Origin of the sequence: Lentibacillus cibarius (assembly GCF_005887555.1) — a bacterium.
GTDB classification, from domain to species: Bacteria; Bacillota; Bacilli; order Bacillales; family Amphibacillaceae; genus Lentibacillus; species Lentibacillus cibarius.
Window position 1 is genome coordinate 461,371 of sequence record NZ_VCIA01000001.1, and the last position, 115,343, is coordinate 576,713.

Genomic DNA, 115,343 nt, shown 5'->3' on the forward strand with positions numbered 1-115,343 from the left:
ATCACGACCCCTAATATCTATTTCGACATTTTCTGCTACCTCGCCGGCAACGCCTATATCCATTTTAATTGATTCTGCTGATCGTTCACCAATCATCAAATTATAATGTTTACGGATATAATTCGTAATCGAATCATCCATGTCATCCCCTGCTGTACGGACTGATCTGCTTGTCACAATGCCACCAAGTGAGATAACAGCGACTTCCGTTGTCCCTCCGCCAATATCAACAATCATACTTCCTGTTGGCTCCCATACAGGTAGCCCGGCCCCGATCGCCGCAGCAAACGGCTCGGCGATCGGAAAGGCGTCTTTCGCACCTGCCTGTTTTGTCGCATCAACAACCGCCCGTTCCTCCACCATCGTAATACCCGATGGGACGCATATCATTACGTTTGGTTTCTTTGCGAACAGAGACCTTGTGCGCATTGCTTTTTTAATAAAATATTTCATCATGATTGCGGTGGTATCATAATCTGCAATAACACCATCTTTCATTGGACGAACCACTGAAATATTCCCCGGTGTTCGTCCGATCATATTATACGCAGAACTGCCGACAGCTTCAACTTCGCCCGTTTGTATATCTCTGGCCACAACAGTCGGTTCCCGCACGACTACACCTTTACCATGGACAAACACAAGTGTATTTGCGGTGCCCAAATCTATTCCTAAATCCTGCGACAAGCTGAATTTTCCCAAAAAAATCTTCCTTTCCCCAGCAGCAAATCATTTGTTGAAATGTCGATCTGAAAACTTGATCCGAATTTACTCAGTTTACACCTAATGTTTTATTTTAAACATCTTTCATCTCAAAGTAAATATAATTGTAATCATTCAAAACATAATAAGCGCCAATCTCAATCAGAAGCTGAAAACTGGCGCTCATTTTAAATGTCTATTTAATTATACGGGAAAAATCAAAAATTGGATAGTGGTTACAAGTATCCTTTTTCTTTCAATGAGACAAATTTCCTGTCACCAATCACCAAATGGTCCAAAAGTTCGATACCCATCATCTTCCCTGATTCAGCCAGCCGTCTTGTCACGTGGACGTCTTCCTGGGAAGGTGCGGGATCTCCTGAAGGGTGGTTGTGGGCACAAATAATGGAGGCTGCCGATCGTTTGACAGCTTCCCTGAATACTTCTCTAGGGTGAACAATAGATGCGTTGAGGCTTCCGACAAAAATTGTCTGTCTGTGGATAACTTCATTTTTTGTATTGAGAAAAAGCACAACGAAATGCTCCTGATTCAGACTACGCATCTCCTCCATCACATAATCCGCTCCATCTTCAGGAGAACGGACGATATATCTGTCATTTGGCTTGAATTGACTCATTCGTTTGCCTAATTCCATGGCGGCGAGCAATAAAACCCCTTTCGCTTCCCCTATCCCTTTAATGGCCGTCAATTCTTCAATGGTCGCGTCTTTCAATAAATGAATTCCTTCAAAGTGCATTAACACCCGGTTAGCCAGTAGCATGACCGACTCATCCTTCGTACCGCTACCAATCAATATGGCAAGGAGCTCTTGATTTGATAAATGGGTAGGCCCGAATTTGACTAGCCGTTCGCGCGGTCTTTCTTCTTTTGGAACATTCTTAATCATAATTGATGATGGTTCCATTCACAGTCCCCCCTTAACTAAGATACATTTATCGTACCTATTCAGCTTTGGGTGAACAAATGAATGAAATGTTCTTTTAACCGATTCCATCTGTCCAAAAAGAGATTCATTACCTATTTAAAATGGTATTTTCAGTCATGCAAACGACTAAAAATACAATAACACCCATTTTTCAATGTTATCTGTCTCCTATCTAATCAATCTACGACAAGTTGGTTGAACTGCTTCCAGAGATTCAATAACAGCATTTGTGACTGTCGTTTATCAGCTTGTCCCATCTGCTGATACTTTTCTTCTAGAAACGCTGTGAAATTAGCGATGTGTTCCGTCTCTTTCGGTGTACCATTTACAATTTCCTTCCATTTTTCAGCGGATATACGTCCTCCATTGCTTACAGCAGCCAACGTGTCTTTCCATTGTGCCTGATACGCTTGTACCCATTGTTTTTCGCTTTTGCTCAATTGTATTTCGCTTTTAGATGAGCTCCATTCCTTCACATACACTTCCAGGCCTTTATCGGTCATTTCATTGGCCAGCTGGGTTCCCTGATTCTCCGTTTCAGCAATTCCCGAGAGCGTAAAAAAGTAGTCCCCTTTTTCCCAGACTATCGCTGGAAATCCAGCCCGCGAGAACGCCTTTGCCATCTCATCGGCATTGGCTTTCTCACCAAATTTACCTGCCTGCAACACATACGCGGTTGTCGGTTTAATTGCCATGGATGAAGCTGTTTTATCTTTTCCGGATTTGTTTGCTTCATTGTCCTCATCTGTATTGTCAGCTACCGGGACAGGGTCATTTTGTTGGCTCATCCCCTGATTGATATCAACAAACAAATTTAGCATAAAAACCCCAAGCACTGATCCAATAATAATCGCGGATATCGAAGCAAACAAAAATGGTTTGAACGGTTTCAATCCGGATTTACCACTGAAGTAAAACCCGCCATCCTCGTCGTCACTTTCTCTTCTAATCAGTTCAGGTATATCTGAATCCTCCATTGTTGCAGCATGCTCCTTGCTAAATTCTTTAATAGAGTATTTTCCATCCGGAATAGACTGGTTTCGTTGCATTCTACTTTTTTGGCCGCTTAGCCATACGAATAGTTTCTTTTTGCCCAAATCAATCCCCCCTAATATGCCAGTTTGATTAATCCTAGCATATGGGTGGTAAAAAGTAAGACGATTATTGTCAAACTTCCAAAAAAACTTTCAACATAATACAACAATGATAGAACGCCTTTATTTTAGCTTTTTATTGAAATGCTGTTAAACATAGCAGCAATTATGATTGTTTTTAGCTTGAAACCTATGGATGATGAGTAAAATATGTTCGCACATCTGCAATAAAATGGAGCGAACCAGTGATGACATAACAATCATCTTCATGCGATGTAAGCATTTCACTGATAACCTGCTCCCAATCATCAATCAGTTGAACATCCGGACGTCGGCTGTAATATTGAAGCTGCTTGGTACTGGCAGCCCGATGGTGTTCGAACGTTGTTAAAGTGACCGTTTTAAAATGCTGTTCCAATGCAGGCAACATCCCTTCTATATCTTTGTCCTTGAATGCAGCAAAGAGAAGGTGGGTATTTTTATCGATAAATCGTGTCGTTAGCGAGTCGACTAACGCCTCAATGCCTGCCGGGTTATGGGCGCTATCCAATATAATCAACGGATCCTCGTGAATGCGTTCAAACCGGCCGGGAATCGAGGTGGTTGCCAGCCCATGTAACATTTTACGCCAATCGAGAGAGAACCTGTTCTGTCCAAGGAGGGTTAGTGCCATCATAGCTAGGGATGCATTTTTTATTTGATGCCTGCCAAACGGCTTGATCGACACATGCATCGGCTGCATATCATCAGCCTGCCATTCAAAAGTTTGATGAGTTTCTGTCATATGGAGCATTTTTGATTGAAAAGCTTGACCGGACCAAAACACCGGTGCATCTTTTGTTATTGCCTCGGAAATAATGGATCTACTGGCCTCTTCACCCACTTCACCGACAATAACCGGCCTGTCCTTTTTAATGATCCCTGCTTTTTGATAAGCAATCGCTGTAAATGTATTCCCTAAAGCCGCTGTATGGTCTTTCTCGACATTTGTTATGATAGACAGGATAGGGATGAAGCAGTTTGTCGTGTCTTCTCTACCTCCCATTCCCGCCTCTATAAGCGCCAAATCCACATGGTCTTGAAAGAAAGTAAAAGCAAGGGCTGTAATGATTTCAAATGAAGTTGGTGCATCCTGCTCACCGTCTAGTTGCTGAATAAATGGATAAACCTGATTCATTAATGTTAGAATAGTTTCTTCAGACACCTTGGTATGATTAATGGAAATGTGTCCTGTAATACCATCCATGCTTGGTGATTGGAATACACCGACACGAAAGTTGTTTGCCATCAGTCCGTGCTTTAAATATTGAATGGTTGACCCTTTGCCATTTGTTCCCGCCACATGGATAGACGTCACTTTTTCTTGTGGGTTGCCGAGCAAATAAAGTAATTTTTGAATTCGGCTCAATCCCGGTTTCATTCCAAGCTGTTGTCTATTTTGAAAAAAGTTTTCTACCTCATGGAAATGTTTGAACATGTTCACACCGCTTTTCTTTTAAAATGTAGCTTTTGCATTTATAACAGAGCTATTATAGCAACAATCATCCGCTATTTGAATAAAGAAAGGACGAAAACAATGGATCTCTACGGCTGGATAATTTATAACGGTTATTTAAAAGGAAATAAATTTCTGGATTTTGCTCAATGGATACAGAAGGCCGCTGCTAAACAGCACATTCAGACGGATATTTACCAAAATAATCATTTGCTGAGCTTTTTCTCAGCAGATTCCATGACGCTATTACATACAAAGCAGACGGAGCTTCCTCATTTCGTCGTGTTTACGGACAAGGATATTTATTTGGCGAAACAGCTCGAATTTTTAGGTGTCAGGGTTTTTAACAGTGCTCAGACAATCGCTTTAAGTGATGATAAAATTGCTACATACCAAACACTTGCCGCCAATGGGCTACCAATCCCGAGAACTGTCGTTGCACCAAAGGCTTTTCAACAAACAGATGACATAAATGTTAATGATTACCGGGATATTGCTAATCAATTAGGACTGCCTATGATTGTGAAAGAAGCATTCGGCTCTTTCGGGGAACAAGTGCATTTAGTATCCACCGAAAAAGAATTGTTTGCTAAGATACAAGAATTGCATGGTAAGCCATTTATGCTGCAGGAATTTATATCGTCCAGTTACGGTACAGATATACGACTCCATGTTGTTGGTGATGCAGTCGTCGCTTCCATGAAACGGCAATCATCTAACGACTTCCGGGCAAATGTCACAGCTGGAGGTACAATGCAAAAATACCACCCAACAAAACAAGAAACAGACCTAGCGATTGCTGCCGCGAAAGCGATTGGTGCTGATTTCGCGGGTGTTGATTTATTGTTTGGCGAGAATAAAGAGCCCATTGTTTGCGAAATCAACTCCAACGCCCATATTCGCAACATGTACAATTGTACTGGAATAAATGTCGCCGACTTTATCATGAGTGATATCCGTAAAAAACTGAAATGAGGTACTCCCATGCAAGGTTGGCTAATCTATAATGATGTGGATGCAAAACAAAACGAGTCATTCATCAAGTGGTTTTTAGAAGAAGCTCGGCTGCAGAACATCACGCTGCTGTTTATCCGCCGAGAAGAGCTAACAATCGGTGTGTTCCAAAATAGGCGTACAGTGCTGCTTCACCAGAAACCTGTAGCATTGCCCGACTTTGCTGTTGTCCGAACCATTGATTCCATGCTAAGTCTACAGTTAGAATCACTTGGTATAAACGTTTACAATCCCTCGGAAACAGCCATAATATGCAACAATAAAGCACTGACACACTTTCACCTTAGCAAATTAGACGTACCTACAGCAGACACTATGTTTGTGCCAAAGGGGACTCCCTTACCTGCTGAAGCCCCAATGCCATTCCCTTTCGTTGTGAAAGACACTGGTGGAAGAGGCGGGAAACAAGTACATCTTGTTATATCTGACACATCCTGGAACAATTTACGTGCACGATTCACAGACAATCATGACCTCATTATCCAGTCGGCAACAAATGTACAGCAAGGCAAAGATGTTCGTGTATTTGTGATTGGCGAAAGAATCATCGGAGCGGTTCTACGCGAAAATAAGCATGACTTCCGGGCAAACTTTAAGCTCGGTGGATCAGCTTCATGGTATTCCTTGACTGATCAAGAGCAAAAGATCGTACATAAAATCACCGGCTACTTCCAGTTCGGGATGGCCGGAATCGATTTTCTTCTGGATAACGATGGCTGTCTATTATTCAATGAAATAGAGGATGTCGTTGGTTCCCGTACGCTTAGTGCCGTATCAGATATCAATATTGTAAGGCAATATATTGCATATATTAAAAGCGGAAACGCATCTTTGTAAGGCGTTTCCGCTTTTGTTCTTTCATTTTACGTCGACCGTAAATCTTCAAGTCGAGCTTTCACTTTTGCTTGTTTTTCCAGGTAATCTTTTTCCTTCTGTCGTTCTTCATCAACGACGTTCTGTGGTGCTTTATTGACAAACCCTTCATTTGCCAACTTCTTCTGAACGCGTTCCACTTCTTTTGTCCATTTATCCAATTCCTTTTCCAACCGTTCGATTTCCTTATCAATGTCAATCAGGCCCTCAAGCGGCAGGAACAATTCCGCTCCGGTAACGACTGCCGACATTGCTTTTTCCGGTGCCTCTAAGCCGGTAGCAATGACCAATTCACTTGGATTGCAGAAACGTTCAAGATAGCTGCGATTGCTCTTTAGCTCCTGTGCTACAGCTTCGGTTTCTGCTTTGATAAACAATTTAATCTGTTTGGACATTGGCGTATCCACTTCAGCCCGGATATTACGGACCGATTTAATAATAGATACGAGACGCTTCATTTCATTTGCTGCGTTTTCATCGTGAAATTCCGCTTTTGGCTCCGGCCACTTGGCAACGGTTATTGACTCACCTTCATGCGGAAGCTGCTGCCAGATTTCTTCTGTAATGAATGGCATGTATGGATGCAGCATGCGCATCGTTTGATCCAGTACATATGCAAGTACCGAGCGTGTTGTTTTTTTCGCTTGTTCGTCGTCACCATATAGTGGAAGTTTAGCCATTTCAATATACCAGTCACACAGCTCGTCCCAAATGAAATTGTATAAATGGCGCCCGGCCTCACCAAATTCATATTTATCGGTATTTCTTGTGACCTGTTCAATTGTTTCATTCAGCCTTGTCAATATCCACTTGTCCGCTAGTGACTTTTCCCCGTTCAAATCGATGTCTTCATAGGAGAAGTTGTCCATGTTCATTAGAGAAAAACGCGATGCATTCCATACTTTGTTGGCAAAATTCCAGGTTGCTTCAACTTTTTCCCAGTGGAAACGCAAATCCTGACCCGGAGATGATCCTGTCAACAAGAAGTAACGCAGAGAATCAGCGCCGTATTTATCGATCACATCCATCGGGTCTACACCGTTTCCAAGGGATTTACTCATTTTCCGACCTTCTGCATCCCGAATCAGCCCGTGGATTAGAACGTCTTTAAACGGCCGCCTACCAGTGAACTGCTTTGACTGAAAAATCATCCGGGCAACCCAGAAAAAGATAATATCATAGCCGGTGACAAGCACATCAGTCGGGAAATATCGCTTAAAATCTTCCGCATCTTCGTCAGGCCAGCCCATCGTTGAAAATGGCCAGAGCGCTGAGGAAAACCATGTATCCAAAACATCTTCATCCTGCAGCCAATTTTCAAGGTCAGCCGGCGCTTCCCTTGCAACATACATTTCGCCAGTTTCTTTATGGTACCATGCCGGAATGCGATGCCCCCACCAAAGTTGACGGGAAATACACCAGTCGCGGATGTTTTCCATCCAGTGCAAGTAAGTACGCTCAAATCTATCAGGGACAAAGTGTACTTTCTCGTCACCCTGTTGCAGTTCAATAGCATTGTCTGCAAGCGGCTGCATGTTGACAAACCATTGTGTAGACAAATAAGGCTCCACAACAGCCCCACTCCGTTCTGAATGGCCAACCTGATGTACGTGGTCTTCTATCTTAAATAGAAAGCCTTGCTCCTGCAAGTCCTTTACAATCTGTTTTCGACATTCGAAGCGATCAAGTCCTTGATAATCGAGTGCATTCTCATTCATGCTCCCGTCCTCATTCATGATAAGGATCCGTTCAAGATCATGCCGGTTACCGATTGCAAAGTCATTCGGATCATGGGCAGGTGTAATCTTTACTGCACCCGATCCCATTTCCATATCTACATAAGAATCGGCAACAATTTCAATTTCCCGACCAACAATTGGCAGGATAACTGTTTTGCCGATCAGGTGCTTATACCGGTCATCATCCGGATGGACAGCAACCGCCGAATCACCAAGCATTGTTTCCGGACGAGTAGTGGCGATTTCAATCGTTTCATCACTATCCTTAATCGGATAGCGCATATGATAAAATTTACCGTCAACTTCTTCGTAAATCACTTCAATGTCCGAAAGAGCTGTCTGTGTATCAGGGTCCCAATTGATAATATATTCCCCGCGATAAATCAGTCCTTTTTCATACAGACTGACAAAAACTTCACGCACAGCCTCTGATAGCCCCGTGTCCATCGTGAATCGTTCTCTGGAATAATCTAGGCCAAGTCCTAATTTCTCCCATTGGGACCGGATAAAATCAGCATATTCCTCTTTCCAGTCCCAGGAAACCTCGAGAAATTGCTCCCGTCCAAGATCATAGCGATTTTGACCTTGTTCCTTCAATTTGGCCTCAACTTTTGCCTGTGTAGCAATACCAGCATGATCCATTCCCGGAAGCCACAGGACATCATAGCCCTGCATTCGTTTCATGCGTGCAAGTGTATCCTGCATCGTCGTGTCCCAAGCATGGCCCAAATGCAGCTTACCAGTCACATTCGGCGGTGGGATTACGATTGTAAACGGCTCCTTTTCCTTATCTCCATCCGCTTCAAAAAACTTACCATTCACCCAAAATCGGTAACGATCTCGTTCCACTTCACGCGGATCATACTTTGATGACATGTCTGTTCTGTTCCCATCTTCCATCATAACTAATTGCCTCCTTCATTATTAGAAAACCTCGGCATTCACCTCGTCTTATAGCGAATGTCGAAGTTTTTATTATAAGGTCATCCATATGTTATACTTTCTGACGTCACAATAAAAAATCCTTTCCGCCCTGTCATAAAGGACGAAAAGGATCTACTTCCGTGGTTCCACCTTTGTTCATAAGCGATTACTGCCTATGCACTCGTTGCTTAGTAACGGTAATACCGGCATTCTCCTACTCCATTCAGAGAAGCAGCTTAAGGGCGACTTCAGAAATGATTATTCCCGGGAAATTCCCACCAGCATTCCCTCTCTTCAGGGCAATCATTCCATACTCTTCCCTATCTCAGCATTTTTTAGTGTGTTTTTGATTATTTTATATTTTACCGTTTGTTGACAAAGAAATCAACTATTACGATATGCATTGCACAAAAAACGTACGTCTATACATACAATAGTATAAAATGAGAAGAGGTGAACGACAATGGCACGTTTTTACCGTTACCGGCTACCACCATGGGTCAGAAATTGTATTGTTGTCATTGAAAAAGTGACGTTGCCGATATTTATTTTTCAATTAATCCGTACGTTATTGTTTCCGTCCTCTCTGGATGTATTTATGCTTGGTGCCTTGGCAGGACTGACCGTCGCCTTTTATTTGGAGTGGATTTAAGAATCATCAGAGGTTGTTTCGGGATCAGCAATCATGTCACTTTTTGCCCGGCCCGACCAGTCCAGTCCCAGCTGCAGTTGACGAAAGGAATGCTGCAGCATTTTCTGCTGTACAATCATCGTATGACGAGATTCTTTAGCAATATATTGCTCTACAAGCTTTATGTAATGGAATGGATCTAGCAAATAGATTAGCAGCAAATGCCATTCCTTATCATCTAATCGATTTCTATAGCTATAGGAAGAGTACATTTCTGCCAAATTTTCCGGGGACTGGTCATAGTGTTTCGCTAGGTCTTGCAAAAATATTGCTAAATCAGTTGCAGCATTGTCATAGCTCACCTTCTCCCAATTAATAATATAAGTGTGGTGGTGGTGGAGTGTATGTGACAGATCCAAATCACCATGACAAAGCGAATAATTCCATGTATTGTTCTCTTCCAGTTCAGCCATGAAATAACCAATTTGCGTATCAAGTTCTGCTAATACATTGACTAACACATGGTAATGGGTACAAACCTGTAATTCCAATGGAGACATAAATCGATTCTGTTCAAACAGCTTGACATAATCAAGCAATGTATCCTGCAACTCCCGACATCGACTGCGGTAATCACTGAATTTATGTTTAACTGCAACCGTATCAACGGGTTGGGTCTGTTTCGTCTTTTCGTGAATTTCACTAATCGCTCGGAGGGTGTTATGAATCTGTTGCTGTTGGTTTAAAGAATAATTTCTTGTCCATGGAGTCATATAATAGTACGCCTCATCGACGCGTGTATATAACTGTGATGTCTCAGTTATATACACCGGTAAAATATTGTTCAGCTGTAACGTATGTGCCTGATGGTAAACATTTTCCCATAAAGCGATTGTATTATCTGAGAGTCTGCTTCTTTTTAATGCATAATCATACCGCCCGTCATTCACTCTAAATAAACGACTGGTTATTTTTTCTATATAATATGGGGCAAAACCATAGCTGCTGACCACATTTTCAATTTGTTTCACTTTCCATTTCACCACCTTACCGATATACTGGACAAGCAATTAGAATCAAGCATTCAAGCATGTCTTAGGCTGCATGCTATCTTTTCAATCTGTTAAAACAACAGTACCCCTTACTGATAAAGCAAGGGGTGTACAAATATCCCGCTTTCATAGACTGACTGTAAGGAACTCGATGGTAACCAGAAACATTAAGCAAGGCGGTGAACGTAAAATTGTGAATCCGCTGCTGTTTGAAGTTCACCTATGTCTCCTACGTGGACGGAATATATAATAATTGGCCTTCTTCCAAGCTATCTTCCCCAAGATGGTTCTGTTTCAGCAGCTGCAATGCGGATATGCCGTAACGCTCTGCAATTGATTCAACTGTATCCGTTCCCTGGACAATGCATAGGCGCATTTTTGCATATTGTTCTTCCTCATCACTCCTGAACATATCAGCCAAATAACGAACATCTTCGGAACCCGATGATTCTGCAGCACTCTCACTTAGATCACCTGTTTCCGAAACTTCTACTAATGACGTAGATTCGTCCTGACTTTCTTCTTCCTGTTCATAGCCCGTATCTTCATCACTTTCATACCATTCTTGTTCCTCTGTTTCTAGCTCTCCTACTTCGCTATCGAGCGATTCTTTTTCTTTCGTTCCAAAGAATTCAGCAAGGGTTTGTGATTTTTTCCCCTTCCACCGTTTTTTCTCTGTAACTGAATCGTTTTCTGTCTGCTCGGTGCCTTCTTCGGATTCAGGCGTTGACTCCTGATGGTTTTCTTGTGGTAGTTCCTCCGGAAGTTCCGGGACAGTTTCCAAATCATTCGTATCCTCTGTTTCCGTATCATCTGTTGGCATTTTTACATCAAATTCAAACGTTTCATCTTCCCTTGGCAGAAGTGACTGATCCTGTTCCGCTCCGTCTGTAGTCTTTGCCCTATCAGAAATCCCGTGTATTTCAATAGAAGCATTTAATTTGAGTTGATTCTGATCTGGTATTTCATAATCAAACGATTCAATTCCTACAGTTACTTCGTCCAAATCGTTTACACGGTTTGCGGGCACAGAAATTTCTACTGGGAAACGGTGCGAAAACTCTATCTGGCCATCGGAAAGATCCTCAACATTTTCAATATACCTTCTTGAATGAAGTTCTTGCAAATCCGTCGTGTCTTCTCCCTCTTCCGCAGCTAATGGTTCTTTTTGATATGTGCCTTGGAGCTCGATGACGCCCCTGATGGAAATATAGTCATTGAATGATTGTATGGAAATTTCCGGATCCAAGGAGACCCCCATCATTTCGCCAACTTCCTGTCCTTTTTCAAAAAACAGGGATTCATTTAATTCAAAACGAAATACATCCTGATTGCTTTCCAAGCTGCTTTCCTCCCTTCAACATATCCCTTATACTTATATGCCTCAGTTAAACTATATGACATAAAATTAACGTATATGCTTTTTAAGGAAAACATACCTTTTGTTTTTTCATAACAGGTTTAAAAATCATCCAAAAATAAAGGTTTAGACGTGAAAGTAAAAGTAGTATCGTTAAATTTTTTTATCCTTTAAAAAAAGCTATCCCGGGCTTTCCGGAATAGCTTTAATAAACGACAATCACTTTTCAATTTTTGAAAATGCCGTGCGTACTGCCTGAATGGTTTTATCAATATCCTCATCCGTGTGAGCGGTGGATAGGAACACCCCTTCAAATTGTGACGGCGGCAAGAAGATACCTTCTTCAATCATTCCCCGGTAATACTGGGCAAAGTAGTCGACATTTGCATTTTGCGCTGTTTCAAAATTGAAGACAGGCTCATTGGTGAAGAAGAAACCAACCATTGTCCCAGCCCGATTAATCTGGAGAGGAATATTGTAATCGATGGAAGCTTGTTTATATCCTTCAACTAATTTATCTACTTTTCGATTTAATTCCTCATAGGTCGATTCACTTAAGGCATTCAACGTCTCATATCCGGCTGTCATGGCCAGTGGATTTCCTGATAATGTACCAGCTTGATAAATGGAACCGGTCGGAGCAACATTTTCAATTATTTCACGTTTACCACCGTACGCACCTACCGGAAGTCCGCCACCAATGACTTTTCCGAGACATGTCATATCAGGTGTTACGCTGAAGTAGCCTTGTGCGCAATTGTAGCCTACTCGAAAGCCTGTCATTACTTCGTCAAAAATCAGAAGGGAGCCGTAATCGTTCGTTATGGTACGCAATTCCTGCAGAAAGTCTTCTGTTGATGGCACCAATCCCATATTTCCAGAAACAGGTTCAACAATCACCGCAGCGATATCGTCCCCATACTCTGAAAAGGCATACCGAACACTTTCCACATCGTTATATGGAACTGTTATCGTATTTTCTGCAATAGAGGATGGCACACCAGGGCTGTCAGGCAGTCCAAGCGTTGCGACGCCGGATCCAGCCTTAATAAGAAGGGAATCACCATGTCCATGATAATTTCCTTCGAATTTTAGTATCTTATTGCGTCCGGTATAGCCACGGGCCACACGTAACGCACTCATAGTAGCTTCTGTTCCGGAGTTAACCATACGAACCATTTCAACTGATGGCACGCGGTCTATAATTAACTCTGCTACTTTATTCTCCTGAATAGTAGGTGTACCAAGACTAGTTCCCCGTTCGGCAGTTTCTTTCAGTTTAGAAACAACCCGTTCATCAGCATGGCCTAGGATTAATGGCCCCCAGCTCATAACATAATCAATATACTCGTTACCATCGATATCCGTTATCTTTGATCCTTTCCCGTGATCCATAAAAATCGGTGACATACCAACTGATTTGAACGCACGTACAGGTGAATTTACACCACCGGGCATCAATTCAACCGCTTTTTCATGTTCAATTTTGGACTTATCAAAGTTTCCCATAATTTATCACTCCAATGAAAAATCTTGAAAACCTATTTCTATTTATAGCCATTTTGCAACATCTTTAGCAAAATAGGAAATGATTAGATCAGCACCCGCACGCTTCATAGCAGTTAGTTTTTCAAGTACTAATTCTTTCTCATCAATCCAGCCATTTAACGCCGCGGCTTTCACCATCGAATATTCTCCACTTACGTTATACGCAACAACTGGTGTGTCAAAATTGTTTCGCACATCCCGGACGATATCCAAAAATGACATGGCCGGCTTAACAATTAAGAAATCTGCACCTTCCTCGACATCTGATTCTGCCTCCCGTAGTGCTTCACGCCGGTTTGCCGGATCCATCTGATACGTCTTTCGATCACCAAACTGTGGTGTACTATCTGCTGCATCACGAAATGGGCCGTAAAAGGCTGATGCATACTTCACTGCATAGGACATAATCGGAATGTTCTTGTGGCCTGCTTCATCTAGCGCCTGGCGAATAACAGCTACAAATCCGTCCATCATGTTCGATGGAGCAATAATATCCGCACCAGCTTCAGCCTGTGATACGGCTGTTTTCGCTAACAGTTGCAATGATTCATCATTAGCCACATCATGATTGTGAATAACACCACAATGGCCGTGTGATGTATATTCGCATAGACAGGTATCTGCAACAACGAGCAACTCTGGAACCTCTTTTTTGATGAGGCGGGTTGCCTGCTGTACAATCCCGCTTTCACTAAAGGCACCGGTCCCTTGTTCATCCTTTTCATTTGGAACCCCAAACAGCATGACTGCTCTAATTCCAAGTGATCTCAATTCTTCTGCTTCTTCTTTCAGGTGGTCAAGCGATATTTGATAAACACCTGGCATAGAAGGTACTTCATTTTTTATATCTTCACCTTCCATGATGAACAACGGATAAATGAAATCGTCCATTTTCAGTTCATTTTCACGCACAAGCGACCGCATTGCCGCTGACGAACGCAGCCGTCGATGTCGTTTAAATTGTTCATTCATCATCAATCTCCCCTTTCTGTTCAATGTAGCTTCCCATTTTATCCAGCATTCCATCGATTGTGAATTCATCCGGGATTAAAAGATTACGCAAACCAAAATCCATCGCGCGCTCCTCTGTCGTTGTCCCGATACAGGCTATTAACGCATCAGTCTTATCTTGAGTTTCCTTCATTTTCATAAACGCCTCAACCGATGATGGACTCGTAAACGTAATAATGTCAGGTTTGTTTTGTTGCAGTTGCCGGTTCAACTCGTCTTTCATGGCAAAATTAAAGCCCGTTTCGTAAACTTCCATTTGTCTAAATGGAATACCTTGCTCTTTGAACCAGTCCGGGAGAATATTCCGTGACCTGTTCCCCCTAATAAGAAGTATTGGTTTGTCCGTATACGTATTCGACAACGTGAATTCCTTCGTCATCGTTTCCGCACTATAGACAGACGGAATAAAATCCGCTTGGAATCCATGTTTTTCGAGTTCTATGGCCGTTTTATGTCCAACAGCTGCAAACTTGCTTCCTGCTAAAATTTCTTCAGTCGCTGCTCCATAATGGTTGAGAAGCGTAAAAAAACAATGAACCCCGTTAACACTTGTGAAAAACAGCCAACTGAATTGCTCATTTCCTTGAAGCAGTCCCATTTCCTCCCGTCCACCTTTACACAAGATTTGTAATAAGGGGACTTCAATCGGGATACCTCCAAGTTTTCGTACTTTATGTGAAAATAATTTTGCCTGTTTTTCACCCCGGGTGATGAGAATTTTTTTCCCATGCAACTGGAAAGGCATCAGATGTCAAGCTCCTCTTTCACTTTTTCTATAATTTCTTTAGCTCCTTGGCTGATCAGCTTTTCAGCGACGTCTGTGCCAACTGCCTTTGGTTCAGTTCCTCTAACGGTTTCCTTTAGCATTGTTTTTCCATCAGGTGTTCCAACAAACGCTGTCATCACAATTTGATCATTCTCCAGACGTGCGTAAGCGCCAATTGGTACCGAACAGCTTCCCTCAAGGAGCTGAAGGAAGGTTCGCTCGGCGGTAACAGTTTTCACTGTATCGGGATCATTGATTTGCTGAAGCAATGCTTGCAAATCATCATCTTCTTCTCGACACTCAATGGCCAAGGCGCCCTGACCAGCGGATGGTACGCAAATATCAGGTTCCAGATACTCGGTAATAAGTTCTTCACTTAAGCCAACACGTTTCAAGCCGGATACCGCTAGAATAATCGCATCATAATCTTCTTCATGTAGTTTGCGAATGCGTGATTCGATGTTCCCGCGAATCCATTTAATTTCAAGATCAGGCCGTGCTGCCAGAATCTGTGACTTGCGCCTGAGGCTGCTTGTACCAACGATGGCCCCTGTCGGTAGATCCTTCAGGGGAATGTTATTTTTCGCGATATAGGCATCCCTGTGATCTTCCCTGACAGGAATAGTCGTAATAGCAAGACCATCCGGCATTTCTGAAGGCATATCTTTCATACTATGTACCGCAAAATCAATTTCTTTTTCATACATTGCCTTTTCAATTTCTTTAACAAACAAGCGTTTCCCGCCAACTTTTGACAACGTTACATTAAGAATCTGATCACCCTTGGTAACAATTTTCTTTACTTCAAATTCATTGGTCACTCCAGCTTTCTTTAACTCATCAATCACCCAGTTTGTTTGAGTTAGAGCGAGGTTACTTTTTCTTGATCCAACAACAATTTTACGCATTCAGGCTTCCTCCTTCTACGGCTATTGTAAATGAAAATCGGAAAGAATGCTGAACAAAAAGAAATTAATCAGCAAAAATAGAAAAGCTGCAGAGTTATAGACGGATATAGCTCTTGCGGGATAACCCTTTCGTAAACGAAGTAGCAAATAAATAATATAAACGAACAACACAAGTATTGAACCAATTGTCTTCAAGTCAAACCAGTAAAACTCAGTGTTTGCCACATACGCCCAAATCACACCAAGAATAATAGAAATGGTCAAGAGAGGTACTCCAAGTGTTACAGCTTTGAATGAAAAAGCATCCAGTCTGTTTAGATCACCAAGCCTCCATACCCAGCGGAATCCTTTTTTTTCTTTTAGAAATTTATATTGAACTAGATACATAAGGGAAAAAAGAAAGGAAACAGTGAAAAAGCCGTAAGAAACAAAAGCCAATGATATGTGTGCAATCAGTATTTCGTGAACAAGCTTCACACCCTGTACTGGCATCTTTTCCTTAGCCCTGGTGGAAATATAGAGTAAAAGAATTAAAAACCCCACTAAATTTGTAAAAAATATAATGAACTGAATCCGAAAGAATTTAGTAAGGATTAAAGAAAAGGAAATTAATACCCATGCATAAAAAGAAAGGCCTTCATACAACGTCGTAACTGGAAAGCTTTTCGAAACAAGTGATTCTTTCAACAGAAAAACAGTTTGCAGAAGCCAGACCATACAAAGCAACCAGAAGGCGACATTATTTGCCTTCCGGTTGTGCTGAATAAAATCAAGGAAATAACCCACCAGGCTCAGCCCATACGTTATAAGAATAATTTCATAAAACCATTTCGCTTCATCCATAGTGGAAATCCTTTCATCTTACTTAGCGGTTACGTTTTTTACAAAAGGAAAGGATAGTTTTTCATCAGTTTTCCCCGTTTCACTATTCTTTTGTTCCTGCGTATTCAATTCTTCCCGAACATCGTCTTCAATCCCAAAAATAGACACAAACAGCGCAAGCGCCTCTTCCTTATTATCACTTACCGCCAGTTCTTTAGCTTGTGTTATAGGTTCTTTTAAGAGTTGATTTACAATGCTCTTGGTGTGTTTATTCAAAACCTTCCGTTCACGTGCAGTTAAATCAGGCATTTTCCGTTCAATACTTTTCATTGTTTCAGATTGTACGGATAGTGCTTTCTTACGCAATGCTGATATCACCGGAACCACGCCTAGTGTCTGTACCCATTCATTGAAAGCGACAATTTCTGCCTCAAGCATAATCTCAATCTGTTCTGCTGCAGCTTTTCTGGCAGCCAAATTTTCGTCAACAATGTGCTGCAAGTCATCGATATCATAAAGAAATACATTTTCTAAGTTACCAATGGAAGCATCCAAATCCCTTGGAACAGCAATATCAACAAGAAAAAGTGGTTTACCTTTTCGTTTCTTTTGAATGGATTCAACCTCGTCTTTTGATAATACAACTGCATTTGCACCTGTTGAACTGATTAGGATATCAGCTGTCTGCAATTGTTCATGCAGCTGGTTAATCGGTTTTGCTTGCGCCCGAAACTTTCCAGCCATCACTTGCGCTTTCTCAAATGTACGATTCATGACGGTAATATCGGCGGCACCGGAACCAGCAATATTTTTAGCTGCCAATTCGCCCATTTTGCCGGCGCCAAGGATTAGCACTTTTTTATCCTGGAGACTGCCGAAGATTTTACCGGCGAGCTGAACGGCTGCATAACTGACTGATACAGCATTTTCACCGATTGCAGTTTCTTTATGCGTTTTTTTAGCGAATGTTATTGCCTGCTTAAATAGCTCATTAAAAATCGTACCGGTCGTCTGATTTTCCTGTGCCGTCATAAAAGCCTGCTTTACCTGGCCAAGAATCTGCGTTTCACCTAAGACCATGGAATCAATGCCAACGGAAACTCGTAACAAATGCTCGACAGCACGATCATTTTCAGTTATTTGCAAATACGGCAAAAGTTCTTCTTTATTAACATGAAACCAATCAGCTAGAAATTGTTTAATGTAGTGCCGGCCTGTATGAGCCTGGTCTACCACGGCATAAACTTCTGTACGATTGCATGTGGATACAATCACATTTTCCAGAATGCTCTTTTGCTCTTTTAACGTGAGCATCGCCTGGTCGACGCTGTCTTCGGAAAAAGTAAACCGTTCCCTGAATTCCAAAGGGGCTGACTTGTAATTGAATCCAACCTTAAGTATATGCACAATAATTACCCCCAAAACGCTCTAAAAACGTCAATCACTTCCATTATAACACGAATAATAATCATGTCTGTAGTAAATTGTGAACAGAATTTGAAACCCAGACATGATAATTTGTAAAACCCATTGCATTTATTCCGTATGTACTCTATCATACGCTTAAGACAATACGCAACCATTCAGCTTACTGACCACAGTGGGAAAGAAGGTCCCAGCTATGAAAAGGAAGCATTCACTTGCAGCTTATATATTAATCAGCATCGGTCTGTATTTTCTGTTAAAGGATTTGGACCTCCCTATTTTTTCTGCTTTTGATACATGGCCTGTTCTATTTATTATTATTGGATTTGTGATTCTTATACACAGTTATAAGACAAATGATTACCAGCATTTATTCAGCGGAACAATCATGTTAGGATTGGGTATCCATTTTTATGGGCTGAGAAACTATACATTCTGGATTGACCATTGGGGTGTGTACCTATTTATTGCTGGAGCCGCAACTGTTGTCCGGGCAGCACAAACGAAAAAAGGGTTGATCCTTGGTATAGCATTATGTCTGGGTGCGATTCTTATTATTTATTCATCCCAACTCCCGCGGCAATTAAGCTGGATTCACGACTTTACTGCAATCCTTAAAGCTTATTGGCCTATTTTTCTTATTAGTGCAGGCATTTTTCTGCTTCAAAAGAAAAAATAATCCTTCCGTTTTGCGGAAGGATTATTTAACTTTTACACCTCAGGAAATATACTGTCTTATATAGCGCCAGGCTTCTTCTTTTCCCTCACCGGTTTCTGCGGAAAAAGGAATCACAATATCCCCTGATTCAACGCTCAAAGTTTGAAAGGTTTGTTTCAACTGTTTTGCGCGTTTTCCTTTTGGCACTTTATCCATCTTTGTTGCAATAATGATAACCGGCAACTCATGATACTTTAAAAAAGCATACATTTGCACATCGTCTTTGGTTGGTTCATGTCGCAGATCTGTAATCAACACACAAGCACGTAATAAAGCTTGTGTTTCAAAATATTCCTCCATCATGACGCCCCATTTTTCGCGTTCCCTCTTAGACACTTTAGCATAGCCATATCCCGGAACATCAACAAAATAAAATGCGTCATTAATTTTATAAAAATTTAACGTTTGTGTTTTTCCCGGCTTTGAAGATGTCCTGGCAAGATTTTTTCGCTGAATAAGCTTGTTGATAAAGGAAGACTTTCCGACATTAGAACGTCCAGCAAGTGCTATCTCGGGTAGCCGGTTATTCGGGTATTGTTTTTGACTGACAGCGCTTATAACTAGTTCAGCTTCCGTTACTTTCATGCTTCTCCTCCGTTAATGCGTGCTTAAGTACCTGATCTAAATGATTTACTTTGACGAATGTTAGGCCACTGCGCACACTTTCCGGTATATCTTCAATATCTTTTTCATTTTCTTCAGGTATAATGATTGTCGTAAGTCCTGCCCTGTGTGCACTAAGCGATTTTTCTTTCAACCCGCCGATTGGAAGAACCCGTCCGCGCAAGGTAATTTCACCAGTCATGCCGATTTCTTTTTTAACCGCTCTACCTGTCAGTGCTGAGACAAGGGCCGTCGCCATTGTAATACCCGCTGAAGGACCATCCTTAGGTGTTGCTCCTTCCGGGACATGAATATGAATGTCATATTTTTCATGAAAATCCGGGTCAATTTTCAACTCCTCCGCCCGTGAACGGATATAACTGAATGCAGCTTGTGCCGATTCCTGCATTACATCCCCTAATTTTCCAGTTAATGTTAATTTTCCTTTTCCAGGGTAATGAGAAACCTCAATGGCTAATGTGTCACCGCCGGCATCGGTATACGCAAGACCTGTTGCCGCACCGACCTGATTGGCTTGCTCCATCTGGCCATAACGATAAAGGGGTTTACCCAGCAGTTCCTCGATACTTTTTTTAGTTACGATAACCCGTTTTTTCTCCCCAGAGATGATTATTTTGGCAGCTTTCCTGCAAAGCGTCGCAACCTGGCGCTCAAGATTACGTACACCCGCTTCACGTGTATATAAGCGGATTAATTTCATTAACGCATCATCACGTATCTGCAAATCACTTTTTTTCAAGCCATTTTCTTGTAACTGTTTTGGAAGCAGATGTTCTTTAGCGATATGCAATTTTTCTACTTCAGTATAGCCAGCAATTGACAAAAGTTCCACCCGATCAAGTAATGGGCCGGGAATATTATTGACATAGTTGGCCGTAGCAATGAACAGAACATTCGATAAATCATAAGTTTCTTCAATGTAATGATCACTGAAATTGCTATTTTGTTCAGGATCCAATACTTCCAGCATAGCTGAAGACGGGTCACCACGAACGTCGCTGGCCATTTTATCAATTTCATCAAGCAGAAATACGGGATTTACGGTTTTTGCTTTTTTCATTCCCTGCATGATTCTGCCTGGCATTGCACCAATATATGTCCGGCGGTGACCACGAATTTCTGCTTCATCTCGTACCCCACCAAGAGAAATCCGAACAAAATTCCGGTTGATTGCCCTGGCAATTGACTTGGCTAAAGAGGTTTTTCCGACTCCAGGCGGCCCAACAAGACAGAGAATAGGCCCCTTGATTGATTCTGTTAATTTCTGAACAGCTAAATATTCAAGGATACGTTCTTTCACTTTATCTAAACCGTAATGATCTTCTTCCAAAATATCTTCTGCCTTGTCTATCTCAATTCTATCCTGGGTCTTTTCTGTCCAAGGGAGTGCCAACAGCCATTCAATATAGTTGCGAATGACTGAACTCTCGGCAGAACTTTGCGGAACCTTTTCAAACCGGTCTAATTCTTTCCTGGCTGCTTCAGCGATATGCTTAGGCATGGTTGATGTTTGAACTTGTTCACGTAATTTTTCTGCTTCACCTGATTTTCCATCCTTCTCACCAAGTTCCTTTTGAATTGCTTTTAATTGTTCACGCAAATAATATTCTTTTTGCGTTTTTTCCATTGAATTTTTTACACGTTGACCTATTTTCTTTTCCAAATCCAGTACCTTTTTCTCATTTGAAATAAGGTGGATTAAATATTGCAAACGGTCTTTGACATTAGCAATTTCCAATAAGTCCTGCTTGTCCTTAATTTTAAGTGATAAATGAGACGCAACAATATCCGCCAGCCTGCTGGGTTCATTAATATCTGAAACTGTTGCTAGCGTCTCTTTTTTTATTTTGTTTGATACTTTTATGTACTGCTCGAATTGTTTGAGCAATGAACGCATCAGTGCTTCTTCTTCATTCTCTTCCGCATGTTCTTCTTCCAACCATTTTATATCAACAGTGAATTCCTCATCTTCATCAACAAAACGGGTGATTTCTCCCCTGTAAAGTCCTTCCACTAACACACGGATAGTCCCGTTCGGGAGCTTTAGCATTTGTTTTACATTAGCCACAGTCCCAACCCGATAAATATCCTTAGGCTTCGGATCTTCCTGGCTCACTTGTTTCTGAGTGGCCAAAAAAATGGTTTCATCGTTCATCATTGCTTTTTCAATAGCTGCCACGGATTTATCCCGTCCAACATCCAAATGCAGAACCATTGACGGAAAAACGAGTAATCCGCGCAATGGCAGGAGGGGAAATTGCATTGATTCTGTCGTCATAAATATATGTACCTCCATCGTTACTGGAATTTCTATGCAATGGGTTCATTCCCTAAAGTTTATAAAAAAAATATCTGTTTGTAAATAATTATAACTGCTATCTAGTATTACCCGGCAAAAACAAACTACTCATAAAATCCTTATAAAGAGAAATTTTATTAACGGTAGGCCTACAATCGGTTATATGGGGAATAAAAGAGAAAAAGACTGACATTAGCATTTGGATAACTCCTGTTCACATAAAGGGCAAAGGAGTCATACGTAATGTCAGTCCCAAAACATAAGAAATTAAATCTTCAGTTACGCACTTTCTTTCGGGATTTTTTCATTTTCATCCTGTACCGTACCATCATGAAAAACTAACTTCGGGCCACCATTTTCATTCTGGACGGTCTCTTTCGTAATGATACACTTATCGATATCATCACGGGACGGCAGCTCAAACATAACATCAAGCATAATGCTTTCAATGATTGACCGTAGCCCACGCGCACCGGTTTTACGCTCAATTGCCTTATTCGCAATCGCTCTGAGTGCTTCTTCTTCAAACTCAAGTTCAACATTATCGATATCAAATAGTTTTTCATACTGTTTCACAAGTGCGTTCTTCGGTTTTGTCAGAATGTCCACCAATGCATCCTCATCAAGTGGTGCCAGGCTTCCAATGACCGGAACCCTTCCGATGAATTCCGGAATCAAACCATAGCGGAGAAGGTCTTCAGGTAGAACTTTCTGAAGCAATTCACTTTGATCGAGATCCTCTTGGTTATCATCAGAACCAAATCCAATCACTTTTTTACCAAGGCGGCGTTTAACAATCTGATCAATGCCGTCAAATGCCCCACCGACAATAAACAATACGTTCGTTGTATCAATCTGAATAAATTCTTGATGTGGGTGTTTGCGTCCTCCCTGTGGCGGTACACTGGCCACTGTTCCTTCAAGAATCTTCAATAAGGCCTGCTGTACACCCTCACCGGAAACATCACGTGTTATGGAAGGGTTCTCTGATTTCCGTGCAACTTTATCAATTTCATCAATGTATATGATGCCTTTTTCAGCCTTTTCCACATCATAATCAGCCGCCTGAATCAGTTTCAGCAGAATATTTTCCACATCTTCTCCAACGTAACCTGCTTCTGTTAGCGATGTAGCATCGGCCATTGCAAATGGAACATTGAGTATTCTCGCCAATGTCTGTGCTAGCAATGTTTTACCGGAACCGGTCGGTCCAAGCATTGCGATATTACTCTTGGCCAGCTCCACATCATCCGAATTATTTTTCGGTGTGTTAATACGCTTATAGTGATTATAAACCGCTACCGATAAATTTTTCTTCGCTTCATCCTGACCGATAACATAATCATTAAGGGTTTCGTTAATTTCTTTTGGCTTAGGCAGTTCCTTAAATTCGGTTTGCTCTTCTGTACCAAGTTCTTCCTCAACAATTTCTGTACAAAGTTCAATACATTCATCACATATATAAACGCCTGGCCCAGCCACTAATTTACGGACTTGATCTTGACTTTTGCCGCAGAACGAACATTTCAATTGTCCTTTTTCTTCATTGAATTTAAACATCACATTTCACTCCTAAAAGTTTAAATCTGCTTTTAACAGTCCTTTATACATTTAACTTTAACGTCATCATATCAAATCAGATAGGGAAAACAAAACAATAACTCTTGACCTTCTTTTCATTGTCCTGCCATTTCAGCAAAAGGCATATCGCGACAGTATCAGACGAAATTCAAGTATTAAGCGGCCGTTCATTTCCAATGTCTTTTATCAGCTTATGCAAAGCGGGCAGGATAGATAACAATAAAGCGAAAATTCAATCAACGGAAAGGTAACAAGAAGTTCGATCTACAGTGACGCACTAGTCGAACATTATCATCGAGCAAGAGAGGCTGCGGTGAGTTATATCGCACCATTTCCGAGGCCGTCACCGCACTCAGCTTCCTAACTTTAGCATTTGATTTTTCATGAATTAAAGTGTAAAACAAGGTGCGAATAATCGCACCTTGTTTTACACTACTTTTTATTTGTACGTTCATATAATCATGGATAGAGATATTTTACTAATTAATTTAATGTCAAAGGAATTACCTGATGTCGAAATTTTAAACGGCTTTACTCTCGCTAACTAGAAACTCAATAGCCTTCCGCGTTTTCAGTTCTTCTTTAAGAGCGTCTGTATTCCCACCAAGCATTTGCTTGAGTTGTTCAACGTCTGCACCATACATGGATGCCATATTGCTGAGTTCCTCGTCCACGTCTTCATCGGTCACTTCCAGATTTTCAGCGTTGTAAATAGCTTCTAGCGTTAAATTCGTTTTCACTCGTTTTTTAGCGTCTTCCCGCATTTGATCCTTCAACGCTTCCTTGTCCTGACCTGAGAATTGATAATACATATCCAATGTCATCCCCTGCATTTGCAAGCGCTGTTCAAATTCCTGCAACATTCGGTCAAGCTCGGTTTCCACCATTGCATCAGGGATGTCCACATCCGCATTTTCAGATGCTTTTTCAATTAATGTCTCGCGTTTCTCGTTTTCGGCATCCTGTTCCCGCTGTTTCTGTAGTTCTTCTTTCTTCTTTTCCTTTAATTCATCAAGGGTTTCAACTTCTTCATCAACGTCTTTTGCAAATTCATCATCTAGTTCGGGCAATTCTTTTGTTTTAATATCATGGATTTTTACTTGAAATACAGCTTTTTTGCCAGCTAAGTGTTCTGCATGATAATCTTCCGGGAATGTAACTTCAACCTCGGTTTCTTCACCGGTAGTTTTCCCGATTAATTGCTCTTCAAATCCTGGTATAAACTGCCCTGAACCAATTTCCAATGAAAAGTCTTCAGCTTGGCCACCTTCAAATGCCTCACCGTCAACAAACCCTTCAAAATCGATAACAACGGTGTCGCCTTCTTCCGCACTACCTTCTTCTTTAACAATCAGTTCTGCATGATGTTCACGTTGATGTTCAATTTCATGCTCTACATCTTCGTCAGTAACATCGACAGAACGCTCTTCCACTTCCAGCCCTTTATAGTCACCAAGCGTGACTTCCGGCTTGACATTTACCGTTGCTTTGAAAATAAGGTCTTTACCTTTTTCAATCTCCTCAATGTCGACTTCCGGTTGTTCAATCGGCTCAATTCCTGTTTCTTCAACAGCATTCGTGTAAGCACCAGGAAGTACAATGTCGACTGCATCCTGGTAAAGAGATTCCACTCCAAAGCGCTTTTCAAAAATCTTACGTGGAACTTTCCCCTTACGGAAACCAGGGATTTGAACATCTTTTACAACTTTTTTGAACGCCTGGTCCAAGGCCTTGTCAAACTCTTCGGCGCTTACCTCTATGGTCAGTACGCCTTGATTACCTTCTTGTTTTTCCCATTTTGCTGACATAACATACCCTCCAAAATCTATTATTCCTTTTCTTTTTTTCCGGTTCATTACAATACATATAGGTATATAATGATCAAATTTGCAACCATCTCATTATAACATAATTACCGGACCTTTCAAGCATTACAACTGCTTGCATCTTAAGCTTCAATGATGGATGAATATAAAGCTTCACACATTTTAATAGCATCTATGTAATTACTAACTCGTTCATCTGATTCTGCAATAGAACCCGTATGTATATTCAAATAGTCTTCACCTATTTTTGTCAAGGCCCTAGCAATAGCGTGTGGATCAGTATTCGATGGCATTACCGGATACCAGACGTAAACATAGTGAATTAACAGCTGCTCCATTAGTTGGAATAACGTTGGATTTTCCTGTTCCAGTTCATTGATTATCAATATTGTCTGTTTCAGAACCGGATGAGAATCGAGTTTTGGTACATGATTAGGTCTTAACTGCATCTGTACCCCCAATTTACTAATTGCAACTTCCTCGTAAACATCTGTCTCCTGCAACCATATAAAAATAGCTGTTTTAATAACAGGATGCACCTGATCGTCTGTTAATAATGCTAGCACTTCAGATGTAGGCATGTTGTCCATTCTTCGCATCTGTTCGACTAATCTGTACTGGTGATGGTCGTTCCGATCCTTAACGGCCTTTAACAAAGCATCTATGTATTCGGAAGATTTCTCGGCCTGTATTTCCTTTTGCATCTTGCTGCTTATATCATACAATTGCCGGAATTGGTCTTTCATTTCTTGGGGGACACGCGCTGCTGCAAATTCCTTTTCTACTTGAGCCATAAGCATTTGGTATTGACTTGTATGGAATAAGATTGTTAAGTAAATATGTACGTAATGATAGTAATGTTCGTCCGATTGAAGAAGTAATTCCTCGCAAAGGTCTTGCGCTTCTTTATGCCTATTCAGTTCCATCAGACACATCAATTTACCAGTGACAATTTCGTGATTTCGGATTCCATATCGTAACAATTGGTTCAATTTCATCAGTGCCTCGTCATACCTTTTATCTTTAAGGGCAGCAAGGCTTTCTTTTTCCAAAACTGTCCGCCATTTCGGAAAAAGAATAATTTTTTCGGAATGGTGTTCCATCAATTCACCCCTTTCCATCCGCATTCTCATTTCGCCCCTTTTACTATTATTCCCCTAGATAAAACAAGCCTAACCTATTTTAGCAATTTCTTTTATTTAATGCTTAAAAGAAAAAGAGAAACCCGTTTATTAGCTTACAGGTTTCTCTTGCTGATGTCCCAGGCAGGATTCGAACCTGCGACCTACAGCTTAGAAGGCTGTTGCTCTATCCAGCTGAGCTACTGGGACATAAATATGTATGGAGCGGGTGATGGGAATCGAACCCACGACATCAGCTTGGAAGGCTGAGGTTTTACCACTAAACTACACCCGCATATAAATGGAATATATTCTTGTTATTGTTAACAGTTTATCGTATTGTCTCAAAGTTTTTTACGGACAAGACTTATTATATGCATTTTGTTTCGATTTGTCAACACATATATTTAGTTTCTACACCGCAGAATGGAAAACAGGAAATCAGCAGTCTAGCCGATTCCCCTCCTGATAGTTTTATGTCAATGATGTTCTTAACGATAGTTCGTCCAAATGGTTACCCTCCACTGTGTAAAAATCAACACGAACATCATCCAATGTGTGCCAGTTCATCAGTGCATAGGTCTTCTCCGTTCGTCTGCGTGGTAAGAGGACACTTCCTGGGTTAATCAGTAGCTGCTGACCTATTTTTTCAGCACCGGCTATATGTGTATGTCCAAAACAAACTACCTGAGCCTTCAACTCCTGGGCGCGATATGCGATTGCCAGCGGATTGGATTTAACCTGGTGCAAATGGCCATGCGCAATAAAAAAATATAAGTCTCCGATTGCACTTGTCTGTTCTTCTGGAAACCTCACATCAACATCACAGTTCCCAGCCACCTTAACAAATCCATCAAGTTCGGGTGCGTCCATATCTAACTCTGAATCACCACAGTGAATCATATATTCAGGCGAATGCCTTTCTTTAATTACTTTAAGTTCATCCGTTGAGCCATGACTATCACTGACTATCAATACCTCTGGCATGTAATCACCTCACTTAGTCGCGTTTTTGACCCAGTCTTCTAACTGAACGATTGCATTTTTCCGGTGGCTAATCCTGTTTTTTTCTATGGGGGAAAGTTGTGCCATTGTTTTATTGTAACCAGTCGGTACGAAAATAGGATCATACCCAAACCCATTTTCACCTATTTGCGAATAGGCAATCTCACCTTCACAATAACCTTTTTTAAAAATTGTTGTTTCCCCTGGTACGGCAATTGCCAGTACACATACAAAACGGGCTGTACGGTCTGACGCTTCAACCCCCTTTAATTCTTGCAGCACTTTGTCAATATTAGCCTGGTCGTCCTTTGGCTCGCCGGCATAGCGTGCTGAATAAACACCAGGTCTGCCGTCTAATGCATCAATCGCTAATCCCGAGTCATCAGCTAAAACCGGTCGTTGGATCATCCCAGCAATGGTTTCTGCTTTTATGGCAGCATTTTCTTCAAAGGTTGTCCCGGTTTCTTCTATATCGTCTACTTTCCTGTCTAATTCCGCTAGCGAAATCGCTTCAATTTGAAAAGCAGAAAAAAAAGTTTTGAATTCCTTTGCTTTGCCGGGATTTTTTGTAGCAATAATCATTTCCTTCACGGTGTATCTCCCTTAGTTTGTTTGGTTTCACCTATACTGCTGGCTGCTTCTCCAAGAACATCTTTTTGCATATCTGTAATTTTTTCTAATCCTTCGGCAGCAAGTCCAAGCATTGCTTGCAGCTGATTAACGGTGAAAGTTGCTTCCTCACCGGTTCCCTGGATTTCAACAAATTCACCTTCACCTGTCATAACAATATTCATATCCACATGGGCTTGGGAATCTTCCCCATAATCCAGGTCCAGTAGCTCGTTACCATCCGGGGAAATGCCGACCGAAATGGCTGCCAAGAAATCTGTTACAGGCATCTTTTTAATTTTATTAGCCTTCTTCAATTTATTAAACGCCAGCACAACTGCAACGAAAGCCCCTGTTATGGATGCTGTACGTGTTCCCCCGTCAGCCTGTATGACATCACAGTCGACCCAGACAGTTCGTTCACCGGTTTGATTCAGGTCAACAACTGAACGTAATGCTCGCCCGATTAATCTTTGTATTTCCATTGTTCTGCCGCCTACTTTTCCTTTAGAAGACTCCCTTATATTCCGCTGCTGAGTTGCACGTGGTAACATAGCATATTCTGCCGTAATCCAGCCTTTCCCCTGTCCGCGCATGAAAGGGGGTACCTTGTCCTCGATACTGGCATTGCATATTACTTTTGTATCTCCAAATTCAATAAGTACTGATCCTTCTGGATGTTTAACATAATCCGTTGTTATATTGATAGTTCGTAATTCATTGTTTTTTCGGTTGTTATGTCGCAATGAATGTATGCCTCCTTAACATGAATCCAAGCTAATCCTAACATATTTTAACCAGCAAGGCATTTATTATCATTAAACCTTAAAAGAAAAAGACTGTGCAACACAGTCTTTTATTGAAACGGATTTTTTTATACTTTGTCACTGCACCCAATTTCATGTCCACAGAGTAGTGTAGCACAACGCAATGTGCTGCGATTACAGTTTTTGTGTTGATATGAACTTTTGTTTCGTAACAGGCTCTGTATAAGGTTCGCCGTTTTCGTTAAAGAGTGTTTCAACGTCTTCTACTTTGACCTCAACAGCCTCCACTGACTCATCTTGTGTCAATGTGCGTACTAACGTTTCCATGACTTCATCCGCAATCACTGCTTTATCGTCATCCTGTTTTTGACTATTTTGCAGTACATCTTGGCTAAACATTACTTCCAGAACACCATTCCGAAGACTAGGGTTATTCGTCAGTTCAGCCTGACTATTGAAGACATGCTGCAAGTTCGTATCAAAACCAGGCCCCTCTAGTAAGGTATTGATCATTGAACCATAAATATCACGATTTTCTACATCAACATATTGTGTGACAGGAACAAAATAATGGTTATCCCCCTGTACGGAAGGATAATACAAGGTGACAGGCTTACTTTTCATCAGATCCACACTATCCGATTTCACAAAGTTAATGCCATTTGCTCTAGAGTAACCCTCCCCGATTGGAGTACCATTTACAGGCATTGTTTGTTGTGGTTGTCCGTCTATCTGCAACTTGATGTCATCTACACCGTCAAATTGTGTCAGCGTGTAAGTCATTGCCTGTAAAATTTTCAATTCATTTTCAGCCTGATAGTTTTTAAATTCCTTAGAAACGTTTACAATCATTTCCCCATTATCTTTTAGGTTCAACTCAAGAATTTCAGTTCCGGTCGGCAATACAGCCTGGAATCCATTCGGTAGCTTCTGAGTAACAGGGCCACCCTTCACAAGATATTCGAGCGCTTGAGAGGCTACTTCATTTGACTCAGGCAGTGGCAACTGTAAAGTCTGTGATGCTACCATGCCATTAGCGTCAAGTAAATAAAGTTGCCTTTCCATTGTACTCGAGGCTGTGTCCTCATCTGCTTTATCCTTGTTTGTATTTTCGTTCTGTTTACTAGTATTTTGTTTATCCAGTTTGGTATCGTTACTGCTTCAGCGTTTTGTGGCGGGTCGATTTCTTCTTTTTTATCCAGGGACTGTTCCCCCTGAAAGCACCCTGATAATATAACAGCAAGCAACATCGCCAGGCTGATAAACAATAGACTGCGCTTTTGCATGATTTTCCCTCCTACGATGGTTTGTACTATTATATATACGAGCTTATTAAAAATTTAGACCAACCTAAACACAAAAAATTGGAATCTATTTCGATTCCAATTATCGGAGCACAGCTTTTTCAATTGTTACTGAATCAAAGTGATCAATAAATTCCTTAAAAATGCCTTCCGTAATTTTTGCGAACACTTCCATCTCACCTGTTGAGTAAAATTGATGGATTGGTGTCTCATCTCCTTTATACAATAAGTCATTGAATCCCAAGATTGCGCTAGCTTCTCGCGCGGTTTCCTTACTTGAGGATATGATAGAAACATTTTCGCCAATCGTTTGCTGTATCGTATTTTTAATTAACGGATAGTGTGTGCACCCGAGAATTAATGTATCCAGATCCTGTTGCTGTTTCAATGGAAAAAGTGAGTTACTGACAACACTTTCTGCATATTCCCCTGACAAACAACCATGCTCAACCATTGGAACAAATAATGGACATGCCAACGACTGAACATGAAGGTCGGCATTGATATCTTTTAATGCTGTTACATAAGCATTGCTACTAATAGTACCTTCTGTTCCAATAACGCCTATATGATTATTTTTCGTTTCATTAATTGCTGCACGCGCCCCTGGTTTAATGACTCCAATCACTGGAATAGGAAGACAATCCTTAAGTTCATTCAACGTAAATGCTGTTGCTGTATTACAAGCAACGACAAGCATTTTTATATTTTTCCGAACTAAAAACTTAACCATTTCCCACGTAAATTTCTTCACTTCTTCATTGGACCGTGGACCATATGGGCACCGCTGTGTATCGCCCAAATATATCAATCGTTCTTTTGGTAGCTGCCGCATCAGTTCATGTGCAACCGTCAAACCTCCAACACCAGAATCAATAACTCCTATTGCCTGATCCAAACAAATCGCCTCTTTAATGCTGTTTATTCATGATTGTCCTATTTCATTTCCTCATACATTCGAGCAAGTAACTCATTCAATGTTTCTATTTGCTCTTCAGAAAAACTTTCCAATATTTCTCCAAGGTATTTACGGCGCTTAACAATTACCTCCTCAATGATTGTTTTACCTTTTTCCAGTACATGGATACGAACAACACGTCGATCACTTTCGTCGCGGACCCTTTCGACAAGTTCGTTTTTTTCCAATCGATCAACCAAATCAGTAGTTGTACTGAATGCAAGACCATTTTTATTGGAAAGTTCACCGATTGTCAGGTCGCCTTCATCGATTAGCCATTGCAATGCAACAAATTGTGGTAATGTGATTGGATAATGATCTAGGATTTTTCTTCCTCTTTGTTTAATGATACCTGATATATAGCGGATTTTTTTCTCGAGATGTGCAATGGTTTCAGTCGATTGTTCATTATTCAATTCAGGTAACCCCCTGGCAGTGCAATTTATATAAATAGTTTATCATACTATGACGAAATTTGTTGTCTTTCGCTACCATACAGTAATTTTTTTGAAATTGAAAGCATGTTGTTTTATTTTGTTTTACGAATGAATTGGTATCTACAAGGGGGTACTCTCATGATATTAATCACTTACGAAAATGTGCTCACCGTTTACGTACTGTTACATAAACTATAGTGACTAAATAATTTACCCTTCATATGCAGCTCTTTGACAGCAAGGAGGGGTTATCATTTGAAGGATACTGACTACAAACCAAACCAGTTACTAACGAAACGTGAAAAAGAAGTATTCGATCTCCTGGTACAAGACAAAACAACAAAAGAAATTGCCCAGGAACTGTTTATATCTGAAAAAACAGTTCGAAACCATATTTCCAATTCAATGCAGAAATTAGGTGTTAAGGGGCGATCACAAGCTGTAGTAGAATTACTTCGTATGGGTGAATTAAAACTCTAAGCGAAGTACAGCTTTCATAGTGTGGGAGTTTTCCCACACTATTTAACCTTCGTTGAATAATTCACCATAGCTAAGCTTTACCTTCAATGGGGCGGGCGTATTAGTTTTCAGCATCTAGATTCACCATTAGTAACCATTTGTATATGGTCACTGTTTACACCTAATTCAAAGACCTACGTAAGTTCTATATTTATTTTCATATTTTAAAAGGGCCCTCACCTTTAGAAGGTAAGGGCCGAAGTTTCAAAGTTTACTAGTTTTCTAGTTTTAATGCGCGTTGTCACTACCGAAGAAGTTTTTAAATGACTGAATGTTTGTTGCGCGGTTCATCGCAGCAATGGACGTTGTTAGCGGAATGCCTTTTGGACAAACTTGTACACAGTTTTGCGCGTTACCACAGCCGGAGATACCGCCATCTTCCATCAGTCCTTCTAAACGTTCACTTTTATTCATTTCACCTGTTGGGTGCGCGTTAAACAAACGTGCTTGTGATAGTGCTGCCGGTCCAATAAAATCTGACTTATCGTTCACATTCGGACAAGCTTCCAGACATACCCCGCATGTCATGCATTTTGACAATTCATATGCCCACTGACGTTTTTTCTCAGGCATACGGGGGCCTGGACCAAGATCATAAGTGCCGTCAATCGGAATCCAAGCCTTGATTTGTTTCAGTGCGTCAAACATCTGTTCACGGTCAACGAATAAGTCCCGGATAACCGGAAACGTGCTCATTGGTTCTAAACGGATTGGCTGCTCTAGTTCATCAATCAGGGCAGCACAGGATTGCCGTGCTGTCCCATTAATAACCATAGAGCAAGCCCCACAAACTTCCTCAAGGCAGTTCATGTCCCATTGTACAGGCGTCGTCTTTTCCCCATTGGCATTCACCGGATTCCGGCGAATTTCCATAAGTCCGGAAATAACATTCATATTCTTTTTATAAGGAATTTCAAACGTCTCTTGATAGGAAGAAGAATCCGGGCTGTCCTGACGGGTAATAATAAACGTTACAGTACTTTGCTCAGCCATCATTACTTACTCCCTTCGCTTTTTGTCGTGTAATCACGTTTACGTGGTTCGATAAACGAAATATCTACATCCTCATACGTAATAACCGGTTCATTATTCTTTTCGTCATATTCTGCAATGGTTGTTTTCAAGAAGTTCTCGTCGTCACGCTCTGGGAACTCCGGTTTATAGTGTGCACCCCGAGTTTCATCGCGTTTCAGAGCACCATTAGTAATAACCCGTGCAAGCTGCAGCATGCTCTCCAGTTGACGTGTGAACATTACACCTTGGTTATTCCATCTGGATGTGTCATTGATATTAATATTTTCCCAGCGTTCCATCAGCTCTTTAATCTTCTTATCAGTTTCACGCAGCTTATCATTATGACGGACAACGGTTACATTATCAGTCATCCATTCCCCTAGCTCTTTGTGAATCTGATACGCGTTTTCAGTGCCATCCATTTTCATCAGCTTTTCAAATTTTTCCTGTTCTTCTTTTTCCCGGTCCTCAAACAGTTTGGCTGGTAAATCATCCACATGCTTATCCAATCCGTCGATATACTCAATGGCACTTGGTCCGGCAACTGAACCGCCATAAATCGATGAAAGCAAGGAGTTAGCACCGAGTCGGTTTGCTCCGTGCTGTGTATAGTCGCATTCGCCGGCAGCAAAAATACCCGGAATATTGGTCATTTGATTATCATCAACCCATAATCCGCCCATCGAATAGTGGACAGCAGGAAATATTTTCATTGGTACTTTACGAGGATCATCACCCACGAACTTTTCGTAAATCTCCATAATACCGCCAAGCTTCACATCAAGCTCTTTTGGATCTTTATGCGACAAATCAAGGTAAACCATATTCTCGCCGTTAATACCAAGTTTCTGGTTTACACAAACATCAAAGATTTCTCGTGTTGCTACATCACGTGGTACCAAGTTACCATATGCTGGATACTTCTCCTCAAGGAAATACCAAGGTTCACCGTCTTTATATGTCCAAACACGACCGCCTTCTCCTCGTGCGGACTCACTCATCAGACGCAGTTTATCATCACCAGGTATGGCGGTTGGATGAATTTGAATAAATTCGCCATTGGCATACTTGGCTCCTTGTCTGTATAAAATGCTTGCTGCGGAACCTGTATTAATCATCGAGTTTGTTGATTTCCCGAATATGATTCCCGGTCCACCCGATGCCATAATGACGGCGTCTGACGGAAATGATTTGATTTCATGGGAGCGGATGTTTTGAGCAACAATCCCTTTACCCACATTGTCCTCATCAATAATAGCGCCAACAAATTCCCAGTTTTCATATTTGTTGACGTAACCTTCCACTTCATAGCGGCGCACTTGTTCATCTAGAGCATATAACATCTGCTGGCCAGTTGTTGCACCGGCGTATGCTGTTCGGTGATGCTGCGTTCCTCCAAATCGGCGGAAATCAAGCAATCCTTCAGGTGTTCGGTTAAACATAACACCCATACGATCCAACATGTGAATGATTTTTGGTGCTGCGTCACACATCCCCTTTACTTGCGTTTGGTTAGCAAGAAAGTCTCCGCCGTAAATAGTATCGTCAAAATGAATCCATGGTGAATCTCCTTCACCTTTGGTATCGACTGCACCATTAATACCGCCCTGGGCACAGACAGAGTGAGATCGTTTTACCGGCACAATCGAAAACAGATCAACTTCAACGCCTGCTTCCGCTGCTTTTATTGTTGCCATTAATCCGGCTAATCCGCCGCCGACAACGATGACTTTTCGATTACTCATATGGAATACTCACTCCCTAATTCAGTATTAAACTCCGTAAGCAAATTGAATCAATGCTCGCACACCTATATAGCTGAGAGCCAAGAATACTATCAGTGTGGCGTATGTAGCAACTTTTTGGGATTTCGGTGATTGCGTAATGCCCCATGATACCATAAAGCTCCATAATCCGTTGGCAAAATGGAACGTTGTTGAAATAAGACCAGCAATATAAAACCAGAACATAAATGGATTGGATAGAATATTCTCCATTAGATTGTAATTCAGTTCTTCGGTTCCCATGCCAATCTGCACACGCGTCTCCCAAACATGCCATGCAATAAATACAAAGGTAATAATACCGGTTATCCGCTGCAATAGAAACATCCAGTTACGGAAATAACCGTATCTTCTTGTATTGTTTTTTGTAACAAATACAATGTATACCCCTAATATTGCATGAAATAAAATTGGCAAGAAAATAATTACGATTTCCAGTGCTAGTCTAAACGGCAAATCATGCATAAATCCTGCCGCTTTGTTGAAACTTTCCTCACCATAAACAGCAAAGTGGTTAACAACCAAGTGCTGAGTCAGAAATACACCGATTGGAATTACCCCTAACAGTGAATGGAGCCTGCGATAAAAAAACTCACGGTGTTCTGTCATTCGTTACCCCCCTCAGTCAAGAAATGTTAGTTTTGTAAAAAGTACATATTCGACAATAGACTTTCCATTTAGTTATTGCCCGTAAAATGTACAATTTATGACATATTTATTGTACTTCTATCCCTGAAAACCGTCAAGAAAAGGGTTTAATAATTATTCACTCTTTTTTATTCCTACATCCACTTGCAAGCTAGTGTGTTTCCATAGATAATGATAGAAGCATACATAATAGGTATGACCATCGATAATCGTTTGATTATGGACACAGCAGAAAGGAATGACCACCCATGTCAACAGAACACGAAAACACTTTACCCCTCACACTACTTGAGGAGCTGCGTACTGAGGGTGCCGGCTATGACATCATTCGTTATATCGGTCTGCCCGAAGTATTTGGTAATCAAAGCAATACCTTGCTATATTTCATGGGCAAAAATATTGCCAGGAAGCTGCAAATACAGTCTATTTCCGATATCAAATATGCATTTAAACAGTTAGGTTGGGGATACCTGGACCTTGTAAAAGAAAAAAAGAATGAACTCACCTTTCAGCTTATGGCAGATGCTGTTGTCTATCGCTTGAACGCCCCAATTGAAACGGAATTTCGTCTGGAAGCAGGCTTTCTAAGTGAGTCTGTCAGCCTTGTTAAGCAAAGGCCGTGTGAATGTAAAGAAAAAATACAAAATAAAATTCATCAAATAGAGTTTTCAGCCATATTCACTGATTGAAGTGAATATGCCATCCGGCAGAACAGCTCGTAGAATGGTAAATGCCAACCCCGCTGAAAACATTCATGCAAATAACAGACTGCCGGAACCATGAACACATCACGTCGTTCCCTTCTCTTTTAAATGTGAGAGAATGCTTTCAGCCACATTTCGAGGGACGCCTAATTTTATAATATCATCCACCTCGGCATTACGAATTTCATTTACCGATTTAAAATGGTGCAATAGGATTTGTTTCCTTTTCTCACCGACACCCGGAATTTTGTCCAATTCAGAGCGGAACAAATTTTTCCCTCGCAATTGTCTATGAAAAGAAATGGCAAAGCGGTGCACTTCATCTTGAATACGCTGTACAAGGTGAAATTCTTGTGACTTTCGCGGTAAATCAATGGGTGTTGGTGGAGTACCATATAACAATTCACTTGTCTTATGTTTCTCATCTTTTGCCAGTCCACATAAAGGGACATCCAGTCCAAGCTCATTTTCCAGTACGTCCATCGCTGCATTCATCTGTCCTTTTCCCCCGTCGACGATGATTAAATCCGGCAGGGGCTGGTTCTCTTTCAGCACGCGCGTATAGCGGCGGCGAATAACTTCACGCATGGTATCATAATCGTCAGGTCCTTCTACGTTTCTTATTTTATATTTCCGGTATTCTTTTTTATTTGGCCGTCCGTCCGTAAAAACGACCATCGCCGAAACCGGATCCGTTCCCTGAATATTGGAATTGTCAAATGCCTCAATACGGTGCGGCACTTCAATATGGAGAACATCTCCCAGTCTTTCTACAGCCTGGATTGTACGTTCCTCATCTCGTTCGATAAGCGAAAATTTCTCTTCCAACGCAATGGAAGCATTTTTCACTGCCAAATCAACCAACTGTTTTTTCCTTCCGCGAAACGGTGTATGCACATATACTTCCAAAAGGTCCTTCAACAATTCCGTTTCTGTCCCAATCGGTACAAGAATCTGTTTCGGTTTCAAGTGTTGCTGATGAAGATAAAATCTGCCCACATAACTTAAAAATGTGTCTTCCGGGTCATCAAAAAACGGAAAAATAGAAACATCCCGCTCAATTAACTTACCTTGTCGGACAAAGAAAACTTGTACACACATCCAGCCTTTGTCATAACTATATCCAAAAATATCCCGATTGACCTGATCATTCAGAGTCATACGTTGCTGCTCCATAACAGACTCAATATGCTGAATAAGATCACGAAGCTCTTTCGCCCGTTCAAAATTAAGCGACTCACTTGCCTCGTGCATTTTGTTAGTCAAATCTTGCTTAATTGTTTTATGTCCACCATGTAAAAAAGAAGTTATATTGTGGATAATCTCCTTATACGTTTCCTTTGATGCTGGCTTCTCACTGCAAGCCAGACACTGCCCCATATGATAATAAAGACAGACACGGCCCGGCGGATTATTGCATTTACGAAGTGGATACAATTTATCAAGAAGTTTTTTCGTCTCCCTGGCCGCCAGCACGTTCGGATATGGACCGAAATACTTCCCCTTATCCTTTTTAACATTGCGCGTAATTAAGAGTCTTGGATGTCGCTCGGAGGTTATTTTTAAGTATGGGTATGTTTTATCATCTTTTAATAGGACGTTGTATTTTGGATCATACTTTTTGATTAAATTCATTTCTAAAATAAGTGCTTCCATCTCTGAAGTAGTGACAATATATTCAAAGTCCATAATTTCTTGAACCAACCGCTGGGTTTTTTTATCATTTGCTCCAGTAAAATATGACCGAACCCTGTTTTTGAGCTTCTTAGATTTTCCCACATATATCACTGTATTGTTTTTGTCTTTCATCAAATAGCATCCGGGCTGTGATGGAAGTACAGCCAGTTTTTCATTTATTTGCTGGTTCATCGGCAAATTCATCCCCTGTCTATAAGCAATCCCTTGTTACATATCGTAACAAGGGATTGAATAAAACTTTCTATGCGAATATAACCTTATGCGGCATGTTTGTTAATCAAGTCGATTAACGCTTCCTTTGGTTGGAATCCTACGACTTGATCGACCACTTTTCCATCCTTGAATAATAACAATGTTGGAATACTCATTACACCATATTTGCCGGCGGTTTCCTGGTTCTCATCCACATCAAGTTTTACAATTTGCACTTTATCTTCCATTTCACCATCAATTTCTTCCAGAACCGGTGCAATCATTTTGCAAGGTCCACACCATGGTGCCCAGAAATCGGCCAACACTAACCCTTCAGCTACCTGCTCATTGAAATTCTGATCAGTGACATGTTCAATCGCCATTTTCGTTTCCCTCCTCTTTCATAAAACTGTGGCTTTAGTATATCATCGTTATTATGTGCTCGCTAATACTTTGCTTATACAGTTCAAAAACAGTCGGAAACTGTCTGACCCCGGAAGTATCTAACCACCGGGATATCAGAAAAGGGACTCAGTTCAAAGCTACTTCACTTTCTTAATCTCTTCTGTCAACGCCGGGATGACTTCGAAGAGATCTCCAACGATGCCATAATCAGCGACATTAAAAATATTTGATTCGGGATCTTTATTAATGGCCACGATTACCTTTGCATTCGACATGCCGGCAAGGTGCTGAATGGCTCCTGATATACCGACGGCAATATAAAGGTCGGGGGTAACCACTTTGCCAGTCTGACCAATTTGCAGTGAGTAATCGCAGTATTCAGCATCACACGCACCACGGGAAGCCCCTACCGCACCTCCTAAAACTTCTGCAAGTTCATATAAAGGTTTGAATCCATCTTCACTTTTCACACCACGACCACCGGCAACAATCACGTTTGCCTCTGACAAATCAACACCTTCGGAGGCTTTACGGATAACATCCTTAATCACTGTATGAATGTCCTTTACGTCAACATCTTTTGTGGACACTTCCCCAGTTCGTGACGTATCACGTTCAAGCGGCTTAATGTTGTTTGGACGAATCGTTACAAAAGTGAGTCCACTCGTAATTACTTTCTTTTCAAATGCTTTGCCGGAATAAATTGGTCTAATAAATACCGGCCTATCCTCTTGTGTTTCAATGTCAGTGGCATCTGAAATGAGTCCAGATTCAAGCTTACTTGCTATTTTTGGAGTCACATCTTTCCCAATCGCTGTATGTCCCATGACAATAGTGTCCGGCGATTCATCATTCACCACAGCCTTAATCGCCTGTCCATACCCTTCCGATGTATATTCCTTCAAACTCTTATGTGAAACGGTCACAACTCGGTCCGCTCCGTGATAGATCATCTCTTGTGCCTGATCGGCCAGCTCCTTATCACCGCACAACATACCAACGATGTCCCCATCTGTATCGATTTTTTTGGCAGCAGCAATAGCCTCAAACGTTACATTACGTAAAACACCATCTCTTGCTTCTCCTATGACGAGTATTTTTTGACCCATAACCCTTCCCCTTTCTGTTTGTAAGGTTTTACAGTACTTTTTTATCGTCTTTCAGCAGAGATACTAATTCTTTTACCTGTTCGTCAACTTCGCCTTCCAGTATCCGGCCGGCTTCTTTTTCTGGTGGTAGGAATATATCAATAGTTTCCGTTTTTGCCTCAACATCTTCTTCATCAAGGTCTAAATCATCCAATTCCAATTCTTCGAGCGGCTTTTTCTTTGCTTTCATAATCCCCGGAAGTGACGGGTATCTTGGTTCATTCAACCCTTGCTGACAGGTCACTAATAAAGGCAACGTTGTTTCTATTTTCTCCACATCGCCTTCTACATCTTTGTCTATAGCAGCTGTTTCTCCGTCAATTTCTAACGAGGTGATTGTCGTAATGTAGTTGATATCAAGGCTTTCAGCAAGCCGTGGTCCTACTTGTCCGCTAGCCTCGTCTATAGCGACATTTCCGGCAAGTATCAAATCAGCTTCTTTATCGTCGAAGTAGGCTTCAAGAACCTTAGCTGTAGTGAATTGGTCACCATCTTCCAAGTCATCTTCTGTATTGATCAAAACAGCCTTGTCTGCACCCATCGCAAGAGCAGTGCGCAACTGTTTCTCAGCTTCTTCATCACCGACAGTGACAACCGTAACTTCACCGCCGTGTTGATCACGCTGATTTATTGCCTCTTCTACCGCATACTCATCATAAGGGTTAATAATATATTCCGCACCTTCATCCTCGATTTGACCGTCGGATACAACTATTTTCTCTTCCGTATCAAATGTCCTCTTCAGCAGTACATAAATATTCATAGGTCATCCTCCTTATGGTTGACTTTCACATCAATCTGGCGTTACTTCATTACCCAATACACTATTTATCTTTGAAATTCGGTTTGCGCTTGTCAATAAAGGCTTGCACGCCTTCCTTGGCATCCTCCGAGCCAAAAATCTTTGCAAATGCTTCCGACTCCTGCTGGATGCCTTTTTGAAATTGTTCAGTTTTAGCATATGGAATTAATTCCATGACTGAGGTAATAGACAGCTTGCTTTTTGCCGCAATGGTTTCGGCGAGTTCGTATGCCGTGTCAAACACATCTTCTTCCTTTGTAACACGGTTTAGGAGTCCGAACGCTTTAGCTTCATTCCCGCTAATCGGCTCACCACTTAAAATCATCTCATATGCCTTCGCTGATCCGACAAAACGAGGCAGGCGCTGGGTACCGGCAAAGCCGGGAATGATACCGAGTGTTGTCTCTGGAAGCCCAAGTTTAGCGCTATCGGAACCAATGCGGATGTGGCATGCCAACGCCAACTCCAGACCGCCGCCCAAAGCAGCACCGTGTATAGCGGCAATAATTGGAATCGGAAAATGCTCCATTCTGTCAAAAATTTGCTGTCCTTTTTCTGATAGAGACCGATATTCCGATGCGTTTTGCAAAGAAGTGAATTCTTTGATGTCTGCTCCAGCAGAAAAGAATTTACCATCACCTTTAATCACAATAGTCTTGATATTGGTATCGTTTTCAATTTTGTCCAACGTCTCTTCAAGACCGTTTAACAGATTACTAGACAGTGCATTTGCGGGTGGGCTTTGGATAGTCAGCACCGCAATCTGTTTCTCTACTTCATAGTTAATCACAGCCAAATTAATCCCCCTCTCTAATTCTTAACGGAAAGACCATTTGTAATGAACGCATGAACGGCTGGTGCTTGCTTGACAAGATCATATTTTTGCTCATTGATAACCCAATTTGTCACAATCTCATCCAATGTGCCAAAAATCATCTGTCTGGCCAGCGGAACATTCAACCCATCACGAAAAAGTCCTTGCTCCGTTCCTTCTATAATTATATCATCTATAACTGACAAATAGGGTTTTAAAATCTGATTAATTTTCACCCGGAGTGCCGTGTTTGATTGGCGCAGTTCCAGCTGTGTAACAATAGCCAAGTGATGATCTGCCGTTAACTGTCGGAAATGCATTTCAATTAATGTCAGCAACTTATCGTTAGCTTGAACCTTTTCACTGATACTGTAGGCAATTTGTTCAATAAATTGTCCCATTTTTTCTTCAAAAACAGATATCAGGATATCTTCTTTATTTTTGAAATAAAGGTAAATCGTCCCGTCGGCAACTCCCGCTTGTTTAGCGATTTTGGAAATTTGGGAAGCATGGTAACCATTCTCAGCAATCACTTTCACGGCTGCTTCAATAATTTGTTTGTATTTGGGTTTTTGCTTCTTCATGTCTATCCCCTTAATACCTAACATACATAGTGAATGAACAATCATTCATGAGTTAATCTTATAAAGGAAGTTCATGATTGTCAATGATTACTTGTCCGATCATACGTAAAAAAAGAAGATTAAGCCTTTCCATTCATTTGTTCATTTTCTTTTGATCTTCTTCGACTAACTTTCGACGCAAAATCTTGCCTACTGCTGTTTTCGGCAATTCATTGCGAAATTCATAAATTCTTGGCACTTTAAATACGGCAATCCGGTTTCGGCAAAATGTATTCAAATCTTCCTCTGTCACATCATAACCTGAATTCAATACCACATACGCTTTTACTGTTTCTCCGCGGTAAGGGTCTGGAATACCTGCCACGACGGCTTCTTGAACTGCTTCATGCTCATACAGCACTTCTTCTACTTCTCGAGGATAAATATTATAACCACCGGCAATAATCATATCTTTCTTGCGGTCGACAATATAAAAAAACCCATCTTCATCCATATATCCCATGTCTCCGGTGAAAAACCAGCCGTCCTGCACCACTCGATTAGTTTCCTCCTGATTGTTCCAATAGCCTTGCATCACTTGCGGACCTTTAACAACAAGTTCACCAATCTTGCCAGTCTCCGCCGCCTCGCCTGTCTCCATATCAATGATTTTAGCGTCTGTGTCAGGCCAGGGGACACCAATACTGCCAGTAACACGCTTCCCCCAAACGAAATTAGCATGTGTTACCGGTGATGTTTCGGTCAATCCATACCCTTCGACTAGTCTACCATTTGTCTCCTTTTCAAATTGTTCTTGCACATCACCGGGTAATGGGGCTGATCCGCTAATACATGCGTCAATGGATGTCAAGTCGTATTTTTTTAGACTGGGATGGTTCAATAAACCTACATATATGGTAGGTGCGCCAGGGAACATCGTCGGTTTTTGTGTTTGAATGGTTTTCAGAACATCTTCTACATCAAACTTCGGTATTAAAATCATCTTGAAGCCATACATTATGGACAAATTCATGACAACAGTCATTCCGTACACATGAAACAACGGTAATAGGCCTATGATAGATTCTTCTCCCGATGTTGTCCGATGGAGCCAGTGACGCGCCATTTGGCTATTCGTAGTAAGATTGTAATGGGTAAGCATAACCCCCTTGGGATGCCCGGTGGTGCCGCCGGTATATTGCAAAAGCGCCAAATCTTGGTGAGGATCAACTGTCACAGGCGTAAATTGCTCGCTTCCAGTGGTCATTATAACTTTCCATCGATGCGTAATCGCAGACGACTTCACATCGACTATCCGTTTGTATTCTTTGCGTTGAATAAAGGGGTAAATGAAATTTTTAGGAAATGGCAAATAATCCTTAATGCTGGATACGATGACATGTTTCAATGCTGTATTGTTGCGAACACCGGAAACGATTGGAAAAAGCACATCCAAGCAAATAATGAACACTGCTCCGGAATCATTCAATTGATATTCAAGTTCCCGCTCCTTATACAGTGGGTTTGTCTGAACAACGATTCCGCCGGCCATTAAAACACCATAGTAACTAATGACTGACTGCGGACAGTTTGGCAGCATAATAGCTACCCGATCACCTTTTCTAAGCCCTAGGGATTGCAGATAACCTGCTACCTTCTTGGCTTGTGAATAAACAGCAGCAAAGGTAAGTTCCTTCCCCTTAAAATAAAGCGCTCTCTTTTTAGGCGACTGTTTAGCAGTCAGTTCCAGAAACGCATGTAATGGCTTCTCATTATAATTGATAGTAAGTGGAATCTCATCGGGATAATAGGTATGCCAGCATCTTGTTTCGGTCATCATATATCCTCCCTTTACTAATAGCATACTCCTATTATACCGATTAATTAGTATTTTTTGAAACTTTTAACAAAAATTTTTTAAAATGGAGTCACAGTAAATATATGACTCCAATCAGTAAAAAAAGAACAGCTACCACAATCAAATATTTCGCTAATTTATCCAAAAACATATTCACTTCCCCCAATACTCGCTCCAATGACGAACGTTCGTTAAATTGATCAAAGCATTACTATAAGAGCGACTGCTCTAATTCCGATTCCGACATCAATCTTAGTGGAAGGTGTCAAATTATCCTGTTCAAATTCCTTCCAATTTCTTTAGGAGGTCAAAATTTCAATTACCGACAAAGGTACAATCGTGCATAGAACAATGTCATTGTACCTGGCGGCCGTTTCACAAATGCATTTCTCATAAGTCATTGATACTTATGTTTCTTCATTTGCCTTATGTCAATTCCAGGACTGTCACACCGCTTCCTCCTTCACCAGCTTTGCCGGGTCTGGCTGACGAAACGCGTGAATGTTTTCTGGCAGCATCATTGACACCTTTACGGAGTGCACCAGTCCCCTTACCATGAATGATAGAAACCGTTGAATAACCAGCAAGTAACGCATCGTCAAGATACTTCTCAAGTTGTTCCAATGCATCCTCATAACGTTCACCGCGCAAATCAAGCTCAGTCTTCACATGATAACTTGACCCTTTAACAGTTGCCATTGGCTTTTCGGTAACTTTGGGCTGCTGCTGTACAAGCTGTAAATCATTGCGTTTCACTTTCACCTTCATAATGCCTACCTGCACTAGGTATTCTTTGGCATTAACCTTTTCAATGATTGTCCCATTCTGGTTAGCCGACAAGAGCTTAACCTCATCACCAGGCTGGAGCTGCTGTTTTGGCCCGGTTTCCTTTTTGCTGGTGTCAGACTTTTTGGATGACAAGTCCGGTTGTGCTTCTTCCAGCATTTTTTTAGCTTCTATCCATTCATGGTCTTTTAATTGGGCGTCCGTTTTCATGTTCCGTATTTCATCAACGATTGTCTCAGCCTCTTCACGCGCTTTTTGCAATGCTTTCTCTGCTTTTTCTTCCGCTTTTTTATACAATGCTTCTCGCTTATCCTCAAATTGTTTCCATGCTTTTTTAAGATCATCGTGTAGTTTTTCACTTTCCAATAGCACGTCATGCGCTTTTTCATACGTCGATTCCGCCTGGCGCTTCGACTGCTCGAGGGAAGCAATCATGTTTTCAACACTTTTGGAGTCGGTTCCTATCTGATTTTTGGCTTCATTAATAACTGACTCACTAAGGCCGAGCCTTCTTGAAATTTCAAAAGCGTTGCTTCGTCCCGGTACGCCAATCAACAAGCGATAAGTAGGTTTTAATGACGCTACATCGAATTCAACTGAAGCATTAATCACGTTATCACGGTTAAACCCATACGCTTTCAATTCAGGATAGTGCGTAGTTGCTACAACACGGGCACCACACGCCATGACATCATCAAGTATAGACATGGCAAGAGCTGCCCCTTCCTGTGGATCTGTACCCGCACCAAGTTCATCGAATAGCACCAATGAGTTAGGGCCGACTTGGTTTAGAATGGACACGATATTTGTCATATGGGAAGAGAAGGTACTTAAGCTTTGCTCGATTGACTGTTCATCCCCAATATCGGCAAAAACAGTATCAAAAACGGCCATTTCGCAGCCATCATCGGCAGGGATTTGCAGTCCGGATTGTGCCATCAATGTACACAGACCGATTGTTTTTAATGTTACTGTTTTGCCTCCGGTATTTGGACCTGTGATGACAATAGACGTATAATCCCGACCAAGCTCGACATCATTCGGCACCACTTCTTCCGTCGGGATGAGAGGATGGCGCACTTGATTCATCTTTATCGTTCCGCTGTTATTCATGACGGGCATGGCAGCATGCATGCGTCCACCCAACTTCCCTCTGGCTGTAATGAAATCGATTTGGGCAAGTATACGAACATTTTCCAAAAGAGCTGTCTCATTAGCAGCTATATCACCACTTAATTGTCGCAGGATTCTGTCCACTTCTTGCTTTTCTTTTGCTCTAGCTTCCTGCAGCCCATTATTTAGATCGACGACTGCCTGGGGTTCCATAAAGAGTGTAGCACCGGAAGTAGACTGATCATGCACAATCCCACCAACAGCACCTCGATATTCCTGCTTTACCGGCAGCACATACCGTTCATTGCGGATTGTGATAATGGCGTCAGATAGCATCTTACTTTTTGTTTTTGTGTAATTATCAAGTTTGTCACGGACTCTGCTTTCATTGCTACGGATGGATGAACGAATGTCCCGCAGTTTTACCGAAGCACTATCCATCATATGCCCATTATCATCAATGCAACTGTTTATGCTGGTTTCCAAGTCCCGCAGTGCCACCAGCTGTTCTCCAAGCCCTTTTAAGATTGGTAAATGCTCTTCCAGCTGTTCAAAAAATTTCTTAAGTCGTCGAACAGCATAAAGTGTATTGGAAACATCAAGACACTCTTCCGCTTTGAGTACACCACCAATAATACTTCGCTTGACACTAGTACGAATATCAGTAATTCCACCCAATGGAATATCCATGTTCAGTCGGAGAATCTGACGTGCTTCATCAGTCTCGGCCTGCATGTTATTGACAGTTTTTATATCATTTGCAGGCTTGAGTTCGGCTGCAAATTCCTTGCCAACATATGTTGCAGCCTGACTTTTCAATTGATCAATAATTTTATTGAATTCAAGTGTTTCAAATAGTTGTTCATTCATCAGGATAACCCCTTTTAGAAGTAGTTCAGCTGATTGGATTTCCCGGGACCACATTACCGCTTTATTCGGTATGATGCGACATAAATGCCTTCAATTCTTCTATGGACCATGTGTTTATGACGGTTTCTTTTTTAATCCACCCTTTTCGAGCCGTACCTACACCATATTGCATATGATCAAACATAGAATAATCATGGGCATCGGTATTAATGGCAATCTTCGCACCAGCCTCCTGTGCCTGATGCACACGCTCGCTGGAAAGGTCGAGCCGATTGGGGTTAGCGTTAATTTCCAGAGCAGTGTTAGTTTCCGCGGCACGTTCAATCAATCGTTCCATATCCACGTCATATCCATCCCGGCGCCCGATAAGTCTCCCGGTTGGATGGGCAATCAGAGATACATATGGATTTTCCAATGCAGCAAACAGCCTTTTCATTATTTTGTCCTGTGATTGTTTAAAACCGGAGTGAATTGCGCCGATAATGAAATCCATTTCTTGTAAAAAAGCATCGTCAAAGTTTAATGTCCCATCAGGTAATATATCCATTTCGACTCCTGCAAAGATATGGATATCACTATATTTTTCATTTAATTTAGCAATTTCTTCTCGTTGTCTGCGGAGCCTTGTTTCATTAAGTCCATTCGCGACCCGCAAAAATTTGGAGTGATCAGTAATTGCAATATAGTTATACTGCTTGCTGCGGGCATAGTTCACCATTTCTTCAAGGGACTGTGCACCGTCACTCCATGTTGTATGCATGTGTAAATCACCACGGATATCACTTGATTCGATTAAGGAAACAGGTTCGCGAAACGCTTCCACCTCACCAGTATTTTCCCGCACTTCAGGTGGTATATAATGCAACCCAAAATGATTGAACAATTGTTGCTCACTCTCAAATGTTATGGTTTCACCTGTTTCTTCAGATTCTGCACCATATTCATTAATTTTTTCATTTTTAGATTTGGCGAGCTGTCTCATAGCGACGTTGTGATCCTTTGAACCTGTAAAATGATGGAGTGTTGTTGCAAATTGTTCAGGTGCAACAATCCGGAAATCCACATTCACATCATAAGCATCCTCCAGGACAACCGATACTTTTGTTTCCCCCTGTGCAATGATATCTTTTATATAATCAAATTCAAGAAGCTGATCACGAACTGCTGCAGGGTTGTTAGAAGCAATGATAAAATCAAGATCCTTTATCGTCTCACGCATTCGCCTTAAGCTACCCGCCCGTGAGAAATCACTAATCTCGTTTATCATGGCCAGTTGCTCTTCAATCCTTTCAGCAATCCCCAGCATAAAGACAATAGGGAGACGTTCCGGACGTTTATTTGCATCTTCCAGTGCAGCCACAATCTTTTCTGCTGATTTTTTCCCAAAACCGTCAAGCGCCTCAATTTGTCCGTTCTCGCAAGCCTGCTTTAGCGTTTCAGCATCAGTGACACCTAACTCCTGATATATTTTGGATAGTTTTTTCCCACCTAGACCAGGCAAGTCCAGTAAAGGGATCAACCCCTCCGGTACTTCCTTTTCCAGTTCCATCAATGTTTCCGAAGTTCCATTCTGAATGTAAGCTTCAATAACGGCACCCGTACCTTTGCCAATGCCTTGGAGCTTTGTGAAATCATCAATATCAGCAATAGACCGGTCATCACGTTCAAGTGCCTGAGCAGCCTTTCGATAAGCCGAGATTTTAAACGGATTTTCCCCCTTCAATTCCAGATAGACCGCTATTTTCTCCAATAATTTAATGACATCTTTTTTATTTACCGTCATTTAACTCACCTTTTTCCATTATTCTTAGGATACCGTGAATTTTCAATTAGGCATGCACTGCTGCAACGAATTTCAAACGATTAACAAACACATGTTACGTTAAACGAGCGCGTTATTTAATTCCGATTCAACTGAAATCAAGCAACTGGTCCATTTGAATGAACCACAGTTCCTTTACACGCTCTGATAAAATCGGTGTATGTTCAATGACAAATAATCCTATTTCTGAATGGTTTATCCAAGTCTGTATTTCTTGCACTGGTGTCAATGCCAATATGTATAAAACGATGAAAACAAGCAAGTAAATCTCAACAAACCCTAACACGGCACCTAGCCAACGGTTAACCGAGTTTAATATCGGGAGTTCAGCCACAAAATCAAGCATCGAGGCAACTATTTGCAGAATTACTTTCACTGCAAAAAAGATGATTGCAAAAGCGATGGCATTATAAAAAGCACCTTTAAGTGGTAATGTTTCAAGAAAATCCGCCCATACACCGCTGCTATTAAGTTCTGGGTATGATATCCAAAGTGCCAGTCTTGCAGCAAGTTCATCATAATAAAAAGCAGCAACAATAAATGCAGCGATGAAACCGATGAAATGGAAGGCTTGTAAAATAAAACCTCTTTTCAACCCCATTAAGAAACCAAATACGAATAAAACAATTAAAATAAAATCTACCATATTACTTGTCCTCTTTCTTATTTAATGATCCCAATAGGGCTGCATATTCCTCTTTCAGCTTCATATAATCACTCATTGTATTAACCGCAGTGAGAACAGCCAGCTCTGTCGAGGTCAGATGCTGATTAGCATCGTGGATCTCCCGCATTTTTTGATCAACCTGGCTGGCAACAAGACGGACATGACTGGGACTTTCCCTACCAACAACTGTATAGTAACGATTATATATTTCAACAGTTTCACGTGTTTTGTCATCCTGGGTCATAAGGGCACCCTCCCTACAAGCGAAAATGATCCATTTTATCGTAACACAAAGACTGCCACGGAGGAAATGTAAATGTTCTTATCAATGAATACTGCTTTTGTTACAAGTTTAAACAGCGAAACAATTCACGTACAACTCCTAAAGTTAATAAATTTCAACTTATAAAATTGAAAGAGGATGGGGTAGAAGACTTTTAGTTAAAGAAAAATCCGAACAATGATTCAGAGATAATATGAATCAGTTCGGATCTTTGCTTATTGAAATTAGCGCAAGAAAAACACGAGGACGGCTTGGAAAAGAAAAGCCTAGCGTGTTTTTCCGAAGTCCTGTTTACTTAAGGCGATGCAGGCTTGCTCAAGTACGTACATACGCATGAAACTTTTCGTTAACACTTGCAACAATTTGCTGATAAGACGCTTCAACCTCATCATCCTGCAGCGTTTTTTCTGGATCCTGATAAAATAAACTATAAGCTACAGATTTCTTTCCTTCAGGTACATTATCCCCTTTGTAAACATCAAAAATACGGACATTTCTAACCAGCGGAGCACCATTCGCCTCGATGATTTCTTTTATGTCACCAGCCCGGACGTCCTCATCAACAATGAATGCAATATCCCTTGCAATGGCCGGATACTTCGGAATCGGCTCATAAGCAGTTGAGTTCGTGTATAGATTAATCACTTGTTCTAAGTCTATATCAAACACAAACGTTTCTCCAAGATCCATTGACTTTTCCAATGCAGGATGTGTCTGGCCCAGGAAGCCAATTGTACGCCCATCCGTTAATATGGCTGCACAGCGACCTGGATGCATGTTAGTCAGTTTGGTCTGTTCAAATGAAACTGGGATGTCTAGAAACTCAAACAAGCCTTCGATTACCCCTTTTACGAGAAAGAAATCAACTTGTTTCTTCTCATGCTGCCATGAATGCTGTAGCCACACGCCTGTCATTGCTCCTGCAAGCCGCAAGTTCTCCAACGGCTGTTGGGAAATCTTTTTTTCATCCGTAATGAATACATTGCCCATTTCAAAATAACTAATATCCATTTGGTTTCTTGCTCTGTTATAGGTCAATGTCTTTAGCAGTTCCGGCAGCATACTCAGTCGTAAATAGTTATGGTCTTCACTCATCGGCATTGGTAACTTGATTGGTTCAGGCTTCTTTTCAAGCAGTTCAGGGCTGATTAGTTTATCTATTGAAGCCTCATCGGTCAATGAATACGTGATTGTTTCCATTAGGCCGGCTCCCTGGAGGTATTTACTTATTTCCCGTTTCAGTTGTTGCCGCTTTGTTAATCCGCCGGCCTGGGATGACCCTTGCGGCAATGTATATGGCAGCTGGTCATATCCGTAAATGCGTGCGATTTCTTCCAGCATATCCTCAAAAATCGTTATATCTCCACGTCTTGTTGGTATCGTCACAGTAAACTGGTCCTGTTTTTTCTCAAATGGAAATTGCAATTTGTTTAAAATTGTCTCGATTTCACTTGCCGTTATCTCGGTTCCCAACCGCTTATTAATCTCACGCTCGGTTATGTCTACCACTTTTTCGGACCGATCTAACTCGTCATAAACAACGGGATCTGCGAGAACAGTCGCTCCAGCATATTTTTCAAGCAGATGGCAAGCTCGGTATCCAGCCCGTTCTACTCGATTGGGATCTACACCTTTTTCAAATCTTGTACTTGAATCACTGCGCAGTCCGGTATCCTTAACCGCTGTACGCACAGCCTGTGGTGCAAAATACGCGGCCTCGAGTAAAATCGTTTTCGTTTGATTATTGACTTCAGAATTGGCACCACCCATGACACCAGCTAGCGCCACAGGCTCATTACCGTTTGTAATGACAAGATGATCACTTGATAGGATTCTTTCCTCTCCGTCCAAAGTCGTCATTTGCTCATGGTCATCCGCACGCCGTATAACAACACTTTTCGAGCCGAATAGGTCATAGTCAAACGCGTGCAGTGGCTGGCCATATTCCAGCAGCACGTAATTGGTAATGTCGACAACATTATTGATTGGCCTAATTCCAGCAGCCATCAGTGCATTGCGCATCCACAGCGGTGACGGCTTAATCTCAATATCTTTTATAATGAACGCCCCGTAATATGGATTCAGTTCAGGAGCTTTAACGTCAACAGAGATATAATCTGATGCCCGTTCACTGTTAAGTTGTACATGTTCTTCCGGCAGTGTTATATCTTTATCCAATATAGCTGCTGTTTCGTATGCGACACCAAGCATACTAAGTGCGTCTGCACGGTTCGGCGTTAAGTCAAATTCCAGTACCGCATCATCCAAGTTCAAAAGGTGCTGGACATCTGCCCCAACTTCAGCATTATCAGGAAATACAAAAATGCCCTCTGCAACATCTTTGGGAACATATTTTTCTGCAATACCCAGTTCCTGTAACGAGCAAATCATACCATTCGATTCAACACCGCGCAGTTTTGTTTTTTTAATTTTAACGTTACCCGGCAGTACAGCACCCGGTTTGGCAACCGCCACTTTTTGTCCCTGTCTGACGTTTGGTGCACCACAGATAATCTGCAGTTTTTCATCGCCAACGTCAACCTGACAAAGGTTCAGTTTATCAGCATTCGGATGCTGTTCACATGTGTCTACATAACCGACAACAACATAGCTGCTCTGTTCGGCGAAATAGTCAATTCCATCCACTTCAATACCAGTCTTCGTAATAAGTTCCGCCAGTTCTTCGGGGGTGGATGATTTGGTATCAACGTATTGGTTAAGCCAGTTTATTGATACAAGCACTATAATGTACCTCCTTTAACATGATGATATTGCCCTAGAAAACGTTTATCATTTGTATAGAAATTCCGAATATCATCAATTCCGTATTTCAACATGGCAATACGATCGGGTCCCATCCCGAATGCAAAACCGGAATATGTTTTTGAGTCATATCCAGCCATTTCCAACACATTCGGATGCACCATTCCGGCACCAAGTATTTCAATCCAGCCGGACTGCTTACATACAGAACAGCCATCACCCTGACATACTTTACAAGAGATGTCCATTTCGACAGATGGCTCCGTAAATGGGAAGAAACTTGGACGCAGACGAATCTTACGGTCACTTCCAAACATACTTTTAGCGAATTTGTCTAAAATTCCTTTCAAATCACTCATTCGGACATGCTTGTCAACAAAAAGCCCTTCAATTTGAGTGAACTGATGCGAATGGGTAGCATCGTCTGTATCCCGACGGTAAACTTTTCCCGGGCATATCATTTTCACTGACCGAGCCCCGCCATACTGCTGCATCGTTCTGGCCTGCACAGGTGAAGTATGTGTACGAAGCAGTAATTCATTTGTTAAATAGAAAGTATCCTGCATATCACGCGCCGGATGCCCTTTAGGCAGATTCAACGCCTCAAAGTTAAAATAATCTGTTTCCACTTCAGGTCCTTCCCGCACTTCAAAGCCCATGCCGATAAACAGATCCTCTATTTCCTCAATAATACTTGTTAACAAATGTGGGCCGCCGACCTGAACCGGACGACCCGGCAATGTTACATCAATCGCCTCTTGTTCAAGTTTTTCCTCCAATGCTGCCTTTTCAAGTGCATCGGTTTTTTTTGTAATCTCATTGGTAATAGCCTCACGTACACTGTTGGCCATCTCTCCTACTGCAGGCCTTTCCTCTTTGGGAAGACTGCCCATTCCGCGCAGCACACTTGTGAGTGATCCTTTCTTGCCTAGGTAAGCCACTTTAATGTCCTGAAGTGCCTTGAGATCAGTTGCTTTATCTATTTCATTAAGTGCTTCCTGACGAATTGTTTCCAACTGTTCTTTCATTTCTATGCCCCCTTATCTTGGTTCTTCGCAGTTTCAGCCAATGTTAGAAAAATTAGGATTTCACCAAATCTTTACAGTGAAAGTTATAATGTCGTCCATCACACTTTCTGACATTAAAAAAGCCTCCTCCCATCTAAGGGACGAGGATAAGATATCGCGGTACCACCCTTGTTGACACAATCGTCTTGTGTCCAACTTTTTTTGATAACGGATATATCTATCCGGTACACCTTTACTTTCGCATAAGGTCCAAGTGCCAGCTCCAGAGTGAAATTGCCGTAAATGCTCCCAGCGAAATGCTTTCAGTCTAAGGCACCTCTTCCCTTTAGCTGTTGCAATTTTTACAGCTCGTCTCTTTCAAAGCTTTTGTATATATGTTCGATGAAATTTCTTTTATTATAAATAGTTTTGGCGAAATATGCAACAATCAGCTTTTAATATAATACATTAAAATGCCTGCTGCAACACTGACATTCAGTGACTCTGCCTTTCCGTAAATAGGGATACTGACCGATTGATCAACTAAGTGGATGATTTCATCCCTAATACCGGATCCTTCATTGCCGACAATTAATGCCTGCTTCTCACTGACGCGCAACGACTCATATGAATCCGCATCCTGTAGTGCAGCGGCCCAGACGGTGAACCCTCGTTTCTGTAGTTCAGGTATTTTTTCCTGCAGGTTTGTCTGCACAACCGGCAAATGGAAGAGGGAACCTTGCGTCGATCTGATCACTTTATCGTTATACAAATCAACTGTTCCCTCACCAAGCATCACTGCAGAAAAGCCGGCAGCATCTGCAGTCCGTATAATCGTACCTAAATTTCCTGGATCCTGAACAGCGTCAATCAGCAAAACCGTATTACCGAGGGCTTCCGTTGATGGTTTAATGTTCACAGTAGCGACAATGCCTTGCGGGGTTTCTGTCTGTGTAATATGCTGCATTATCTTTTTGCTAACGGTGACTATAGGCAGATGCCTGCACCAATCCGGACATGCCGTTTCCTCCGCTATGATAATTTCAGCAATTTCCCATCCGCTTTTATACGCTTCTTCAACTATATGAAATCCTTCCGCAAGAAACAGTCCAGTTTGATTACGACCTTTGCGCTTATGCAGTTTCATCCATTTTTTCACTTTTTCATTTTGCAATGATGTTATAACCATATTCATCCCACACGATCGTTTTTCTTTCTTATCATACATATTTTAGACTGTGTAGGTCAAACTATTATTAGCTTCATTAAACAGAAGAGGTGGTATGATGGATTTAAATTTACGTAAAGCGATTGTATCCAATATCGCTACCAATGATCAGGAACAATTGGAAGCGACGATTGTGGATGCGATTCAGGCAGGCGAAGAAAAAATGCTTCCGGGCTTGGGCGTTCTATTTGAATTAATCTGGGAGCAATCGAATGAACAGGACAAACAGGATATGATTGAGGCACTGGAACAGGGTGTCAAGAATGCAAACGCAACGTAAAGGTAGGTGTTAAAAGCATCTGCCTTTTTATTATTTGTTGAACAAAGGCTTGCTCTTTTCCTAAAGACGTTATAAACTAATAGTGAAATATCGTCTCTTTTGAAATGGCGATTTCACCATCTGCAACATTCGGGATAAACATGAAGGAGATGCTTTTTATGGATATACGCAGTTTACAATCGTTCATTCAGCAGCAGGCGATATCATCATTTACCACCTCTAACTCCTTCCGCCCGCGATTTCCCGTCAATATGGCGTTTAAGTACATGCTGGAGCAGCAGATTAATCAGCAAACGGCAATAGGCCAAGATCAGTTGAACATAACCAAACAGCCAGACATATTTTCTAGCAAGCTGTCACAGGGCAATCCATTTGAATCTTCACCGAAGACGCTTACCCCACACATTAGACAAGCTGCCAATACATTTGGAATCGATCCAAAACTAATCGAATCAGTCATCAAAGCTGAATCCAATTACAACACGCATGCAACTAGTCCCGCCGGTGCACAGGGATTAATGCAGTTAATGCCAGCAACAGCTAAAGCACTTGGGGTTGCAGATTCATTTGATCCGAAACAGAATATCGAAGCCGGAACACAATACTTAAGCGAAATGCTAACAAGATATAACGGTAATATAGAGCTGGCACTTGCGGCGTATAACGCTGGTCCCGGAAATGTGGACAAACACCGAGGCATCCCACCGTTTAATGAAACACAAAAATACGTTAAAAAAGTGATGGATACCTATTTAGGGTAACCACCAGTTGGTAAACGTCATTACGCCTCTTTAATGACATTTATTTTTGGGATGGGAACAAATACAAAATAAAATCGTATTACTCAACTTTCTCAGCCAGAAATGAACACATAAGACTTGAAAGAATTGAGAGAAGAAAGCTGGACATATACTACGCTAGTTGACTTCTTCTAGAACGTTATTTTTTGTACACAAAAGATATATAATGCGACGTAATTACTGAAGTGTTTTCTATAAATACGACGACTTTTCGATCACCGTCCGGGATCGCTGCGGGCGGATGCTTTCCGCGGGCACGGCTTCAGCCTCCTCGCGGAAAATCACCGCTGCGGGGTCTTCAGACTCGTGCTGTTCCCGCAGGAGTCACCGCCCTCCGCTCACCCGGACTAGTAAAGTAGCGTCATTCGTTTTTCTGCCACGGCCCCACTCCAATCAATAAGAACAGCGGAGGAAATACACGGAGACTCCTGTGGGTCGGCTAGATTCGGTCACGTCCTGTGACCAACGCCGACACTAGAACGTCGTGTTCGTCGAAGCAGAAGCCTAGATGAGACCCTGCAGTGCAACGAGCATTACCTCTACCGAATAAGCTACGAGTTGCGAGGAGTGCTGCATCACTAAAATCACTTCCAACACGACGAGCACCCAGCACGAGGAGGCTCATCAGCTGCCCACGGAAAGCGTAGTGTATTTCCGCAGCGGCGGTTTAACACTCATACAAAATTACGTCGCATTATATATCAAATATGATGATAAAACAAACGAATCATTAATCCAAAATAGCGAGTGGAATTATTTCGGAAATTCACTTGCTATTTTGCATATCTATAAGTGGGCAATGAGCGACCGAATACTTCAGGAAAGCCGGCATGTGAAAAGGTTCAAACCATTTCACATGCCGGCTCCATTAATTTAACCCAGTTTAATCTCTTTTACCTTGTCATTGTCCAACTTTTTAATAGTCTCTACAATCAGCTTTACGGCATTTTCAAAATCGTCACGATGCAAAATGGCTGCGTGTGAATGAATATAACGAGTTGCTATCGTGATGGATAACGACGGAACACCATCTGCGGTCAGGTGAATAGAACCGGAGTCCGTTCCTCCGCCTCCCATTGAAGCATATTGATACGGAATATTTTTCTCATCTGCTGTGTCGATTACTAAATCACGGACACCCTTATTCGGGATCATGGATGCATCATAAATAATGATTTGTGGTCCCTCACCTAGTTTGCTGTCCGCTTCTTTATCCGAAACTCCAGGCATATCTCCTGCGATGCCAACATCAACACCAAAGCCAATATCCGGTTTAATTGCGTGTGCAGAAGTGCGTGCACCACGCAAACCAACCTCTTCCTGTACAGTGCCGACACCATAAACGATATTTGGATGTTTTTCGTTTTTCAATTGTTTCAGCACTTCAATGGCAATGGCACAGCCGATACGATTATCCCACGCTTTCGCCATTAGCATTTTTTCATTTTTCATTTGGGTGAATTCAAAATAAGGAACAATAGAGTCCCCCGGGCGAACACCAAATTCCTTTGCTTCCTTTTTGTCCGCTGCACCAATGTCTATAAACATGTCCTCTATTTTCACTGGTTTTTTGCGTTCTTCACTGGACAGAACATGCGGCGGCTTTGATCCAATCAGGCCTGTCACATCGCCTTTAGCTGTAATGATGGTGACACGCTGGGCGAGCATAACCTGTCCCCACCAGCCACCAATTGTCTGGAAATAAACGAATCCGTTATCGTCGATTCTGGTAACCATGAATCCTACTTCGTCCAAATGACCGGCAACCATTACTTTCGGGCCGTCCGCTTCCCCTGTCTTCTTTGCAATCAAGCTTCCAAGGTTGTCCGTATACACATCATCAGCATGTGGGGATATATATTTTTCCATAACTTCCCTTGCTTCTTTTTCATTTCCGGAAATTCCTTTTGCGTCAGTCAAGTCTTTTAGCATTATGTTTGTTTCATCTAACTTTGCCATATGTAACAACCTCCTTTATTATCTCTTTCATTATAACGCTTTCAGTTATGATTACAAACTATTTCCATATCAGTATCCCTGATCCTGCCGCTTGTGATTGATTTCGTTTTTCTCCCTGTAGGCATCAATAATAGCTTGTTCATCAAATCCAAGTAACTCCCCTAGCTGTACATAATGACCTAATAATTCCTCATAATTTTGTTGAGTTGGATGATAATAAAAGGTGGCACATGCATCGTAAACACGAATAAACTGTTCAGATTCGTCTGAGTTCGCGGTATTCACCGAACCAGGCAGATTTCGATACCCCTTTTCCAGCCCCAATGACAAAATGAAATGAATACCATCAACATATTCTTCCAAAATAATGGATTGTTTATTCTTGGGCTTCAAGCTCCAGAATTTAAAACATCTAGTCTCATTTGCCAATTCGCCTAATTCGGTCAGCAAGGCCAAATATTTTTTCTGAAACAAATCCACATGCTGCAAATCATGCTGCGATTCGATATAATCATCCAGCTGGCTTTGCATTTTATATAATGATGACCACTCCATTAAATACACCTCTTTCCTTTTTCCCCATTGTAACACGTGTAGACATGTAACAGGGAAAACAGCGACATTACAAAAACTATGGGGCTTGGACAAAAAACTTTTAGTTAAAGAAAAATCCGAACGACAATTCATAATTAATCTGAATCGATTCGGATTTTTCATTTTCCGGAGCGGTGACTACTTCTTAAGTATATTCTTTGTCATGTTTAGTTTTGTCCCAGCCTCTTTTACCCACATAACGAAAATTAGACCTTCATCAAATTGTTAGGCACTGAACTGAAAGAAATCGTCCCATTTGATAATCATTTCTTTTCTTCGTAAGAGATAAATAAGTGGTAGCAATGCAAGTAAAAATAAGAGGATGTGTAGTGGGGACAAACGTGAGACCCATTGACCGACAGAAGTATAAATGACTGCCAACGGAATATTTGTCAGCAATGATGTTTTCGTATAGTCTCTGAAATCCGTTGAAATTTCTATCAAACATAATGATAACAGGTGAAAATGAATAAAAGGCACTAAGCGCAGTATAGCAATTTGTGAAGTGGTAAGTTCCGATTTTTTGCCAAGTAGCCGCTGCTTCAAGCGGACGAGTTTGGTGAATGTTTTTGGCATCCAGTTAATTAAGCCATAAAACATCACGCTCGATAACGTTATCCCGATAACAGAATACAATGTACCAGCCGCAGTGCCAAAAAGAATGCCACCCGAAATGCATAGAAATACTACCGGGAGAAAGAACAGCGGCCGCAATAGATGAAAACTAATGAATAAAACCGGTGCAAATAGGCCGCCAGTTTCAATGAATGCCAATATATAATTGCCCAACAGCTCCATTCCATCCCTCCTTCATCAGTTTTTGCTCCTCATCAGTAATCTATATGACAAGAGACGAGCCATTATGACATGATAACAACGTAGAAGAAAAATGCTGCCTGAAGGAAAATGAGCATTGGTATACCGATGATAAACGAGCGATGTTTTGTTTTATGACGGTATTGTCTCATCGCGAGAAAGACTCCTAACGCACCGCCAAAAAATCCCAGCACCCAAAACGTTCGCTCCGATATACGGAAGGCTTTCTTTTTTGCCTTATGTTTATCAATTGCCATTAATATAAATGCAATAACATTAATACCGATAAAATAAAGGAAAATCGTCCCCGTAATCTGCATTCCTGTGATCTCCTTTTAAGAACAAAGGCGCAAGTATCTGTCTCCTTGCACTTGTACTTTACAATAAAATTTTCAACTGCACCAATTCATACTTTTTGCTGAAAGTTTATATTTTCTTAAAGTGCAAAAAAAGAACCAAACCCGTTAAAAGGATTTGGCTACTTTTACGCATGATAACCCGTAAAATAAAACTTATTTTATTTTAGGGCAGCTTTTGCTTTTTCTGTCAACTGTGTGAAAGCTTGCTCATCATTCACTGCCAGATCAGAGAGCATTTTACGGTTAACTTCCACGCCAGCTTGTTTTAGACCATGCATCAATCTACTGTATGAAATGTCATTCATGCGTGCTGCAGCATTGATACGTGCAATCCAAAGCTTACGGAAATCACGTTTTTTCTGTCTGCGGTCACGATAAGCATATTGACCGGATTTCATCACTTGCTGTTTTGCTGTTTTAAATAACGTCCGTTTCGAACCATAATAACCTTTTGCCAATTTTAATACGCGTTTGCGACGCTGTCGTGTTACTGTTCCACCTTTTACACGTGGCATAGTAAATCCCTCCTGAATACCATTAAACAGTCGTTTGAATAGTCATTTTTATGCAGAATCGATTAAATGCTTATTAATATGGAAGCATTGTTTTGATACGTCTGAAGTCACTCTTTGAAACAGTGGTCGTTTTACGTAATTTACGCTTTTGCTTTTGTGATTTATTTGCAAACATGTGGCTTGTGTACGCATGCCCACGTTTTAATTTGCCTGTGCCTGTTTTGCTGAAACGTTTTTGTGAACCTTTATGGGATTTCATTTTTGGCATACTGGTTTTCCTCCTTGTGCAGTTAAAAACTTATTTTTCTTTGATCGGTGCAAGCATCATAAACATATTGCGACCTTCCATCTTCGGCTTAGACTCGACGGTTGCAACATCGTTTGTTTCCTCCGCCATCCGGTCAAGCACTTCACGGCCAAGGTCTTTGTGTGTAATAGCACGTCCGCGGAAACGGACCGATGCCTTCACTTTATCACCTTTAGATAAAAACTTTCTGGCGTTCTTCAATTTGGTGTTAAAATCATGTTCGCCAATTCCTGGGGTGAATCGCACTTCTTTAACATTAATTACTTTTTGCTTTTTACGTGCTTCTTTCTCTTTCTTTTGCTGTTCAAAGCGGTATTTCCCGTAATTCATAATCCGACACACCGGTGGTTTAGCGTTCGGCGCCACCATAACTAGATCAAGATTCCGTGTTTGGGCAATATCGAGCGCTTCGTTACGTGATTTCACTCCCAGCTGATCTCCATTCGAGTCAATCAAACGTACCTCTTTGGCACGAATTTTTTCATTGACGTTCATCTCTTTGCTAATTGCAAGACACCTCCATTTTTTATTCTTGTTACTGATCCGTCATAGACAAGCGTTTATTTACCAGACAAAGACGTGTGAGCACACGAATGCACCCACACGTCTTCCATCGTTCACTGAAAAGTACTAAAACCAGCCGACTGCATTATTACCCAGCGTCGAACAGGTGAGAAGCGGGTGCTTCTACTTGTCTCAGATCATTTAATTTTAACTTTTATAGAATAGCATTCACCTAATACATTGTCAACCTTTATCTACTATCACTAAACATCCATTCTCATTATATCATGGTTCCAGCAGAATAAAAAGCCCAGAAAAATGTTCATACCACCGTTGTGGTTTGTTATTTTTTTCGCAGCACCTTTTGGTTGATTTCTTCTTTAATCATGCTTTCAAATTCTCCATAGGACATTGTCTGTGAATCATTCTCCCCATAGCGACGGACATTCACAGCGTTATTTTCAATTTCATTATCCCCTAGCACTAATGCAAATGGGACCTTTTGTGTCTGCGCTTCACGTATTTTATATCCGATCTTCTCATCACGCTCATCGACTTCTACACGCACACCCTGGTATCGCAATTTATCAGCGACTTTAGACGCATAATCTAGATGAGCCTGTGGTGCGACCGGAATGATTTTTGCCTGTACAGGTGCCAACCATGTCGGGAACGCACCCTTATACTCTTCAATCAGAAAAGCAACAAACCGTTCCATGGTAGAAACGACACCACGGTGGATGACAACTGGCCGATGCTGGTTTCCATCTTCACCGATATAAGTCAGATCGAATCGTTCCGGTAACTGGTAATCAAGCTGCACAGTGGACAACGTTTCATCCTTGCCTAGCGCTGTTTTCACTTGGACATCAAGCTTCGGACCGTAAAATGCTGCTTCGCCCTCTGCTTCAATGTATTCGACATTCATCTCCTCCATCGTTTCCTTCAGCATCGCCTGTGCCTTTTCCCACATTTCGTCATTGTCAATATACTTTTCCTTGTCTTCCGGATCACGATAGGAAAGACGGAAGTAGTAATCATCAATCCCGAAATCCTTATATACTTTCTGAACTAGTTCGACAACCCGGACAAATTCATCCTTTAACTGGTCAGGACGGGCAAAAATGTGTGCATCGTTCAATGTCATAGCACGGACCCGTTGCAGCCCTGCCAGTGCCCCGGACATTTCATAACGATGCATCGTTCCCAGCTCTGCAATCCGTACTGGTAGATTACGGTAACTCCACAGCTGGTTTTTGTACACCATCATGTGATGCGGGCAGTTCATCGGACGCAGGACAAGATCCTCGTTATCCATTTCCATTGCAGGGAACATATCGTCCTGATAATGATCCCAGTGACCGCTTGTCTTATAAAGGTCTACACTTCCCAGCACCGGTGTATACACATGGTCATAGCCCAGTCGTTCTTCCAGGTCAACAATGTAACGCTCGATATTGCGGCGGATTGTCGCCCCTTTCGGTAACCAGAGTGGCAGGCCTTGTCCAACCTTTTGTGAAACGTTAAATATTTCTAGTTCTTTGCCAAGCTTGCGATGATCGCGTTCTTTCCGTTCTTCCAAAATACGCAGGTATTCATCAAGTTGCCCCTGCTTTTCAAAGGCCGTGCCATATACACGCTGTAGTTGCTTATTATTGCTGTCTCCACGCCAATAAGCCCCAGATACGCTAAGCAATTTAAATGCTTTGATTTTGCTTGTGGATGGAACATGAATCCCGCGGCACAAGTCAAAAAATTCCCCTTGTCTATAAATGGTTACTTGCTCATCTTCCGGGATATCATCAATCAATTCTAGTTTCAGGTTATCACCAATCTCCCGGAACATTTCCTTTGCCTCGTTGCGAGAAACCTCCACACGTTCAATTTCCAGGTTCTCATCAACAATTTTTTTCATTTCTTTTTCAATCTTAGGAAGATCGTCCGGAGTCAACGAATGCTCCAAGTCCATATCATAATAAAAGCCCTCTTCAATGACTGGACCAACGCCGAAATTGACATCACCGTACAATCTAGTGATTGCTTGTGCCAAAAGGTGGGCTGTGGAGTGACGCATAATGTCAATACCTTCATTGTCTCTGTAAGTAACAATCTCAATTGCACCGTCATGAGGCAATTCTCGCCGGAGATCCACTAATTCCCCGTCTAGCTTAACGGCAAGTGCCTGTTTCTTCAGTCCAGGGGAAATGGAGGCTGCGATATCCTCCCCGGTTGTTCCTGCTGGATACTGTTTGCTTGCTCCATCCGGAAAAGTAATCGTTAATTGTTCCATAGTCAACTGCTCCTTCCATGAATCCTAGTTTAACCATTTCATAATAAGGCTTTTAAGTAAAATATCGTGTTTATTCGGTCCGCGGGTTCGATAACAACAATAATACAAAAAGAGCCTAAAAAAGCGCCCACCCCTCTGCATTAAAGCAAAGGGACGAGCGCTGGTCACGTGGTTCCACCCTATTTCCCGCAAAGAATTGCGGCTCATAAATCGTTAACGCAGATTACGCGCTGCTGTTTACTAATTTCATTCAACAACAGAGTTCAAAGGGGGTAATCATCTGTCCAGTCAGTGGAAGCTTTCAGCCGATGACTTCCTTCTCTTTGCTGCCGGGGGCAAATGACCATGTCCTCATCATAACTACTATCATTATATAGGAAATATTATAGCTTCCGTTTCATATAAAATCAAGCTTTTTTCACTATTAATTGCGAGAAATTTTACAACTACAGCTAAAAATTATTTGATTGATTATTCTACTTATGAGTCAGTTGATACGGAAATGGAAAACGGCTTACCGGCTCAAACGTCACCCGTTCCTGAAAAACATTGATTACTGTTAATGTTTTCGGGTCAGATGGACTGTCACCATATATATTAATCGATTCCGGACTCATCGCAATCAGCGGTGCCAAATTCAATTCATCTTCGTCAAGTCCAACCACGTATAGCGGTTCCTGTTGCATCAACTTGCGCAAGTCAATTCTAGACAAACGTTTCCCATCGGGTTTAAAAAAGACAAATGGCTCACCTTGAACAACATGAATCGTATGGAACAGTGATTTGCGTTTCATAACATAACTGCGCAGCATATCAATGAACGCCTGATGGTCCTCCTCCCGCTTAAACTCATCAATAGCAAGCCCAACATAATCGGCAAGTTGATCTTTAAAAACTTTTGATTGGAAATTAACGATGGAATCAAAATGGACTGCCCCGGAATTTTTAATATTGGCGGAAAAGAGGGAATAAAGCACTCTGCAAGGGTCTTTATTATTTCTTACAATCTGATTTTCATCATCATCCCCTGTGACGATACGATAGGACAAATCCATAATACGTTCAATTTCATCGGAATTCGTATAATAATAATAATCTTTTATGATGCCATCCAACATACCCGTCAGCCGATGCGTTACAAAAACTCCGACCATTGCCTCTGCGATTGTCCCCATTAGATCACTGCCGGGCACCTGATAATCCAGTTGTAGATGATTCCCCCACTCTGTATTTACTTTCCAGTGCAGTTCAATCTTCTTGTTGATTTGAAATAAATACTCACAAAAACGTATCGCCTCTTTATCCGATTCAAAATATACTTCCAACAAAAACATCACCCTCATCCCAAAACAAACTGTTACATTATATGGACATCCATAATAAAAAATGTATATTCCCATAAAACTAGTACAGACCTATGTTAAGGTTAAACAAAGTAGGATGAGGAAGTTAAACTCTATTGCTGGAGCCGGACGTGGCTTAACTTTGCAAGTAAAAGTTATATCGATAAATTTTATAGTTTCTTATCCTTAAAAAAGTGTCCATCCAAATTGTAATTGGATAGACACTCAAGGAACGGTTTGTCATAAATAACCGTTGTTACATGCTTTATAGATAATTATTGATCACGGCGGTTTTTACCACGTAGTTCTACTTCGCTGCTCACCTGTTTAATTCGTTCAATAATTCGCCCTGCTTTGACCGTTTCACTCCCCCCTCGATTGGTTGTTGCCATTTGTTCTTCCAGTTGGTCGAGACTGTAATTGGATGTAAAGAACACCGGCAGATTTTCCATCATCCGATACTGCAGAATAGATCCTAGTATTTCATCCCGGAACCATGCGGACTGTGTTTCGGCACCAATATCATCGAGCATAAGTACATCAGTGTTTTTAAAATAGTTAATTTTTTCATTAATAGAATCGTCTTTAATGGAGCTTTTCATTTCTCGGACAAATTCAGGCATATAGATAAGCATGGATGACTTATGATAGTCCTTTAGCGCATTGGCAAGCGCACCAATCAAATAGGTTTTTCCGACACCGAATGGCCCATGGAAGTAAATACCCTTTGCCGGCAATTCAAAACTTGTCTGATCAAGGAAAAGGAGAAGCTGACGAATCCCTTCGCCCCGCTGGCTATCGTGGTCAATATCGTCAATTGAAGCGCGCAATATTTCTTTTGGCATGTATAAACTTTGAATCAGATTTTGCTGTTCTTTTTCCTTTTCAAATGTCTTCCTGTTATGGCATTTTTCATATACGATATCAATTTCACCATTATCTGCCCTTAGAATCGGGGAATATCCTTGAAGCATGTTTATGCACTGACCCAATGATTCACACTTGTCACATTGCTTGGATTGCGTCTTATATTCATACAATTTGATAAGGCTTTTGTCCACTTCCGCTTGATTAAGTTGCGGATTTAATGATAGGAATTCTCGAATTTCCGGATCATTCAGTACTTCTTCCCGTACACGCAAATAGTTTTCTTTAAAATTTTTATTCTTTTGCATCCATTTCTTCAACTCAGATTGTACCGGCTTCATAAAACCATCCTTATAATTATCCATTCTTCTTTTTGGAGTATTTCTTCAGTAGCTGTTCTGTCTCCTGCCATTCTTTATCAGTGTTAGAATGCTGAGGTTTATCGTCGTTTTCCTGTTTTTTCTTTTTACGATTATGAAACCAATCGGGAACAACTTCTTTGGAGGCAGTTTTTTTAGTCGATTTTTTCCTATTTTTACGCTGTTGATATTGCATTTTTTCGTTTTTCGCAAAGGCAATAGCTTCGCGAGCCGTTTTCAAATTAGCCCGTGACCAGTGGCTTGCTATTGTTTCCATATATGCTTTGGAAAGTTTCATGTTGGTCTGAAGCAGGACATAATGAATTAAAACATTCATAACGGGCGATGGTAATCCCTGTGTTGTCATTACTTCCCTAATCACTTTCAAATCCTGTCCGGAAGCCTGTCCACCATTGGACAAGTCTTCAAGCAACTGTTTCGGTGATATTCTTTCCAGTTCGGCTATGAGCTGTTCTTCTTTCGTCGTAGGATTTTGTACTGCTTCCTCGGTTGTTTCCACTTGCTTATCAGTCAGCCTTACAGTCCCCTGGTGATTATTCCGAAATAAATCATGGCACGCCTCTTTAAATTCACCGCGGTTAAGTGTATTCTCCTCCGTCAACGCCCATAACACAGCCTTCTCTACTTCATACTCCGGTAAATCATATAGTGTCATCATCTGTGCGATTAGTTGTCTATTTTTATTTGTCAGCACTTGACCAGTTGGAATCATACGTTGTTTCAGAACTTGTTCCATCCAAGAAAAATCTGGCTCCATTATATCTCCAGTTGATTCATCTTGCAGATCACCTGCCGCTTCCATATACCTTCCATCAGGAAAAATCGTTTGAAAAACATCGTTAAAAGAAGCCGTAATATTTGCACCCTTGTTATCCTGCTCTTGTTTTACATAATGATTTTTCAACATATCAAACTTTGCCTGCCCGATATGATGATACAAGAGCTGTGCAAGCATTTCATCCGTGAAAAATTGCGCCGGTGCAAAAGGTGGACGCAATTCATACGTATAAATACTGTATTCATCTGATTGCTCCTTAAAGGTTTTCATTAGACCAATGCCTTCCAATTTTAGTCTAGCCCGATAAAGATCATCCAGTGGCAAATTCATGTAGTTCATCAATGTATGATGTGTTTGTACTGTTGATTGCTGCTGCAATTCTTTTTCATGCAGAAGGGTCATATATAATGTAACTGCCTGTATACCAATAAGCGGCTGATATAAATGTGTCAGCGACTTTAAATAATCCGCTGGTTGACTTTTTTCCATCAACACATGGTAGCCATCAATCGGCAGAATTTTTCCTATGTCACGCATGATACAATCCCTTTCCTCACTTTGACTTTCTCAAATCATGGGCATTTTAATCGTTTTGTTGTTTATCTGACTTTATCAGATCTTTTAATTCGTCCAAAAAAACGGAAATATCCTTGAACTGCCTGTAAACTGAGGCAAAACGAACATACGCTACCTCATCTATTGTTGAAAGCTGCTCCATAACCATTTCGCCTATCTCGTTGCTTTCTACTTCCGAAACCCCCTCGTTTCGCAATCCTTTTTCTACTTCAAGTGCTATTTCTTCAATGGACTCTAGTGGCACCGGCCGTTTTTCACACGCCTTAATGAGCCCGCGTATCAGTTTCTCGCGGCTGTATTCCTGTCTAGTGCCATCTTTTTTAACAACAATCAAAGGTACTTCTTCAATCCGTTCGAATGTCGTAAACCGGAACCCGCAGCGTTCACATTCTCTGCGCCTGCGAATAGAACGCCCTTCTTCAATCGGCCGTGAGTCCAACACTTTCGTACTTTTGTTATGGCAATTTGAGCATCGCATTTTGTTTAACTCCAATCATTCTTAGCTGAATGCAGCCTTAGGGATTTTTTATAAGCGGTAGTTCTTTATCTACGTAAGAATATAATTGTTGAATCACTTTATAGCTGTAGCCAAAATCAAATGGAAGCATCGATTCGGTTGTAACCGAAAAGTCAATTGCTGTCCGGTAAGGCCTAACCATGATTATCGATGCTACGATAAATGCTTTTCTGCCCTTAGAAATGGTTGCACTGATTTCTCCATGGGAGTTTGACATTGCATGTAAATGATATATTTCATTGTTTTGAAATAGATTCTCAAGTGTGGTTAAGCCTTTTTCGGCAGTTATTTTATAATAGTGTGTCTGCAACAAAGGATCAGTATGTGTATCATTTGTTTCAGCATGATTACTGAAATACTTTGCAATGATATTTCGAAATGACAATTCAAACACCTCATTCCAAAGCAAAATATAAAGCGGAACTCCATTCAATAGGCCTTGCGCTAGGTCTTGGCAGTGGAGGTATCCGCACAGGACGCTGCGTTATTATCACCATGGCAGTATGATTGCCCGCCTTTGTCTTTTAATCACACCTCGTAAGTTTGAGGTGGGTCCTTGTAACAGTACGGTTAAAATAATCGACAATTATATTGCTTTCTATTTTAACACGATTTTCTTATTTGGAGTAAGGGAAAAGAACAAAACTTGCATCATAAATGCTTTTCATGGAGGAGGCTAGCAGTTAAAAACTAAGGAAATTGAAAAAGGAACTGATTAAGACAGTTCCTTTCTCACTCGATAATTTTGTTATCACAAAACGCCTGCTTGGGGCTGATTAATATATCTTCCAACGAGATTTGCAAGGTCTACTACGCGTTTAGAATAACCCCACTCATTATCATACCATGCTAAAATCTTAATCTTATTATCGCCCATTACCATTGTTGACAGACCATCAATAATAGCAGAATAACTTGTTGTTGTGTAATCAATCGAAACTAATGGCTCATCACTATAGTTGATAATTCCGTTCAAATCATTTTTAGAAGCATCTCGGAAAATGTTATTAATTTTATCGGCTGTAACAGATTCCTCCAGATCGATTACAAGGTCAACAAGTGATACATTCGGAGTCGGTACCCTTAGTGCCATACCGTGTAGCTTACCATCTAGTTGCGGTAGCACCTCGCCCAGTGCTTTTGCAGCACCAGTGGAAGTCGGGATAATCGATTGCGTACATCCACGGGCACGACGTAAATCTTTATGCGGATTATCAAGGTTTTTCTGATCGTTAGTAAACGAATGAACCGTTGTCATCAATCCATTGGTAATCGTAAAGTTATCATCAAGCACCTTTACAACCGGCGCCAGACAATTGGTTGTGCAGGAAGCATTGGAAATGACATGATCATTTTCGGGTTCATATGATGCTTCATTTACACCCATAACAATCGTTTTGTCAACTTGTTTTCCGGGAGCTGTAATAATCACCTTTTGGGCTCCGGCTTGGATATGCCGACCTGCATCTTCTTTTGTTTTAAACTTTCCCGTCGCCTCTATAACAACATCGACACCAAATTCACTCCATGGAAGCTTTTCCGGTTCACGTGAGCTCACGATAGCGATTTCTTTCTCATTTATTTTCAGAGTATTATTACAAGCTTTCACTTCTTCACTAAAAATACCATGCACACTGTCATATTTAATCAAATGGGCCAGTGTCTCGGGAGGGTAGCTTGCATTGATTGCTACAACCTCTAACTCATCATCAGTTACCGCCTGGCGAAAAACCATTCGACCGATACGGCCAAATCCGTTAATTGCAATCCGGGTCTTATTCATTTGCGGTCCCCCTATTATGTTATACTCATTAGTCCTTTATATTAATTAGTATAACATAATAAAAGTTCAATGTGACCACTTTTTTTAAAAAAACTGTCGTCTATTTATCCATTTGAATATCTGTCATCTTTTTCTTCTTATTTCTCTATATGGAATTAATTTATCGCACAATAAAGCCGCTTGACTCACAAGGTCAAACGGCTTTGTACGTTTTTAAATCAGCGGACTACTAGTACTGGTAGTTCGGAACGATTCAACACGGCGTGGGCAACGCTACCAAGCAATGCACGGTCGAAAAACCCACGCCCATGACTGCCAACAACAATTAAATCAGCATCTTTTTCCTTTGCTACGTTACAAATTGTTGTGCTAGGATGCCCGACTTCATGAACGAAATGCACACGGTCCTTCCATTCATGATACATTTGATTTTCTACAGTCTTTCTTATTTCCTTTTTGATTTGATCCTCGTAATGGTCAACAACATCCGGAACGAGATCATAGGCATAATTTTCTTTGGCTGTAACATAGAGGACATGTAATTCTGCTTCCGGCCAAGCTTTGAGATATTCTTTCACCATTTCCCCCGCATTCTCTGATGATTCGGAGCCATCTGTTGCAAATAAAATAGATTTCATAATAACCTCCCCCCTCTCTTAAACAATAAAGTAAACAATTACCGATAATGCTACTGATGTAACAGTCATCGCTGCCAACGGACGTAATGCACGTGTTCGCAGGTCCTTTAGGCTGACGTTCAACCCAAGGCCGACCATTGCTGCGGTTAATAGCCACGTTGTAAGCGTAAAGACACCATTCATTACACTATCTGATACCGGGATAGAGTGTCCGAATACATAGCTTCCTAAAATACTCAAAATAATAAAGCCGACAAGGAACCATGGGAATTCGATTTTTGTGTCTGCTGCATCATTATCCTTGTTTTTGCGTTTCATGATGGCTATGAAAATAAAGCAAAGTGGAACAAGCAAAAAGACACGACCCAATTTTGAAAGTAATGCGATGGCTAATCCTTCATCACCTGCAGGCGCTCCTGCGAGTGCAACATGAGCAACTTCATGTAGGCTGGAACCTGACCAGACACCGTACTCAATGGCGTCAAGCGGGAGCACAGGACGCAAAATCGTATAGACAATTGCAAAAACAGTTCCCATCAAAGCGATAATACCGACACCGATGGCGGTATCTTCATCTTTTGCTTTCACAATTGGAGCAACTGCGGCAATTGCTGCTGCCCCACAAACCCCTGTGCCGACACCAAGTAATAAGGATATGTTCTTATCTGCTTTGAATACTTTTGCCAGCCAGATGGTTGCGAAAATGGCAAAGACAATAACCCCTGCATCCCGAATCAAAAGCCCAAGCCCATCACTTAATACTGTATCGATATTTAGTTTTAGTCCGTATAGAATAATTGCTGCCCGCAGTAACCGTTTTGATGCAAAGGCAATTCCTGGTCGGATCGCTTCCGGATATCCGAAAATCTGTCGATAAAAAACGGCGATAATGATTGCACATGCCAGCTGTCCAACACGATCAAACCCGGGTACCATCGCTAGTAAATAGCCCAACAAAGCAATCAAAAAAGTGAATGCTACCCCGCCGATCCACGCCGTTTTTGGGGATGGCTGTTTTTTCGATTCTGCGTTTTCCATTTTTGAATCCGTGCTTTCTTGTGTATTTGGCAATGCCATGACAACACCTCCTGCATATAATGATAATAGATTTTCATGTATAAGGAAAATAAATATTTATAATTATTAACATAAGTAAAATATTTATATAGTGAAATAAAGAGACTTACAATTCCCTTTTTTAAATATTTCACTAAGTCGGATCCACTTCTACTTATTTTGATGTGGCCATTTACTTAAACATGGAAGATATTTATAATTAAATATAATTGGAGGGTGTACAATGAGATATTTACTGACTGTTTTATCAGTTGTCGTCTTTTTAGCCGCATGTGGAAACGATACTGAAGAAAATCTACAAAAAGAAAATGCTACTTTAACCATTTCTGCCGCCGCCAGTATGACGGATGTGATGGAAGAATTAAAGAATGTTTATGAAAACGAAGAAAATGCTGAATTGACGCTTAACTTCGGTGGTTCCGGTAAACTGGCCCAGCAAATACAACAAGGTGCTCCGGCAGACGTTTTTATTTCTGCTAACCAGGACTGGATGAACAGACTGGAAAATGATGATCTGATTTTACCAGCTACACGAAAAGAAATTACCGGAAACAGTATTGTGCTAATTGCCAACAAGGATTCGACTCTGGATTATGATTCCATTGATACTGTAAAGCCAAATGATGTGGAGCAGATTGCGATCGGTAACCCAGAAAGTGTACCAGCCGGGAGGTATGCCCAGCAAACATTAAAGTCGTTGCAATTGTGGGACAAGCTGAAAGATGAGATGGTGTTGGCTAAAGACGTACGCCAAGTTCTTACATATGTGGAAACGGGAAATACCGATATCGGTTTTGTGTATAAAAGTGATGCGCTAATTTCTGATAAAATTCAAGTGCTAACAGAAGCAGACGCTGCCACACATGATGCCATTATTTATCCGACCGCGGTTATAGCCGATACGAAACATAAAAAAAAGGCGAAAGCTTTTGTCGAATTTCTTCAAACAGACGAAGCACAAACAATATTTAAAAAGTACGGATTTGAAATAACAAAGGCGCAAGCATCCTTGCAGGCTAAAAACGCGACGTCCTGTACGTCGAAGCCGGACGTGGCCTAACCTTGCAAGTAAAACTTATATCGCGAAATTTTATAGTTTGTTATCATTTGAAAAATAGGTGATAAATATGCCCGATATTAATTACTCGCCGTTATGGTTATCCTTTAAAACAGCTGCAATTGCAACGGTTATTGTATTTATCATCGGCGTGTTTTTGGCAAGAGCAATAGCACGGAATGATTTTTTTGGGAAAAGTGTTGTCGAGGCCATTTTTATGCTGCCGCTTGTACTTCCGCCTACTGTTGTTGGTTTTGGGTTATTGGTTATTTTCGGAAAAAATGGACCATTAGGCACTATGATAGAGAACATGTTCGATACGCAAATTGTATTTACGTGGAATGCTGTTCTCATAGCCGCCGTCGTCGTTGCGTTCCCGTTAATGTATCAAAGCGCCTCAGCAGCATTTCAGCAATTTGATCCAAACGTGGAAAAGGCAGCATATACGATGGGGGCCTCGAGGTGGAAGGTGTTTTGGACTGTTTCTTTCCCGATTGCATGGCCAGGTTTGCTGTCTGGTCTTGTATTAACCTTTGCAAGGGCGCTCGGAGAATTTGGTGCAACGTTAATGCTCGCGGGTTATATTCCCGGTGTCACGAATACCATACCACTGGCGATTTACTTTGAGGTAGAGGCGGGGAATACAGATACAGCAACATTTTGGGTAGCCATTATTATTATCATTGGCTTTAGTGCTATATTATGGCTAAATTGGTGGAGTAAACGGAATCTGTTGCGCTACAAAAATAACGCCAGGTAATGGTGAGGGGAGTCACATGTTAAATATAAACATAGAAAAAGAACTAGCTCACTATAAGCTAAGTCTTTCATTTCAAGCTGCAGATGAAATTATCGTGCTTTTTGGTCCATCAGGTTCAGGAAAAACCACCGTGTTGAATTGTATCGCTGGTTTGACAGATCCGGATAAAGGTTATATACAATTAAATCACAGGATTTTATTTGCTGAAAGAGACAAACCACTGCCTATTCAGAAACGTCATATCGGTTATTTATTTCAGGATTATGCGCTTTTCCCACATAAGACGGTTTGGAAAAATATAGCATACGGTATGCAAAACGAGCAGCTTGCTTTAGACCTGATGCGTGAGTTGCGAATTGAACATTTACAAAATCATTACCCACAGCAAATCTCTGGCGGGGAAAAACAGCGAGTAGCATTGGCACGTGCATTAGCAACTGCCCCGGATCTATTATTGCTTGATGAACCATTTTCCGCATTGGATGATGATACTCGTAAGCGAAGCCATGCCGAATTATTACGCTTGCACCGGATATGGAAAATACCGGTTATACTCGTAACCCACTCACGGGAAGAGGCAGAAAAATTAGGGGATCGGATATTATACATGGAAGATGGAACATTGAAACGTACAGAACCGCACAGCTGATACCATTATTAAGCTGCAAAGCTCAGAATCAATTCTTCTGAGCTTTGTCTGATTTATAGCACTTCCCATACCCGGAGCAGGGATTCAAGCTGCTGATATGACGCTTGTTTCGTTCCATTGTTATTGATCACGGCATCGGCAAGTGCGGCTTTCTCTTTGACCGGCATTTGTGCGTGAATCCGCTGGTACGCCTCTTTTTCCGAATAACCGTCACGATTCATCAATCGCTCCAACTGAACTTCTTCGTCAACATAGACAACCACGGTCTTATCAACTAAATGAGTCAGTTTGCTTTCAAACAGCAATGGGATATCCAGAACAACACATTTTTCCCCAGATGCGGCTTTGGCATCTCTTTTTTTAAGCATTCTTTCTCTAACAGCTGGATGCACCACACTATTTAATTGTTTGCGTTTTTTTTCGTCGGCAAAAACGATGTCTCCCAATTTTTTCCTGTCAATTGTTTTATCATCCCGGAGAATCGATTCCCCAAACATCTCGACAATTTGCTCATATGCCGTTTCCCCTGGCATCACGACTTCCCTAGATATCTTATCCGCGTCAATCACTGGAATCTGATAATCATCAAACATTAACGAAACCGTACTTTTACCACTTGCAATACTGCCGGTAAGACCTATTATTAACGTCATGTGCTAGCCCTCATTTCATTTGTTGGCAGTTGAGGCAAACGTGTGTCCCTCGGCCGCCGATTTTCATTTTAACAATTTCTTTTCCGCACATCTTACAAGGTTCATTATCCCGTCCATAAACAAACAGGTCCTGTTGAAACATACCCATATCCCCTTGCGAATTAACATAGGAGCGGATAGTGGTCCCACCTTTGTCGATGGCTTCACGCAATGTGGCTATAGACGCTTCCCAAATAGCTGTTACTTCTTTTTTCTTTAATTTGCTGGCTTTTCGCAATGGGTGGACATTCGCTTTGAATAATGTTTCGTCGACATAAATATTCCCAAGACCTGCAACCACTGTCTGATCCAGTAGCACCGTTTTGATTGCTCGCTCCGTTTTTTTTAGCTTTTGATACAGATATTCTGCTGTAAAGGCGGCATCAAATGGATCAAGTCCTAATTGATTTAGTGGCTTATTATCCTGCGCTTCTCCTATGTCAAATACATGCATCGTACCAAACTTACGCACATCATTATAACGAAGTTCCTCCCCGTCGTTAAACACAAAAATAACATGGGTATGTTTTTTAACAGGTTCGTGAGACGGGTGAACACTATATTTTCCTTCCATCCGCAAATGCGACACGAGTACCGTATCATCGAGTTGAAACAGGAGAAACTTCCCTTTTCGGTCTAGATCTCTGATTGTTTGTCCGATAAGTTGATGCTTGAATTGTTCCGCATCATCCGGCCGTTTAATCATATTAGACCAATAGACCCTAACATCGGCAATGGTCTTATTTATACAAAATCGCTTTAACGTTTCTTTGATGGTTTCGACTTCTGGCAATTCTGGCATGTCATCTTCCCCTTATTTCGCATCAAACCAGCTGTCACCATATTCATAATCAACTTTTAAAGGTACATTCAAGTCAACGGTGTGTTCCATGATAGCTGGTACGAGTTCCTTCAAATGTTCTATTTCTTCTTTTGGTGCCTCCAAGATCAATTCGTCATGTACCTGGAGAAGCATTCGAGCGTCCATTTTTTCGTCTTTCAATTTTTCGCTTAAATCAATCATTGCTTTTTTGATGATATCTGCGGCACTTCCCTGGATTGGGGTATTCATTGCTGTTCGCTCAGCAAAAGAGCGCCGATTAAAATTCCTGCTTGTAATATCAGGCAAATAACGTCTGCGGTTCATGAGCGTTGTCACATAACCTCGATGCTTGGCCTCTTGGACAACTTCATCCATATAGGCTTTTACATCGGGATAACTTTCAAAGTAGCGTTCGATGAATTGTTTTGCCTCTTTACGCGTTATACCAAGACTTTGCGAAAGCCCGAAGTCACTAATCCCGTAGACAATACCGAAATTCACCGCTTTGGCTTGGCGGCGCATATTGGCGTTCACTTCCTCCTGAGAGACGCCAAATACATCCATGGCCGTTTTGGTATGGATATCCAAGTTGTTTGCGAACGCCTCCACCAACTTTTTGTCATTCGCAATGTGCGCCAAAACGCGGAGCTCAATTTGTGAATAATCGGCAGCAAACATCATCCAGTCGGTTTTTGACGGAACAAATGCCTGACGAATTTTGCGGCCTTCCTCAAGCCGGATGGGAATGTTTTGTAGATTTGGATCAATCGAGCTTAAGCGGCCCGTTTGCGTCAGCGCCTGATTAAACCTAGTGTGGATCTTATGGGTATCCTTGTCCACCACTCTTAATAGTCCAGAAAGATAAGTGGATTGCAGTTTACTGAGCTGTCTGTACAAAAGAAGCTTTGGAATAATGTCATGCTCATGCTGCAGCTGTTCCAGAACATCAGCGGCGGTAGAATATCCTGTTTTTGTTTTTTTGATGACAGGTAAACCCAATTTTTCAAATAGAATAGGACCTAGCTGTTTTGGTGAATTAAGATTGAATTCCTCACCTGCCAGGTCATGAATTTCCTTTTCCAAATCGCTCAGACGCTGTTTCAGGTCCTTATCCATTTCATGTAGACGATTGGTATCAACCATCACACCGGTATGTTCCATTTCCCCTAAAATAAGAGCAAGAGGCATCTCCAGTTCCTTAAGTAATTCATACTGTTCATTCGCCTTTAGCTGCTCTTCCATTTGATTTTTTAACCGGAAGAGAAGAGTTGTTTTACGGACAATATGGTTACTTAATTCATCCTGTTCAGGTACCTTCATTTTGGCGCCTTTCCCATAAACTTCTTCATCGTATAACACATCTGCCTGATTTAATCGATGCGCAATTGCCGGAATGTCATGACTATTCTCAGCCGGATTAAGCAAATAAGAGGCGAGTAGCATGTCAAATGTGATGCCTTGAATATGAATGCCTCGGTTTAATAGCGCAACTAATGTTTTCTTCGCATCAAAGACTATTTTAGATTTGCTGCTGTCTTCAGCCCATGCCTGAAAAATATCGGAACTCAGTGCTGTTTCTGCCGGTATAAAATATGCCTTCTTTTCGTTGACGATCCCGATACCTTCAGCCTCTCCGTAATGGTAATTTTCATCAAGCATTTCCACAACCAATGCTGCTTGATCACCAAGCATATCTTCTGTAATGTCATCAGCAATTTTGTAATCGATTGCCGTCAATTCAGCGCGTTCTTGTGTATCATCTGCCGGTTCACTGCCAATTCGGCTTAAAAGCGACTGGAAGCCTAAATCTTTGAAGATCCTATTTACTTCCGTCTGTGGATAACCTGAATATACAATGTCGGCTATCGATACTTCTATTGGTGAATCTCGGTCAATCGTAACTAGCTGTTTACTCATAAATGCTTCTTCTTTATGGTTCTGTAATTTTTCCTTTAATTTTTCACCGCTTACCTCATCTATATGATCATATACGTTGTCCACTGTCTCAAATTGATTCAGAAGTTTTTGAGCTGTTTTCTCACCAACCCCCGGAACCCCTGGAATATTGTCCGAGTTATCCCCCATCAATGCCTTGAGATCAATTATCTGTTCCGGTGCAATAGCCATTTTTTCCTTCATGTAAGACGGCGTATACGGCTCGATATCACTGATCCCTTTTTTCGTTAGGTTTACAGTAACCTGGTCTGAAACAAGCTGGAGCAAGTCTTTGTCACCGGAAATGACCGTGACTTCCCACCCTTTCTCCTGTGCCTGTTTGGATAAAGTCCCGATGATGTCATCTGCCTCATATAAATCAAGCTGGTAATGCGACACCTGGAATGCATCCAGCACTTCCTTTAATAGTGGAATTTGTTCCGATAGTTCAGGTGGCGTCTTTTGCCGTCCGCCCTTATATTCCTGATAAGTTTCATGACGGAATGTCGTTTTACCGGCATCAAAAGCGACGAGTAGATGCGTCGGTTGTTCATCCTCCAAAATTTTCAATAACATATTGGTGAAACCATAGACAGCATTGGTATATACACCTTTATCATTATTCAGCAGTGGCAGCGCAAAAAAAGCCCGATAAATCACACTGTTTCCGTCAATCAATACAAGTTTATTTGACATGTGCCAATCCTCCGATCGCAACGAAATACTTCCTATAGTGTATCATTAATCATACAACCTTGATAAACATAAAACTGTTTTCTTAAGGCTATTTTTTGAACACAAAAGATATATAATACGACGCAACTTTGTATGAGTGTTAAACTGACGCTGCGGAAATACACTCGGTGAAGCATACGCTCCTCGTAGGTTTTATTATATGTTCATCTTTCTTCTTCCTTTCAAGTCTTGTGTGTTCATTTCAGACTGTGAAAGTTGAATTATTTAGTTAAAAAATTATTGCCGTATCTTGAGCTTGCTTACCTCATCTTCCAGTTTACGTATTCGTTTCTGCATATTGTAGATAACTGGTAAATAAGCAACGGCAATAATAACAATAACCCAAAAGGCACTCATATCCATTCCGTATCCCCCCAAATGAACTGCTTTAGTCATTAACTTCCCTTAGTATAACAAAAACACCCCCATTACGGGGATGTTTTGTCATATTTGGGAAGTAGAACATGAAATGCGGAACCTTCGCCAGGCTTGCTATCAACAGAGATTTTCCCATCATGCACCTCTACAATATGTTTGACAATGGCGAGACCGAGTCCTGTTCCACCTGTATCTCGGCTACGAGCTTTATCCACCCGATAAAACCGCTCAAATATCCTTGGAATAGCCTCCTGGTCAATGCCGATTCCATTATCGGAAACCGTGATATAAACATTTTCTTCTTCATCAGTTATCGACAAATTCACGTCGCCATTTTCCGGTGTATAACTAATGGCATTTGTTAATAGATTGATGAGTATTTGTTTAATTCGTTTCCCATCAGCATGCATTGTTATGTCTTTTGTTACATCCGTTGTCAGGCTGATACCTTTTTGCTCTGCACGTTGCTGAATAATCGGCAAAACCTCACTTATCAGCCGATCGAAATTAATGGTTGTTCTCGTTAATTTAAATTCATCTTTTTCAAGTCTAGACAATGTAAGTAGATCTTCAATCAAACTACTAAGGCGGGAACTTTCATCATAAATAATCTTTAAAAAGTTATTAAGTGTCTCCTTATCGTCCATCGCACCATTTAGCAAGGTCTCAGTAAATCCAGTAATCGAGGTAATTGGTGTTTTCAGTTCGTGTGATACATTCGCCACAAAGTCCTTTCGCATTACTTCAAGCTTTTTTAGATGAGTAATGTCATATAACAGCAGGACTGCACCCTTTAACATGTTCCGTTCATCAAATATCGGCGCACCGATGATATCAATATATTTTTTTTCAAAATCAATCGTCTGCGTGAACGAATCTGTTATATTTTTTTCGTACAGAAATGTATGTTGCACTGTTTGATGAATCGTTTCATTCTCCAAAACATCGTAATATAAATAGCTTCGATAATCCTGTGGGGTCCCACCGAACATTGATAAAAATTTTCGGTTGACTAAGTGAATGTAGCCTTTACCATCAATTAGTACAAGACCGCTTTGTGTATTATCAATAACCGTTGACAGCTGCTCTTCCTGCATCTGCTCCTGCATTCGAAATTCACTTAGGTTCCGGGCCAATACATTCAATTTATTATTGAGCTCACCTATACTACCACCTGACTCATGATGGATTCGAGCCCGGTAATTACCTTCCAACAGTTCATCAACTAGTCTTGAAGACTTCCAGATGGGCCTTATATATTTTTCATTCACATGAAGCATGATGACAAGCAAGATAATATATTCCACAACAAGGATTGATGCAAGAATAATATACGCTTCTGTTAGCTGGCTAATAATAATCCCCGTTACAGCAACGAGAATAAAAATACCAGCATGATAAGCTGCCAGCGGTTTTCCTAATAAAGGTCGTAATCGCATTATGTTGGTTCCTCCAATTTGTAACCCAGTCCTCTTATCGTTTTAATATACATTGGCTTTTTTGTATCCGGTTCAATCTTTTCCCGCAAGTGACTAATATGAACATCAACAATTCGAGTGTCTCCAGCGAAGTCATAGTTCCAAACCGCACGCAGAAGCTTTTCCCGTGATAACACTTCACCCTTATGAGAAGCAAGGTAGTATAGCAACTCAAATTCTTTTCTGGTAAATGCAAGGGGCCTTTCGTTTCTTTTCACCTCATATCGATCCGGATAAATGGTCAAATTGCCGACTACCATAAATTTAGTGCTTTCGCTCCAGGATTTTTCCATCCGCCTTAAAATGGCTTTTACACGGGCAATCACTTCTTTGGTACTGAACGGCTTTGTCAAATAGTCATCCGCACCAAGCTCCAGCCCTAGAATTTTGTCAGTCTCCTCATCTCTCGCTGTAAGCATAAGGATTGGCGTGTCAATCTGATTGTTCCGCAAATACCTGCATACATCCATACCATCCATTTCAGGTAGCATTAAATCAAGAATTATTAGATCGTAATGACCACTTTTTGCCTTTTGAATCGCCGTAATACCATCATAAGCCACATCGGTTGCAAACCCCGCCTGTTCAACATTAAATGTCAGTAGCGTAATAATAGATGGCTCATCATCTATAATCAGCACCCGTTTCTTCAATTAGTACTCCCCATTCCTATGCATGTTAGTTACCCTTATCTTACAATGAACAGGCAGTCATGTGAAACGATTCTTTTTTAACATTAAATTTACCGGGGGTTGTAATTATATCGAATTTAAAAAAAGTTTTCCAGTGATTGTCCTGTCAGGGATTCGGGTTCATAAGCGGGGCAGACATTAAGTTTTCCTTTTACAACTTCATCACCTTCATGGTCAAAGCCGATTACTGATAGCGTCACTTCATGATTTTCTTGATCAATAGCAATCACTTCCAATGTGAGTTTCACTTCAGCATAATGGTAAACTGGTTTTAGAAAACGCATTTCATGTTGGGTGATATGGCTTCCGGGTCCAGGCAGGTTCATCGATACAATGGATGACACCATACCGAAGAGCATAACGGATGGGACAACTGGCTGTTTATACGGGGTCTGTGAAGCATAATCATGTTGTATATAGAGTGGGTTGGCGTCATTGGTCAAACCTAAATATAATAATAGTTCCTTATCCTCTATGATACGGGATGTGGTATAGGAATCTCCAATTTGTAAATCATTGATTTTCTTTCCTAATTTTCTTCTTTTTCCGATCATGTCAACACCTCCATCTTTGTAAGCGCTTACCATTATACCAGAAAATTGTCATTATTGCTATTGCTTAACGAAACATTTAAAGATGATGCAATATAAAAAGCTCCCCTTTACACGAATCGGTAAAGAGAAGCTGATGTATTGTTTAGGGTTACTCTAACATATGAAGGACATTTTTTACGGAATCGGCTGATTGATCTAGTGCAGCTTTTTCATCTTCGGTCAAATCAAGTTCAATGATTTCTTCCAGACCATTTCCGCCGATAATAGTCGGCACGCCAAGATAGATATCTTTATAACCATACTCACCTTCCAGGTAAGCAATTGATGGAATTACTCGGCGCTGATCTTTCAGAATCGCTTCCGCCATAACCGTTAATGAAGCGGCTGGAGCGTAATAAGCACTGCCATTCCCTAACAGACCAACAATTTCTCCGCCGCCTTTACGTGTACGCTCAACAATTTCATCAAGACGATCTTTTGAAATCAGTTTTTCAAGTGGGATTCCGCCGGCGTATGAATAACGAATCAACGGCACCATGTCGTCGCCGTGACCGCCGAGAACGAAGCCGGTAATGTCTTTAACCGACAAGTTGAGCTCTTCGGCAATAAATGTACAAAAGCGCGCTGTATCCAGTACACCGGATTGGCCGATAACCCGTTCTTTAGGAAGTCCAGATTCTTTAAATACAGTGTAAGTCATGGCATCGACCGGATTAGTCAATACAATAATTGTCGTATCCGGTGAATATTTTACAATATCCTGTGTGATAGATTTCATGATTTTTGCATTCGTGTTGACCAGATCATCACGGCTCATGCCAGGTTTTCGGGCAATACCGGCGGTGATGATGACAAGATCAGAACCTTTCGTGTCCTCATAATTGGCTGTTCCCGTGATATTAGCGTCAAACCCCTGAATAGGGCTCGCTTCCTTCATATCCAGCGCTTTCCCTTTTGTTGGGTCCTCCATATCCGGGATATCAACTAATACGACATCTCCAAGTTCCTTTTGTGCCATCATTAGAGCAGTAGTGGCACCAGTAAAACCAGAGCCAATAACGGATATTTTTTTGCGTTTAATTGCCATGTTAATCGCCTTCTTTCCTTCCGATTAGTCCATGTTTTTAATCAGTTCATCACCGAATTTACTTGTTTTCACTTCGGTTGCACCGTCCATCATACGCGCAAAGTCATAGGTAACCACTTTGGAAGCGATGGTTTTATCCATTGCTTTTGTGATCAGATTTGCTGCCTCTCTCCACTCAAGATGTTCAAGCATCAGTACAGCTGAAAGAATCATTGACGATGGATTAACCTTATCCATTCCCGCGTATTTTGGAGCGGTACCATGTGTTGCTTCAAAAATAGCATGCCCAGTATCATAGTTAATATTTGCTCCCGGTGCAATACCAATTCCGCCAACTTGTGCTGCCAGTGCATCAGAAATGTAGTCACCATTAAGGTTCATCGTAGCGACAACATCGAATTCTTTCGGACGAGTCAGAATTTGCTGTAGGAAGATGTCGGCAATGGCATCTTTTATGACCAGTTTTCCGGCAGCAACCGCCTCTTCCTCTGCTTTGTTGGCCGCCTCTTTCCCTTCTTTTTCAACAATGCGATCATATTCAGCCCATGTGAACACTTTATCACCGTACTCTTGTTCGGCAACTTCATATCCCCACGCTTTAAAGGATCCTTCCGTGAATTTCATAATGTTGCCCTTATGTACTAGTGTCACATTTCTTCGTCCTTCATTGAGTGCATACTCAATTGCAGCTCTAACAAGACGTTTCGTTCCCTCCTCGGATACCGGCTTCACACCAATCCCGGATGATTCAGGGAAACGAATATTATTGACACCCATTTCATTCTGCAGGAAGTCAATTACTTTTTTCACCTCGTCGGATCCCTCTTGCCATTCGATTCCAGCGTAGATATCTTCTGTATTTTCACGGAAAATTGCCATGTCCACATCTTCAGGATGCTTTACAGGAGATGGTACCCCACTGAAATAACGGACAGGACGTAAGCAGGTGAATAAATCCAGTTCCTGTCGCAATGCAACATTCAAGGAACGAATACCACCGCCGATTGGTGTTGTAAGCGGTCCTTTGATGGCAATTTTATATTCATCAATTGTTTTAAGCGTTTCATCCGGAAGCCATTCACCGGTTCTATCATATGACTTTTGCCCGGCATAGACCTCTTTCCATTCGATTTGTTTTTCACCGTTGTAAGCTTTATCAACGGCGGCCTCGATAACCCGTCGTGCTGCAGCCCAAATGTCTGGACCGGTTCCGTCACCTTCAATAAAAGGAATAATCGGATGATTTGGAACATTCATCTTACCTTTTTCAACAATGATTTTTTCGCCTTGTGTCATCATAATTACCTCCTATTCATCTTCAAGCATACAAATACATTCTATCATAATAACTTAAATCTTGTAATAACCGGGCTTTAGGCAAATTTATTTAAGCCCGGCACTTTATTTTTCACGACGATTAGCGGTTTTCAATCGCCACATATTCTTGGTTTTCCGGTCCAACATATTCAGCACGTGGACGGATTAGTCGGTTGTTATCATATTGCTCAAGAATATGTGCCAACCAACCGGATACACGACTCATCGCAAAAATTGGTGTGAACAAATCATTTTCAATGTCTAAACTGTGATAAACGGATGCAGAGTAAAAGTCAACATTCGCCGGCAATCCTTTTTCTTCTTTAATAAAGTCTTCAATTTTGACGGACATGTTATACCATTTTGTCTGTCCAGTTATCTTAGTTAGTTCCTTAGACATATGTTTTAAGTGTTTTGCACGGGGGTCACCATTTTTATACACTCGATGTCCCATCCCCATAATTTTTTCCTTGTTGGCAATCTTTTCTTTGATGTAAGGGATTGCATTCTCTTCCTCACCAATTTCCATAAGCATTTCCATTACACGCTCGTTGGCACCGCCGTGAATAGGTCCTTTTAATGCTCCGATTGCCGCAGTTACGCCTGAATAGACATCCGATAAAGTAGCAACACATACGCGTGCTGTGAATGTTGAGGCATTCAATTCATGGTCGGCATGCAGCACCAGTGCCTTGTTGATAGCTTCTTCTTCCACGTCTTTAGGCTCTTCCCCATTCAGCATATACAGAAAGTTTGCCGCAAAGCCCAGTTCTTTCTTCGGCTTAATAGGGTCTTTTCCCTGGCGAATTCGGGCAAAAGCAGTTACGATCGTAGCTATTTTTGCCTGCAAGCGGAGTGCCTTTCGCTTATTAGCCGCCTGTTCCATGACATCTGCCTCATCATCGTATAACCCCAGAATGGATACCGCAGTACGAAGCGCCGCCATTGGATGTACAGTTGATAAATCATAAGAACGTAAATGATCAATTACTGGCTCCGGTAATTCCATATTGGCTGCCAGTTCAGCTTTAAACTGGTCAAGTTCTGATTTGTTTGGTAATCGTAAATTCCACAACAAGAAAACAACTTCTTCAAAACTTGAATTCTCCGCCAAATCGTCAATCTTATAACCGACATATGTGAGCTGATCATCAATGATAGAACTGATTGACGATTGTGTTGCGACAATTCCTTCCAACCCTTTTGTTGTTGTCATAACAAACCCTCTCCTTTTCTATGAGTTATTCATTAACTAGGATAAAGTAATTAGTGATTACATTGACAATATTATGCCATCCCCATGTCAATTATAAAGTATTACACACGCAATGTGAATTGAAACCGATTAATTCGAGCAAACTTTTGTATGTATAAGCAGTATTTATGCGGTATCATTTGTCCTCTATCACTCTAAAATGCTATCCCATGTCTATTTTTCCGTTTTTTATCATAAAAAAGATAGTACAAGTCTTAAATGCATTCGGAGGGGCGGCATTGTACAAAGAAAAACTATTTCAATTACTGCGAGCATGTATTGTTGTCTTTATCGTCATCATGGGATATTTTCTGTTAAATTGGACACTGCCTTATATTTATCCTTTTTTGTTTGCAGTCCTATTATCCATTGTCCTCAATCCCATTGTTTCATTTTTAGAGAAAAAAATTCGGCTACCACGTGGATTAGCTGCATTTATTGTTATCGTGTCGACCTTTATTATTGTTACAGGGGGCTTTATCCTACTTATTTCTGAATTGATTCAGGGGACAGCATACCTTGCAGAGCATGTTCCTGCCCATTTTCATCAGCTAATGCTCATCTTTAAAAGCTTACTAGATGAACAAATTCTACCATTATACGAAAAGTTCAATTCCCTTTTTCATTCGCTAAGCCCTGATAGACAGACCAAGATTCATGAATACACGAATAAGTTAATGAATGAATGGGCATCAGAAGTTGCGGCCTTTCTTCAAAAAACGCTGATGCAGATTCCTGGAGTGCTAGCACGGCTACCCGGGTATGCTGCGATTTTTCTGTTTATCATCATGGCAGCCTTTTTCATCACCAGCGATTGGTACGCATTAAACAAGACTATAAAGAGAGCAATCCCGAAAAATTACCGTTTAGCCAGTAGCACAATCCTTATTCAATTACAAAAAGCTTTTTGTGGATTTATCAAAGCCCAGTTAATTTTAATAGCTATAACGGCTGCCACCATATTAACAGGGCTTGCTGCAGCGGGTATCAACTATGCTCTGACCATTTCCTTGTTTGCTGCCTTAGCAGATATACTTCCCATCGTTGGAACGGGTATTATTTTTATTCCTTGGATTTGCTATTTATTTCTGACAGCGAACTATTCTTTGACGATTGTTCTATCCATTTTATACGGAATTGTTATCGTACAACGACAACTGCTTGAACCGAAAATATTAGCGAATAATGTAGGATTAAATCCACTTGCCGCACTGACAGCTTTGTTTGCTGGTTTTCAATTATGGGGTGCTATCGGATTAATTGCCGGTCCGTTCATCGTCATTGCCGGAAAAGGATTGTATCAGGCAGGCGTGTTTCATAAAATCGGTCAATTTATAAAGTGGAACTAAAATCAATAGAAGGTCAGGACGTGCTAGTGCAGGCGCCCACATAGGACGTCCTGACCTTAGCCTACCCTTTCTCCCTCCATTAATTATAGTTAAAAAAATCGCACAAGATAATATAGCTACGGCATCGATACATCTTCGCATTCAAAAAATGGTTTTTCTTTTCTCATAATAATCATCCTAGCGCCAATCATGCATTAAGGTGTCGCTTTATTACCACTGTAGCAGCTAAACCATTAAACAATTGGAAGAAGTCTCATCTACCATCTCCGGTATATAATTGTCCCGTTATTCATCCAACGCCGTAACAATTCCTGTAGCATTCGTTTAAAAGGTCCTCTTGTAAATGGAAGTACTAAAGCAAACCCAGCTGCATCTGTTATAAAACCTGGCGAAAACAAGAATACACCCCCGACAAAGATACAAATCCCATCAATCAATGCTTCAGCAGGAGTTATACCTTGGTTCATAGACAACTGTGCCCTTTGCCAGGTTTCAATCCCTTGTCTTTTTGCCAGTGATACACCAACAATCCCTGTCAAAATGATTAGTATCACAACCCACCAGGGACCAATGATGTTTCCAGCCCAAATAAACACACCTATTTCTAATGCAGGAATGATCAATAAAGCAAGTAACAGCCAACGCACCGTATCACCCTTCGTTTAACCTGATTTGGGTAAAAATGACTTTTTTAAACCCGGGTTGTGTCTGCAGCTTCTATTTCGCTCCGCCATGCTATATACGTTCCGTTTACTAATTTGACCAATAGCTTCTTACAAGACACTTGCATGTCCCTGGTAAATATCACCTTTGGCCCCATCAATGGTTATGTCGATACCGTCCTCAATCTTATCAAAAACATCTTTAACACCAACAATAACCGGGATACCAAGGCTTAACCCAACAACAGCTGCATGTGAAGTCAATCCTCCTTCTTCTGTGACAATCCCCGCTGCTTTTTCAATTGCTTGCATCATATCTCGGTCTGTGCCATACGTAACTAGAATATCATTTTCACGAACGTTTTTGAGTGCCTCCTCGGCATTCCGAGCAACTACTGCTCTTCCATATGCGCTGCTTCGACCTATACCTTGACCTTTTGCCATAACATCACCTATCACATGAACTTTCATTAGATTGGTGGTACCACTTTCACCAACTGGAACACCTGCCGTTATAATGACCCTGCTTCCCCGTTCAACGATATTTGAGCTAAGCCCCTGGTCAATCGCAACATCTAGCATCTCATCTGTCGAATGTGCTTTAGCTCCCATTGCTGCGTGCACACCCCAGACAAGACCTAATTGCCGATTAACAACGTCAGAAAAAGTAACGGCAATAATTGGGGCTTTCGGACGATATTTGGAAATCATCCTCGCTGTATGCCCGCTTTCGGTCGGTGCTATGATTGCACTGACCGTCAGATTCATTGCGGTATGTGTCACTGACTGGCTTATTGCATCTGTTATTGTCATATGTGATGACTTAGAACGGTTATCCAAAATCATGTCGTGATCAAGTGCTGTCTCTGCCTTCAGTGCAATATTACTCATTGTCTGAACTGATTCAACCGGATAATCACCTGCAGCAGTCTCCCCTGAAAGCATAATCGCATCGGTGCCGTCAAAGATCGCATTCGCCACATCAGATGCTTCCGCCCTTGTTGGTCTCGGGTTACGTTGCATGGAATCTAACATTTGTGTTGCAGTGATAACCGGTTTTCCAGCTGTATTACACTTGGAAATCAATTCTTTTTGAACTAGCGGGACATCTTCAGCCGGGGTTTCCACACCTAGGTCTCCCCGGGCAACCATCAAACCGTCACTAACTTCCAAGATGGATTCAATATTATCAATTCCTTCTTGGTTTTCAATTTTTGGTATAATGTTCAGGTGGGTTGCATCATGTTTTTCAAGCAATTCCTGAATTTCCAATATGTCTGATGGTCGGCGTACAAATGATGCAGCGATAAAATCTACTTCCTGTTCAATGCCAAATATAATATCATTAGCATCTTTTTCAGTTATTCCCGGCAAATTGACACGGACATTCGGAACATTAACACCTTTTTTATTCTTAATGATGCCTGAATTTAGTGCCTTTGTTTTTAATTCTCGCTTTTCATTATCAATCTCCATCACTTCAAGCTCAATCAATCCATCATCCAACAAAATTTTCGAGCCTGGATGAACATCATCCATCAGACCGCCATAGGTTATTGAAAATCGTTCTGCTGTACCTTCCACTTCGTCCATGGTGACTTGTACAATGCTGTCTTTCAGAATTTCTGCCTCTCCATCCCGAAATGTTCCAGTTCTAATTTCAGGCCCTTTTGTGTCAAGAAGAATAGCAACCGTTTTTCCGGTTTTTTCCGCTGCTTCCCGAATATTTTCGATTCTTGCTTTATGTTCATTAAAGTCACCGTGGGAAAAGTTAAGTCTGGCAACATTCATCCCCGCTTCAATAAGTTGTGTCAGTCTCTCAACTGATTCCGACGCTGGGCCGATTGTACAAACAATTTTTGTCTTTCGCATTTTCCAGCCTCCTTTGCCGAATTAAATCGACAATTCTTTTGATAATTGATACATGCTGAAATCAATCGTGTGCTTTTCTTCCAATACCCCTGCGATGTCATGAGTCATCAGTTTATTATTCTGAATACCTGTCATTTTCCCAGCTTCACCGCTAAGGAGCAAATCAACGGCTTGAGCGCCCAGTCGGCTGGCGAGCACCCGATCTGCAGCAGTTGGTGATCCACCCCGCTGGATGTGACCTAAAACTGTCACTCGTGTTTCCAAATTGGAATTTTCCTTTATTCTCTCTGCATAGTCAAATGCATTTCCGACACCTTCAGCAAGAATAATGATACTGTGTTTTTTGCCACGTTGTTGTCCGCGCTTTAGCCGGTCAACAATTTCTTGGAGCTCGTCTTTTTTTTCAGGTATTAAAATGCTTTCGGCTCCATCGGCAAGACCGGCCCACAGTGCCAAGTCACCAGCATGACGACCCATTACTTCAATGATAAAGGTCCGTTCATGCGATGATGCTGTATCACGAATTTTGTCAATTGCTTCAATAACTGTATTTAATGCCGTATCAAAGCCAATCGTAAAATCTGTACCTGCAATATCGTTATCAATTGTCCCTGGAATACCAATACATGGGTATCCCTTTTCCGTAAGTTTTTGGGCACCGCGGAAGCTTCCGTCCCCACCGATAACAATCAGACCTTCAATGCCGTGCTTTTTTAACTGTTCAACACCTTTTTGTTGCCCTTCATCACGCTTAAAGTCCTCACTCCGTGCCGAATGTAGAATCGTGCCGCCGCGCTGGATGATATCACCGACAGAACCTATATCCATCTTTTCTATATGGTCATCAATAAGACCTTGGAATCCATTTTTTATACCGAATATTTCAACATTGTGATAGATCGCTTTACGTACAACGGCTCGGATGGCCGCGTTCATGCCCGGTGCATCACCACCGCTCGTCAAAATACCTATTTTTTTCATATTTTTCACCTCATGTTTAATATCGTTGTCTTCTTCAAAGATAAATGTAAAGCCAAAAAATATCAATTAATTTAGTTGTCGGCAGTACATATGAGAAAGCATATCGGGCTTTGGATTATAAAGAGGAAGAGGCTGACATTTGTCAACCTCTTCCATCCGGTGACACATACAGAGTTACATTTCTTGGTATTCACCGATTTGCTTATATTTTTCCCATCTTGTTTCAAGTAATTCATCTACGGACTTTGCCGTCAGTTCCTCAAGAGACTTCGCTAATACAGCATCAATATTTTTAGCCTGTTCTTGTATGTCACGATGAGCACCACCTCTTGGTTCCGGAATAATCTCATCAACAACATCAAGTTCTTTCAAATCGTAAGTAGTAATCTTCATTGTTTCAGCCGCCTTCCTAGCCAGACCGGAATCCTTCCATAACAACGCCGCGGCTCCTTCAGGTGAAATAACCGAATACGTTGAGTTCTCCAGCATATGGATACGATCACCTACACCTAGACCTAGGGCACCACCGCTCCCACCTTCACCGATGACAATACAAATGATTGGTACCGACAAACCAGCCATTTCCACCAGGTTCCGAGCAATTGCTTCACTCTGTCCACGCTCCTCGGCAGCTTTACCTGGGTAAGCACCTTTCGTATCAATGAAGCTAATGATTGGACGGTTAAACTTTTCTGCCTGGCGCATATGTCTTAATGCTTTTCGATATCCTTCTGGATGTGGCATGCCAAAATTGCGGCGAATATTTTCTTTCGTATCTTTTCCCCGTTGATGACCAATTACCGTAACCGGTTGTTCACCATAAAAAGCGATACCCGTGACAATCGCTTCATCATCTCCAAACAAGCGATCACCATGAAATTCCATAAAGTTCGTGAACAATTCCTGTATATAATCTAATGTAGTCGGACGTTCTTGATGTCGGGCCATTTGGACACGGTGCCAAGGCTGGAGATTTCCGTAAATATCGTTCTCCAATTTTTCCAGCCGTTCTTCCAATGTGGATATTTCTGCTTCCAGATTAATGTCACTATCAGTTGTGAACGTTTTTAGCTCAGCGATTTTCTCTTTCAAGTTCACAATTGGTTTTTCAAAGTCCAACACCTGTTTCATGCTTGTTCCCTCCCTTTTGCATGCATAGACAGCAGTACAGTCAGGAAATTTTTCATCTCATGTCGGTGCACTACTTTATCTAGCTGGCCATGTTTGAGTAGGAATTCAGCAGTCTGAAAGTCATCCGGCAGTTCCTCACGAATCGTCTGTTCAATAATTCGGCGGCCGGCAAAGCCAATTAATGCCCCTGGTTCAGCAATATTGTAATCACCCACGGATGCAAAACTAGCAGAAACACCACCTGTTGTTGGATGGGTCATAATCGAAATCATTAACCCGCCCGCCTCAGAAAACCGTTTCACTGCAACGGATGTTTTAGACATCTGCATTAGGCTTAATACACCCTCCTGCATTCTCGCACCACCGGAAGCAGTGAATATAATAAACGGAAGCGACTCATTCTTTGCCTTTTCAATAGCACGAGCGATTTTTTCACCCATAACTGAGCCCATACTTCCCATTCGGAAACTAGAATCCATTACACTGAAAGCGGTCTCCTGTCCATCAATCAATCCCTTGCCGGTTACAACACCTTCATTTAGTCCAGTTTTATTGCGATCCTTTTCCACTTTCTCTTCATACCCGGGAAATTCCAATGGATTGGTTGTTGTAAGTTGCTTGTCCCATTCCTCAAACGTCCCTTCATCAAATAAACTGTTTATTCGATCCCAAGCCTTAAGCGGATGATGATAATCACAGTTTGGACAGACATTAATGTTCTTGTTCATTTCTTTCCGATAGTATATCTTATGACAATTATCACATTTTTTCATTAAACCCTCAGGAATATCAATCTTGCTTTGTTCACTCGGAATGGTCGCATACTTCCTTTTCTTGCCAAAAAAATCCTTAAGCAAGGGAATTCCTCCTTTTTCTAACAAACAAAAAAACACTATGAAACTGGTGTATACTTTAAACAACCAATCACAAAAATACTGTTATCATCCGTTGAAATAAATAATTATTTTTCCACAGGCAAACTATAAAATAAGTCCTCTATCTTTGCGTAATCTTTTGACTGATAAAGTCCGATGAGATCTAGGTAGAATGAGCGTTCATAGGATAGGCTGGAAATCGTGTACGAGAATTCATCCATCAGCTGCCAAACTTTAGCGAGAAGCAAATTCTCTGTTTTATGAAATAAATATTGAAAAAAGGCCACATGCGTTGCATTTGCATTTAATGTTTGATCCTGAACAATTTCTAACAACTGACTGATATCTTCATCATCCATATAATCATATGCAATTTTCGCTGCTTCTTTTTCGATAATTTTTTTAGCGAATAATAAATCATTCCTGGTATTGTTTCCCTGCAGGATAAACGAGGACAGCACCTCAACAGAGTGATACGGCCGATATGCGCTTAAAAACGTACCTTCCCCGTGCCGTGTTTCAATCAGACCAAGAAGCTCCATTGCACGTAACGCTTCACGGATGGATGACCGACCCGCCTGCAATTTTTCCGAAAGCACACGCTCCGATGGCAATTTATCGCCTGGCTGCAGATTATTTTCATCAATATACTTCCGCAGTTCCTGTAAAATGCCATGGTATACTTTTTGTTTTGGTAACATGGACACAGCCGGAGTCACCCCTTTTATAGATTGTAGCACAGACCATGCCGGTGACGGACGCCTAAGCACGACGGTACAGGTTCAGCCCGTCATTTTCATGATCATGAATCTACTTGCCGATTCAATCTTCGTCAATCCGTGTTAATTTTCTTGTTTTCTCAGCTACTTGTTCCGGATCAACGTCAACCCTTGCAACACCCGTCTCCATCGCAGCCTTTGCAACACTGGATGCAACAAGAGGAGCGACTCGCGGATCAAACGCGGCAGGGATGACATAATCTTCATTTAGTTCTTCTTCGGTAATCAGTGAGGCAATTGCTTCCGCTGCGGCAACCTTCATCGGTTCATTGATTCTAGTTGCCCTAACGTCCAATGCTCCTCTGAAAATGCCGGGGAATGCCAGCACATTATTAACCTGATTAGGAAAATCCGATCGGCCGGTTCCAATCACTTTCACGCCCACTTCTTTTGCATCACTCGGCATGATTTCAGGGTCCGGATTCGCCATCGCAAAGATAATTGGATCATCACTCATTTTTTGAACCATTTCTTTGGTCAGTAGGCCGCCAACAGATACACCGATGAATGCATCCGCATCTTCTAATATATCTCCCAGCTGCCCTTCTTGCTTATCCTTGTTAGTCATTTGGGCAACTTCTTCTTTAACCTCATTCATGCCGTACGACCGACCTTCAAATATGGCGCCTTTTGAATCACACATAATTATATCGCGAACGCCGAAATTGTACAGTAATTTTATTATTGCTATCCCTGCTGCACCTGCACCATTTGCCACTACTTTAATATCCGAGAAAGATTTGCCGGACAGCTTTAAAGCATTGATTAAGCCTGCTACAGTTACAATAGCCGTACCATGTTGATCATCGTGAAAAATAGGAATATTGGTCTCCTTCTTCAGCCGCTCCTCGATCACAAAGCAATCAGGAGCTGCAATGTCCTCTAGGTTAACGCCACCAAATGTAGGTTCCATCATTTTGACAGTCTGGACAATCGCCTCCACATCATAAGAGTCCAGACAAACTGGAAAAGAGTCCACTCCGGAGAAATTCTTGAATAATACTGCCTTGCCTTCCATTACGGGCAATGCGGCTTCTGGTCCGATATTACCAAGGCCAAGAACCGCTGACCCATTACTGACAACAGCAACCGTATTCCCTTTCATCGTAAAGTCATACACCATTTCTTTACGATCGTGGATTTCCTTACAAGGTTCAGCAACACCTGGAGAATAGGCGAGGCTTAAATCTTTCGCATTCTTCACCTGAACTTTAGATTCAGTGGAAAGTTTTCCTTTATTTACTTTGTGCATGTGTAAAGCTTCATCCCGCAAGTTTGACAAATCGCTCACTCCTTTATGTTGTAGGAAATGCAAAAAACGAAAAGGTGGTCTGACCACTTATCGCCTTTATTATAACAGATGGCACATTTGTGTAAAGAATTAAGCAAATGATCCTGCATAGATTTCTAGACACCGATCAATCTACTGCACGAATTAGTATGTGCTTGTATCTCCTAGGTTATTTGGAGTTTTTCAGTTCGTCCAGCACCACATTATTGATTCCAAAGTAATCACGGAAAAGCTTTAAGCAACGATCCGCAGGGTTTATCCAATAGTTTGGTGCCAGTCGATAAGTTGTTTTATCTTTCTCATGATAAATAATAATTGGTGTATTTCCTGGAAATTCATTTGTAATGTTTCGGATTTTCTCTAGCGTACCAGTGCCATTATCTTCCGTCAATTTAATGAACAAACATGTTGATTGTTTATTTTCCCATTCCGCTTGTTCAAACAACTGGATATCATTCATAATCCACTGCAACTGATTGTTCCGGCTTTCTACCTTTCCACTGAATGCAATTATTATTTCCTCCGACAGCCAGCGGTTAACACTCCGGTATACATCTGGAAAAATAACAGCTTCCATGTCGTCTGTTTCATCCCCAACCGTTAAGAAAGCCATCGGATCACCCCGTTTGGTGCGAATGACTTTAATAGCCTGAACTACAGCCGTACTGTACAGATTGCGTGTACCTGTCAATTGTTTGGCTTTTGAAATGGAAACATATCCGTGCTGCTGCAGTATACGTCGGTACTTTTTGAGTGGATGGCTGGAAATATAGAACCCTGTCAGATCTTTTTCATCCTGCAACTTTTTCATCACACTGAAATCTTCAATCTCAACATATGATTCTTCTAGGTGCAGACCATCCTGAAAAAGACTTGATTGATCGTTAAACTCTTTAAACAATTCCCCTTGTTCCAATGCATGATCAATAGATGCAAGTAAACTGGCTCGGTTATCATGCAATTCATCAAATGCACCCACTATGACCAGTGCCTCCAATGTTTGCCTGCCTACAGCCTTTTGTGATACGCGCAAACAAAAATCGAACAGACTCTTGAAATTACCGTTTTTCCTAACTTGAATAATTTCTTTAATTGCTTGATTTCCAATGCCCTTGACGGATAAAAAACCAAGCCGAATATCAGATGTTTCCACCGCGTATTTCCCGAAACTTCTGTTGATCGATGGCGGCAACAATGATATACCGAGTGTTTTTAGCTCTTTCCTATACATATTCACCTTGTCCGGCTGGCCAGCTGCAGCAGTCAATAATTCTGCAAAGAAACCTACTGGATAATGTGCTTTCAAATACGCGAGTTGATAGGAAATCCTGCTATAAGCAACAGCATGGCTCCGGTTAAATCCATAATTGGAAAATTGCACAATCCATTCAAATATTTCCTCTGCGATTTGCTTCGGATACCCATTATCTTGACACCCCAGTATAAAGGCTGCTCGCTGCTCGTCCATCAGCTGTTGTTTTTTCTTGCTAACAGCACGTCGCAGTATATCAGCCTGCCCCATCGAAAAACCGGCAATTTGATGAGCGATTTGCATGATTTGTTCCTGATAAATAAGCACACCATATGTCTTGTTAAGAATCGGCTCGAGGTCGGGATGTGGATATGTAACTTGTTCTCTGCCATGCTTACGTTCAATATAAATTGGTATCTGTTCCATCGGGCCGGGCCGATATAATGCGTTGACCGCCACAATATCTTCAAAAACTGTCGGCAAGAGCTGTCTAAGCACCTGCTTCATTCCCTTGGACTCCAATTGAAATATGCCATTCGTCCTGCCCTGCTGCAATAGTGCATATGTTTGCCGATCTGCCCTAGGTATATTCGCCAAGGTTATTTTGTCCCCGGTTGTATAACGGATGGTCTGCAATATTCGCTCCATCAATGTTAGATTCCGCAACCCGAGGAAGTCCATTTTCAAGAGTCCAATCGCTTCCAAATCATTCATGTCGTATTGCGTTAGCTGTGTCTGGTTGGTACCCACTGTTAATGGAACAGTTTCAACCAACGGCTTATCACTTATGACAACACCGGCTGCATGGGTGGACAGATGTTTCGGAATCCCTTCTAGTTTTACTGCAACAGCAAATAGTGCCTTTAGTTTTTCCGATTGTTTAATATACTCCTGCAAATCTTTTGAACCCTTTACATAGTCAACTATTGAATGTTTAGCCTGAGCAGGTATCGCTTGTAGAATGAAACGGGCGTCTTGTCTGTCAACATCCATTGTTTTGATAAGTTCCCTCACCAACGACCTCGCTGAAAAGGTACCAAACGTGACAATTTGTGCAACATGGTCATTTCCATACTTCATGCGAACATAGTCAATCACTTCATCGCGCCGATGATCCGAAAAGTCGATATCAATATCAGGCATCGACGTTCGCTCCGGGTTAAGAAAACGTTCAAACAATAAATCATTTTCAAGTGGATCGATTTCTGTAATCCCAAGAACATAAGCAACGAGTGAGCCTGCTGCAGACCCGCGCCCCGGTCCAACTAGAATCCCTTGTTTTTTTGCATAAGCAATAAATCCCATACAATCAAAAAGTAATCACTAAATTGCATAGATTGAATGACTTCCAGTTCATACGTTAGGCGCTTTGTTATTTCCGCTGTTACATCATCATAAATTCGCTGCACATTTTCCCGACAAATCATCTCAAGGTATGTATGCGCATCCATCTGTTCAGGTACTGGATATGACGGAAGCATTCTTTTGGTAAAATCAAATGTTATATCACATTTTTTAACAATTTGCTCTGTAGCCTGAACCGCGTTAGCCCAATAACTGCCAAACAACTGCTCCATTTCTGCTTTTGGACGTAAATAACGGTTCTTGACCGCTGAATCCGTTATTTTTAGTGGCCACTTTTTTCCACTCTTCATAAATCGCAAACAATCATATGCTATATCATCTTTTTCATTTAGGTACCTGACATCATTAACTAATACTGTCGGTATTTCATAGAGATCTTGAAAAGCGCGTACAGATTGATTTAATTTTCGTTCCCTATCAAGGCCATGATCCTGTATGCCCAAATAAAAATCACCCCAGCTGAACATATACCGCAATGTATCAAGATGTTCTTTCACGCTGTCATACGTCTCATCCAATAACAGTGTCTCTGTTTTGGCGTCCGTTGCCATCAGGATACAGATCAAATCGCTGCTAAGTGATTCTAAACGGTCTTTTGTTATGCCATTTTCCTGTGCATTCTGGATATCAGTGCTAATTTTAACAAGGTTCTTGTATCCATGACTGTTCTTCGCTAAAAGAATGCAATCATCAGTGTTGTCATCTTTATAAACAACCGTAACATACATCCCAATGATAGGTTTTATTCCATTTCGCTTACATGCCTTATAGAAAGGGATAGCACCATATAGAACATGTTCATCTGTTAATGCCAACGCATCAAATTGCAGTTCCCGCGCTTTCTCAACCAGCTTATCAATGGCTATTGTGCTTTGCATGAAACTGTATCCGCTACGTACTTGCAAATGCGTAAAAGACATACTATCCCACCTTTTAAAAACTCGGTACCCCAGCAGCTCTTAACACAATATAGGCAATTATTCGCTCCTCACTATTTTCCCTTGTCAAAGTGCATGTAACTTGCCCACAAGAGCTAGGGTAAAACGATTCCTGCCAATGTTCTTTCTATTATACCGAAGATATCTATTGACTGCATGCGTTACGGCTGATTCCACCTGTCTCTAACATATCTCGTCCATCACTAACATAAAATAAATCAGCATGGACATAAGGGGCCTAAATAATGGAAGAACGTTTTATAGCTCAATTCATACATTGTTTTTTTATAGCTTTCGGTGTCGTTATAGGCGGTACAGTGATTGGAAGTATTGGTGCTTTCGCCACTGGAGATGCTCCCTTCACCCAAATGAACCGGATTTCAAAAAGTATCAGGATCTGGGCAATTGTTGCTGCAATCGGTGGAACGTTTGACGCCATTGCCAATTTTGAAAAGGGAATTCTGGATGGTTCTACCTATGACCTGTTTAAACAGATCATGCTTATTCTATCTGCAATGGGTGGTGTGAAAACGGCACTGCTGATTATAGGTTGGGTAATACAGGAGGATGTCGGATAATGCATATTCCACCGTATTACAAAAAATCAACATGGCAGCGATTTTTGGCGGGGGCATTCGCCGGGGCAATCATTGCGTATTTAATTTTTGTATATATGTTTGGGTCAATGTATGGAGATATGCTTGAGGAAAATCGTGAACTGAAATCAGAGGTGACAGAGCTAAAGAATAGAAATGAAGCATTGCTTGATGATAACAAGGATTTAGATAAAAAAACGAAAGAAGAAGCCAAAGTTGAAACGATTGAAATAACAGTTATCAACCCGAATGACCTCCCAGACAGACTTATCATACATGAACTGGAAAATTTAATAAAGGATGAGATTGATCATATTGTCGGAAAAAAAGTCTCTCTCATTTCTGAGAGCTATGAACTGATGACATCAACAATTGAAAATAAGGATTTCACAATCGATGACTTTGACATTCAAGTAACCATAAAAAAACTAGTCATCACAAAAGCCGTTGAGTTATCTGTCAAAGCTGAAGTTTACAGTGGAACTTAAACACTGAATTAGGTGTGAAAGTTTTATGAACAATACGTCAGAAAGTGGTAACAATTTGTATTGTAAATTATAATATAAAAGGAAACCTTACATTTTTATAAAATCTTCGGGAAGGGGTTGGATTAATATGCTTGTAATCAATCGGCGCCGGTTACGAGATGTAAAGATTGCCCAGTTGAAGGAAGGTAAAATTGCGTACGCTGAATCTGCAGAGTTAATCCGACTTATAAAACGCAGCATTGAACGTGAAAATCTGCATGTATACTATGATGAAACCAACACCGGGTGCTGGTTTACCCCAATACCCACAACTAAAAGTTCTTGAATATTCCATAAAAGAGCTATGCTCCTACATTATAAGGAACATAGCTCTTTTTTTCACCCCATTAATCCTCATAGGCCGTACATACACTGTCCAAATCCCGGACAACCTCTTTCATTTCTGCCCATGTACCGATGGATGCTCCAGCTGCCATCGGATGTCCGCCACCATTGTACTTCGCGGCAATGTCATTAATAACAGGACCTTTGGAACGTAGACGAACACGTATCAACTCGTCCTCCTCAATAAAAAATACCCATGCTTTCATTCCTTCGATGTCACCTAACACACCAACAAGCTGACCCGTTTCCATTGGACTCACGCCATAACTTTCCAGCAGCTCCTTTGTCAATACCACTGTACTCATTCCTGATTCCGTTTGTTCAAAATTTTGCAGGATATACCCCCGAAGTCTGGCCATGTTGTCTTTCATACGATAAATCCCATCATAAAGACTCGAACGATCAAAGTTATAAGCGACAAGTTCAGCCGCATGCTGGAAGGTCTTTTTGGTACTACTTGGGAACAAGAATCTCCCCGTATCACCGACAATTCCAGCATAAAGAAGTCGGGCAGCTTCATCATTCAGCTTAAAGCCTTGATTCTTGCCAAGTAGGTATAAATCATAAATCATTTCACTCGTTGAACTCGATGAGATATCCACCCACGCGACATCACCATATGCATCTACTTCCGGGTGATGATCAATTTTAATTAACTGCTGGCCGTAATGAAATCGCTTATCGCTAATACGCTCAGTATTTGCGGTGTCACACACAATAACCAGGGCGTTTTGATACGCCTCATCAGGAACATCATCCATATCTGCCAAAAAGCTTAAAGACGGGTCTTCTTCTCCAGTGATGTATACATGTTTTTCTGGAAACGATTGGGTAATCATTTCTTTTAAACCTGCTTGGGAACCGTATGCATCAGGATCCGGGCGCATATGCCTATGAATGATAACTGTTTCGTATACCTTAATTGACTGAATAATTGATTGTATATTTTGCATCTTATTCTCCTTAATTTTATTATATTTTTCACTTTCCTAATGTGTCAAAACAAGCTACAATTAATGTAGTGAAGAAATGTATAATCCTGCTGTACGATTCACACCCTCATATACTGAAATAACTGTGGCCAAATGCAGTATCATTATCATTTCGCTGAAGCTTATTTTAGACACTTAGGAGTAGATGTTATGATTATTTTCCCGATTATTATTGTACTCGCCGCCGTTTTCTGGGTTTATTACAAAGTAGCTATCCTTAAAAGTGATGACGGTCTAATGCAAGCTTATTTTAACGCAAAATCCCGGATATGTCTTGGGTTGTTCATTTTCTTTTACGGAATGAATCAATATATGTATTATGAAACCCGTTTTTCACTTTTTATAGGCATTGTTTTCCTGATTTTTGGCGGTTTACAACTGTACGTCGGAATGAAAGAAACAAAGCACTACCGAAATGAATGGAAACGACTGCATGCATGAAGTGACATCATTTACAAATAGAAGAAAGTTCATGTCTTTGGCCAGTTAATGGCTACTTGCATGAACTTCCCCTCTTACCTATCAATTAATTGTGCCATAAGTAGTCCTTTTCCAACCATCTTTTTCCCGTTAAATACTTCCACGTCCATCTTGGCATAAATGCGGCCTGCTTCCAATAATTTTGGCTTTATGACCAGATTGCTGTCGATTTGAACAGGTTTTAAATAATAAACGGTCAAATTTTCGACGACAAGATCACCTTTTTTATAGTAGTTTAACACGCGGCTGCTTGCTTCTGTCATTAGAGCGGTGTAAACACCATTAGACAATGTCCCAAGGTGATTCGTCATTTGTGGTGTTATATGTGCATTAAAAACAGTCTGATCCTCTTCGGATGGTACAAGACTACTGGCAACAATATCATCGATTGTCTGACCTATCTGCGGCTGCCGCTGAATCTGTTGCAAGGCTTTCAATACGTCCTGACGAGAAATAACACCTTTAAGTTTATCTGACACCTCAGCCACAGGGACTACCTCAATCCCTTCCCACACCATCACATGGGCAACATAGGCTAGCGATGTTTTGTCCTGAACAACTATCGGGTCTTTCGTCATAATCTTTTCAACAGGAGTATCCTTATCCTTATCAATGATATCTTTGGCCGTAATTATTCCTACGACACGTTCCTTCTCATCAACAACTGGATACCGGGTATGCGCCGATTGCTCACTTAGTTCATACCATCGTTGCAACTTATCTTTTGCGTAGAGATAATAGGATTTACTGTATGGTGTATAGACATCTTCTACAAGAACTATTTCTTTTTTAATCAGCTGGTCATAAATTGCCCTGTTAATCATTGATGCAACCGTAAAAGTGTCATAACTTGTGGTCATGACCGGGAGTTCCGTTTCATCAGCCAGCCGTTTAATGGTGTCATTCGTATCGAATCCACCGGTTATCAGCACAGCAGCTCCTTCTTTTAACGCCAACTCATGGGCTTCCACTCGGTTACCGACGATTAACAGTGACCCTGCTTCCGTGTACCGCATCATAGCTTCGAGCTGCATGGCTCCAATGACAAATTTATTCAACGTCTTGTGCAGTCCTTGACGGCCACCTAACACCTGTCCATCGACAATTTTGATTACTTCAGCAAACGTCAATTGTTCAAAGTTCTCTTTATTCTTTTGTTCAATCCGGACTGTTCCAACACGCTCGATGGTGCTGACGATTCCCTGATTCTCGGCATCCTTGATGGCGCGGTAGGCTGTCCCTTCACTAACATTTAACGATTTCGCAATGTTTCTGACAGAAATTTTATGTCCAATTTCCAGTGATAAAATATGCTGCAGTATCTGTTCATGTTTCGTTGCCAATTTCCATTTCACCGACTTTCAACTGTACTAGTCATTATCTTCATCTTTTATTATACAGTTGAATCGTTTAAACCTCAATGATTAAGCGTTTTGACGTTGTCTTGTACTCTCCTGTTCCATAACAGGTGGTGAAACCATTTGTAAAAGACTTGCTAAGTTCGATCCGACAACCAATAAGAAGAACCCCAGCCATAAGCCCCAAAAAATAGTCGCCTCGAGAGTTACGACAGTAGGAATGGCAGGCCAGGCAATATATAGAAAAAAGCCAGCTAAAAGTAAACGTAATACAGCATAATGACGCATGCATATCTCCTCCTTTTGCTAGTAATCTATGACAAAAGCAGGCAATCAAGAACTGAATGGATGAAAAATACAGCTTAAGATACTTGAGGGCTTAAAAAATGTCTAGTTTATAAATTAACATACCAATTTATTAAACTCTCTCCGTAAAAATACGTCACAATTGTAGCCAATACTATATACGGACCAAATGGAACAGGTTGTTTACGGTCGATGATTTTAAATAGGAGCAGTACTGCTCCTATAATCGCTCCAATCATACAGGAAAGAAAGAAGGTAAGTAATGTTTTCTTTACCCCAAGCACGATTCCAAGTACACCGAACAGTTTCATATCTCCTGCACCCATGCCTCCATTACTCACAAGAATAATAAGCGCAATTATTGCCAGTCCGACAAAAGCTCCGGTAATGGATGACCACCACGGATCAAGTGGTTGGATAATCCGCATAATAATAAATAAGGGCAAAAAGAATAATAGAATGCTATTTGGAATAAGCATAAAGCTCATATCCGAAATAAATAAAATGACAAGCATGGCCATCAGAAAAATCGCCGTTATAAGCTCTGGTCGAAAGCCGACTTCCGCATAACTGAGTGTAAACAAAACCCCAGTTGCCAATTCAGCAGCAGGATATGTAAAAGCGATGGTCTTCTTACAGTGCCGGCATTGTCCACGTTGAAGCATGTAGGATAAAACAGGAATGAGTTCATACCAAGAAAGTGTACACTGACAGTTCGGACATACAGAACGATCGTTAGTGAAGGGTAGGTGTTGAGGTACGCGTGATCCGACGACATGGAAGAATGAACCGAAGATTAAGCCGAGTAGGAAAAAGCATAATAGCAGAAAAGTATCCATAGTTGTGCTCCTTATCCAAGATTGAAGTGCTAGTAAAACATTTATCATAAGTAGTATTTTCTATATTATAGCATGAACCGGGCAAACATGAGTAACTTTACATTAAGGTGAAGTAAAGTTTGAACCAACTCTTCATCCGCGGATAACCTTTCCGTGTAGGCTATTATTCAAAGTCAACAATCATGTAGAAGACAGGCTAAAAAAACGTGAGCATACCCACTCACGTTTTTCCCTTTATAACTCTATGGAATCACCTATTTTCATCGCTAGCCCATTTCCGGTCTTGACACTGGATGCAAATTTCTCCCCGTCTTGTTCAATTAATGGGAACGTATTATAGTGTACGGGTACAACCTTGTCTGCCTTAATCCAATCGGTCGCCATCAAAGCATCGTCGGGGCCCATCGTGAAATTGTCACCAATCGGAACAAAAGCCAAATCAATGTCATTCATATCTCCAATTAGTTTCAAATCACTGAAAAGACCAGTATCACCCATATGGTAAAGTGTTTTGCCGTCAACTGTCAGCAAAATTCCGGCGGGCATGCCCGTGTAAATGATGGTGCCGTCTTCTTCTGTATAGGAAGAACCATGAAAAGCTTGCGTTAATTTCACTTTACCAAAATCAAATTCGTGCGCACCACCAATATGCATCGGATGCGTGTTGAACCCTTTTCCACCTAAATACTCAGCCAATTCATTTGGCGCAACAATGAGCGCACTATTTCGCTTAGCAATTTCTTCTGTGTCCCCATAATGGTCATTGTGGCCATGTGTCAACAGGATAACATCAGCTTCAACCGATCCCGCATCAAGGTCACATGCATCATTTCCGGAAATAAATGGATCAATTAGAATCTTGTGATTGTTTGTTTCAACACGAACTACGGAATGTCCATGGTAAGATACTTTCATGATTATCGCTCCTTTTAATAATTTATCTCACTTTATGTTTTCGATGGAGACCCCAATAAATCCTTTACCCGATTTGTGTTTTTTCATGCATTCTTTTAATATTTTTCCACTTAATTAAAACACATTTGCTATCTTTTCATTCGTTCCTGACTTCATTCCTGATACAATCAAAATAATACCAACCATTCCCATTACGATTAACGGGAGAATCCAAGCGGCAGTCAAATCGTGCATAAAACCTAACAATATTGGCCCGACCGCTGCGATTAAATAGCCAAACGACTGAGCCATTCCGGACACTTTAGATGCTTCGTGTCCATCGTTGGAACGTAAACTAAAAAACATCATCGACAAACTAAAGGCAGAGCCACAAGCAGCACCAATACTTATAACAGCTACAGTAATCAAGATAGCATTTCCGATTAGAAGTCCACTCGCACCGATGATAACCAATATCCCGGTTATAGCAGCCAACAACCTTTGATTCGTCATCCTCTCCGCAATGACTGGGGTAATAAACGTAAAGGGGATGAAGGCCACTTGCATCAGCGAAAGCATCCATCCTGCTACATCGGATGTATACCCGTTATTGTTCAATATATCCGGGAGCCACGAAATCATCGTAAAAAATACCATTGATTGCGTCCCCATGTAAACGGTAATATACCATGCCAAGGGAGACTTCCATATATTATTTTTTATAGCATGACTAGAAACTTCACTTGTCGGTGATGTTTCTTTTTTCTTAAGCTGCGGAATCCAAACTACTAACGCCACAACCGACAATATCGCCCAGGATGCCAGTGAGCCTTGCCACCCCCAATCGCCAATCCGTGACAGAGGCAAACTTAGACCCGAAGCAAGAGAACCGAAAATATTCATAAATACTGCGTACAATCCTGTGAGTAAGCCGATTTTCAATGGGAATTTCATTTTTATTAAACCTGGCAGCAACACATTTCCAAATCCAATCGCCAACCCCACAACAACTGTACCTGCAATCAAAAACGTAATGCCGGATAACGTACGAATAATCAGCCCAACCGTTAATAATACAAATGAATAAAAAATCGTCCACTCCATGCCGATACGGTTGGCAACGGTGGATGCAAATGGTGATATGATAAAAAATGCTAGCAACGGTAAAGTTGTAAGACTACCTGCCAGCGTATTGCTAATTTCTAAATCATCCCGGATATAGGATAATAAAGAGCCCACCGCGGTTAAAGGTGCCCGCAAATTGGAGGCGATTAATAATATCCCGAGCAATAAGGCCCACCCGGCTATATTATTCTGTTTCTTTATAGGTTTGGTATCTTGTTGCAACATTGTTCCCTCCAATATTCACTTTACTTGTCCCGCTACATGCAGACAACATTTTTACTTAAAACTTTATTATATCAAAAAATATTTAATTCTTGTCTGCAGAACTCCGGATGTTATTAAGCCGATCGTTCAAGCGTCAATTGATACGACGCTGACTATTTCTGTTATAATTGGTGCCAATAATGAACGATGGAGGGCTTATTAATGACAGATAGATTAGATACATTACTGAAGGAACTGAAAGAACATGATTTAGAAAGTATGCTGGTCACTTCCGCAGCTAACTTTTACTATTTAAGCAACTATTATACCAATCCCCATGAACGTTTGATTGCTGTTTATATCAGTCTGCACCACGATCCACTGCTCATTTTGCCAGCGATGGAACAGGAAGATGCTAAACATGCCGGCTGGAAGTATGAAATGATTGCCTATAGTGACGGGGAGGATCCATTGAAATTATTTCACCAGTATCTGATTCGTAATGATAGTATTCCCCAATCCATTGCCGTTGAGCGGAATCATTTGACAATGGAACGTTTTGCACAAGTGCAGACAGTACTCCCCCAAGCTTCAGTTAGCGATGCACAGGACATACTTGCTCATTTAAGGGTTATTAAAAGTAGCCAAGAGTACGCCCTCCTTCGAGAAGCGGCAGCACTGGCTGATTTCGGTGTGGAAACAGGGGTGAAGGCGATAAAAGAAGGCGTCAGCGAACTTGAAATCATAGCAAAAATCGAATACGAAATGAAAAAACAAGGTGTCCAGCAAATGTCTTTTTCCACCATGGCGCTATCCGGGACAAAAACCGCATCACCTCATGGAACGCCATCGTTAAAAACCATTGAAAACGGTGATCTGGTGTTATTTGATCTTGGTGTCGTCTATGGTGGATATTGTTCCGATACAACCCGAACGGTCGCCTATAAATCCATAACACCCGAACAACAAAAGATTTACCAAACAGTGCTGGAAGCAGAAACCAAAGCCATTGATGCATCCATTATAGGTACAGCGGTCGGCGATATCGACCTAGCTGCCCGTAGTCACATTGAACAAGCAGAATACGGCAACTATTTCACGCACCGAATTGGGCATGGGTTGGGAATTGAAACCCATGAATACCCATCCATGCACAGCCGGAACAAACTCCCTCTTGCCCCAGGCATGTGCTATACCATCGAACCAGGAATTTACGTGCCAGGAAAAGGCGGTGTTCGGATAGAAGATATGATTTTCATGACAGACGAAGGTGCAGAAACATTAACCAAATTTCCGAAAGACCTACAAATAGTCGAATAACCGGGAGAGGGGGGGATCCCCCTATTATACCTCTCCATGCCTAAGTGATTCTATCACGAAGCTTCTATCTGCGTTTGTCAGTTCCCCACCATAAACATATTCCTATCGTTCCCCCCTTCAATCTCCACATCTGCTGGAATTTGCAGATAAAGCAATTCTGTACTAAACAAACGCCCCTCTTCTTTATACATCCATGGGGAGGATTCCCTTTCCCCGGTCATTTCCTTAGTTGAAACACCAAATCCAACTTCCTCATCAATAGAAGCCAGCCACCCCTTTTGTGTAAACTGCCGGATAGGAAATTCCTTCTGGAACACCGATACATCTATCCGTTTCCGATCCGGTGTTTCAATGGCTAAGGTACGTCCATTCACCTTCACATGTGTCTTTGGTAGGAATCCGGTCGTCATATCGATACCATCAATGACAAATGGTGTGACATAGAGTGCCGCTTCTACAACTCCATCATTCGCCTTTTTACGCTTAACAGCAATATTATTTAAATTCTCTTCCCCCCGAATAACTAGACGCAATTTCTTCTCTTTCGTTTCCAGGTTCCATTGATCCACAAGATAATCATCTAGCATGTTAATCGATCCGGTAACTTGCGGGATCATATACAAGTCTGGCAGTTTTTCCTTGTCAAATGTCCGGTACCGCGATGCATCCGAATCACCCTCAAGGGGCAAAATAAATGATAAACCGAACGAGATCAAAAGCACAAGTAAATAACCCGGAAATAACCAACGCCTGACTATCCCTGATAGCTTATCAGATTTAGCAAGACGCATACCTATAAAGAGAAACAAGCCAGTTACAGCTAACAAGAGAACAATGGGAATAATGCTAAATAGAACGTTAGTCATGTTCTAACCTCCTTTTGCCGAAGCAAAGCAAATGAACCGGCAAACAGTAACACAGCTGTCATCAGTGTTTTCAAAAGAAAGAGCAGCATATTTGTTTCTCCGACAAAAAACGCATACACTTTCAAGGTTATTGGTGAGCCGTTACCCATCCAACCGTTGAGCAGCAAGCCTCCAACTGCTAATACAGGAATAATCACAATAAATAACCGGTGGAGCTGAACAACATTACCAATCAAGTAGCCTAATGCACAAAACATCAACACATAAAGAGCAACCGCAACAATACTGAGCAAAAGCTCTATAAGCGTTGCCGATTCACCAACCATACCGGCAAACGTCCCTTGATCCGACGTCCAAAAAAGGATAACTCGAAGTAAATAACCTGCCAATGTTGCTGTCAGCCCACCAATGACACTCGCCGTTACCAAAAATAACATATTGGAAAGATGCTGACTTTGCCGGTTCGTAACAAATAGAAAGTCATCTTCCCTGTAGGCTTGCGTCGTCATAGTGATTGCATTGATGAACCCCCACAGAAAAGTAAATATAATAACAAGATCACCGGAATACGTGTTCAGGTACGCGTCCACTCCATAGCTGCCAGCACTGCTTGTCATAACACCACCGGAAGAAAAAAACAGCGCGAGCAGCTGTAACACGGCAAGCGAAGTGAATACTTGATGATACGAAGTCAGTTTGTAACGATATTGTTTGAGAACCACTTGTGCCATCGTCACTTTATTGAAGGACATCATCAATCCCTCCTTTCGTTTTGGCAGTCAGATGAATGCAAACATCACCCGCGTTAACCGGTACTGTTTTAATACCTATTTTCTCAGCCTGCTCAATTGGAAAATCTTTTTTTACAACGGCCTTCATCATCCCGGGAGCAGGCTGCTTTTTAGCAAGCACCGTTTTATCATGTAGCCATTGTCCGACGACAGCAGCAGGACCGATCAGGCTGACCGCATACGCTTTTAAATCATCCATTGGCATATGTAACACTTGTTGCCCCTCATCTATTAAAAGTACGTCTTCCAGAAGATGGTCCATCTCATCCAGATAATGACTGGAAATTAAAATCGTACGCGGATGAGCCAAGTAATCCTTTAACAGCACCCGATAAAAATCTTTTCTAACCGCGGCGTCCATACCGGTCGTTGGCTCATCGAAAATCGTCAATGTGCAGCGAGTTGCCAACCCAAATATCATGTTAAATGTCGTCTTTTTCCCTTTTGACAATTGTTTATGACGCTGATTTGGATGAAAAGAAAAATAGTCAAACAAGTTCTTGGCAAACGTCATATCCCAATCAGCATAAAAACGTTCCCCCTCCTTCAGCAGTTCACCAAGCGTCAACGCATCAGGAAATACCATCTGATCATCAATAAAAATACTGTTGGCTGATACGTACAGACTGTTAAAGGGATGTTCAGAAAACACGTTCACCCTCCCCGTTGTTTCTTTAATATAACCGGCGAGGATTTTTAACAGCGTTGTTTTTCCAGCTCCGTTTCTTCCTATCACGCCGGTAATGGTATTCGATTTTATGTGCATCGTTAAGTCATCAATAGCACGCATTCCTTTGTATGTTTTGGTTAAACCTGTCGTTTCTATGACGTTCATGCTTTTTCCCCCCTCTGTTCATCAATCATGTGCTTGAGCATATCCATTAATTCCTCGTCATCGATTCGCAAGTGCGTTGCTTCTGTTACCACGTCTCGAAGCATTCGTGTTAATGTATCATTTTTTCGTTTTTCACGAATGGTGGACACCGCGTCATCTGTCACAAATTTTCCCAATCCCCGTTTGTTGTATAAAACCTGTTCATCGTAAAGCATATTTAATCCTTTGGCAGCGGTGGCCGGATTAATATTGAACATATCCGCCAACGTATATTGGGAATGGACTTTATCATGAGGTTGGAAATGCCCATTCAATATTTGATTTTCCAGCCATTCGGCAATTTGAGTATAAATAGGTTTCGACCCTTCCATCTCAACCATTGGGCATGTACCCCTTCCTCTGCAGACCTAGTACATTAGTTGTGTAATTCACTAGTGCTCCATTTCAGTATAATGGGTTCTTAAATGAACGTCAACATGAAAACATTCGCATTAAAACCCCTTCAACTAAATGGGAGACAACGTAAAACAGTATCTTAGAAAGCCGCTGAAGTAAAAAATCCACCCTTTAAAGGGTAGATTTTTTAAACATTTACTTCTTCTGATTGTTATACGTGTGGATGCTTCTGTTGTTAGCGAGCTTATTTTTGTCTTCAATGACCCCGCTCTGATAACTTTCAAATAATTGGTTTTGAACAGCTGCGATACCATCTTTATCTTCCGTAAATTTTTTGTTTTTCTTTCCCATTGCTACCACCTCCATGCTTAGTATGTTCACAGAAACGTCATGCAATCCATTTTTGATTTTCCAATTTCGGTAATTTTGATTGTAAATTAGCTAAGAAGGGTATTAGAATAGTAAGAAAAGGGAGGGTTGAAGATGGATTTTGAATATAAGCAAATTGTCGTTGCAGTGGATGGCTCAGAAGCTTCCGAAAAAGCATTTTACAAAGCGCTGGATATCGTCCGGCGGAATGATGCACGGCTGATTCTCGCACATGTCGTTGACTCACGTACATTTGCTACAGCAGAAGCTTATGACCGAACACTTGCAGAGCGTGCCGAAGAATATGCCAAAGAATTAGTTGACAGTTATGTTGAAATTGCCAAAAATGCAGGAATAACGAATTTGGTACGATGTGTAGAATATGGGTCTCCAAAGGTTAAAATTGCCAAAGACATCGCCGAAACCTTTGAAGCTGATCTGATTGTTTGTGGAGCAACCGGAATGGGTGCGGTTGAACGGTTTCTTATTGGTAGTGTTTCGGAAAACATAACACGGCATGCCAATTGCGACGTGCTGGTTGTCCGCTAACACGTTTAAGACGTAAGAAAAAGCTGAAATCGCGCGAATTAAAACGCTATATCGCGCAACTTCAGCTTTCCTTTTTCAATTCCCCAACAATATGAGATATCTCCGGGATTACCAGTTTATTCATTGCTAAGCGCACCGCTCCAGATGAGCCAGGTGTGGCAAGGATTGCGGTATTGCCAATTGTCCCACCGACAGCTCTCGACAAAATTGCTGCCGACCCGATATCCTCCGTATAACTGAGCATTCGAAAAATCTCCCCAAATCCAGGCATTTCCTTATCAAACATAGGTTCTACCGTTTCAATGGTTACGTCCCGATGCGCGATACCTGTTCCGCCATTCATTAAAATGACGTCAATCTCATCGTTTTCACAACCAGCACTAACCATATTCCGAATCGAACTGCTTTCATCCGGAATGATCTCTTTGGTTTTAACACGATGACCAGCATCTTCCAAGAGTGTCACCATTAGGTTACCACTCTTATCTGTTTCGGCAGTTCGTGTATCACTTACTGTCACTACCATGCAATTGACTTGTTCATAATTCCGTTTGTGTTCTTCAACAGACAAGAAATCCCTCCTTAAGCTTTGCCGGTTAGTCGGACTGTATCCCGAGCAATCACAACCTCTTCATTCGTAGGAATCACCATTACTTTGACGGGTGAGTGCGGATAATTGATGAATGCTTCCTTTCCACGAATGTTGTTGCGCGAAGGATCCCAATAGACACCCATGAATTCCAGACCTGTTAGCACTTTTTCTCGGACGACATCACTGTTTTCGCCAACACCGGCCGTAAAAATGATTGCATCTACACCGGACATTCTAGCAGCATAAGATCCAAGATATTTGTGAATTCGGGCTGCGAAGACTTCGAGGGCAAGCTCTGCACGCTCATCTTCATCTGCTTTTTGTTCAATATCACGTAAGTCACTGGAAAAACCAGATAAGGCAAGCATACCACTTTTTTTGTTTAAAACGTTGATCACTTCATCTGCAGTCTTACCGGTTTTCTCCATGATAAATGGGATGAGCGCTGGATCAATATTTCCCGACCTTGTTCCCATTGTTACCCCAGCTAATGGTGTGAACCCCATCGATGTATCAATCGATCGTCCTTTATCAATGGCTGCAATGCTGGCACCATTTCCTAAATGACAAGATATAAGGCGCAACTGGTCAATCGGCACCCCCATCATTTCGGACGCACGTTGAGAAACATACTTATGGGAGGTTCCATGAAAACCGTACTTGCGAATGCCATATTTTTCGTAATACTCGTATGGCAGGCTATACAAATAGGACTTCTCAGGCATTGTCTGGTGAAATGCCGTATCAAACACACCAACCATTGGAATATCTGGAAGAATCTCACGAAATGCATGAATACCAGTTAAGTTAGCCGGATTATGCAAAGGAGCTAAATCAGAAATATCTTCAATTTGCTGGACCACTTCATCCGTGATTAGTACAGAATCACTGAACCGTTCCCCTCCATGAACAATCCGATGTCCAACCGCGTCGATTTCTTCCATCGTTTGAATGACTCCAGATGCTGTTAACTTGTCAAGCAACAGTTTGACTGCAGCCTCGTGATCTGGGATATCAGAAACATTTTTATTTTTTTCTTCGTTAACCTCTATTGTAAAAACCGATTCAGGCAAGCCAATCCGCTCAACCAACCCTTTTGCCTGCACTCGTTCTTCGGGCATGCGAATTAACTGAAATTTTAAAGATGAACTGCCGGCATTTATTGCTAATATATTGGACATCCTTTTGTCTCCCTTCATGCTGTTAGAGATTTATATTTGTTGAGAACCAGGAATTCATTTGCGCCAAGATATCATTCATTGCTTTCGTATTTTTAAATGATGGGACCTGAACAAGCAATGGTTGTCTGACCGCGGACGTATTAGAACCTTTCTTCTGTAGAATAAGAATACTTTTTCTGTTTTTTTCAGATTTAAATGCTGTTTCCGGTAGTTGTAGCACCCCAACAATATGTGCCTTTTCCTGCAAATACGCATGCAGTTTATCTGACTGATCACTGTCAAACAGAAACTCAGGAATGACAAAAATCAAGTAGCCACCAGGTACCGTATAATTTATACTTTGTTCAATAAACAAATGGTGTGAATAGGAATATCCTTCGTCTGCCTTTAGTTCATAGTCATTAGCACTTATGTCGTCCGGGTAATAACCAACAGGCAAATCGCTGATAACTAAATCAACTGGGTCTAGGAGAAATGGACGCAGACTGTCCTGATGGAAAAATTCAACCTCTCTCTTCTGCAGGTTGGCATTCATAACAGCAAGTTTAATTAGTGTCGTATCTACTTCGCTTGCATAAACAGCCCCAACGTTCTCTAACTGCTCCCAAACAGCCATTAACAAGTTACCCGTTCCACTAGCAGGGTCAAACATACGGATTTTTTCCTTTCCACCTGTCAATTTCCCTGCCAGGTAACCTACGAATAAAGCAACGGTTTCCGGCGTCATCAGATGCTGCTGTTGTGTCGCACCCTTCATTCCTTTCAGAATTGCCAATTGAAGTGCCTTCCGGATTTGTGTGGTTTCATATTCTTTAACATTGAAATCATTTATGAGGCTTTGTAATTTTTCCTTTAATTGTTCATCGATACCATCAAGCGGATTTTGATAAAACATGATCTCAAGTGTTAAAACTAGACTATCCAAATAGGTTTCATTCTCATAATGTTGAACAGTTTCAGTTATATTATCAATTTGTTCAAATAATAATTCCACATCCGTTTTTTCCATCTTGCAAATCCCCCGATCTTTTGTCTAAAAGCGTATCTATTGTACCAAAGGACCAAAGGGATTGTACATCATAACAGGTCTTCACTCAGATACAGGGAATGTAGTTATCCACAGCAATCACCATATTGCCTTTCGCACAAAAAGCTCTCCCGCCACGTCCAAAGCAAGAGAGGGTCAGTGAAAGTGGCAGTTCCTCACTTACACCTTAGCTCGTCCCATGAGTCGGAAGTGAGGGATTTTTACTGCCAGTTGCACTCTGCGTAAAGGTCCGTTATTCTGCTTTTTGTGCTTCTTCTAATGCACGATCATAGTCAGGATGATTGGTTACCTCGCTTACATATTCCACATATGTCACCAAGTCATTTGAATCAACTACGAAAATAGCCCGTGCAAGCAAACGAAGTTCTTTTATCAGGACACCATATTTTTCACCGAAGTCAGCATCGCGGTGATCAGATAATGTATCCAGATTTTTGATACCATTTGCTGCACACCAGCGTGACTGAGCAAAAGGTAAGTCCATACTTATAGTCAACACTTGTACATTATCAAGCTTATCAGCCTCTTCATTGAATCGCCGTGTTTCTTCAGCACATACACCCGTGTCAACAGATGGAACAGCGGCAATCAATTTAACTTGACCTTTATAGTCATTTAGCGTAACTTCCTGAAGATCATTGGACAATACCGTGAAATTCGGGGCCTGATCACCAGCAGTGATTTCATTCCCCAGAAGTGTCACCGGATCGTTATTAAATGTAACATTTGCCATAATAAATTAATCCTCCCATTTCCTTGATTCTATTTTTATTATGAATCGGCTTTTAATATATGTCCAACGATAACCTTCTTGAATTTGTTACGATTATTTGAACTAAATATCATACTGAAGGCCGTCTTCTTCCTCATCGGATTGCTGATCATTCTGTTTACGATCCTGTTTTCCCTGACGTTTTTTATCCTTTTCCTGTTTCTTAGCTTCATCATCATTATTTGATTTAGATTGTTGTTTTATTTTTTCCTGTAGTCCGGACTCTTTTAACAGCTGTTGAATTTTATCAACCGCTTTCGGAGCAACATCCATCATTTTTTCGTATATATGCGTACTTTCATCTAAGTGAATCATTTTCATACCTTTTTGACTTATAATCAAAAAAGCAATAGGAGTAATGGAAACACCGCCCCCGCTACCACCACCGAATGGCAACGATTCGCCCCCACTAGAGTCACCTTGATCACCGGAAGTGAATTCACTTCCCCCTGCTGCAAATCCGAAGCCAAGCTTTGAAACTGGAATAATTACCGTGCCATCCGGTGATTCAACCGGATCACCAATTATCGTGTTAACCTCTATCATGTCTTTCAAATTTTCCATTGCCGTTGTCATCAAACCCTGAATTGGATGTTCATCCATGATAAATCCTCCTTATTACGTGATCGCTTCCCGTTTTCCAGGAAGTTTCCGGATAAATTTCAAGAATGCATAGATAGCTTGCCCAACCCTAATTGTTATCATGCAATCAAAGACGGAGCTAATTTTTCGTTGATTAAAAAAAGGTGTCACAACAATGGAAGGTTCCGTTACAAGCGTGCTTTTGGAAGTGAGTAATCCGATTACCATTCCTTTCATCCCCCATATACCCCCAGTAACCATCCCGGTTGTATCAGCTTTTCCGGTGCCTACGTCCGTCTTCCACGATATGCTATGGAACCGAATTCGTTTTAATACAACTGATACTGCTGTGTTTACATCTTTCATTTTTTCCGAAAAATTTTTACTGAATTTATGTATGATTGTTAGCGTCTCTTGGAAAGATTGTTCTGGCACGGGTTCCTCCGTTAAGTCAATTGAACGCTTCATGAGTCGTATTCTATACAAATAGACAGCTAAATAAAGAGTTTGCTCCTCTTGATTTAGTGTGACAGAACAAACAATTTTTAAGTTTGAATATAAAAGTATCATACACACAATAAGAAAAACGATGATTATTAAACCAATTATCATGTTCCCACCTCATGAGCTTATTTTCCCGTAAAATTCCTCACTTATACCGTCTTTCCATCTATATTGGGATATTCTATGAAAAAATGGTAAACTTAAAATAAGAATGAATAAATTGGAAGGTGAAACAAATGAGCCAACGAAACAATATATATTTTTTCTATACACATAAGGATCATCTTGACGAAAAGCTTCAACAGTTATTTGAACTGGCTCGGGAAAATAACTTCAATATTGTGGACCACCCGGATCAAGCAAACATCATTGTTAGTGTAGGAGGGGATGGAGCATTTCTGCAGGCTGTACGTACGACAGGTTTCCGTCAGGATTGTTTATATACCGGCATTACTCATTCAAATGAATCCGGTTTATATTGTGACTTTAACCTGGACAACTTCGATGAAATGCTTGATACCATTATTCATGAAGAACTAGAGGTTCGTCGCTTCCCAGTTATCAACGTACTGATCAATGGGGAATCAGCGTTTCATTGCCTAAATGAAGTAAGCATCCGTTCCACTATCATAAAAACAATTGTCATGGATGTTTACATTGATGATATGCATTTTGAAACTTTTCGTGGTGACGGGCTGATTGTTGCAACACCGACTGGAAGCACTGGTTACAACAAATCCACTCAAGGGGCTATTGTCGATCCTAAACTTCCATGCTTTCAGGTATCTGAAATTGCATCACTTAACAATAACCGATACAGAACATTGGGTTCATCATTCATCTTAAACAAAGACCGTACATTAACATTACAAATAGTCCAAGACGGGAATGATTATCCAATTATCGGGATGGATAATGAAGCCTACTCCATCCGCAATATTAAGGATTTGACTGTCACCTTAAGTGATAACGTCATTAAAACGGTCAAACTAAAAAATAATTCCTACTGGGATCGTGTGAAACGGACCTTCTTATAGTACGGGCCTAGCGTACCTAATTAATACGGGCTACCCCCGAAAGGATAGCCCGAAGCCATTTCTGTATAATTTTTTATTGTGGCATATTACCGCCAAATTGTTGTTCTGCTGTGTTTACAAGGCGTTTTGTGATTTCCCCGCCAACAGACCCGTTTGCGCGGGAAGTAGTATCAGCACCAAGTTGAACACCAAATTCTTGTGCAATTTCAGTTTTCATTTGGTTTAGTGCTTGTTCCGCACCAGGCACTACTAATTGGTTTGAACTGTTGTTGCTTGGCATTCTTCATCACCTCCTTG

General features: G+C 41.3%; 113 protein-coding genes, 2 tRNA genes, 1 pseudogene and 3 other annotated features (1 of these 119 running past the window's edge). Of the genes and pseudogenes, 19 read left to right on the forward strand and 97 right to left on the reverse strand.

Translation table 11 applies throughout. The features are described from left to right. The 4 genes from FFL34_RS02385 to FFL34_RS02400 form a co-directional block, all read right to left on the reverse strand. A protein-coding gene (locus FFL34_RS02385) for a rod shape-determining protein (RefSeq protein WP_138601002.1) crosses the window boundary here: on the reverse strand, positions 1-702 show its 5' portion. The gene continues 339 nt to the left of window position 1, outside the view; only the first 702 of its 1,041 coding nucleotides appear in the window; it begins with the start codon at positions 700-702; its stop codon lies off the left edge, out of view. Between the two features lie 236 nt (positions 703-938). Beyond that, positions 939-1,628, reverse strand: a complete 690-nt coding sequence (radC, locus tag FFL34_RS02390) for a RadC family protein (RefSeq protein ID WP_138601004.1) — start codon at positions 1,626-1,628, stop codon at positions 939-941. Between the two features lie 197 nt (positions 1,629-1,825). Further along, on the reverse strand, positions 1,826-2,746 hold the full coding sequence (locus FFL34_RS02395; RefSeq protein ID WP_138601006.1) for an SPOR domain-containing protein: 921 nt from the start codon (positions 2,744-2,746) through the stop codon (positions 1,826-1,828). Positions 2,747-2,933: 187 nt separating this feature from the next. Further along, positions 2,934-4,220 carry a bifunctional folylpolyglutamate synthase/dihydrofolate synthase gene (locus FFL34_RS02400; RefSeq protein ID WP_138601008.1) on the reverse strand — a complete coding sequence of 429 codons (1,287 nt, stop codon included), beginning with the start codon at positions 4,218-4,220 and terminating at the stop codon, positions 2,934-2,936. A 99-nt stretch (positions 4,221-4,319) separates the two neighbouring features. On the opposite strand from FFL34_RS02400, the gene FFL34_RS02405 reads away from it, so the two are divergent. Both FFL34_RS02405 and FFL34_RS02410 read left to right on the forward strand, forming a co-directional pair. Continuing rightward, positions 4,320-5,213, forward strand: a complete 894-nt coding sequence (locus FFL34_RS02405) for an ATP-grasp domain-containing protein (RefSeq protein WP_138601010.1) — start codon at positions 4,320-4,322, stop codon at positions 5,211-5,213. Positions 5,214-5,222: 9 nt separating this feature from the next. Then, the gene (locus FFL34_RS02410) at positions 5,223-6,089 is read left to right on the forward strand and encodes an ATP-grasp domain-containing protein (RefSeq protein ID WP_138601012.1); all 867 of its coding nucleotides are present in this window, start codon (positions 5,223-5,225) and stop codon (positions 6,087-6,089) included. Positions 6,090-6,115: 26 nt separating this feature from the next. On the opposite strand, the gene FFL34_RS02415 is transcribed toward FFL34_RS02410, so the two are convergent. Further along, positions 6,116-8,764, reverse strand: coding sequence for a valine--tRNA ligase (locus tag FFL34_RS02415; RefSeq protein WP_138604647.1), 2,649 nt, complete (start codon positions 8,762-8,764; stop codon positions 6,116-6,118). A 138-nt stretch (positions 8,765-8,902) separates the two neighbouring features. After that, positions 8,903-9,124: a binding site (T-box leader), on the reverse strand. Positions 9,125-9,251: 127 nt separating this feature from the next. On the opposite strand from FFL34_RS02415, the gene FFL34_RS02420 reads away from it, so the two are divergent. Then, positions 9,252-9,440, forward strand: coding sequence for a hypothetical protein (locus FFL34_RS02420; protein ID WP_138601014.1), 189 nt, complete (start codon positions 9,252-9,254; stop codon positions 9,438-9,440). On the opposite strand, the gene FFL34_RS02425 is transcribed toward FFL34_RS02420, so the two are convergent. From FFL34_RS02425 to hemA, 8 genes are all read right to left on the reverse strand, one after another. Next, entirely contained in the window at positions 9,437-10,450 is a 1,014-nt protein-coding gene (locus tag FFL34_RS02425; RefSeq protein ID WP_171046246.1) for a phosphotransferase, read from the reverse strand. The genes FFL34_RS02420 and FFL34_RS02425 overlap by 4 nt on opposite strands. 250 nt (positions 10,451-10,700) lie before the next feature. Further along, positions 10,701-11,813 carry a stage VI sporulation protein D gene (gene spoVID, locus FFL34_RS02430; RefSeq protein ID WP_138601018.1) on the reverse strand — a complete coding sequence of 371 codons (1,113 nt, stop codon included), beginning with the start codon at positions 11,811-11,813 and terminating at the stop codon, positions 10,701-10,703. A 237-nt stretch (positions 11,814-12,050) separates the two neighbouring features. After that, positions 12,051-13,340, reverse strand: a complete 1,290-nt coding sequence (hemL, locus tag FFL34_RS02435; protein WP_138601020.1) for a glutamate-1-semialdehyde 2,1-aminomutase — start codon at positions 13,338-13,340, stop codon at positions 12,051-12,053. A gap of 42 nt (positions 13,341-13,382) precedes the next feature. Further along, positions 13,383-14,354, reverse strand: coding sequence for a porphobilinogen synthase (hemB, locus tag FFL34_RS02440; protein WP_138601022.1), 972 nt, complete (start codon positions 14,352-14,354; stop codon positions 13,383-13,385). Beyond that, positions 14,344-15,135, reverse strand: coding sequence for a uroporphyrinogen-III synthase (locus tag FFL34_RS02445; protein WP_138601024.1), 792 nt, complete (start codon positions 15,133-15,135; stop codon positions 14,344-14,346). The genes hemB and FFL34_RS02445 overlap by 11 nt, the downstream gene beginning before the upstream one ends. Further along, positions 15,135-16,064, reverse strand: coding sequence for a hydroxymethylbilane synthase (gene hemC / locus FFL34_RS02450; protein ID WP_138601026.1), 930 nt, complete (start codon positions 16,062-16,064; stop codon positions 15,135-15,137). The genes FFL34_RS02445 and hemC overlap by 1 nt, the downstream gene beginning before the upstream one ends. 21 nt (positions 16,065-16,085) lie before the next feature. Beyond that, positions 16,086-16,907, reverse strand: a complete 822-nt coding sequence (locus FFL34_RS02455; RefSeq protein WP_138601029.1) for a cytochrome C assembly family protein — start codon at positions 16,905-16,907, stop codon at positions 16,086-16,088. Positions 16,908-16,925: 18 nt separating this feature from the next. Then, on the reverse strand, positions 16,926-18,293 hold the full coding sequence (gene hemA / locus FFL34_RS02460) for a glutamyl-tRNA reductase (RefSeq protein WP_138601031.1): 1,368 nt from the start codon (positions 18,291-18,293) through the stop codon (positions 16,926-16,928). A 214-nt stretch (positions 18,294-18,507) separates the two neighbouring features. Between hemA and FFL34_RS02465 the strand changes: the two genes are divergently transcribed. Continuing rightward, positions 18,508-18,990 (forward strand): LiaF transmembrane domain-containing protein, encoded by a 483-nt coding sequence (locus tag FFL34_RS02465; RefSeq protein ID WP_138601033.1) that lies wholly within the window; start codon positions 18,508-18,510, stop codon positions 18,988-18,990. Positions 18,991-19,029: 39 nt separating this feature from the next. Here the strand turns inward: FFL34_RS02465 and yihA are convergent, their stop codons facing one another. The 14 genes from yihA to FFL34_RS02530 all read right to left on the reverse strand — a co-directional run bounded on the left by yihA (position 19,030) and on the right by FFL34_RS02530 (position 31,539). After that, entirely contained in the window at positions 19,030-19,614 is a 585-nt protein-coding gene (gene yihA / locus FFL34_RS02470) for a ribosome biogenesis GTP-binding protein YihA/YsxC (protein WP_138601035.1), read from the reverse strand. Beyond that, positions 19,595-21,931, reverse strand: a complete 2,337-nt coding sequence (lon, locus tag FFL34_RS02475) for an endopeptidase La (RefSeq protein WP_138601037.1) — start codon at positions 21,929-21,931, stop codon at positions 19,595-19,597. The genes yihA and lon overlap by 20 nt, the downstream gene beginning before the upstream one ends. A gap of 300 nt (positions 21,932-22,231) precedes the next feature. Then, on the reverse strand, positions 22,232-23,512 hold the full coding sequence (gene clpX, locus FFL34_RS02480) for an ATP-dependent protease ATP-binding subunit ClpX (protein WP_138601039.1): 1,281 nt from the start codon (positions 23,510-23,512) through the stop codon (positions 22,232-22,234). Between the two features lie 542 nt (positions 23,513-24,054). Further along, a complete protein-coding gene (gene tig / locus FFL34_RS02485; RefSeq protein ID WP_138601041.1) occupies positions 24,055-25,341 on the reverse strand; it encodes a trigger factor in 1,287 nt (428 codons plus the stop codon). A 140-nt stretch (positions 25,342-25,481) separates the two neighbouring features. Continuing rightward, positions 25,482-26,486: a tetratricopeptide repeat protein gene (locus FFL34_RS02490; RefSeq protein ID WP_234031407.1), complete on the reverse strand. Its 1,005-nt coding sequence runs from the start codon at positions 26,484-26,486 to the stop codon at positions 25,482-25,484. Positions 26,487-26,616: 130 nt separating this feature from the next. Continuing rightward, positions 26,617-26,690, reverse strand: a tRNA-Arg gene (locus FFL34_RS02495). Between the two features lie 11 nt (positions 26,691-26,701). Next, a tRNA-Gly gene (locus FFL34_RS02500) sits at positions 26,702-26,775 on the reverse strand. 179 nt (positions 26,776-26,954) lie between these two features. Next, positions 26,955-27,467, reverse strand: a complete 513-nt coding sequence (locus tag FFL34_RS02505; protein ID WP_138601043.1) for a YfcE family phosphodiesterase — start codon at positions 27,465-27,467, stop codon at positions 26,955-26,957. Between the two features lie 9 nt (positions 27,468-27,476). After that, complete coding sequence (locus FFL34_RS02510; protein ID WP_138601044.1) at positions 27,477-28,076, reverse strand: XTP/dITP diphosphatase; 600 nt, start codon at positions 28,074-28,076, stop codon at positions 27,477-27,479. After that, positions 28,073-28,840 (reverse strand): ribonuclease PH, encoded by a 768-nt coding sequence (rph, locus tag FFL34_RS02515; protein WP_138601046.1) that lies wholly within the window; start codon positions 28,838-28,840, stop codon positions 28,073-28,075. The genes FFL34_RS02510 and rph overlap by 4 nt, the downstream gene beginning before the upstream one ends. A gap of 195 nt (positions 28,841-29,035) precedes the next feature. After that, complete coding sequence (locus FFL34_RS02520; RefSeq protein ID WP_325053263.1) at positions 29,036-29,926, reverse strand: GerMN domain-containing protein; 891 nt, start codon at positions 29,924-29,926, stop codon at positions 29,036-29,038. Continuing rightward, on the reverse strand, positions 29,884-30,147 hold the full coding sequence (locus FFL34_RS18900; protein ID WP_325053264.1) for a hypothetical protein: 264 nt from the start codon (positions 30,145-30,147) through the stop codon (positions 29,884-29,886). The genes FFL34_RS02520 and FFL34_RS18900 overlap by 43 nt, the downstream gene beginning before the upstream one ends. Before the next feature lie 100 nt (positions 30,148-30,247). Next, positions 30,248-31,063, reverse strand: coding sequence for a glutamate racemase (gene racE, locus FFL34_RS02525; protein ID WP_138601048.1), 816 nt, complete (start codon positions 31,061-31,063; stop codon positions 30,248-30,250). A 38-nt stretch (positions 31,064-31,101) separates the two neighbouring features. Then, a complete protein-coding gene (locus FFL34_RS02530) occupies positions 31,102-31,539 on the reverse strand; it encodes a MarR family winged helix-turn-helix transcriptional regulator (protein ID WP_138601050.1) in 438 nt (145 codons plus the stop codon). A 276-nt stretch (positions 31,540-31,815) separates the two neighbouring features. Between FFL34_RS02530 and FFL34_RS02535 the strand changes: the two genes are divergently transcribed. After that, a complete protein-coding gene (locus tag FFL34_RS02535) occupies positions 31,816-32,040 on the forward strand; it encodes a helix-turn-helix domain-containing protein (protein ID WP_138601052.1) in 225 nt (74 codons plus the stop codon). Between the two features lie 267 nt (positions 32,041-32,307). On the opposite strand, the gene sdhB is transcribed toward FFL34_RS02535, so the two are convergent. The 3 genes from sdhB to FFL34_RS02550 are packed head-to-tail and all read right to left on the reverse strand — an operon-like array spanning position 32,308 to position 35,486. Continuing rightward, on the reverse strand, positions 32,308-33,072 hold the full coding sequence (sdhB, locus tag FFL34_RS02540) for a succinate dehydrogenase iron-sulfur subunit (protein ID WP_138601054.1): 765 nt from the start codon (positions 33,070-33,072) through the stop codon (positions 32,308-32,310). A 2-nt stretch (positions 33,073-33,074) separates the two neighbouring features. After that, positions 33,075-34,838 carry a succinate dehydrogenase flavoprotein subunit gene (gene sdhA, locus FFL34_RS02545; RefSeq protein ID WP_138601056.1) on the reverse strand — a complete coding sequence of 588 codons (1,764 nt, stop codon included), beginning with the start codon at positions 34,836-34,838 and terminating at the stop codon, positions 33,075-33,077. 27 nt (positions 34,839-34,865) lie between these two features. After that, entirely contained in the window at positions 34,866-35,486 is a 621-nt protein-coding gene (locus FFL34_RS02550; RefSeq protein ID WP_138601058.1) for a succinate dehydrogenase cytochrome b558 subunit, read from the reverse strand. Positions 35,487-35,773: 287 nt separating this feature from the next. Between FFL34_RS02550 and FFL34_RS02555 the strand changes: the two genes are divergently transcribed. Then, a complete protein-coding gene (locus FFL34_RS02555) occupies positions 35,774-36,214 on the forward strand; it encodes a DUF2507 domain-containing protein (RefSeq protein ID WP_138601060.1) in 441 nt (146 codons plus the stop codon). A gap of 99 nt (positions 36,215-36,313) precedes the next feature. On the opposite strand, the gene uvrC is transcribed toward FFL34_RS02555, so the two are convergent. From uvrC to FFL34_RS02630, 14 genes are all read right to left on the reverse strand, one after another. Then, positions 36,314-38,098 carry an excinuclease ABC subunit UvrC gene (uvrC, locus tag FFL34_RS02560; protein WP_138601062.1) on the reverse strand — a complete coding sequence of 595 codons (1,785 nt, stop codon included), beginning with the start codon at positions 38,096-38,098 and terminating at the stop codon, positions 36,314-36,316. 86 nt (positions 38,099-38,184) lie between these two features. Then, on the reverse strand, positions 38,185-38,502 hold the full coding sequence (gene trxA / locus FFL34_RS02565) for a thioredoxin (RefSeq protein WP_138601064.1): 318 nt from the start codon (positions 38,500-38,502) through the stop codon (positions 38,185-38,187). Between the two features lie 159 nt (positions 38,503-38,661). Beyond that, entirely contained in the window at positions 38,662-39,633 is a 972-nt protein-coding gene (locus tag FFL34_RS02570) for an electron transfer flavoprotein subunit alpha/FixB family protein (protein WP_138601066.1), read from the reverse strand. Positions 39,634-39,661: 28 nt separating this feature from the next. Next, entirely contained in the window at positions 39,662-40,435 is a 774-nt protein-coding gene (locus FFL34_RS02575) for an electron transfer flavoprotein subunit beta/FixA family protein (RefSeq protein ID WP_138601068.1), read from the reverse strand. 61 nt (positions 40,436-40,496) lie between these two features. Further along, positions 40,497-41,270, reverse strand: a complete 774-nt coding sequence (locus FFL34_RS02580; protein WP_138601070.1) for an enoyl-CoA hydratase — start codon at positions 41,268-41,270, stop codon at positions 40,497-40,499. A gap of 14 nt (positions 41,271-41,284) precedes the next feature. Further along, complete coding sequence (locus FFL34_RS02585; RefSeq protein ID WP_138601071.1) at positions 41,285-41,872, reverse strand: TetR/AcrR family transcriptional regulator; 588 nt, start codon at positions 41,870-41,872, stop codon at positions 41,285-41,287. Positions 41,873-42,005: 133 nt separating this feature from the next. Next, the gene (locus FFL34_RS02590; protein WP_411712108.1) at positions 42,006-43,691 is read right to left on the reverse strand and encodes a long-chain-fatty-acid--CoA ligase; all 1,686 of its coding nucleotides are present in this window, start codon (positions 43,689-43,691) and stop codon (positions 42,006-42,008) included. 444 nt (positions 43,692-44,135) lie between these two features. Then, positions 44,136-46,478 carry an endonuclease MutS2 gene (locus FFL34_RS02600; RefSeq protein ID WP_138601075.1) on the reverse strand — a complete coding sequence of 781 codons (2,343 nt, stop codon included), beginning with the start codon at positions 46,476-46,478 and terminating at the stop codon, positions 44,136-44,138. Between the two features lie 61 nt (positions 46,479-46,539). Next, on the reverse strand, positions 46,540-48,261 hold the full coding sequence (gene polX, locus FFL34_RS02605) for a DNA polymerase/3'-5' exonuclease PolX (protein WP_138601077.1): 1,722 nt from the start codon (positions 48,259-48,261) through the stop codon (positions 46,540-46,542). Between the two features lie 127 nt (positions 48,262-48,388). After that, positions 48,389-48,946, reverse strand: coding sequence for a CvpA family protein (locus FFL34_RS02610; RefSeq protein ID WP_138601079.1), 558 nt, complete (start codon positions 48,944-48,946; stop codon positions 48,389-48,391). Between the two features lies 1 nt (position 48,947). Further along, positions 48,948-49,211, reverse strand: coding sequence for a cell division protein ZapA (gene zapA / locus FFL34_RS02615; protein WP_138601081.1), 264 nt, complete (start codon positions 49,209-49,211; stop codon positions 48,948-48,950). Positions 49,212-49,565: 354 nt separating this feature from the next. Then, positions 49,566-51,992, reverse strand: a complete 2,427-nt coding sequence (pheT, locus tag FFL34_RS02620) for a phenylalanine--tRNA ligase subunit beta (protein ID WP_138601083.1) — start codon at positions 51,990-51,992, stop codon at positions 49,566-49,568. Continuing rightward, positions 51,992-53,041, reverse strand: coding sequence for a phenylalanine--tRNA ligase subunit alpha (pheS, locus tag FFL34_RS02625; protein WP_138601085.1), 1,050 nt, complete (start codon positions 53,039-53,041; stop codon positions 51,992-51,994). Before pheS ends, pheT begins: the two co-directional genes overlap by 1 nt. Positions 53,042-53,468: 427 nt before the next feature. Further along, positions 53,469-54,209 carry a TrmH family RNA methyltransferase gene (locus tag FFL34_RS02630; protein ID WP_138601087.1) on the reverse strand — a complete coding sequence of 247 codons (741 nt, stop codon included), beginning with the start codon at positions 54,207-54,209 and terminating at the stop codon, positions 53,469-53,471. A 97-nt stretch (positions 54,210-54,306) separates the two neighbouring features. Between FFL34_RS02630 and sspI the strand changes: the two genes are divergently transcribed. Beyond that, complete coding sequence (gene sspI / locus FFL34_RS02635; RefSeq protein WP_138601089.1) at positions 54,307-54,528, forward strand: small acid-soluble spore protein SspI; 222 nt, start codon at positions 54,307-54,309, stop codon at positions 54,526-54,528. A 158-nt stretch (positions 54,529-54,686) separates the two neighbouring features. Then, entirely contained in the window at positions 54,687-55,289 is a 603-nt protein-coding gene (locus FFL34_RS18905; protein ID WP_138601091.1) for a lytic transglycosylase domain-containing protein, read from the forward strand. A 912-nt stretch (positions 55,290-56,201) separates the two neighbouring features. Here FFL34_RS18905 and FFL34_RS02645 read toward each other — a convergent pair. From FFL34_RS02645 to FFL34_RS02720, 16 genes are all read right to left on the reverse strand, one after another. Next, positions 56,202-57,287, reverse strand: a complete 1,086-nt coding sequence (locus FFL34_RS02645) for a M42 family metallopeptidase (protein WP_138601093.1) — start codon at positions 57,285-57,287, stop codon at positions 56,202-56,204. Between the two features lie 69 nt (positions 57,288-57,356). Next, positions 57,357-57,842 carry a dUTP diphosphatase gene (locus tag FFL34_RS02650; RefSeq protein ID WP_138601095.1) on the reverse strand — a complete coding sequence of 162 codons (486 nt, stop codon included), beginning with the start codon at positions 57,840-57,842 and terminating at the stop codon, positions 57,357-57,359. A 264-nt stretch (positions 57,843-58,106) separates the two neighbouring features. Further along, positions 58,107-58,679: a TVP38/TMEM64 family protein gene (locus FFL34_RS02655; protein WP_138601097.1), complete on the reverse strand. Its 573-nt coding sequence runs from the start codon at positions 58,677-58,679 to the stop codon at positions 58,107-58,109. A gap of 62 nt (positions 58,680-58,741) precedes the next feature. Beyond that, entirely contained in the window at positions 58,742-59,017 is a 276-nt protein-coding gene (locus tag FFL34_RS02660; protein ID WP_138601099.1) for a DUF1294 domain-containing protein, read from the reverse strand. A 197-nt stretch (positions 59,018-59,214) separates the two neighbouring features. Further along, a complete protein-coding gene (gene rplT, locus FFL34_RS02665; protein ID WP_138601101.1) occupies positions 59,215-59,571 on the reverse strand; it encodes a 50S ribosomal protein L20 in 357 nt (118 codons plus the stop codon). Positions 59,572-59,644: 73 nt separating this feature from the next. After that, the gene (rpmI, locus tag FFL34_RS02670; RefSeq protein WP_138601103.1) at positions 59,645-59,839 is read right to left on the reverse strand and encodes a 50S ribosomal protein L35; all 195 of its coding nucleotides are present in this window, start codon (positions 59,837-59,839) and stop codon (positions 59,645-59,647) included. 30 nt (positions 59,840-59,869) lie between these two features. Then, entirely contained in the window at positions 59,870-60,373 is a 504-nt protein-coding gene (infC, locus tag FFL34_RS02675; protein ID WP_138601104.1) for a translation initiation factor IF-3, read from the reverse strand. Between the two features lie 72 nt (positions 60,374-60,445). Then, positions 60,446-60,577 (reverse strand) — a sequence feature (ribosomal protein L20 leader region). A gap of 148 nt (positions 60,578-60,725) precedes the next feature. After that, positions 60,726-62,672, reverse strand: a complete 1,947-nt coding sequence (gene thrS / locus FFL34_RS02680; protein ID WP_138601105.1) for a threonine--tRNA ligase — start codon at positions 62,670-62,672, stop codon at positions 60,726-60,728. 146 nt (positions 62,673-62,818) lie between these two features. After that, positions 62,819-63,039 (reverse strand) — a binding site (T-box leader). Between the two features lie 109 nt (positions 63,040-63,148). Next, a complete protein-coding gene (gene ytxC / locus FFL34_RS02685) occupies positions 63,149-64,006 on the reverse strand; it encodes a sporulation protein YtxC (protein WP_234031408.1) in 858 nt (285 codons plus the stop codon). A 284-nt stretch (positions 64,007-64,290) separates the two neighbouring features. Further along, entirely contained in the window at positions 64,291-65,223 is a 933-nt protein-coding gene (dnaI, locus tag FFL34_RS02690) for a primosomal protein DnaI (protein WP_138601107.1), read from the reverse strand. A 16-nt stretch (positions 65,224-65,239) separates the two neighbouring features. After that, a complete protein-coding gene (locus FFL34_RS02695) occupies positions 65,240-66,577 on the reverse strand; it encodes a replication initiation and membrane attachment family protein (protein WP_138601108.1) in 1,338 nt (445 codons plus the stop codon). 46 nt (positions 66,578-66,623) lie between these two features. Further along, complete coding sequence (gene nrdR, locus FFL34_RS02700) at positions 66,624-67,094, reverse strand: transcriptional regulator NrdR (protein ID WP_138601111.1); 471 nt, start codon at positions 67,092-67,094, stop codon at positions 66,624-66,626. Between the two features lie 37 nt (positions 67,095-67,131). After that, the gene (locus FFL34_RS02705; RefSeq protein ID WP_411712839.1) at positions 67,132-67,527 is read right to left on the reverse strand and encodes a cytosolic protein; all 396 of its coding nucleotides are present in this window, start codon (positions 67,525-67,527) and stop codon (positions 67,132-67,134) included. Between the two features lie 357 nt (positions 67,528-67,884). Next, the gene (locus FFL34_RS02710; RefSeq protein WP_138601115.1) at positions 67,885-68,916 is read right to left on the reverse strand and encodes a glyceraldehyde-3-phosphate dehydrogenase; all 1,032 of its coding nucleotides are present in this window, start codon (positions 68,914-68,916) and stop codon (positions 67,885-67,887) included. A 218-nt stretch (positions 68,917-69,134) separates the two neighbouring features. After that, positions 69,135-69,554 carry a universal stress protein gene (locus FFL34_RS02715; RefSeq protein WP_138601118.1) on the reverse strand — a complete coding sequence of 140 codons (420 nt, stop codon included), beginning with the start codon at positions 69,552-69,554 and terminating at the stop codon, positions 69,135-69,137. An 18-nt stretch (positions 69,555-69,572) separates the two neighbouring features. Beyond that, positions 69,573-70,592, reverse strand: coding sequence for a YeiH family protein (locus tag FFL34_RS02720; RefSeq protein WP_138604649.1), 1,020 nt, complete (start codon positions 70,590-70,592; stop codon positions 69,573-69,575). Between the two features lie 262 nt (positions 70,593-70,854). Here FFL34_RS02720 and modA point away from each other — a divergent pair, with 262 nt between their 5' ends. The 3 genes from modA (at position 70,855) to FFL34_RS02735 (ending at position 73,097) form a co-directional block, all read left to right on the forward strand. Beyond that, on the forward strand, positions 70,855-71,691 hold the full coding sequence (modA, locus tag FFL34_RS02725; protein ID WP_138601120.1) for a molybdate ABC transporter substrate-binding protein: 837 nt from the start codon (positions 70,855-70,857) through the stop codon (positions 71,689-71,691). Positions 71,692-71,758: 67 nt separating this feature from the next. Next, on the forward strand, positions 71,759-72,448 hold the full coding sequence (gene modB / locus FFL34_RS02730) for a molybdate ABC transporter permease subunit (protein ID WP_138601122.1): 690 nt from the start codon (positions 71,759-71,761) through the stop codon (positions 72,446-72,448). 16 nt (positions 72,449-72,464) lie between these two features. Continuing rightward, positions 72,465-73,097, forward strand: coding sequence for an ATP-binding cassette domain-containing protein (locus FFL34_RS02735; protein WP_138601125.1), 633 nt, complete (start codon positions 72,465-72,467; stop codon positions 73,095-73,097). 53 nt (positions 73,098-73,150) lie between these two features. On the opposite strand, the gene coaE is transcribed toward FFL34_RS02735, so the two are convergent. From coaE to citZ, 10 genes are all read right to left on the reverse strand, one after another. After that, positions 73,151-73,750, reverse strand: a complete 600-nt coding sequence (gene coaE, locus FFL34_RS02740) for a dephospho-CoA kinase (RefSeq protein ID WP_138601127.1) — start codon at positions 73,748-73,750, stop codon at positions 73,151-73,153. 10 nt (positions 73,751-73,760) lie between these two features. Beyond that, entirely contained in the window at positions 73,761-74,591 is an 831-nt protein-coding gene (mutM, locus tag FFL34_RS02745; RefSeq protein WP_138601130.1) for a DNA-formamidopyrimidine glycosylase, read from the reverse strand. A 12-nt stretch (positions 74,592-74,603) separates the two neighbouring features. Then, the gene (gene polA / locus FFL34_RS02750; RefSeq protein WP_138601132.1) at positions 74,604-77,243 is read right to left on the reverse strand and encodes a DNA polymerase I; all 2,640 of its coding nucleotides are present in this window, start codon (positions 77,241-77,243) and stop codon (positions 74,604-74,606) included. A gap of 276 nt (positions 77,244-77,519) precedes the next feature. Continuing rightward, positions 77,520-77,645 carry a hypothetical protein gene (locus FFL34_RS18760; protein ID WP_267900355.1) on the reverse strand — a complete coding sequence of 42 codons (126 nt, stop codon included), beginning with the start codon at positions 77,643-77,645 and terminating at the stop codon, positions 77,520-77,522. A gap of 65 nt (positions 77,646-77,710) precedes the next feature. Beyond that, positions 77,711-79,099, reverse strand: coding sequence for a two-component system histidine kinase PnpS (gene pnpS / locus FFL34_RS02755; RefSeq protein ID WP_138601135.1), 1,389 nt, complete (start codon positions 79,097-79,099; stop codon positions 77,711-77,713). Continuing rightward, positions 79,099-79,791, reverse strand: a complete 693-nt coding sequence (locus tag FFL34_RS02760) for a response regulator transcription factor (protein ID WP_138601137.1) — start codon at positions 79,789-79,791, stop codon at positions 79,099-79,101. Before FFL34_RS02760 ends, pnpS begins: the two co-directional genes overlap by 1 nt. Before the next feature lie 116 nt (positions 79,792-79,907). Further along, entirely contained in the window at positions 79,908-80,384 is a 477-nt protein-coding gene (locus tag FFL34_RS02765) for a MaoC/PaaZ C-terminal domain-containing protein (protein ID WP_138601140.1), read from the reverse strand. 148 nt (positions 80,385-80,532) lie between these two features. After that, the gene (mdh, locus tag FFL34_RS02770; RefSeq protein WP_138601143.1) at positions 80,533-81,471 is read right to left on the reverse strand and encodes a malate dehydrogenase; all 939 of its coding nucleotides are present in this window, start codon (positions 81,469-81,471) and stop codon (positions 80,533-80,535) included. A gap of 24 nt (positions 81,472-81,495) precedes the next feature. Beyond that, the gene (gene icd / locus FFL34_RS02775) at positions 81,496-82,767 is read right to left on the reverse strand and encodes an NADP-dependent isocitrate dehydrogenase (RefSeq protein WP_138601146.1); all 1,272 of its coding nucleotides are present in this window, start codon (positions 82,765-82,767) and stop codon (positions 81,496-81,498) included. A 121-nt stretch (positions 82,768-82,888) separates the two neighbouring features. Beyond that, positions 82,889-84,004, reverse strand: coding sequence for a citrate synthase (citZ, locus tag FFL34_RS02780; RefSeq protein ID WP_138601148.1), 1,116 nt, complete (start codon positions 84,002-84,004; stop codon positions 82,889-82,891). A gap of 278 nt (positions 84,005-84,282) precedes the next feature. Here citZ and ytvI point away from each other — a divergent pair, with 278 nt between their 5' ends. Continuing rightward, positions 84,283-85,392 (forward strand): sporulation integral membrane protein YtvI, encoded by a 1,110-nt coding sequence (gene ytvI, locus FFL34_RS02785; RefSeq protein ID WP_171046247.1) that lies wholly within the window; start codon positions 84,283-84,285, stop codon positions 85,390-85,392. Between the two features lie 257 nt (positions 85,393-85,649). On the opposite strand, the gene FFL34_RS02790 is transcribed toward ytvI, so the two are convergent. From FFL34_RS02790 to dnaE, 9 genes and pseudogenes are all read right to left on the reverse strand, one after another. Then, positions 85,650-86,039 carry an FxsA family protein gene (locus tag FFL34_RS02790; protein ID WP_138601154.1) on the reverse strand — a complete coding sequence of 130 codons (390 nt, stop codon included), beginning with the start codon at positions 86,037-86,039 and terminating at the stop codon, positions 85,650-85,652. 126 nt (positions 86,040-86,165) lie between these two features. Continuing rightward, positions 86,166-87,926, reverse strand: coding sequence for a pyruvate kinase (pyk, locus tag FFL34_RS02795; RefSeq protein ID WP_138601157.1), 1,761 nt, complete (start codon positions 87,924-87,926; stop codon positions 86,166-86,168). Positions 87,927-87,947: 21 nt separating this feature from the next. Next, positions 87,948-88,907, reverse strand: a complete 960-nt coding sequence (gene pfkA / locus FFL34_RS02800) for a 6-phosphofructokinase (protein WP_138601161.1) — start codon at positions 88,905-88,907, stop codon at positions 87,948-87,950. A 174-nt stretch (positions 88,908-89,081) separates the two neighbouring features. Continuing rightward, positions 89,082-90,038 (reverse strand): acetyl-CoA carboxylase carboxyl transferase subunit alpha, encoded by a 957-nt coding sequence (gene accA, locus FFL34_RS02805; RefSeq protein WP_138601164.1) that lies wholly within the window; start codon positions 90,036-90,038, stop codon positions 89,082-89,084. Next, on the reverse strand, positions 90,035-90,895 hold the full coding sequence (gene accD, locus FFL34_RS02810) for an acetyl-CoA carboxylase, carboxyltransferase subunit beta (RefSeq protein ID WP_138601166.1): 861 nt from the start codon (positions 90,893-90,895) through the stop codon (positions 90,035-90,037). The genes accA and accD overlap by 4 nt, the downstream gene beginning before the upstream one ends. A 104-nt stretch (positions 90,896-90,999) precedes the next feature. Then, a complete protein-coding gene (locus FFL34_RS02815; protein ID WP_181954949.1) occupies positions 91,000-91,614 on the reverse strand; it encodes a FadR/GntR family transcriptional regulator in 615 nt (204 codons plus the stop codon). Between the two features lie 121 nt (positions 91,615-91,735). Next, entirely contained in the window at positions 91,736-92,944 is a 1,209-nt protein-coding gene (locus tag FFL34_RS02820) for an NAD(P)-dependent malic enzyme (RefSeq protein WP_171046429.1), read from the reverse strand. A gap of 208 nt (positions 92,945-93,152) precedes the next feature. Next, positions 93,153-93,596, reverse strand: a complete 444-nt coding sequence (locus FFL34_RS19000; RefSeq protein WP_411712841.1) for an OB-fold nucleic acid binding domain-containing protein — start codon at positions 93,594-93,596, stop codon at positions 93,153-93,155. Between the two features lie 6 nt (positions 93,597-93,602). Continuing rightward, positions 93,603-96,520 (reverse strand): annotated as a pseudogene (gene dnaE, locus FFL34_RS19005) (DNA polymerase III subunit alpha); the annotation flags it as partial. 263 nt (positions 96,521-96,783) lie between these two features. Between dnaE and FFL34_RS02830 the strand changes: the two are divergent. From FFL34_RS02830 to FFL34_RS02840, 3 genes are all read left to right on the forward strand, one after another. Then, positions 96,784-97,116, forward strand: coding sequence for a YtrH family sporulation protein (locus FFL34_RS02830; protein ID WP_138601174.1), 333 nt, complete (start codon positions 96,784-96,786; stop codon positions 97,114-97,116). After that, positions 97,116-97,622 carry a sporulation membrane protein YtrI gene (ytrI, locus tag FFL34_RS02835; RefSeq protein ID WP_138601177.1) on the forward strand — a complete coding sequence of 169 codons (507 nt, stop codon included), beginning with the start codon at positions 97,116-97,118 and terminating at the stop codon, positions 97,620-97,622. The genes FFL34_RS02830 and ytrI overlap by 1 nt, the downstream gene beginning before the upstream one ends. Before the next feature lie 127 nt (positions 97,623-97,749). Then, positions 97,750-97,947: a hypothetical protein gene (locus FFL34_RS02840; protein WP_138601179.1), complete on the forward strand. Its 198-nt coding sequence runs from the start codon at positions 97,750-97,752 to the stop codon at positions 97,945-97,947. Positions 97,948-98,008: 61 nt separating this feature from the next. On the opposite strand, the gene FFL34_RS02845 is transcribed toward FFL34_RS02840, so the two are convergent. Next, entirely contained in the window at positions 98,009-98,959 is a 951-nt protein-coding gene (locus FFL34_RS02845) for a DHH family phosphoesterase (RefSeq protein WP_138601182.1), read from the reverse strand. A gap of 189 nt (positions 98,960-99,148) precedes the next feature. On the opposite strand from FFL34_RS02845, the gene FFL34_RS02850 reads away from it, so the two are divergent. Further along, the gene (locus tag FFL34_RS02850; RefSeq protein WP_138601185.1) at positions 99,149-99,439 is read left to right on the forward strand and encodes a YtpI family protein; all 291 of its coding nucleotides are present in this window, start codon (positions 99,149-99,151) and stop codon (positions 99,437-99,439) included. Positions 99,440-99,513: 74 nt separating this feature from the next. On the opposite strand, the gene FFL34_RS02855 is transcribed toward FFL34_RS02850, so the two are convergent. The 5 genes from FFL34_RS02855 to FFL34_RS02875 all read right to left on the reverse strand — a co-directional run bounded on the left by FFL34_RS02855 (position 99,514) and on the right by FFL34_RS02875 (position 104,225). Further along, positions 99,514-100,821 (reverse strand): DRTGG domain-containing protein, encoded by a 1,308-nt coding sequence (locus FFL34_RS02855; protein ID WP_138601188.1) that lies wholly within the window; start codon positions 100,819-100,821, stop codon positions 99,514-99,516. A gap of 81 nt (positions 100,822-100,902) precedes the next feature. After that, the gene (locus tag FFL34_RS02860) at positions 100,903-101,124 is read right to left on the reverse strand and encodes a hypothetical protein (RefSeq protein ID WP_138601190.1); all 222 of its coding nucleotides are present in this window, start codon (positions 101,122-101,124) and stop codon (positions 100,903-100,905) included. A 107-nt stretch (positions 101,125-101,231) separates the two neighbouring features. Beyond that, positions 101,232-101,981 carry a prepilin peptidase gene (locus FFL34_RS02865; RefSeq protein ID WP_138601193.1) on the reverse strand — a complete coding sequence of 250 codons (750 nt, stop codon included), beginning with the start codon at positions 101,979-101,981 and terminating at the stop codon, positions 101,232-101,234. 234 nt (positions 101,982-102,215) lie between these two features. Next, the gene (locus FFL34_RS02870) at positions 102,216-102,896 is read right to left on the reverse strand and encodes a metal-dependent hydrolase (RefSeq protein ID WP_138601196.1); all 681 of its coding nucleotides are present in this window, start codon (positions 102,894-102,896) and stop codon (positions 102,216-102,218) included. A 114-nt stretch (positions 102,897-103,010) separates the two neighbouring features. Further along, positions 103,011-104,225, reverse strand: a complete 1,215-nt coding sequence (locus FFL34_RS02875) for a CynX/NimT family MFS transporter (protein WP_234031411.1) — start codon at positions 104,223-104,225, stop codon at positions 103,011-103,013. 201 nt (positions 104,226-104,426) lie between these two features. Between FFL34_RS02875 and FFL34_RS02880 the strand changes: the two genes are divergently transcribed. After that, positions 104,427-105,524, forward strand: a complete 1,098-nt coding sequence (locus tag FFL34_RS02880; protein WP_138601198.1) for a M24 family metallopeptidase — start codon at positions 104,427-104,429, stop codon at positions 105,522-105,524. Between the two features lie 77 nt (positions 105,525-105,601). On the opposite strand, the gene FFL34_RS02885 is transcribed toward FFL34_RS02880, so the two are convergent. From FFL34_RS02885 to FFL34_RS18120, 5 genes are all read right to left on the reverse strand, one after another. Beyond that, positions 105,602-106,390: a hypothetical protein gene (locus FFL34_RS02885; protein ID WP_138601201.1), complete on the reverse strand. Its 789-nt coding sequence runs from the start codon at positions 106,388-106,390 to the stop codon at positions 105,602-105,604. Then, positions 106,387-107,142 carry a hypothetical protein gene (locus tag FFL34_RS02890; RefSeq protein ID WP_138601203.1) on the reverse strand — a complete coding sequence of 252 codons (756 nt, stop codon included), beginning with the start codon at positions 107,140-107,142 and terminating at the stop codon, positions 106,387-106,389. The genes FFL34_RS02885 and FFL34_RS02890 overlap by 4 nt, the downstream gene beginning before the upstream one ends. After that, positions 107,129-108,016 (reverse strand): ATP-binding cassette domain-containing protein, encoded by an 888-nt coding sequence (locus FFL34_RS02895; protein ID WP_138601204.1) that lies wholly within the window; start codon positions 108,014-108,016, stop codon positions 107,129-107,131. Before FFL34_RS02895 ends, FFL34_RS02890 begins: the two co-directional genes overlap by 14 nt. Continuing rightward, a complete protein-coding gene (locus tag FFL34_RS02900; protein WP_138601206.1) occupies positions 108,013-108,396 on the reverse strand; it encodes a GntR family transcriptional regulator in 384 nt (127 codons plus the stop codon). The genes FFL34_RS02895 and FFL34_RS02900 overlap by 4 nt, the downstream gene beginning before the upstream one ends. Positions 108,397-108,607: 211 nt before the next feature. Beyond that, positions 108,608-108,763: a hypothetical protein gene (locus tag FFL34_RS18120; protein WP_171046248.1), complete on the reverse strand. Its 156-nt coding sequence runs from the start codon at positions 108,761-108,763 to the stop codon at positions 108,608-108,610. A 132-nt stretch (positions 108,764-108,895) separates the two neighbouring features. On the opposite strand from FFL34_RS18120, the gene FFL34_RS02905 reads away from it, so the two are divergent. Beyond that, a complete protein-coding gene (locus FFL34_RS02905; RefSeq protein ID WP_138601208.1) occupies positions 108,896-109,330 on the forward strand; it encodes a universal stress protein in 435 nt (144 codons plus the stop codon). Between the two features lie 61 nt (positions 109,331-109,391). On the opposite strand, the gene FFL34_RS02910 is transcribed toward FFL34_RS02905, so the two are convergent. The 6 genes from FFL34_RS02910 to FFL34_RS02935 form a co-directional block, all read right to left on the reverse strand. Next, positions 109,392-109,901 (reverse strand): MogA/MoaB family molybdenum cofactor biosynthesis protein, encoded by a 510-nt coding sequence (locus FFL34_RS02910; RefSeq protein WP_138601210.1) that lies wholly within the window; start codon positions 109,899-109,901, stop codon positions 109,392-109,394. 11 nt (positions 109,902-109,912) lie between these two features. After that, positions 109,913-111,103, reverse strand: coding sequence for an acetate kinase (locus tag FFL34_RS02915; protein ID WP_138601212.1), 1,191 nt, complete (start codon positions 111,101-111,103; stop codon positions 109,913-109,915). A 22-nt stretch (positions 111,104-111,125) separates the two neighbouring features. Next, complete coding sequence (locus tag FFL34_RS02920; RefSeq protein WP_138601215.1) at positions 111,126-112,112, reverse strand: class I SAM-dependent methyltransferase; 987 nt, start codon at positions 112,110-112,112, stop codon at positions 111,126-111,128. A 271-nt stretch (positions 112,113-112,383) separates the two neighbouring features. After that, the gene (tpx, locus tag FFL34_RS02925; RefSeq protein WP_138601217.1) at positions 112,384-112,884 is read right to left on the reverse strand and encodes a thiol peroxidase; all 501 of its coding nucleotides are present in this window, start codon (positions 112,882-112,884) and stop codon (positions 112,384-112,386) included. A gap of 102 nt (positions 112,885-112,986) precedes the next feature. Beyond that, the gene (ytfJ, locus tag FFL34_RS02930) at positions 112,987-113,526 is read right to left on the reverse strand and encodes a GerW family sporulation protein (protein ID WP_138601220.1); all 540 of its coding nucleotides are present in this window, start codon (positions 113,524-113,526) and stop codon (positions 112,987-112,989) included. Positions 113,527-113,541: 15 nt separating this feature from the next. Then, the gene (locus FFL34_RS02935; RefSeq protein WP_171046249.1) at positions 113,542-113,940 is read right to left on the reverse strand and encodes a DUF2953 domain-containing protein; all 399 of its coding nucleotides are present in this window, start codon (positions 113,938-113,940) and stop codon (positions 113,542-113,544) included. A 305-nt stretch (positions 113,941-114,245) separates the two neighbouring features. On the opposite strand from FFL34_RS02935, the gene FFL34_RS02940 reads away from it, so the two are divergent. Next, positions 114,246-115,046, forward strand: coding sequence for an NAD kinase (locus FFL34_RS02940; protein ID WP_138601226.1), 801 nt, complete (start codon positions 114,246-114,248; stop codon positions 115,044-115,046). A gap of 73 nt (positions 115,047-115,119) precedes the next feature. Here the strand turns inward: FFL34_RS02940 and FFL34_RS02945 are convergent, their stop codons facing one another. Further along, positions 115,120-115,326 carry an alpha/beta-type small acid-soluble spore protein gene (locus FFL34_RS02945; RefSeq protein WP_090081903.1) on the reverse strand — a complete coding sequence of 69 codons (207 nt, stop codon included), beginning with the start codon at positions 115,324-115,326 and terminating at the stop codon, positions 115,120-115,122. Positions 115,327-115,343 lie beyond the last annotated feature (17 nt).

Excerpts from the sequence above, each read along its gene's own strand:
- radC (WP_138601004.1), bottom strand. The coding sequence starts at position 1,628 with ATGGAACCATCATCAATTATGATTAAGAATGTTCCAAAAGAAGAAAGA.
- FFL34_RS02400 (WP_138601008.1), bottom strand. The coding sequence starts at position 4,220 with ATGTTCAAACATTTCCATGAGGTAGAAAACTTTTTTCAAAATAGACAA.
- FFL34_RS02405 (WP_138601010.1), top strand. The coding sequence starts at position 4,320 with ATGGATCTCTACGGCTGGATAATTTATAACGGTTATTTAAAAGGAAAT.
- FFL34_RS02410 (WP_138601012.1), top strand. The coding sequence starts at position 5,223 with ATGCAAGGTTGGCTAATCTATAATGATGTGGATGCAAAACAAAACGAG.
- FFL34_RS02415 (WP_138604647.1), bottom strand. The coding sequence starts at position 8,764 with ATGGAAGATGGGAACAGAACAGACATGTCATCAAAGTATGATCCGCGT.
- FFL34_RS02420 (WP_138601014.1), top strand. The coding sequence starts at position 9,252 with ATGGCACGTTTTTACCGTTACCGGCTACCACCATGGGTCAGAAATTGT.
- hemL (WP_138601020.1), bottom strand. The coding sequence starts at position 13,340 with ATGGGAAACTTTGATAAGTCCAAAATTGAACATGAAAAAGCGGTTGAA.
- hemB (WP_138601022.1), bottom strand. The coding sequence starts at position 14,354 with ATGATGAATGAACAATTTAAACGACATCGACGGCTGCGTTCGTCAGCG.
- FFL34_RS02445 (WP_138601024.1), bottom strand. The coding sequence starts at position 15,135 with ATGCCTTTCCAGTTGCATGGGAAAAAAATTCTCATCACCCGGGGTGAA.
- hemC (WP_138601026.1), bottom strand. The coding sequence starts at position 16,064 with ATGCGTAAAATTGTTGTTGGATCAAGAAAAAGTAACCTCGCTCTAACT.
- FFL34_RS02455 (WP_138601029.1), bottom strand. The coding sequence starts at position 16,907 with ATGGATGAAGCGAAATGGTTTTATGAAATTATTCTTATAACGTATGGG.
- FFL34_RS02465 (WP_138601033.1), top strand. The coding sequence starts at position 18,508 with ATGAAAAGGAAGCATTCACTTGCAGCTTATATATTAATCAGCATCGGT.
- yihA (WP_138601035.1), bottom strand. The coding sequence starts at position 19,614 with ATGAAAGTAACGGAAGCTGAACTAGTTATAAGCGCTGTCAGTCAAAAA.
- lon (WP_138601037.1), bottom strand. The coding sequence starts at position 21,931 with ATGACGACAGAATCAATGCAATTTCCCCTCCTGCCATTGCGCGGATTA.
- clpX (WP_138601039.1), bottom strand. The coding sequence starts at position 23,512 with ATGTTTAAATTCAATGAAGAAAAAGGACAATTGAAATGTTCGTTCTGC.
- tig (WP_138601041.1), bottom strand. The coding sequence starts at position 25,341 with ATGTCAGCAAAATGGGAAAAACAAGAAGGTAATCAAGGCGTACTGACC.
- FFL34_RS02490 (WP_234031407.1), bottom strand. The coding sequence starts at position 26,486 with ATGCGGATGGAAAGGGGTGAATTGATGGAACACCATTCCGAAAAAATT.
- FFL34_RS02505 (WP_138601043.1), bottom strand. The coding sequence starts at position 27,467 with ATGCCAGAGGTATTGATAGTCAGTGATAGTCATGGCTCAACGGATGAA.
- FFL34_RS02520 (WP_325053263.1), bottom strand. The coding sequence starts at position 29,926 with ATGGAAAGGCAACTTTATTTACTTGACGCTAATGGCATGGTAGCATCA.
- FFL34_RS18900 (WP_325053264.1), bottom strand. The coding sequence starts at position 30,147 with ATGCAAAAGCGCAGTCTATTGTTTATCAGCCTGGCGATGTTGCTTGCT.
- sdhB (WP_138601054.1), bottom strand. The coding sequence starts at position 33,072 with ATGGCTGAGCAAAGTACTGTAACGTTTATTATTACCCGTCAGGACAGC.
- sdhA (WP_138601056.1), bottom strand. The coding sequence starts at position 34,838 with ATGAGTAATCGAAAAGTCATCGTTGTCGGCGGCGGATTAGCCGGATTA.
- FFL34_RS02550 (WP_138601058.1), bottom strand. The coding sequence starts at position 35,486 with ATGACAGAACACCGTGAGTTTTTTTATCGCAGGCTCCATTCACTGTTA.
- FFL34_RS02555 (WP_138601060.1), top strand. The coding sequence starts at position 35,774 with ATGTCAACAGAACACGAAAACACTTTACCCCTCACACTACTTGAGGAG.
- uvrC (WP_138601062.1), bottom strand. The coding sequence starts at position 38,098 with ATGAACCAGCAAATAAATGAAAAACTGGCTGTACTTCCATCACAGCCC.
- trxA (WP_138601064.1), bottom strand. The coding sequence starts at position 38,502 with ATGGCGATTGAACATGTCACTGATCAGAATTTCAATGAGCAGGTAGCT.
- FFL34_RS02570 (WP_138601066.1), bottom strand. The coding sequence starts at position 39,633 with ATGGGTCAAAAAATACTCGTCATAGGAGAAGCAAGAGATGGTGTTTTA.
- FFL34_RS02575 (WP_138601068.1), bottom strand. The coding sequence starts at position 40,435 with ATGAATATTTATGTACTGCTGAAGAGGACATTTGATACGGAAGAGAAA.
- FFL34_RS02585 (WP_138601071.1), bottom strand. The coding sequence starts at position 41,872 with ATGAAGAAGCAAAAACCCAAATACAAACAAATTATTGAAGCAGCCGTG.
- FFL34_RS02590 (WP_411712108.1), bottom strand. The coding sequence starts at position 43,691 with ATGATGACCGAAACAAGATGCTGGCATACCTATTATCCCGATGAGATT.
- FFL34_RS02600 (WP_138601075.1), bottom strand. The coding sequence starts at position 46,478 with ATGAATGAACAACTATTTGAAACACTTGAATTCAATAAAATTATTGAT.
- polX (WP_138601077.1), bottom strand. The coding sequence starts at position 48,261 with ATGACGGTAAATAAAAAAGATGTCATTAAATTATTGGAGAAAATAGCG.
- FFL34_RS02610 (WP_138601079.1), bottom strand. The coding sequence starts at position 48,946 with ATGGTAGATTTTATTTTAATTGTTTTATTCGTATTTGGTTTCTTAATG.
- zapA (WP_138601081.1), bottom strand. The coding sequence starts at position 49,211 with ATGACCCAGGATGACAAAACACGTGAAACTGTTGAAATATATAATCGT.
- pheS (WP_138601085.1), bottom strand. The coding sequence starts at position 53,041 with ATGAAAGAACAGTTGGAAACAATTCGTCAGGAAGCACTTAATGAAATA.
- FFL34_RS02630 (WP_138601087.1), bottom strand. The coding sequence starts at position 54,209 with ATGGTTATAACATCATTGCAAAATGAAAAAGTGAAAAAATGGATGAAA.
- sspI (WP_138601089.1), top strand. The coding sequence starts at position 54,307 with ATGGATTTAAATTTACGTAAAGCGATTGTATCCAATATCGCTACCAAT.
- FFL34_RS18905 (WP_138601091.1), top strand. The coding sequence starts at position 54,687 with ATGGATATACGCAGTTTACAATCGTTCATTCAGCAGCAGGCGATATCA.
- FFL34_RS02645 (WP_138601093.1), bottom strand. The coding sequence starts at position 57,287 with ATGGCAAAGTTAGATGAAACAAACATAATGCTAAAAGACTTGACTGAC.
- FFL34_RS02650 (WP_138601095.1), bottom strand. The coding sequence starts at position 57,842 with ATGGAGTGGTCATCATTATATAAAATGCAAAGCCAGCTGGATGATTAT.
- FFL34_RS02655 (WP_138601097.1), bottom strand. The coding sequence starts at position 58,679 with ATGGAGCTGTTGGGCAATTATATATTGGCATTCATTGAAACTGGCGGC.
- FFL34_RS02660 (WP_138601099.1), bottom strand. The coding sequence starts at position 59,017 with ATGCAGATTACGGGGACGATTTTCCTTTATTTTATCGGTATTAATGTT.
- rplT (WP_138601101.1), bottom strand. The coding sequence starts at position 59,571 with ATGCCACGTGTAAAAGGTGGAACAGTAACACGACAGCGTCGCAAACGC.
- rpmI (WP_138601103.1), bottom strand. The coding sequence starts at position 59,839 with ATGCCAAAAATGAAATCCCATAAAGGTTCACAAAAACGTTTCAGCAAA.
- infC (WP_138601104.1), bottom strand. The coding sequence starts at position 60,373 with ATGAACGTCAATGAAAAAATTCGTGCCAAAGAGGTACGTTTGATTGAC.
- thrS (WP_138601105.1), bottom strand. The coding sequence starts at position 62,672 with ATGGAACAATTAACGATTACTTTTCCGGATGGAGCAAGCAAACAGTAT.
- ytxC (WP_234031408.1), bottom strand. The coding sequence starts at position 64,006 with ATGTTTTTGTTGGAAGTATATTTTGAATCGGATAAAGAGGCGATACGT.
- dnaI (WP_138601107.1), bottom strand. The coding sequence starts at position 65,223 with ATGAAGCCGGTACAATCTGAGTTGAAGAAATGGATGCAAAAGAATAAA.
- FFL34_RS02695 (WP_138601108.1), bottom strand. The coding sequence starts at position 66,577 with ATGCGTGACATAGGAAAAATTCTGCCGATTGATGGCTACCATGTGTTG.
- nrdR (WP_138601111.1), bottom strand. The coding sequence starts at position 67,094 with ATGCGATGCTCAAATTGCCATAACAAAAGTACGAAAGTGTTGGACTCA.
- FFL34_RS02710 (WP_138601115.1), bottom strand. The coding sequence starts at position 68,916 with ATGAATAAGACCCGGATTGCAATTAACGGATTTGGCCGTATCGGTCGA.
- FFL34_RS02715 (WP_138601118.1), bottom strand. The coding sequence starts at position 69,554 with ATGAAATCTATTTTATTTGCAACAGATGGCTCCGAATCATCAGAGAAT.
- FFL34_RS02720 (WP_138604649.1), bottom strand. The coding sequence starts at position 70,592 with ATGGAAAACGCAGAATCGAAAAAACAGCCATCCCCAAAAACGGCGTGG.
- modA (WP_138601120.1), top strand. The coding sequence starts at position 70,855 with ATGAGATATTTACTGACTGTTTTATCAGTTGTCGTCTTTTTAGCCGCA.
- modB (WP_138601122.1), top strand. The coding sequence starts at position 71,759 with ATGCCCGATATTAATTACTCGCCGTTATGGTTATCCTTTAAAACAGCT.
- FFL34_RS02735 (WP_138601125.1), top strand. The coding sequence starts at position 72,465 with ATGTTAAATATAAACATAGAAAAAGAACTAGCTCACTATAAGCTAAGT.
- coaE (WP_138601127.1), bottom strand. The coding sequence starts at position 73,750 with ATGACGTTAATAATAGGTCTTACCGGCAGTATTGCAAGTGGTAAAAGT.
- mutM (WP_138601130.1), bottom strand. The coding sequence starts at position 74,591 with ATGCCAGAATTGCCAGAAGTCGAAACCATCAAAGAAACGTTAAAGCGA.
- polA (WP_138601132.1), bottom strand. The coding sequence starts at position 77,243 with ATGTCAAATAAACTTGTATTGATTGACGGAAACAGTGTGATTTATCGG.
- FFL34_RS18760 (WP_267900355.1), bottom strand. The coding sequence starts at position 77,645 with ATGGATATGAGTGCCTTTTGGGTTATTGTTATTATTGCCGTTGCTTAT.
- pnpS (WP_138601135.1), bottom strand. The coding sequence starts at position 79,099 with ATGCGATTACGACCTTTATTAGGAAAACCGCTGGCAGCTTATCATGCT.
- FFL34_RS02765 (WP_138601140.1), bottom strand. The coding sequence starts at position 80,384 with ATGATCGGAAAAAGAAGAAAATTAGGAAAGAAAATCAATGATTTACAA.
- mdh (WP_138601143.1), bottom strand. The coding sequence starts at position 81,471 with ATGGCAATTAAACGCAAAAAAATATCCGTTATTGGCTCTGGTTTTACT.
- icd (WP_138601146.1), bottom strand. The coding sequence starts at position 82,767 with ATGACACAAGGCGAAAAAATCATTGTTGAAAAAGGTAAGATGAATGTT.
- citZ (WP_138601148.1), bottom strand. The coding sequence starts at position 84,004 with ATGACAACAACAAAAGGGTTGGAAGGAATTGTCGCAACACAATCGTCA.
- pyk (WP_138601157.1), bottom strand. The coding sequence starts at position 87,926 with ATGCGAAAGACAAAAATTGTTTGTACAATCGGCCCAGCGTCGGAATCA.
- pfkA (WP_138601161.1), bottom strand. The coding sequence starts at position 88,907 with ATGAAAAAAATAGGTATTTTGACGAGCGGTGGTGATGCACCGGGCATG.
- accA (WP_138601164.1), bottom strand. The coding sequence starts at position 90,038 with ATGAAACAGGTGTTGGACTTTGAAAAACCAATTGTGAACTTGAAAGAG.
- FFL34_RS02815 (WP_181954949.1), bottom strand. The coding sequence starts at position 91,614 with ATGTTACCAAAACAAAAAGTATACCATGGCATTTTACAGGAACTGCGG.
- FFL34_RS02820 (WP_171046429.1), bottom strand. The coding sequence starts at position 92,944 with ATGCACAAAGTAAATAAAGGAAAACTTTCCACTGAATCTAAAGTTCAG.
- FFL34_RS19000 (WP_411712841.1), bottom strand. The coding sequence starts at position 93,596 with ATGGCTTTCTTAACGGTTGGGGATGAAACAGACGACATGGAAGCTGTT.
- FFL34_RS02830 (WP_138601174.1), top strand. The coding sequence starts at position 96,784 with ATGGAAGAACGTTTTATAGCTCAATTCATACATTGTTTTTTTATAGCT.
- ytrI (WP_138601177.1), top strand. The coding sequence starts at position 97,116 with ATGCATATTCCACCGTATTACAAAAAATCAACATGGCAGCGATTTTTG.
- FFL34_RS02840 (WP_138601179.1), top strand. The coding sequence starts at position 97,750 with ATGCTTGTAATCAATCGGCGCCGGTTACGAGATGTAAAGATTGCCCAG.
- FFL34_RS02845 (WP_138601182.1), bottom strand. The coding sequence starts at position 98,959 with ATGCAAAATATACAATCAATTATTCAGTCAATTAAGGTATACGAAACA.
- FFL34_RS02850 (WP_138601185.1), top strand. The coding sequence starts at position 99,149 with ATGATTATTTTCCCGATTATTATTGTACTCGCCGCCGTTTTCTGGGTT.
- FFL34_RS02860 (WP_138601190.1), bottom strand. The coding sequence starts at position 101,124 with ATGCGTCATTATGCTGTATTACGTTTACTTTTAGCTGGCTTTTTTCTA.
- FFL34_RS02865 (WP_138601193.1), bottom strand. The coding sequence starts at position 101,981 with ATGGATACTTTTCTGCTATTATGCTTTTTCCTACTCGGCTTAATCTTC.
- FFL34_RS02870 (WP_138601196.1), bottom strand. The coding sequence starts at position 102,896 with ATGAAAGTATCTTACCATGGACATTCCGTAGTTCGTGTTGAAACAAAC.
- FFL34_RS02875 (WP_234031411.1), bottom strand. The coding sequence starts at position 104,225 with ATGTTGCAACAAGATACCAAACCTATAAAGAAACAGAATAATATAGCC.
- FFL34_RS02880 (WP_138601198.1), top strand. The coding sequence starts at position 104,427 with ATGACAGATAGATTAGATACATTACTGAAGGAACTGAAAGAACATGAT.
- FFL34_RS02885 (WP_138601201.1), bottom strand. The coding sequence starts at position 106,390 with ATGACTAACGTTCTATTTAGCATTATTCCCATTGTTCTCTTGTTAGCT.
- FFL34_RS02890 (WP_138601203.1), bottom strand. The coding sequence starts at position 107,142 with ATGTCCTTCAATAAAGTGACGATGGCACAAGTGGTTCTCAAACAATAT.
- FFL34_RS02895 (WP_138601204.1), bottom strand. The coding sequence starts at position 108,016 with ATGAACGTCATAGAAACGACAGGTTTAACCAAAACATACAAAGGAATG.
- FFL34_RS02900 (WP_138601206.1), bottom strand. The coding sequence starts at position 108,396 with ATGGTTGAGATGGAAGGGTCGAAACCTATTTATACTCAAATTGCCGAA.
- FFL34_RS18120 (WP_171046248.1), bottom strand. The coding sequence starts at position 108,763 with ATGGGAAAGAAAAACAAAAAATTTACGGAAGATAAAGATGGTATCGCA.
- FFL34_RS02905 (WP_138601208.1), top strand. The coding sequence starts at position 108,896 with ATGGATTTTGAATATAAGCAAATTGTCGTTGCAGTGGATGGCTCAGAA.
- FFL34_RS02915 (WP_138601212.1), bottom strand. The coding sequence starts at position 111,103 with ATGTCCAATATATTAGCAATAAATGCCGGCAGTTCATCTTTAAAATTT.
- FFL34_RS02920 (WP_138601215.1), bottom strand. The coding sequence starts at position 112,112 with ATGGAAAAAACGGATGTGGAATTATTATTTGAACAAATTGATAATATA.
- tpx (WP_138601217.1), bottom strand. The coding sequence starts at position 112,884 with ATGGCAAATGTTACATTTAATAACGATCCGGTGACACTTCTGGGGAAT.
- ytfJ (WP_138601220.1), bottom strand. The coding sequence starts at position 113,526 with ATGGATGAACATCCAATTCAGGGTTTGATGACAACGGCAATGGAAAAT.
- FFL34_RS02940 (WP_138601226.1), top strand. The coding sequence starts at position 114,246 with ATGAGCCAACGAAACAATATATATTTTTTCTATACACATAAGGATCAT.
- FFL34_RS02945 (WP_090081903.1), bottom strand. The coding sequence starts at position 115,326 with ATGCCAAGCAACAACAGTTCAAACCAATTAGTAGTGCCTGGTGCGGAA.